Annotated in this window: 96 protein-coding genes and 1 tRNA gene (2 of these 97 cut by a window edge); 46 read left to right on the top strand and 51 right to left on the bottom strand. The window is 59.0% G+C overall.

Annotated elements, in window-relative coordinates; all coding sequences use genetic code 11:
• The 4 genes from ABD937_RS10975 to ABD937_RS10960 form a co-directional block, all read left to right on the top strand.
• Positions 1-359: the 3' portion of a hypothetical protein gene (locus ABD937_RS10975; RefSeq protein WP_345255751.1), read on the top strand. Its footprint begins 172 nt before the window's first position; only the last 359 of its 531 coding nucleotides appear in the window; its start codon lies beyond the left edge, outside the window; the stop codon is at positions 357-359.
• A 37-nt stretch (positions 360-396) separates the two neighbouring features.
• Positions 397-470: transfer RNA gene (locus tag ABD937_RS10970), tRNA-Arg, on the top strand.
• A gap of 198 nt (positions 471-668) precedes the next feature.
• Positions 669-1,523, top strand: a complete 855-nt coding sequence (locus tag ABD937_RS10965; RefSeq protein ID WP_345255749.1) for a hypothetical protein — start codon at positions 669-671, stop codon at positions 1,521-1,523.
• A gap of 54 nt (positions 1,524-1,577) precedes the next feature.
• Entirely contained in the window at positions 1,578-2,648 is a 1,071-nt protein-coding gene (locus tag ABD937_RS10960) for a winged helix DNA-binding domain-containing protein (protein WP_345255748.1), read from the top strand.
• Positions 2,649-2,736: 88 nt separating this feature from the next.
• Here the strand turns inward: ABD937_RS10960 and ABD937_RS10955 are convergent, their stop codons facing one another.
• Positions 2,737-5,022: a T9SS type A sorting domain-containing protein gene (locus ABD937_RS10955; RefSeq protein ID WP_345255747.1), complete on the bottom strand. Its 2,286-nt coding sequence runs from the start codon at positions 5,020-5,022 to the stop codon at positions 2,737-2,739.
• A 656-nt stretch (positions 5,023-5,678) separates the two neighbouring features.
• Here ABD937_RS10955 and ung point away from each other — a divergent pair.
• On the top strand, positions 5,679-6,353 hold the full coding sequence (gene ung / locus ABD937_RS10950) for a uracil-DNA glycosylase (protein WP_425185809.1): 675 nt from the start codon (positions 5,679-5,681) through the stop codon (positions 6,351-6,353).
• 220 nt (positions 6,354-6,573) lie between these two features.
• The gene (locus ABD937_RS10945; RefSeq protein ID WP_345255745.1) at positions 6,574-7,314 is read left to right on the top strand and encodes a lysophospholipid acyltransferase family protein; all 741 of its coding nucleotides are present in this window, start codon (positions 6,574-6,576) and stop codon (positions 7,312-7,314) included.
• A 307-nt stretch (positions 7,315-7,621) separates the two neighbouring features.
• Here the strand turns inward: ABD937_RS10945 and ABD937_RS10940 are convergent, their stop codons facing one another.
• On the bottom strand, positions 7,622-10,303 hold the full coding sequence (locus ABD937_RS10940) for a putative LPS assembly protein LptD (RefSeq protein WP_345255744.1): 2,682 nt from the start codon (positions 10,301-10,303) through the stop codon (positions 7,622-7,624).
• A gap of 145 nt (positions 10,304-10,448) precedes the next feature.
• On the opposite strand from ABD937_RS10940, the gene ABD937_RS10935 reads away from it, so the two are divergent.
• The 3 genes from ABD937_RS10935 (at position 10,449) to ABD937_RS10925 (ending at position 14,499) form a co-directional block, all read left to right on the top strand.
• Positions 10,449-11,459 (top strand): N-acetylmuramoyl-L-alanine amidase family protein, encoded by a 1,011-nt coding sequence (locus tag ABD937_RS10935; RefSeq protein WP_345255743.1) that lies wholly within the window; start codon positions 10,449-10,451, stop codon positions 11,457-11,459.
• 209 nt (positions 11,460-11,668) lie between these two features.
• Positions 11,669-12,679 (top strand): MlaD family protein, encoded by a 1,011-nt coding sequence (locus ABD937_RS10930; RefSeq protein ID WP_345255742.1) that lies wholly within the window; start codon positions 11,669-11,671, stop codon positions 12,677-12,679.
• On the top strand, positions 12,679-14,499 hold the full coding sequence (locus ABD937_RS10925; RefSeq protein WP_345255740.1) for an OstA-like protein: 1,821 nt from the start codon (positions 12,679-12,681) through the stop codon (positions 14,497-14,499). Before ABD937_RS10930 ends, ABD937_RS10925 begins: the two co-directional genes overlap by 1 nt.
• A 360-nt stretch (positions 14,500-14,859) precedes the next feature.
• On the opposite strand, the gene ABD937_RS10920 is transcribed toward ABD937_RS10925, so the two are convergent.
• Positions 14,860-16,347 (bottom strand): nucleoside recognition domain-containing protein, encoded by a 1,488-nt coding sequence (locus ABD937_RS10920; protein ID WP_345255739.1) that lies wholly within the window; start codon positions 16,345-16,347, stop codon positions 14,860-14,862.
• A 156-nt stretch (positions 16,348-16,503) separates the two neighbouring features.
• Between ABD937_RS10920 and ychF the strand changes: the two genes are divergently transcribed.
• Both ychF and ABD937_RS10910 read left to right on the top strand, forming a co-directional pair.
• Positions 16,504-17,601, top strand: a complete 1,098-nt coding sequence (gene ychF, locus ABD937_RS10915) for a redox-regulated ATPase YchF (RefSeq protein ID WP_345255738.1) — start codon at positions 16,504-16,506, stop codon at positions 17,599-17,601.
• Between the two features lie 409 nt (positions 17,602-18,010).
• Positions 18,011-18,958 (top strand): bifunctional helix-turn-helix transcriptional regulator/GNAT family N-acetyltransferase, encoded by a 948-nt coding sequence (locus tag ABD937_RS10910; RefSeq protein ID WP_345255737.1) that lies wholly within the window; start codon positions 18,011-18,013, stop codon positions 18,956-18,958.
• 598 nt (positions 18,959-19,556) lie between these two features.
• On the opposite strand, the gene ABD937_RS10905 is transcribed toward ABD937_RS10910, so the two are convergent.
• The 3 genes from ABD937_RS10905 to ABD937_RS10895 form a co-directional block, all read right to left on the bottom strand.
• Complete coding sequence (locus tag ABD937_RS10905; protein WP_345255736.1) at positions 19,557-23,048, bottom strand: hypothetical protein; 3,492 nt, start codon at positions 23,046-23,048, stop codon at positions 19,557-19,559.
• Between the two features lie 91 nt (positions 23,049-23,139).
• Positions 23,140-23,481, bottom strand: coding sequence for a cupin domain-containing protein (locus ABD937_RS10900; protein WP_345255735.1), 342 nt, complete (start codon positions 23,479-23,481; stop codon positions 23,140-23,142).
• Positions 23,478-24,056, bottom strand: a complete 579-nt coding sequence (locus tag ABD937_RS10895) for a helix-turn-helix domain-containing protein (RefSeq protein ID WP_345255734.1) — start codon at positions 24,054-24,056, stop codon at positions 23,478-23,480. The genes ABD937_RS10900 and ABD937_RS10895 overlap by 4 nt, the downstream gene beginning before the upstream one ends.
• 342 nt (positions 24,057-24,398) lie before the next feature.
• Here ABD937_RS10895 and ABD937_RS10890 point away from each other — a divergent pair, with 342 nt between their 5' ends.
• Positions 24,399-24,626 (top strand): hypothetical protein, encoded by a 228-nt coding sequence (locus ABD937_RS10890; RefSeq protein ID WP_345255733.1) that lies wholly within the window; start codon positions 24,399-24,401, stop codon positions 24,624-24,626.
• Positions 24,627-24,668: 42 nt separating this feature from the next.
• Positions 24,669-25,022, top strand: coding sequence for a hypothetical protein (locus ABD937_RS10885; RefSeq protein ID WP_345255732.1), 354 nt, complete (start codon positions 24,669-24,671; stop codon positions 25,020-25,022).
• Positions 25,023-25,444: 422 nt separating this feature from the next.
• Here the strand turns inward: ABD937_RS10885 and ABD937_RS10880 are convergent, their stop codons facing one another.
• The 5 genes from ABD937_RS10880 to ABD937_RS10860 all read right to left on the bottom strand — a co-directional run bounded on the left by ABD937_RS10880 (position 25,445) and on the right by ABD937_RS10860 (position 31,178).
• Entirely contained in the window at positions 25,445-26,209 is a 765-nt protein-coding gene (locus tag ABD937_RS10880; RefSeq protein WP_345255731.1) for a succinate dehydrogenase/fumarate reductase iron-sulfur subunit, read from the bottom strand.
• Positions 26,210-26,275: 66 nt separating this feature from the next.
• The gene (locus ABD937_RS10875) at positions 26,276-28,249 is read right to left on the bottom strand and encodes a fumarate reductase/succinate dehydrogenase flavoprotein subunit (protein ID WP_345255730.1); all 1,974 of its coding nucleotides are present in this window, start codon (positions 28,247-28,249) and stop codon (positions 26,276-26,278) included.
• Positions 28,250-28,388: 139 nt separating this feature from the next.
• Complete coding sequence (locus ABD937_RS10870; protein WP_345255729.1) at positions 28,389-29,105, bottom strand: succinate dehydrogenase cytochrome b subunit; 717 nt, start codon at positions 29,103-29,105, stop codon at positions 28,389-28,391.
• A gap of 452 nt (positions 29,106-29,557) precedes the next feature.
• Entirely contained in the window at positions 29,558-30,124 is a 567-nt protein-coding gene (locus ABD937_RS10865) for a hypothetical protein (protein ID WP_345255728.1), read from the bottom strand.
• 196 nt (positions 30,125-30,320) lie between these two features.
• A complete protein-coding gene (locus ABD937_RS10860; protein WP_345255727.1) occupies positions 30,321-31,178 on the bottom strand; it encodes an N-acetylglucosamine kinase in 858 nt (285 codons plus the stop codon).
• Between the two features lie 99 nt (positions 31,179-31,277).
• Here ABD937_RS10860 and ABD937_RS10855 point away from each other — a divergent pair, with 99 nt between their 5' ends.
• The gene (locus tag ABD937_RS10855) at positions 31,278-32,870 is read left to right on the top strand and encodes a S41 family peptidase (protein WP_345255726.1); all 1,593 of its coding nucleotides are present in this window, start codon (positions 31,278-31,280) and stop codon (positions 32,868-32,870) included.
• Between the two features lie 195 nt (positions 32,871-33,065).
• On the opposite strand, the gene ABD937_RS10850 is transcribed toward ABD937_RS10855, so the two are convergent.
• The 3 genes from ABD937_RS10850 to ABD937_RS10840 all read right to left on the bottom strand — a co-directional run bounded on the left by ABD937_RS10850 (position 33,066) and on the right by ABD937_RS10840 (position 35,625).
• Positions 33,066-33,419, bottom strand: coding sequence for a DUF6249 domain-containing protein (locus tag ABD937_RS10850; RefSeq protein ID WP_345255725.1), 354 nt, complete (start codon positions 33,417-33,419; stop codon positions 33,066-33,068).
• Positions 33,420-33,590: 171 nt separating this feature from the next.
• A complete protein-coding gene (locus tag ABD937_RS10845) occupies positions 33,591-34,592 on the bottom strand; it encodes a transglutaminase domain-containing protein (RefSeq protein WP_345255724.1) in 1,002 nt (333 codons plus the stop codon).
• A gap of 178 nt (positions 34,593-34,770) precedes the next feature.
• Positions 34,771-35,625 carry a dienelactone hydrolase family protein gene (locus ABD937_RS10840; protein ID WP_345255723.1) on the bottom strand — a complete coding sequence of 285 codons (855 nt, stop codon included), beginning with the start codon at positions 35,623-35,625 and terminating at the stop codon, positions 34,771-34,773.
• A gap of 181 nt (positions 35,626-35,806) precedes the next feature.
• Here ABD937_RS10840 and ABD937_RS10835 point away from each other — a divergent pair, with 181 nt between their 5' ends.
• A complete protein-coding gene (locus ABD937_RS10835) occupies positions 35,807-36,307 on the top strand; it encodes a hypothetical protein (protein ID WP_345255721.1) in 501 nt (166 codons plus the stop codon).
• 183 nt (positions 36,308-36,490) lie between these two features.
• Here the strand turns inward: ABD937_RS10835 and ABD937_RS10830 are convergent, their stop codons facing one another.
• Positions 36,491-36,682: a hypothetical protein gene (locus ABD937_RS10830; RefSeq protein ID WP_345255719.1), complete on the bottom strand. Its 192-nt coding sequence runs from the start codon at positions 36,680-36,682 to the stop codon at positions 36,491-36,493.
• 325 nt (positions 36,683-37,007) lie between these two features.
• On the opposite strand from ABD937_RS10830, the gene ABD937_RS10825 reads away from it, so the two are divergent.
• Complete coding sequence (locus ABD937_RS10825; protein WP_345255717.1) at positions 37,008-37,190, top strand: hypothetical protein; 183 nt, start codon at positions 37,008-37,010, stop codon at positions 37,188-37,190.
• Between the two features lie 144 nt (positions 37,191-37,334).
• Here the strand turns inward: ABD937_RS10825 and ABD937_RS10820 are convergent, their stop codons facing one another.
• Together ABD937_RS10820 and ABD937_RS10815 are read right to left on the bottom strand one after the other, a co-directional pair.
• Complete coding sequence (locus tag ABD937_RS10820) at positions 37,335-38,288, bottom strand: CvpA family protein (protein WP_345255715.1); 954 nt, start codon at positions 38,286-38,288, stop codon at positions 37,335-37,337.
• Positions 38,289-38,508: 220 nt separating this feature from the next.
• A complete protein-coding gene (locus ABD937_RS10815) occupies positions 38,509-40,095 on the bottom strand; it encodes a sensor histidine kinase (RefSeq protein WP_345255713.1) in 1,587 nt (528 codons plus the stop codon).
• Between the two features lie 113 nt (positions 40,096-40,208).
• Between ABD937_RS10815 and ABD937_RS10810 the strand changes: the two genes are divergently transcribed.
• The 6 genes from ABD937_RS10810 (at position 40,209) to ABD937_RS10785 (ending at position 43,473) form a co-directional block, all read left to right on the top strand.
• A complete protein-coding gene (locus ABD937_RS10810; RefSeq protein ID WP_345255711.1) occupies positions 40,209-40,679 on the top strand; it encodes an NUDIX hydrolase in 471 nt (156 codons plus the stop codon).
• Positions 40,676-41,452, top strand: a complete 777-nt coding sequence (locus ABD937_RS10805; protein WP_345255709.1) for a sulfite exporter TauE/SafE family protein — start codon at positions 40,676-40,678, stop codon at positions 41,450-41,452. Before ABD937_RS10810 ends, ABD937_RS10805 begins: the two co-directional genes overlap by 4 nt.
• A 114-nt stretch (positions 41,453-41,566) precedes the next feature.
• Positions 41,567-42,541: a polysaccharide deacetylase family protein gene (locus tag ABD937_RS10800; protein WP_345255707.1), complete on the top strand. Its 975-nt coding sequence runs from the start codon at positions 41,567-41,569 to the stop codon at positions 42,539-42,541.
• 138 nt (positions 42,542-42,679) lie between these two features.
• Positions 42,680-42,874 (top strand): hypothetical protein, encoded by a 195-nt coding sequence (locus ABD937_RS10795; protein WP_345255706.1) that lies wholly within the window; start codon positions 42,680-42,682, stop codon positions 42,872-42,874.
• Between the two features lie 11 nt (positions 42,875-42,885).
• Positions 42,886-43,110, top strand: coding sequence for a hypothetical protein (locus ABD937_RS10790; protein WP_345255704.1), 225 nt, complete (start codon positions 42,886-42,888; stop codon positions 43,108-43,110).
• 222 nt (positions 43,111-43,332) lie between these two features.
• Positions 43,333-43,473: a hypothetical protein gene (locus ABD937_RS10785; protein WP_345255703.1), complete on the top strand. Its 141-nt coding sequence runs from the start codon at positions 43,333-43,335 to the stop codon at positions 43,471-43,473.
• 114 nt (positions 43,474-43,587) lie between these two features.
• On the opposite strand, the gene ABD937_RS10780 is transcribed toward ABD937_RS10785, so the two are convergent.
• From ABD937_RS10780 to ABD937_RS10765, 4 genes are all read right to left on the bottom strand, one after another.
• Positions 43,588-43,788, bottom strand: coding sequence for a hypothetical protein (locus tag ABD937_RS10780; RefSeq protein WP_345255701.1), 201 nt, complete (start codon positions 43,786-43,788; stop codon positions 43,588-43,590).
• Positions 43,789-43,828: 40 nt separating this feature from the next.
• Positions 43,829-44,518 carry a YggS family pyridoxal phosphate-dependent enzyme gene (locus ABD937_RS10775; protein ID WP_345255699.1) on the bottom strand — a complete coding sequence of 230 codons (690 nt, stop codon included), beginning with the start codon at positions 44,516-44,518 and terminating at the stop codon, positions 43,829-43,831.
• 110 nt (positions 44,519-44,628) lie between these two features.
• Positions 44,629-45,786 carry an acyl-CoA dehydrogenase family protein gene (locus tag ABD937_RS10770; protein WP_345255697.1) on the bottom strand — a complete coding sequence of 386 codons (1,158 nt, stop codon included), beginning with the start codon at positions 45,784-45,786 and terminating at the stop codon, positions 44,629-44,631.
• 181 nt (positions 45,787-45,967) lie between these two features.
• Positions 45,968-46,315: a YciI family protein gene (locus ABD937_RS10765; RefSeq protein ID WP_345255696.1), complete on the bottom strand. Its 348-nt coding sequence runs from the start codon at positions 46,313-46,315 to the stop codon at positions 45,968-45,970.
• 34 nt (positions 46,316-46,349) lie between these two features.
• On the opposite strand from ABD937_RS10765, the gene ABD937_RS10760 reads away from it, so the two are divergent.
• The gene (locus ABD937_RS10760) at positions 46,350-46,778 is read left to right on the top strand and encodes a GNAT family N-acetyltransferase (RefSeq protein WP_345255694.1); all 429 of its coding nucleotides are present in this window, start codon (positions 46,350-46,352) and stop codon (positions 46,776-46,778) included.
• A 234-nt stretch (positions 46,779-47,012) separates the two neighbouring features.
• On the opposite strand, the gene ABD937_RS10755 is transcribed toward ABD937_RS10760, so the two are convergent.
• The 5 genes from ABD937_RS10755 to ABD937_RS10735 form a co-directional block, all read right to left on the bottom strand.
• Complete coding sequence (locus tag ABD937_RS10755; RefSeq protein ID WP_345255693.1) at positions 47,013-48,092, bottom strand: fatty acid desaturase family protein; 1,080 nt, start codon at positions 48,090-48,092, stop codon at positions 47,013-47,015.
• 51 nt (positions 48,093-48,143) lie between these two features.
• Positions 48,144-48,878 carry a bacillithiol biosynthesis deacetylase BshB1 gene (gene bshB1 / locus ABD937_RS10750; protein WP_345255691.1) on the bottom strand — a complete coding sequence of 245 codons (735 nt, stop codon included), beginning with the start codon at positions 48,876-48,878 and terminating at the stop codon, positions 48,144-48,146.
• A gap of 451 nt (positions 48,879-49,329) precedes the next feature.
• Positions 49,330-50,022 carry a DUF4294 domain-containing protein gene (locus ABD937_RS10745; RefSeq protein WP_345255690.1) on the bottom strand — a complete coding sequence of 231 codons (693 nt, stop codon included), beginning with the start codon at positions 50,020-50,022 and terminating at the stop codon, positions 49,330-49,332.
• Positions 50,023-50,069: 47 nt separating this feature from the next.
• Positions 50,070-52,625: a cytochrome c biogenesis protein CcsA gene (gene ccsA / locus ABD937_RS10740; protein ID WP_345255689.1), complete on the bottom strand. Its 2,556-nt coding sequence runs from the start codon at positions 52,623-52,625 to the stop codon at positions 50,070-50,072.
• 4 nt (positions 52,626-52,629) lie between these two features.
• Positions 52,630-53,064, bottom strand: a complete 435-nt coding sequence (locus ABD937_RS10735) for a cytochrome c maturation protein CcmE domain-containing protein (protein WP_345255687.1) — start codon at positions 53,062-53,064, stop codon at positions 52,630-52,632.
• 316 nt (positions 53,065-53,380) lie between these two features.
• Between ABD937_RS10735 and ABD937_RS10730 the strand changes: the two genes are divergently transcribed.
• The 6 genes from ABD937_RS10730 to ABD937_RS10705 all read left to right on the top strand — a co-directional run bounded on the left by ABD937_RS10730 (position 53,381) and on the right by ABD937_RS10705 (position 59,864).
• Positions 53,381-54,481, top strand: coding sequence for an agmatinase family protein (locus ABD937_RS10730; protein ID WP_345255686.1), 1,101 nt, complete (start codon positions 53,381-53,383; stop codon positions 54,479-54,481).
• A complete protein-coding gene (locus tag ABD937_RS10725) occupies positions 54,478-55,116 on the top strand; it encodes a hypothetical protein (RefSeq protein ID WP_345255684.1) in 639 nt (212 codons plus the stop codon). The genes ABD937_RS10730 and ABD937_RS10725 overlap by 4 nt, the downstream gene beginning before the upstream one ends.
• Positions 55,113-56,414, top strand: a complete 1,302-nt coding sequence (locus tag ABD937_RS10720) for a radical SAM family protein (protein WP_345255682.1) — start codon at positions 55,113-55,115, stop codon at positions 56,412-56,414. The genes ABD937_RS10725 and ABD937_RS10720 overlap by 4 nt, the downstream gene beginning before the upstream one ends.
• A gap of 148 nt (positions 56,415-56,562) precedes the next feature.
• On the top strand, positions 56,563-57,267 hold the full coding sequence (locus ABD937_RS10715; protein WP_345255680.1) for an SDR family NAD(P)-dependent oxidoreductase: 705 nt from the start codon (positions 56,563-56,565) through the stop codon (positions 57,265-57,267).
• 90 nt (positions 57,268-57,357) lie between these two features.
• A complete protein-coding gene (locus ABD937_RS10710; RefSeq protein WP_345255678.1) occupies positions 57,358-58,212 on the top strand; it encodes a hypothetical protein in 855 nt (284 codons plus the stop codon).
• Between the two features lie 350 nt (positions 58,213-58,562).
• Entirely contained in the window at positions 58,563-59,864 is a 1,302-nt protein-coding gene (locus ABD937_RS10705; protein ID WP_345255676.1) for a bifunctional folylpolyglutamate synthase/dihydrofolate synthase, read from the top strand.
• 41 nt (positions 59,865-59,905) lie between these two features.
• On the opposite strand, the gene ABD937_RS10700 is transcribed toward ABD937_RS10705, so the two are convergent.
• The 5 genes from ABD937_RS10700 to ABD937_RS10680 form a co-directional block, all read right to left on the bottom strand.
• Positions 59,906-60,454, bottom strand: a complete 549-nt coding sequence (locus tag ABD937_RS10700) for an NUDIX hydrolase (RefSeq protein WP_345255674.1) — start codon at positions 60,452-60,454, stop codon at positions 59,906-59,908.
• A gap of 55 nt (positions 60,455-60,509) precedes the next feature.
• Positions 60,510-61,046: a YfiT family bacillithiol transferase gene (locus ABD937_RS10695; protein WP_345255672.1), complete on the bottom strand. Its 537-nt coding sequence runs from the start codon at positions 61,044-61,046 to the stop codon at positions 60,510-60,512.
• A gap of 176 nt (positions 61,047-61,222) precedes the next feature.
• Positions 61,223-61,657 (bottom strand): FKBP-type peptidyl-prolyl cis-trans isomerase, encoded by a 435-nt coding sequence (locus ABD937_RS10690; RefSeq protein WP_345255671.1) that lies wholly within the window; start codon positions 61,655-61,657, stop codon positions 61,223-61,225.
• A gap of 70 nt (positions 61,658-61,727) precedes the next feature.
• Positions 61,728-62,222: a hypothetical protein gene (locus ABD937_RS10685; protein WP_345255670.1), complete on the bottom strand. Its 495-nt coding sequence runs from the start codon at positions 62,220-62,222 to the stop codon at positions 61,728-61,730.
• Positions 62,219-62,974 carry an ABC transporter ATP-binding protein gene (locus tag ABD937_RS10680; protein WP_345255669.1) on the bottom strand — a complete coding sequence of 252 codons (756 nt, stop codon included), beginning with the start codon at positions 62,972-62,974 and terminating at the stop codon, positions 62,219-62,221. The genes ABD937_RS10685 and ABD937_RS10680 overlap by 4 nt, the downstream gene beginning before the upstream one ends.
• A gap of 214 nt (positions 62,975-63,188) precedes the next feature.
• Here ABD937_RS10680 and ABD937_RS10675 point away from each other — a divergent pair, with 214 nt between their 5' ends.
• Positions 63,189-63,587, top strand: a complete 399-nt coding sequence (locus ABD937_RS10675) for a GxxExxY protein (RefSeq protein WP_345255668.1) — start codon at positions 63,189-63,191, stop codon at positions 63,585-63,587.
• Positions 63,588-63,675: 88 nt separating this feature from the next.
• Here ABD937_RS10675 and fbp read toward each other — a convergent pair whose 3' ends face one another.
• Positions 63,676-64,710 carry a class 1 fructose-bisphosphatase gene (gene fbp / locus ABD937_RS10670; protein WP_345255667.1) on the bottom strand — a complete coding sequence of 345 codons (1,035 nt, stop codon included), beginning with the start codon at positions 64,708-64,710 and terminating at the stop codon, positions 63,676-63,678.
• A 154-nt stretch (positions 64,711-64,864) separates the two neighbouring features.
• Here fbp and ABD937_RS10665 point away from each other — a divergent pair, with 154 nt between their 5' ends.
• Positions 64,865-65,890, top strand: coding sequence for a YCF48-related protein (locus tag ABD937_RS10665; protein ID WP_345255665.1), 1,026 nt, complete (start codon positions 64,865-64,867; stop codon positions 65,888-65,890).
• Between the two features lie 200 nt (positions 65,891-66,090).
• On the opposite strand, the gene ABD937_RS10660 is transcribed toward ABD937_RS10665, so the two are convergent.
• The 4 genes from ABD937_RS10660 to smc form a co-directional block, all read right to left on the bottom strand.
• The gene (locus ABD937_RS10660) at positions 66,091-66,603 is read right to left on the bottom strand and encodes a PH domain-containing protein (RefSeq protein ID WP_345255664.1); all 513 of its coding nucleotides are present in this window, start codon (positions 66,601-66,603) and stop codon (positions 66,091-66,093) included.
• Between the two features lie 50 nt (positions 66,604-66,653).
• Positions 66,654-67,241: a peroxiredoxin-like family protein gene (locus tag ABD937_RS10655; protein WP_345255663.1), complete on the bottom strand. Its 588-nt coding sequence runs from the start codon at positions 67,239-67,241 to the stop codon at positions 66,654-66,656.
• Between the two features lie 168 nt (positions 67,242-67,409).
• Positions 67,410-67,739, bottom strand: a complete 330-nt coding sequence (locus ABD937_RS10650; RefSeq protein ID WP_345255662.1) for a DMT family protein — start codon at positions 67,737-67,739, stop codon at positions 67,410-67,412.
• Between the two features lie 1,182 nt (positions 67,740-68,921).
• On the bottom strand, positions 68,922-72,470 hold the full coding sequence (smc, locus tag ABD937_RS10645; RefSeq protein ID WP_345255660.1) for a chromosome segregation protein SMC: 3,549 nt from the start codon (positions 72,468-72,470) through the stop codon (positions 68,922-68,924).
• Positions 72,471-72,700: 230 nt separating this feature from the next.
• On the opposite strand from smc, the gene ABD937_RS10640 reads away from it, so the two are divergent.
• Both ABD937_RS10640 and ABD937_RS10635 read left to right on the top strand, forming a co-directional pair.
• The gene (locus tag ABD937_RS10640) at positions 72,701-73,486 is read left to right on the top strand and encodes a universal stress protein (protein ID WP_345255659.1); all 786 of its coding nucleotides are present in this window, start codon (positions 72,701-72,703) and stop codon (positions 73,484-73,486) included.
• A 170-nt stretch (positions 73,487-73,656) separates the two neighbouring features.
• Positions 73,657-74,604 (top strand): arginase, encoded by a 948-nt coding sequence (locus ABD937_RS10635; protein ID WP_345255657.1) that lies wholly within the window; start codon positions 73,657-73,659, stop codon positions 74,602-74,604.
• 407 nt (positions 74,605-75,011) lie between these two features.
• On the opposite strand, the gene ABD937_RS10630 is transcribed toward ABD937_RS10635, so the two are convergent.
• Both ABD937_RS10630 and ABD937_RS10625 read right to left on the bottom strand, forming a co-directional pair.
• Positions 75,012-75,908, bottom strand: a complete 897-nt coding sequence (locus tag ABD937_RS10630; RefSeq protein WP_345255656.1) for an SDR family oxidoreductase — start codon at positions 75,906-75,908, stop codon at positions 75,012-75,014.
• A gap of 22 nt (positions 75,909-75,930) precedes the next feature.
• Positions 75,931-76,527 carry a hypothetical protein gene (locus ABD937_RS10625; RefSeq protein WP_345255655.1) on the bottom strand — a complete coding sequence of 199 codons (597 nt, stop codon included), beginning with the start codon at positions 76,525-76,527 and terminating at the stop codon, positions 75,931-75,933.
• Between the two features lie 210 nt (positions 76,528-76,737).
• On the opposite strand from ABD937_RS10625, the gene pfkA reads away from it, so the two are divergent.
• From pfkA to ABD937_RS10605, 4 genes are all read left to right on the top strand, one after another.
• Entirely contained in the window at positions 76,738-77,721 is a 984-nt protein-coding gene (gene pfkA / locus ABD937_RS10620) for a 6-phosphofructokinase (protein WP_345255654.1), read from the top strand.
• A 73-nt stretch (positions 77,722-77,794) separates the two neighbouring features.
• On the top strand, positions 77,795-79,285 hold the full coding sequence (gene pyk / locus ABD937_RS10615) for a pyruvate kinase (RefSeq protein ID WP_345255653.1): 1,491 nt from the start codon (positions 77,795-77,797) through the stop codon (positions 79,283-79,285).
• Between the two features lie 101 nt (positions 79,286-79,386).
• Positions 79,387-79,743, top strand: a complete 357-nt coding sequence (locus tag ABD937_RS10610; RefSeq protein ID WP_345255652.1) for an avidin-fold protein — start codon at positions 79,387-79,389, stop codon at positions 79,741-79,743.
• Positions 79,740-80,240 (top strand): endonuclease V, encoded by a 501-nt coding sequence (locus ABD937_RS10605; RefSeq protein WP_345255651.1) that lies wholly within the window; start codon positions 79,740-79,742, stop codon positions 80,238-80,240. The genes ABD937_RS10610 and ABD937_RS10605 overlap by 4 nt, the downstream gene beginning before the upstream one ends.
• On the opposite strand, the gene ABD937_RS10600 is transcribed toward ABD937_RS10605, so the two are convergent.
• The 4 genes from ABD937_RS10600 to glgX are packed head-to-tail and all read right to left on the bottom strand — an operon-like array spanning position 80,237 to position 89,185.
• On the bottom strand, positions 80,237-81,022 hold the full coding sequence (locus ABD937_RS10600) for an alpha/beta hydrolase (protein ID WP_345255650.1): 786 nt from the start codon (positions 81,020-81,022) through the stop codon (positions 80,237-80,239). The genes ABD937_RS10605 and ABD937_RS10600 overlap by 4 nt on opposite strands.
• 1 nt (position 81,023) lies before the next feature.
• Positions 81,024-85,211: a malto-oligosyltrehalose synthase gene (treY, locus tag ABD937_RS10595; protein WP_345255648.1), complete on the bottom strand. Its 4,188-nt coding sequence runs from the start codon at positions 85,209-85,211 to the stop codon at positions 81,024-81,026.
• Positions 85,204-87,045: a malto-oligosyltrehalose trehalohydrolase gene (gene treZ / locus ABD937_RS10590; protein ID WP_345255647.1), complete on the bottom strand. Its 1,842-nt coding sequence runs from the start codon at positions 87,043-87,045 to the stop codon at positions 85,204-85,206. The genes treY and treZ overlap by 8 nt, the downstream gene beginning before the upstream one ends.
• A complete protein-coding gene (gene glgX / locus ABD937_RS10585; protein WP_345255646.1) occupies positions 87,023-89,185 on the bottom strand; it encodes a glycogen debranching protein GlgX in 2,163 nt (720 codons plus the stop codon). The genes treZ and glgX overlap by 23 nt, the downstream gene beginning before the upstream one ends.
• 240 nt (positions 89,186-89,425) lie before the next feature.
• Between glgX and ABD937_RS10580 the strand changes: the two genes are divergently transcribed.
• Positions 89,426-90,715, top strand: a complete 1,290-nt coding sequence (locus ABD937_RS10580; protein ID WP_345255645.1) for an AAA family ATPase — start codon at positions 89,426-89,428, stop codon at positions 90,713-90,715.
• Between the two features lie 89 nt (positions 90,716-90,804).
• Here ABD937_RS10580 and ABD937_RS10575 read toward each other — a convergent pair whose 3' ends face one another.
• The 6 genes from ABD937_RS10575 to ABD937_RS10550 form a co-directional block, all read right to left on the bottom strand.
• Complete coding sequence (locus ABD937_RS10575; protein ID WP_345255643.1) at positions 90,805-92,736, bottom strand: PAS domain-containing sensor histidine kinase; 1,932 nt, start codon at positions 92,734-92,736, stop codon at positions 90,805-90,807.
• A 67-nt stretch (positions 92,737-92,803) separates the two neighbouring features.
• Entirely contained in the window at positions 92,804-94,714 is a 1,911-nt protein-coding gene (locus ABD937_RS10570; protein ID WP_345255642.1) for a sensor histidine kinase, read from the bottom strand.
• A 35-nt stretch (positions 94,715-94,749) separates the two neighbouring features.
• Positions 94,750-97,698: a GH92 family glycosyl hydrolase gene (locus ABD937_RS10565; protein ID WP_345255640.1), complete on the bottom strand. Its 2,949-nt coding sequence runs from the start codon at positions 97,696-97,698 to the stop codon at positions 94,750-94,752.
• A 34-nt stretch (positions 97,699-97,732) separates the two neighbouring features.
• Complete coding sequence (locus tag ABD937_RS10560) at positions 97,733-98,461, bottom strand: copper homeostasis protein CutC (protein ID WP_345255638.1); 729 nt, start codon at positions 98,459-98,461, stop codon at positions 97,733-97,735.
• A gap of 10 nt (positions 98,462-98,471) precedes the next feature.
• Positions 98,472-99,146 (bottom strand): HAD family hydrolase, encoded by a 675-nt coding sequence (locus ABD937_RS10555; protein ID WP_345255636.1) that lies wholly within the window; start codon positions 99,144-99,146, stop codon positions 98,472-98,474.
• A gap of 16 nt (positions 99,147-99,162) precedes the next feature.
• Positions 99,163-100,182, bottom strand: coding sequence for a glycosylasparaginase (locus tag ABD937_RS10550; RefSeq protein ID WP_345255634.1), 1,020 nt, complete (start codon positions 100,180-100,182; stop codon positions 99,163-99,165).
• 111 nt (positions 100,183-100,293) lie between these two features.
• On the opposite strand from ABD937_RS10550, the gene ABD937_RS10545 reads away from it, so the two are divergent.
• From ABD937_RS10545 to ABD937_RS10520, 6 genes are all read left to right on the top strand, one after another.
• A complete protein-coding gene (locus ABD937_RS10545; RefSeq protein ID WP_345255632.1) occupies positions 100,294-100,851 on the top strand; it encodes an NADPH-dependent FMN reductase in 558 nt (185 codons plus the stop codon).
• A 195-nt stretch (positions 100,852-101,046) separates the two neighbouring features.
• Complete coding sequence (locus ABD937_RS10540; protein WP_345255631.1) at positions 101,047-101,760, top strand: pirin family protein; 714 nt, start codon at positions 101,047-101,049, stop codon at positions 101,758-101,760.
• Between the two features lie 83 nt (positions 101,761-101,843).
• The gene (locus tag ABD937_RS10535; protein WP_345255630.1) at positions 101,844-102,701 is read left to right on the top strand and encodes a pirin family protein; all 858 of its coding nucleotides are present in this window, start codon (positions 101,844-101,846) and stop codon (positions 102,699-102,701) included.
• Positions 102,702-102,783: 82 nt separating this feature from the next.
• Positions 102,784-103,143: a hypothetical protein gene (locus ABD937_RS10530; RefSeq protein ID WP_345255629.1), complete on the top strand. Its 360-nt coding sequence runs from the start codon at positions 102,784-102,786 to the stop codon at positions 103,141-103,143.
• A 60-nt stretch (positions 103,144-103,203) separates the two neighbouring features.
• A complete protein-coding gene (locus tag ABD937_RS10525; protein ID WP_345255627.1) occupies positions 103,204-103,917 on the top strand; it encodes a pirin family protein in 714 nt (237 codons plus the stop codon).
• 265 nt (positions 103,918-104,182) lie between these two features.
• On the top strand, positions 104,183-106,693 hold the full coding sequence (locus tag ABD937_RS10520; protein WP_345255626.1) for a glycoside hydrolase family 20 protein: 2,511 nt from the start codon (positions 104,183-104,185) through the stop codon (positions 106,691-106,693).
• 190 nt (positions 106,694-106,883) lie between these two features.
• Here the strand turns inward: ABD937_RS10520 and ABD937_RS10515 are convergent, their stop codons facing one another.
• Together ABD937_RS10515 and glgB are read right to left on the bottom strand one after the other, a co-directional pair.
• Positions 106,884-107,909, bottom strand: a complete 1,026-nt coding sequence (locus tag ABD937_RS10515) for a tetratricopeptide repeat protein (RefSeq protein WP_345255625.1) — start codon at positions 107,907-107,909, stop codon at positions 106,884-106,886.
• A gap of 135 nt (positions 107,910-108,044) precedes the next feature.
• A complete protein-coding gene (glgB, locus tag ABD937_RS10510; protein WP_345255624.1) occupies positions 108,045-109,982 on the bottom strand; it encodes a 1,4-alpha-glucan branching protein GlgB in 1,938 nt (645 codons plus the stop codon).
• Between the two features lie 188 nt (positions 109,983-110,170).
• Here glgB and ABD937_RS10505 point away from each other — a divergent pair, with 188 nt between their 5' ends.
• Together ABD937_RS10505 and ABD937_RS10500 are read left to right on the top strand one after the other, a co-directional pair.
• The gene (locus ABD937_RS10505) at positions 110,171-112,948 is read left to right on the top strand and encodes an outer membrane beta-barrel protein (RefSeq protein ID WP_345255623.1); all 2,778 of its coding nucleotides are present in this window, start codon (positions 110,171-110,173) and stop codon (positions 112,946-112,948) included.
• A gap of 55 nt (positions 112,949-113,003) precedes the next feature.
• The gene (locus ABD937_RS10500) at positions 113,004-113,744 is read left to right on the top strand and encodes a GLPGLI family protein (RefSeq protein ID WP_345255622.1); all 741 of its coding nucleotides are present in this window, start codon (positions 113,004-113,006) and stop codon (positions 113,742-113,744) included.
• 485 nt (positions 113,745-114,229) lie between these two features.
• On the opposite strand, the gene ABD937_RS10495 is transcribed toward ABD937_RS10500, so the two are convergent.
• A protein-coding gene (locus ABD937_RS10495) for a glycoside hydrolase family 13 protein (protein WP_345255620.1) crosses the window boundary here: on the bottom strand, positions 114,230-115,343 show its 3' portion. Its footprint extends 791 nt past the window's final position; 1,114 of the gene's 1,905 nt are visible here — the last part of the coding sequence; the start codon falls outside the window, past its right edge; its stop codon occupies positions 114,230-114,232.

Below are 115,343 nucleotides of genomic sequence, written 5' to 3'. Positions count from 1 at the left end.
AGAGCCTCGAGAACAAGGTAACCTACGGGTTCATCACCTGCCACCTCGCCAAGCCGCTTTCCGACCTCATGCTGGCGGAGCAGCGCCTCTTCCTGTTCCTGGAAAGCCTGCACCCGCACTTCGAGATCGAATGCACCACCGGCCTCGACCACGGCCTCTCCCACCCCGTAAACCCCGACGTGGTCGGCATGACGGAATACTGGCAGGACGCGAAAGGCTACGACTGGAAGGTACAGGCCTGGACCGACGGCAGCCTGATGGCCGTTACGTACGTACGCAACATCAACATCACCGATTTCCGCAAGCAGGACGCCTTCCTCGATTCGTTTGCGTTCCCCAGCGTGCGTAATTTGGTCTGATTGGCCCGGTTCTGCTATCTTTGCACCCGCCTCACAAGGTCCGGTAGCTCAGCTGAATAGAGCAGCAGCCTTCTAAGCTGCGGGTCATAGGTTTGAATCCTATCCGGATCACGATCATTCCAGAAAGCCTTTGTATCCTGCGGTACAAAGGCTTTTCTTTTCTGGATGCAGCTGCCTCAGGTCCGGGGTGCCCTGCCGGAAAGTGCCATTGAAGGAGATCGGTAGGGTACCGATTGGCTCGGGAATACCTTGCGGCATTGGGTTAGATTGCCAAGCACCGTTATCTTTTCCGACGAAACCCAATAGAAAGTGACGAAGGAGCAAAAACAAGTTGAACTGGAACGGTGCCGCGCGATCCTGCTCGCGACCTTCGATTACCTGCTGGTGCGGGAAGGAGGAGCCTTCGTTGTGGATGGTTACGACATGGCGAAAGAAGCGTTTGAGCAACAGAAAGTAAAGACCGAAGCTTACTTCACACAACGTCGGCTGGACCGGATGCAGCAGCGGCTCGCAAAAGAGCTCCGGCATTTACAGCGTTGCGTGGATCTGAACTTCTCCGCATTTGTCAAATCGAGGACAGGCTACGACATCAATCTGTTTGGCGACCTGCACGATCGGGTTGCCACCATCAAGGCGCAAAACGAAATCCGTAATAAACGGGAAATGAACGATGTGCTGACGGTATTGGAATGGAATCAAAAGACCTCGTCCGATGGTGCGGAGTCGGAACAACTGCTTTCGCTAATCCATGCGTACCTGGATCGGGAAAGTCAAGCGTCCCGGAAGCGGAAAAATGATTATTCCGAAGTGGTGAGTCGTACCGAGCAGGATGGTGTCGAGACAGAATTAATACGGTTTTCGACCGGCCCGAAGCCAAAGCACTACAAGGAGCAATGGATTCCTTCGCCGGATGGAACCCAACAGTTGCAGGTGGCGCAATGGAGCGACGGCAACCAGGCGACAACCTATGTGGCGCTACAAACAGCAAAGGGCGCGAGTGGGGCGATTTACAATTGTACCGGTTTATTCAACGATATCAATGCCTTCTGGAAAGACAGTAACACCGTCGTAATCGAAACGCGTGAAGCATACCCATCCAACGCGCAGCATCGGCAGGTTCAGAGTCACGACACGGTGATCAACATTGAGTATCGCGAGCTTTAGGAGCATTGCCTGCATAAGCGCGGCACCCTCCAGGCCCATTGACTACATTTGGCCATGCCCCGCAATCCCATCCCCCGCCTCCGCCTCGCCGCCCAGCACTTGCTCAAGCCGGTCCACGACGACCCAACAGAAGTCGTGCGCCACCTCGGCGCCGTGCAGGCACAGGACTTCCCGATGTCGCTCTGGGCGGTCGGGATCCGCATGAAGCACGGAACAGTACCAACGGTTACCGAGGCGCTCGATGCGGGCCGCATACTCCGCACACACGTGCTCCGCCCTACCTGGCACCTCGTGGCCGCCGAAGACATCCGCTGGATGCTCCGCCTCAGCGCGCCGCAGGTGCGGACCGCCATGGGCTCCTTTGCCCGGCAGCTGGGCATCACCGACACCCACTATCGTAAAGCCCGCCGCCTCTTCGAAAAGCACCTGCACGGCGGGCAACAGGCCACCCGTACCGAACTGGTGGACCTCCTTAAGCAGGCCCGTATTTGTACGGGCGACGGATCCTCCCTCTTCCTGATGGACGCCGAGCTGGAAGGACTGATCTGCAGCGGTACCGGCGCAGGGCGGCAAAGCAGCTATGCCCTGCTCGACGAGCGGGTACCGCCCACGTCCGACCTCCCCGGCCGCGAAGAGGCTGCCGCCCGTCTTGCCCAACGCTACTTCACCTCGCATGGCCCCGCTACCCTCGACGACTTTGCCTGGTGGAGCGGCCTCCCGCGCGGGCTGGCGCGCGACGGGATGGAAGCCGTGCGCGCCCAGTTCGCCGGGCTCACCTGGGAAGGCTACTCTTACCTGTTGCCGGCCGGACTTCCCGATGCCGCTGCGCTTCCCTCCTTCCTGCTTGCCGCCTTCGACGAATACTTCATTTCCTATAAAGACCGGAGCGCGGTCATCCGGCCGGAGCACCAGGCAAAAGCCTTTACGGCCAACGGTATCTTCCGGCCCATCGTGCTCGAAGGCGGTGTGGCCGCTGCCACCTGGAAACAAATGCCCGCAAAGGGAGCTACCGCGCACCTACGACTTACCTCCTTCGACCCGGCCACAGCGCTTTCCCCGCGCAAGCTGGCAACCGCTATCACCCGCCTTTCCGCATTCCTCGGAGTCCCCTTGCAAACGACCTGAACCGGTACGCACATCATCCATCGCGCACCAGGCATCAAACGAAAAGGCCCCCTTGCGGAGGCCTTTCGGTTTTTACTGGTCTGAATGATTAGAGCTTGATGATGTTGCGCTGTACCGTCAGCTTACGGCGCTCGTCGATGAGCTGGAGCACGTAGTTGCCGGGGCGCAGGGCGCTCATGTCGATGGTGCCGGTGGTGCCGAAGCTGCGGTTCACCTTCAGCGGCTGGCCGTACATATCCACGAGGCGCAGGGTCAGCGGGCCTTCGGTGCCGGTGTAATTCACCTTCAGCACCGAGCTTACCGGGTTCGGCGCCGTGCTGACCTGGCTTTCGAATACCTGCTGAGGCGTGCGGGTGCGGGCTGCGTCGGTGCTGCCGTTGGTATTATCTCCGGGGTTGGCAACAGGACCGCAGTTGCTCGCCTGGATGGCGAAGCCCATGGGGGCTCCGGCGCAAGTGGTAGATCCATTGTAGGTAGCGGTCACCACGATGGCTGCCGTGCCGGTGCCCGTAGGCATGAACGCGGGGATCGGACCGGTGCCGGAGGCGGGCAGGCCAATACCGGGGTTGTTGTTGGTCCAGGTGTACGTCACGTTCGACATCACGTCGCTCGTGAAGTTGATCGGAGCCGTCATCTGGCCTACGCAAACCGGCTGGTTGGGCAGCTGCGTCACCGTGGGCGTCGGGTTCACCGTGATGTAGAATACGCGGGTCTTGCCGAAGCAGGTCTTACCATACTTGGAGAGGCGCGGTGTTACGGCGATGCGGGCGCGGATCGGGGCTCCGGTGTTGTTCATCAGCATGAACGGAGCGATGTCGCCGTTGCCGGTGCCAGGAAGGCCGATGTTGATGTTGTCGTTGGTCCAGGTGAACGAAGTACCCGGATCGTCGGCGATGAAGTTGATCGGGAACGAGGTCTGTCCGGCGCAGCGGGTTTGGTTGCGCAGGTTGTTCGTGATGGTCGGCGTACCGATCACACGTACCTGGGTGGTGCCCATGATCATACCGCAGGCGCCGCTGTTCACGGTGTAGTTCACGTTGTAGATGCCGCCTGTGCTGGTAGCCAGGTTGATCATGCCGGTGTTCGCGTCGATCGTAAGGCCGGCGGGTGCGGTAAAGGTGCCACCCATAGCGCCCATGATCGTCGGGGAAACCATATTGTTGCCGGTGCAGAAGGGCTCGCCTGCATAGCTCAGCGAAACCGTGTTGGCGTTGATCGTGATCATCGTCGTGTTGACCTCTGCGCAACCAGCGCCGGTGCTGCGGGTATAGGTGACCATATAGGTACCGGGGGTGCTGGAGCCGGTGTTGACGGCGCCGTTCGACGAGTTGATCGTGAGGCCGCCCGGGGAAGCCGAGAACGTGCCGCCCGTGGTGCCGGTAAAGGTCGGCAGGATGATGCCCGCGTTGGAGCAGTAGGGCGAGGCGTCGTAAGAGATCGTGGCAGAGCCTACCGGGTTGGGGTTCACGGTGATGGTGAAAGTTTCCGGGGTGCCTGCGCAGCGGGCGCCGTTGATGTAGTAGGGGGTCACGGTGATATTGGCTACCATCGGCGTGTTGCCCATGTTCATGGCCGTGAAGGAGGCGATTTCATCCGTGCCGCCGCCATTCAGTCCGATCATGGAGTTGTCGTTCGTCCACATGTAGCGTACGCCGCTGCCCATGGTAGAACCGGTGAAGGCGATGGTGCCTACCGTTGCGCCGTTACAGACACTGATGTTCGCAACATCGTCTACCTCGGGAACCGGGTTGACGAAGATGGTGAAGCTCATCGGCTTGCTGGTGCAGGTAACGCCGTTGTCGGTGTAGGAGCCCGTCACGGTGATGCGCGCCACCTGTACCTCGTCGGTCGCGTTCATGGCCATGAACGGAGCGATGTTGCCGGAGCCAGACATGCCGAGGCCGATGGAGTTGTTGTCGTTCGTCCAGGTGTAGGTCATGCCGGGCATCGAGCCGGTGAACGCGGGGATGTTGACCATCGAGCCGGCGCAAACTGCGGGGTTCGGTACGGGGTCGACCATCGGGCGCATCATGATCGTAAACGAGGTCTGCGTATTCACAACAGGGCAGCCGTTGGCAGCGGGGATGTTGTAGTTCACCGTATAGGTACCCGCTGTCGAATTAACCGTGTTGATCATGCCGCTCATGGCATCGAGCTGGAGCCCGCCCGAAGAAGTGAACGTGCCGCCGGGGGTGCCGTTGAGCATCACCATCACCTTGCCCTCATCGGAGCAGAAGGCGTTTTGTCCGTAGGTGATCGAGGCAGTAGGACAGTGGGCGACGGTGCGCTCCGTCTGTGCTGTCGCTGTCAGCGCGAGTGCTGACGTACAAAGTCCCAGCATCGCCGGGCGCAGGCGATTGGAGAGTCGCTTCATAGCGCCCGCTGTGTAAGACCGGATGACTGCGTAACAAGTGTTCATACGTGTTTATTTGAGTTAAGGATTGACATGATAGCAAGCTGACCGCGGGCAACTCGTGCTGCAACCGGGTTTTGTAGGGGGCGTTGTGATTGGATCCTGATGCTCCGGTACGCCACTGCAAGGGCCATTGACGGCGACTGCAGCGTGCCCGGGTGGTTTTTCGCACCTTCCTGGCAGGGTGCCTGAGCGGCCCTGCAGGGTTGGGGTTTCGGATAGAGGGCGCTGTTGGGGAAAAACCGACGCAACCGGTCGCTGATGTACGGTCGCTGGGTCAGCCAACAAGGCACAGGGGTATGCAATAAGAAGGCCACGGCGTTATAATTCTGTGAAAGTCATGGAGATAGCTCATCCATAGTGCAGTACCGGTTCGAGCAGTGCGGGGCTCGTCCTTGTGATTGCGCAACCAATTGAAACGCAGGGGCTACCCGGGTTTCTACGGATGAGCCGTACGTGCGGCCATCTGATTGCGCACTTCGAAAAAATGTTTCATGTGTAGTGGATTCCACAAATGCCCGTTCGTCGTTACCCAATCGGGTGCAGCGTGTTGTTGACAGCGCCGGGCCGGAGGCAGTGTCTGTTGTTTGGCTATCTTCCCGCAAATTTCCTCCTCCATGAACGTCCGCATCGAAGAAAGCTGGAAGCAGGTACTGGCCGATGAATTCAAGAAGCCCTATTTCAAGCAGGTAGTGGAGCACCTGAAAACGGAAAAGACACAGGGAAAAACGATCTACCCGGCGGGCGCCGACATTTTCCATGCGTTCGACGCAACACCCATTGCCCAGGTAAAAGTGGTGATCCTCGGCCAGGATCCTTATCACGGCCCGCGGCAGGCGCATGGTCTTTCGTTCAGCGTGCAAAAGGGCGTGGCGCCGCCTCCCTCCCTCATTAATATTTTCAAGGAGCTGCACGACGACGTGGGCATGGCGATCCCGCGGCACGGTTTCCTCGAGCACTGGGCACAGCAGGGTGTGCTCCTGCTCAACGCCTCGCTTACCGTTCGTGCCGGCGAGCCGATGAGTCATTCGAAGATCGGCTGGCACCACTTTACCGATACCGTGATCGCCAAGGTATCGAAGGAGCGCCCACATGCCGTTTTTATCCTCTGGGGCAAGTTTGCGCAGCAAAAGGAAACCCTCATTGATCACAAGAAGCACCTGATCCTGAAATCGGCGCACCCTTCTCCTCTGTCTGCCCACAACGGCTTCTTTGGCAGCCGTCCTTTTTCGAAAACCAACGAATGGCTCGCGAAGAAGGGAATCGATCCGATCGATTGGTCACTCGAGTAAGGGTTAGGACGTTTGGTGATCAACCAGGGCGGGTTGTTTGGTCCTGCCGCAGGTGAAGCCGTTGTGCAACAGCGCCCCCCGTGCGGGCGGTACTGGAGGGGCTACGCCCGATCCAATCAAACCTGCACCACCTTACCAGCGCGTCACCTGCGCACGCGGCCCAACCCTCTAAACCTCCTAAACCCTCTAAACCTAACTCCTTCCCTTTACTTTTGCCGCGATGCGCACGCTTAAATATATCCTGGCCCGCTTCTTCGCTTTCTGGGCGGCCCTCGTGTTTGTGTCGACGATGCTGCTGGTGCTGATCCCGATCGTGCTGATCGGCTTCGCCGCCGAGCCGCGCCGCTCGCGCCTGTTTCAGTCCCTGATCCAGGGTTGGATGACGGTGTTCTTTGTGCTCACCGGGGTGCGCCGCAGCTTCCGGGGCCGCGAGCACTTCCGGAAGGGCGAAAACTACGTCGTGGTCTGCAACCACCGCTCCTACCTGGATCCGCCCCTCTCCTCGCCCGGTATCCCCACTGCTAACAAAACGATCGCAAAGGCCGAAATGGCCAAGATCCCGCTCTTCGGCATCGTGTACCGCCGCGGCTCCGTGCTGGTGAACCGGAAAAGCGAGGAGAGTCGGAAAGCGAGCTATGGCAAGATGAAGGACGTACTCGTGCGCCACGGTTTTCACATGTGCATCTACCCCGAAGGCACCCGCAATCGGGGATCCGAGACGCTGATGAAGTTCCACGACGGCGCCTTCAAGCTGGCCGTCGAAACCGGTAGGTCGGTGATTCCGGCGCTGCTCTTTCATTCCGAAAAGGTGATGCCGCCCAACGAAGGCTTTTACTTCTGGCCGCACCGCGTGGCCATGCACTTTCTGCCGCCCGTCTCCCCCGCCGGTAAAACCGTGGCCGAACTCCGCGAGGAGGTACACGCGCTGATGACGCATTACCTCGAAACAACGAAGGCATAGCCCCCGGAGGAATATCGAGTATCGAATGCAGGCGCCCTGGCCTGCATCCCGACCGAAGCGTCGGGACAAGGAATATCGAATATCGAACGATGGCGCTTCCCCCTGCGTCCACTCCGAAACCTTGCGTGGTGCACCGCCACAAGAAAATTCGGATAACGTAGTGAGGATCGTTCTGCTGTGTACCAAGGCTTTTTCACTCTGGTCCTGACATGCACAAACCGCACGGCCATTGGAAGAACGAAGGTCAGTACGGTAAACGACCTTTTACCAATAGACCAATAAACAAATAAACAAATAGACCAATAAACTAAAAATCATTGAACACCCGCGTCCGGTTCACGCGCAGGTTCTGCAGCAGGCTCGACTTGGGGCTGATGGTGATGGTGAAGAAGCGCTGCAGCCCGATCGGCGACACGCTGATGGCCATCTGCCAGCAGTGCATATCACGGTTGATGGAAAGCGCGAAGGCGCCGAGGGTCTTCGTCTTCAGGTCGTAAAAGGCCTGTGCGCTGAAGTTCCATTTCGGCGTGAGCGAGAATGAGCCGTGGAGGTTCACCGACGAGTTGAAATCGGTGACCACCTTGCCGTCCTCGGTCCAGTTGCGGCTGAAGCCCATGGCCAGGTCTACGCCGAAATCGTAGGGAATGTTGAAGTTGACGAACTCCCGCGGGTTCCGCCGCATATAATCCTGCAGGCGGCTCTGGTCGGCGAGCAGGGTCGGGTCGGTGATGCGGTTCTGGTCCACGGCCACTGTCTGGTCGCCCTGGCTCTCGTCGCGCGGCTTGCTGCGGAACGAGGTAGAGAGCGACAGGTTGCCGCGGGTAACGCGCCCGAGCCGGCCTCGGCCGAACGAAACCGTATTCACACGGCGGCCGAAGTTATTCACCTCGTACGGATCCAGGTCGGCTGTGAAATTGAGGTTCACCTTGTCGAACAGCGAGCTGCGGAGGTAAAGCGAGAACGTATTGAGCTGGAACGAATCGAGCAGGAAGTTATAGCCGCTCGTAAAGCCGAAACCGTCGATGAGGCGGATCTTTTTGGACTCCGCAGCCCCCGAGTCGGTGGTGGCGCGCACCTTCATCTCCAGCGAGTTGTCGACCCCGAAGCCGATGCCGCCGAACTCGACGTTTGAATAGCCCGAATAGATATTGCTGTTGTTCTGGTAGACGCTGTACACCCGCTTTTCGCCCGCACGGTTATACTGCACGGTCTTGTAATAGTTCTTCGCGAGGTTGGGGCTGTAGCTGAAGCTGAAGCTGGGACGCACGGCGTGGCGGATGGCCAGGATCTTCGACCGCTTGAAGTTGAACGTACCGAACACGTTGGTGCCGAAGCCCAGCCCCACCGACATCTGGTGCGCCGTATGAAAGCCTTTGGTGGTGACGGCGTCGAGCGTATCGGTAACGGGGTTCCAGGTGTACTCGGTGCGGCTCATGATCCACTGCTGCTGGTAGGAGATCGAGGGAGTAACGATGAGCGGGCCAACGGGGGGCAGCGAAAGGGCAATGGGGATATTGTGCGTGGCGCCCCAAAGCAGCGTATCGAGCAGGCGCTTCGCATTGAAGGCCGAGTCGTAGAACGAGAACTGGTTCTGGAGCTGTCCGGAATACCCGACACCGATCTTTTCATACCAGCGGGCCGCGCCGAGGGCCTCTTTGCGCTGGAACGGGAAGATCTGGTTCACCGTAAAGCTGGCATTGGGAAGACTCACGTTGATGAGGCGTGTGATGTTGTCCTGGTTGTGGTTGGCCGCCAGCTGCAGCGAGAAGGGCTTCCCGATCCAGTTCTTCGAATACGAGATCGACGACTGCTGCTTGTTCTGGAAATTGCGCAGCGTGTTGGTGGTGAGGTACTGGTTGTACTTCGCCGAGCTGGCGTTCACCGATGCGTTGAACGTAACGCCGGGGCGCGCCCGCTGGTCGGTGGAGTGACTCCAGGCGATCAGGAAGGTCCGGTCGGAGCGGAAGTCGGGGTCGCCCTTGAAGTTGATCTTCGTGTTCTGGAAGCTCAGGTTCACGGTGCCGGTGTAGCGGTAGCGTTTGCGGTAGGTGCTCGTGAGGTCGCCCTTCCAGCCGCCGTACGAATAGATATCGGCGCGGAAGGTCGCGTCGATGTAGTCGTTTAGTATTTTGTAATACCCGATGCCCTGCAGGCCGAGCCCCTGTTGGTCGGTGGCCACGAATTGCGGCGCGAGCATGCCCGACTTACGGCCGCGCGTGAGCGGGTAAAAGCCGAAGGGCAGGTACACCGGCACCGGCACCCCCTCGAACTCCGGGTGCATCGGACCCGACACGGCCACTTTCTGGTTGATGACCTTCAGCTTGTTGGCCCGGAAGGCGAAGTGCGGATCGTCGAGGTCGCAGGTGGTGAAGCGCGCCCCCTTCATGAACACGGTGTTCGAGTCCACTTTCTTGGCGAGGCCCGCGTTGATGAAGATCTCGTTCTGGTTGGTGAATGTATTATAGGTGAGACCGCGCTGCGTTTTGAAGTTGTACCGGATGGTGTCGCTCTGAAACTTGTTTTCTTTCTCGGTCATGACGGCACGGACAAGCGACTCGCCGAGGCTGTCCTTGGTGCCTACCGCCGTCAGTACACTTGCCTTCTGGTCGAGGATCACGACGGGCGCCTGGAGGTTTACGTCCTGATATTTTGTTTTCGTATTCCCGTACAGGATGACCTTCTTTTCCGGCACGAGGATCACGGCGCTGTCTTCGGCCTCGTAGGTAACGGGTGCGGCAAAGCTATCCTTGGAAATACGGAGCGAGAAGGTATCGGTGCTCAGGATCGTGGTGTCGGAAGTGATGAGCGAGTCGCGGCCCGAGGTGTCGGTGCTGTTCCGCAAAGCGGGGCGCCGCGACGTATCCGGGCGGCTGGTGTCGGGCGGATTGGTGCGGGTGTTGCGGGGCTTCTTCGGAACGGTGTCGGCTGTTAAAGGGGCGATAAAACCGGAAGGATGGATATCACTGGCCCGTACGGTCCACGTTAGCACACAAAACAATGCAAATATTGCCGGCGCAGTAACGTGTTTTTTTAAACTAAATTTGTCCGGACCGTTCATATAAGATGAACAAAAATAGAGTTTTAAGAATTAAACGATTTGTGAAGGTTCACATAACAAACTGCAAAAATCCACTATGCTAAAGAAAACGATCGGAGCTCTTTGCTGCGTGGCGGGCGTCCTCGGACTCCTCGCTTTGAAGCGGCCGCAACCCGTCCGCACGGTCATCGTCGACGCCGGGCACGGCGTGATGCCGAGCGGCGGTTACAACGGCGCGCGGGGCTCTTACTCCTATGAAGACGAGATCTGCCTTGCCATTTCGAAGAAGCTCGTAGCCCAGCTGGCCAAGGATCATCCCGATGTGCGCGTGATCGAAACCCGCCCCGACCGCAACATCGTGGGCTTACGCGAGCGCGCCAGCATCGCCAACAATGCCAAGGGCGACCTCTTCATCTCCATACACGTAAATGCCATGCCACCGGTGCAGCACCGGGAGCTCGTCGGCTACGAAACGGATACCTACTATACCGGCAAGGGCAAAAAGCGCAAGAAGCACACCCGTAAGGTGCCGAAGTACCGCTATTATACCACCACCTCCCAGGCCAAAGGCACGCAGACCTATATCTGGGGCGCGCACAAAACAGAAGACAAGGAGATCGCCATCCGTGAGAATGCGCAGATGTTCTCCGAAGAGGGCTACGAACAGAAGTACGGCGGCATCGATCCCAACTCGCCCGACTTCGTGGCCATGTCGGCCCTGAAGACGAAGCGCTTCTTCATGCGCTCCTCGCGTATGGCCGACTTCGTGGAAGCGGAGTTCGCCAAGGCGGGACGGGTAAGCCAGGGCTCCTACCAGCGTGGTAAAGGGATCTGGGTACTGCAGGCAACGGCGATGCCGAGCGTACTGGTGGAGACCGGCTTCATCACCAACAGGCAGGAAGAAGATTACCTCAACAGTGAGCAGGGGCAACAGGAGACGGCCGAGTGCGTCTCACGTGCGCTTGGTAATTATATTGATTGGGTAGGCAAGCAGCCGAAAGCCGGCGGCACCACCAACATAACCTCCCCGAAGCATGACCCGAAAGCAACGCTGGCGCTGCTCGAAGCCATCGAGCGCGAAGAGCACGCCCGCAAGAGCGGCAAGTAGAGCCTACACCTCGGTAAACTGTTACGGCCCCGGCAGCTTCCTGCCGGGGCCGTTTTTTTGACCTGCGCTGCTGCGGCTCGCCGATGGTACGCATGGCACAGTTTTTATCCCCACTGCCGCGGCAGCACTGCCGTTTTTCGGCTCCGTAGGTTTTTTGTCGTTATTTTGACGCGACATGTGGCGCTACGGGCCACCGTAAACAACAAGGCATGAAGATCTCCAATGAAGCAAAGGTCGGGATCCTGGCGATCGCCGCGATTCTCGTCCTGGTGCTCGGTTTTAATTTCCTGAAAGGCAAGAAGGTTTTTGGCAAAAGCCCGGTGCTCTATGCCGAGTTCAGCAACCTCGGTGCACTCCAAAAGTCGAATCCCGTCAAGATCAACGGCCTTGACATTGGCACCGCCTATGACTTCCGTCCGAAAGACAAGGAAGTGAGCGCCGTTATCGTCGAGATCCACCTTACCCGCGACGTGGTGATCCCGAAGGATTCGAAAGCGTTCATCGAGGGCAACCCGCTGGGCATCTCCTCCATCGTGATCTCGAAAGGCCAGAGCAACGCCTTCCTCGGTTCCGGCGACACCCTGCGCACCGTGCCCACCGGCGGCCTGCTCGCCGACCTGCGCGAGCAGGTGGCCCCTACCATGCAGCGCATCAACACCACGCTCGACACGCTTACCCGCGCTATTTCTTCCGTCAACTCCATCTTCGACCCGGTTACGAACCGCAACCTGCAAACCATGATCGCCAACCTGGCGGTGTCGTCGGCAGGCCTGCAGCGGATCCTCAGCGACCAGACAGGTGCACTGGCCCAGTCGCTCAACAACATGAACTCGGTGACGGGCAACCTGGCGCGCAACAACGAAGCCATCACGCACACGATCCGCAACGTGGAGACCACCACGTCGAACCTGGCCAACGCGCACATCAAGGAAGCCGTGGCCGCCCTCGAGAACACGATCAACGAGCTGAAGGGCGCCGCCGGCGGCCTGCGTACGACCATGGACAAGCTCCAGAGCCCCAACGGAACGCTCGGAGCCATGATGAACGACCGCAAGCTCTATGACCAGTTGAACCGGGTGGCCCTCAGCCTCGAGATCCTGCTCGACGACGTGCGGATCCACCCCAAACGCTACGTTAATATTTCCGTGTTCGGGGGCAAAGGCAAAACCGACCCGCTAACTTCGCCGGCAGCAAAGGACACCATCCCGGTGAAACGTTAATGAAGCGACTTCTTCACTTTCTTCTGTTCTTATTCTTCGCACAGGTCGCCGCCGCCCAGGTGCTGGTCGAAAGCACGGGCTCGGGCGAGCCCGTAGAAATACTGGCCGGCACGCAGCGCCAGCGCTTTCAGCGGCTCGACGACGGTACCGAGCTCCAGATCCTTGCCGGCACCGTAGGCCTGCGCCAGGGCCGCACCCGTTTTTACTGCGACTCGCTCGTGCTCAATTCCATCACCCGCGTCTTCGAGGCCTTCGGCAACGTGCACATCGACGATGATACAACGCAGATCTACTCCGACTACCTGCGCTACCATACCGACCGGCGCATCGCCTTCCTCACCAATAACGTGCGCCTCACCGATGGGCGCAGCCGCGTTACCACCAACGAGCTCGAATACGATGTGGCAACAAAAACAGCCACGTACCGCAACAACGGCCGCGTAGCGGTGGGCAAATCGGTGGTCACGAGCCGGGAGGGCACCTACTACCGCGACCTCAACGAGATCTTCTTCAAGCATAACGTGGAACTCAAGGACCCGTCGACCTACCTGAAGACCGACTCGATGATCTATAACACCGAGACCCGGCAGACGCGCCTCATCACCGACACCTATATCCGCGATTCCGCTGGCCGCGTGATCCGAACGAGCGAGGCCGTCTACGACATGAACACCCGCATGGCCACGTTCACGCAGCGTACGACCATCGACGACAAGTGCCTGCGCGTAGTGGGCGACCGGATCGCCAACGACGAGGCTACCGGGATCCTGCAGGTGGAAGGCAACGCCGTTCTGATCGACACCTGCCAGGGCGTAAACATTCTTGCGAACCAGATCTTCGCCAACAAGCGCACCGAATCGTACCTCGCTACGAAGCAGCCGCTGATGATCATCAAGCAGGACAAGGACTCGATTTTCGTAGCAGCCGATACGCTTTTTTCCGGCCGCCTCTCGGAGCTCGCCCGCTACCAGCCCCTGCGCAATATCCCCGACAGCGTCAACCGGCCTTCCGGCACCGACAGCACCGCGGGCTCCGACAGCCTTGCCGGCGTCGCCGGTGGAACGGATAGCTTGGCGCGTAAAAACGGGACTACAGACAGTACAACACTTGCCGCTGCCCGGCCTAACCGCGACAGCGTAACGGCCGGCGCGCGCGCGTCTGTGCGTACCCGCACCCCCGCAAGAACAACTACAGCATCACGGACGGAGGCAAAGGCGACCGTGAAGGCCCCGGCCAAGAAGCCGGTGAAAGACAGTACGGACCGCTACTTCGAAGCCTTCCGCAACGTGCGCATCTTCTCCGACTCCTTGCAGGCCGTGGGCGATTCCCTCTTTTACTCCTTCCGCGACTCGGTGTTCCGGCTCTTCAAGGATCCCGTGGTCTGGAACAAGAAGAACCAGGTCACCGGCGATACGATCTACCTGTTCACGAAGAACAAGAAGGCCGACCGCATCCGCGTGTTCAACAATTCGTTCCTCGCCAGCGAAGTACAGCGGGGCGTCTACAACCAGGTGAAATCATCGCGTCTCGACGGTTATTTCCGCGAGGGTACCATCGATTCCGTACGCTGCCGCGGCTTTGCCGAGTCGATGTATTTCATGCAGGACGACGACAGTGCCTTCACCGGCATCAATGAGACCACGGCCGACATCCTCGACGTTCGCTTCCTCAAGGGCGACCTGCACCGCGTCATTTACCGGAGCTCCGTAAAGGGCACCGTATGGCCGATCCGTCAGAGGCAACCTTCCGAGATGCGCCTCAAAGGCTTTGGCTGGCACGACGCCCGGCGTCCCAAATCGCGCTACGAGCTGTTTCAATGACCCCTCCCACCCCACCCCCGGCCCCTCCCCAGTAGGGAGGGGTGACTTAATAAAGCAGCATTTCTTTTTGTCGCTTTTCCTTTAGTTGAAGTTTCTATTTTTTTCCGTTTAAGTTGCGGATTGTAGAATTACGACAAGGTATCAGCAACTCATTTTCGGATTCGCTTACACACACTTTACCCTTTCACTCCCTCCATGCTGCGTTACAAGCAGCAATAGCCGCTTTCCGGAAACAGTAAACCCCGATGCCTTTGGCGTCGGGGTTTCTCTAGTTACGCTTGAGATCTTTGAGACAGTAACCTACAGAAGTACCGCACCACAGAGTCACCCCTCTCCCTTGGAGAGGGGCCGGGGGTGAGGTCATCCGAAGAACAGGTAGCAAAGCAAGATTGACGTGATGATACCGACAAGGTCTGCCAGGAGCATCAGGCCCACGGTGTAGCGGGTGTTGCGAATACCGATCGCGCCGAAGTAGACCGCCACTACGTAGAACGTGGTGTCGGAGGAGCCCTGGAGGATACAGGCGAGGCGGCCCGCAAAGGAATCGGCTCCGAAGGTCTTCATCGTATCGATCATCATGCCCCGGGCACCCGAGCCGCTGAGGGGCTTGATGAGCGCCGTGGGGAGGCCGTCAACGAAGCGGGTGTCGGTGCCGAGCGCCGCAAACAGCGTCTTCATGCCGTTGATCAGCAGGTCGAAGCAGCCGCTGGTGCGGAGCAGCGAAATGGCCACCAGCATGCCTACGATGTACGGGATGATGCGAACGGCAATATCGAAGCCGCCCTTCGCTCCTTCCACAAAGGCGTCGAAAACATCGATCTTTTTGTAAACACCGCCCAATACCACGGCGAGGAAGATGAGCAGGATGATGCCGTTGCTGAGGAGCCCGGAGAAGGTATCGGCCTCTTTCTGGTCGAGCCCGTTGACGTAGGCCACCAGCCCCGCGATCAGCAGCGAAAGACCGCCTACCCAGCCCAGGATCACCGGCTGGAACAGGTTGATCCGCTGTTTGAGCGACACGAGAAACAGGGCCGCCATGGTGGCCGCAAACGTGGCGATCATGCAGGGAATGAAGATGTCGGTGGGGGTCTTTGCCCCGAGGCCGGCGCGGAAGGCGATGATGGTGGTCGGGATCAGCGTTAGCCCCGAGGCGTGCAGGCAGAGGAACATGATCTGCGCGTCGGAGGCCGTTTTCTTGTCTTCGTTAAGCTCCTGCAGGCTTTCCATGGCTTTGAGCCCGAAGGGTGTAGCGGCGTTGTCGAGGTTGAGCAGGTTGGCGGAGAAGTTCATCATCATATGCCCTACGGCCGGGTGCCCTTTTGGGATGCCGGGGAATACGCGCGAGAAGAACGGCCCGATGATCCGGGAAAGTACCCGGATGCCGCCTGCCCGCTCTGCGATCGAAAGCAGTCCCATGAACAGGGCCATCACCCCGATGAGCGGCAGGATGATGTTCATCACCGCGCTCTTGGCCGTTTCGATGATGCCATCGGCCTTGCGCTGCAGGCGCTTCTGCACACCGGTCCAGGAATACACTTTGAGTGCGGGATTCTGGGCCTGCAGGAGGCGGACGGAATCGGCGGCGGGGTTGTCGGTCAGCAGCACGGTGGCCTTATGAGCGGAGTCGCGGCGCACATAGCCGTACTCCTTCAGGAAGTCGGCATACTTCGGCGAGAGGCGCTCCGTTAGCGGCGAGCCGACACCCACATAGCCCACCGTATCGTACGCATCGGAGGATTTGCCGGTCACCATCCGGTTGAAGATGCCCGTGTCGCCGCCCAGCGACCGTGCCGCGGCCACGAGCACCGCGATGATGATGAATGCCGACCAGATCCTGCTCAATGCCATAGCGAGAAGATGTTTGAGGGCGGAAGATACAACTCCGGATCTCAGATGTATGATCTCAGATCTCAGATCTGCGTTATCCGCGGTTGGAATGCCTATCTTTGCGGCCTCAAAAAAGATCTGAGATCCGAGATCTGAGATCCATAAATCTTTCCCCGTATGGCTTTACAAGCAGGTATCGTCGGGCTGCCCAACGTCGGTAAGTCCACCCTTTTCAACGCCGTGAGCAACTCGGCTAAGGCCCAGGCCTCCAACTACCGCTTCTGCACCATCGACCCCAACGTGGGCCTCGTGGACGTGCCGGATCACCGCCTGGCCAAGCTGGCCGAGCTCGTACAGCCGAACCGCGTGGTGCCCACCCAGATCGAGATCGTGGACATCGCCGGCCTCGTGCGCGGCGCGTCGAAGGGCGAAGGCCTCGGCAACAAGTTCCTCGGCAATATCCGCGAGGTGGACGCCATCATCCACGTCATCCGTTGCTTTGAAGACGAGAACATCCTGCGCGACGAAGGCGCCATCAACCCTGTTTCCGACAAAGAGATCATCGATACCGAGTTGCAGCTGAAGGACCTCGAAAGCGTGGAAAAGAAGATCCAGCGCACCGAGAAGCTGGCCAAGACCGACCCGAAGATGAAGGCCGAGCTCGAGATCCTGCAGCGATGCAAGGCGCACCTCGAGCAGGGCAAGAGCATCCGCGAGCTGGGTATCGGCAAGGAAGAAATGCCGGCCATCGCCGACCTGTTCCTGCTCACCATCAAGCCGGTGCTGTATGTCGCCAACGTCGACGAGGCGTCGATGCACACGGGCAACAGGTTCTCGGAGCAGCTCAAGGAAGCCGTAAAGGGCGAAGGTGCCGAGGTGATCGTCATGAACAACTCCATCGAAGCCCAGATCTCCGAGATGGAAGCGGAGGAAGACAAGCAGCTGTTCATGGAGGAATACGGCATGAAGGAGCCGGCGCTCGACCGCCTCATCCGCTCGGCCTATAAGCTCCTCAAGCTCTATACCTACTTCACCGCCGGCGTTACGGAGGTCCGCGCATGGACGATCCAGGAAGGTTGGAAGGCCCCCCAGGCTGCGTCGGTGATCCATACCGATTTCGAGAAAGGATTCATCAAGGCCGAGGTGATCGCCTACGATGATTACGTGCAATACGGCTCTGAATCGGCCTGCCGCGACGCCGGCCGCTTGCGGATCGAAGGCAAGGAGTACATCGTGAAGGATGGCGATGTCATGCACTTCCGCTTTAATGTATAATAGTCTAGTTGTCTATTTATTATTTGTCCCGACGAAGCTTGGCTTGTCGGGATTCCGGCTAACGAGCCGGAATAAGGCTGTCCCCCGGATGGCCTTTTTCGTTGCCTGATAACCGCTTACACGCGCGGCAGTTTTGGGTAATGTGGGCGCGAATTCCCCACTTTTTATGGTCCGAATGCAACACGGTGTAAAACTCCGCCTTTGCGGTAGCTGGCCCGGGTTTTTTATATGTCCGGGTAACCTAAACGCGACAGGCACCGTCCGAATTTTGAGTGTTGTCAACCAAAATCAGTAACCTGTCGCAAGGGCCCCCGCAAGGGGGCCCTTCTTTTTGCCCCACCGCAAAAAATGTAAGGTGGCCAAGCCAACTTTTGCTACTTTCGTAAGCCCTTACATAAAACCTTACGAAATGCCTGACTTTTATAGCCGCACCGGCAAAATGGCTCTTGGCAGCCGCCTCCGCCGCCTCTCCGACCGCATCACCGACGAGGCCGCCGCTATCTACCAACTGTATGGCAATGACTTTCAGCCCCGTTGGTTTCCCGTGTTTTACGTGCTCTCGGAGCAGGACGGCCGTACCATCACGGAGATTGCTTCGGAGATCGGCCACTCGCATGTGTCGGTAAGCCAGATTGTAAAGGACCTTGCACGAAATGGTTACCTCGAAGAGCGGGCCGTCTCGGGCGACCGGAGGAAGAACCATGTCTTCCTGTCGGAGCTGGGCCGCGCCACCGCGGTGCGCCTGCAGGAGCAGTTCCGCGATGTGAACGACGCCCTCGAGGCGGCCATGGCCGAAACGAGCTACAACCTGTGGGGTGCCATCGCCGAATGGGAGCACCTCCTGGAGCGCAAGCCCTTGCTGCGGCGGGTGCAGGAGCTCAAAAAGGCCCGCGAGAGCGCGGAAGTGCAGGTAGTGGATTATCAACCCGAATATGCAGCGGCCTTCCGGGCGCTCAACGAGGAGTGGATCTCGAAATATTTCCGGATGGAGGCGGCCGACTACGCTGCCCTCGATCACCCCGATGAGAAGATCCTGCAACCCGGCGGCCACATTTTCGTGGCCCTGTACGGCGGTGAAGCGGTAGGCGTGTGCGCGTTGCTGAAGCACACGGATGGCACCTGGGAACTCGCCAAGATGGCCGTGTCGCCGAAGGCTCAGGGCAAGAACATCGGGTGGCTGCTGGGCCGGCGCGTCATTGAGAAAGCCCGCGAGTTGGGTGCCACAGCCCTGTTCCTGGAAAGCAACACGATGCTGAAGCCCGCCGTCAACCTGTATTACAAGCTGGGCTTCCGGAAGATCACCGGCCGCCCCTCCCCTTACGAGCGCAGCAATATCCAGATGGAACTGGAGCTTTGATCGCAGATGTGTGATCTCAGATTTCAGATGTATTGCTGACGCACCCAAAGGACCTCAGAGGCTGTTTGAGTTAACGTACTTTCCTAGAAAGCTCGGAAATGTCGGCCGCAAGCGGCCTTGGCACGCGACGGCGCAACGACGCGGCGACGCGACGATACAATGCAAGGGGAAATAGGTAACAGATTTCCGCTTCGCTGCGCCGCCCCCCGAAGCTTCGGGGCGCCGCGCCGCCGCGCGACACAGGCCGCTTGCGGCCTTGCCGGCTTATTAATTAATTCAAAAAGCCTCTCAGATTTCGGATTCCAGTTCTATGGCTGGCGCCGATTTAGCGATCGCAGATCTCGGATCTCAGATTTCTGATGTGGCGCTTGCAAGCAGGACGAACTCGCCCGGTCATAAATGTTAGCTACGTCTGATAATCTCGACATTGCTTAACACCACATGGAAAAATTCCCTGTGCATTGCGGCATCGTCCCCCAAAAAATCAACTGGCAAAAAGATCAATGCGCCTGCGTCTTCGCGTCTCCGCAAGAAACCCGCGTGCCGCTGCAACGAAAGCGAGGCGCTTGCGCCGACGAGGCAATGATCCGAGAAGCTATCAGAATAACGCCCGCACCGACGCCCGCCCGATGTGCACCGTATTCGCCGTTCCGGCCTGCCGGCCCTCGTACTGGATGTTCATCTCGATGTTCTTCAGGATCCGCTTCGTCAGGTCGATCGACCACTGGTAGTTGCGGCCGGGCAGCAGGCCTTCGAGCATGATGTAGCTTACCGTCGTGTTCGGGGCAAAGGGATAGGAGATGTTGCTGAATGTAAAGCGCCCGTTGATGGAAGCATTCTGAAGTACGTTGTATTTGCTTTCCAGCGTCAGCGCGTGTGTTTGCGAGCGCTCGCCGCCGTACTCAGGCAGGTTCTGCTTGTTGTCGAAGCGGTACGCTGTCTGCACCCGGAACACCGACTTGTATAAATACACCAGCTGCGGCTCGGTGCTCCATGTCTTCAACGCGTAGTTCCGGTTCCCGAACGAGGGCGTAGCCAGGTTGTTGCGGCCCATCTTGTTATTCAGGTTCAGGGTAAACGACGTCGAAAGGTTCCAGCGCAGCTTCAGCAGCCAGTCGTTCACCCGGCGGCTTTCATATCCATAGGTCAGCAGGTTCTTTCCGGTGTTTTGCAGGTTGCTCAGGTCTACGCCCCACTTGCCGGAGAAGCGGTTGAAGGAAACGGTATTGTTGATGGCGGTGAGTGCCGTGATGAGCGCGGTATCCTCGATCCCGTATTTGAACGGGTTGAAGTCGACGTCGCCCCGCGCCACCGATTTTTTCGTTTTCTGCATCGAGGTTTGCCACGTAAAGCGCGAGAGGAATTTGCCCCGCTTCCCTCCTTCAAAAAGCGAGCGGGGCGAGAACTGCAGGTTGTAGTTGATGGTGTTGTAGTTCGCCTTTACGAACTCGTTAGTGGGAATGAGGATGCGAATGTATTTCGCCTGGTCCGGGAACTGCGCGATCTCGAACTCGTTGATCTGTTCGATGCCGTCGCTGTTGTAATCGTTCCAGGCGTATTCCCCACGCCCCGCCGGCACCGGGAAATAGGCGATATCGCGCCGCTGCTCCTGCCCTGCCCCGAGCTCGTAAAGTACACTTCCGTTGATGAAGCCCTTGAACTCGTTTACCTGGTATTCGGCGCGGCCGAGGAAGGTGCGGTCAGGCTTCTGCGGTGATACTTTTTCATTATATACTTCCAGCACGCGGTACGTGGCATTCACCACCAGCTGGTGCCGCTCGTTGCCCAGCAGCTCCGCCTGGAAGTTGGTGTTGTAGCTCCGGTCGCCGCGCGCGAGCCTGGTGGTATCGGGGTACTTGTCGGCGCGTGTGTAGAAGGTCAGCGCGTATTTGTTGCGCCGGCTCTCGTCGGTACGCAGGTAGGCGGTCCACGTATCGAAAGAAAAAGAGCCGAGCCTCACGCTATCGCCGGCCTTGTTCTGTACCTCGTTGTGCTCCAATGCATACCGCACGCCCACCTTCAGGTTGCGGAGCCGCTCCAGGGTCTTGCTCGCATCCACCACCGGCCGCAAAAAAGAACCCTTGTCCACGCTGTTCGAAAAGCGGGTTACCGAAAGCTGGTTGGCAAAGGTCCAGCCGCCGAGCACAAAGCCGTGCTGCAGGAGCTGTTGCAGGCCCTGGTAGTCGGTACCGCGCTTGTACGACATCAGCTGGTAGTTGAACGTGTGGCCGCGCTCGTCTTTCAGTCCTACGGAGCCGCGCAGGATCGTTTCCTCGGCAGGTTCCGTGACGGCTGTCAGCGGAAGTCCCCACTCGCGGCTGAACTCCACGTAGCGCAGCCGCTCGAGCGGGCGGAAGCTTTTTTGCTCGTGCTCCACGTCGAAGGCGGCATTCAGCGTAAGCCCGCGGGCAGTGGCAATACGGGTTGTATTGGCATACTGAAGCCGCCCGGCAAAGCCGCGGTCGTCGGCGGCATCGCGCTTCGAGAACGTATTGGCGCTGTAGTTGCTCATCGCGAGCTCGGTCTTGAGTACATTGTTTTTGTCGATCCGGTAATCGGCCCCGATGCTCACCACCTGCTGGCGCTTCGGCGTCACGAGCTGGCTCACCGGCTCATAGCGTCCGCGCTTTTCGCCCGTAACCGGGTCAGGTGCTTCGTAGGCGAAGACCTTCCCGTTGGCGCCATTCTGCACGGGGTTGTAATTGCCGCGCCCGGCTCCCAGTTCCGTAAAGGTTACCGTAAACCGGGCTACCTGCGGATCGGTGGAGTAACGATAGAACGAATCCGGAAGTCCGGCCGCATTGGTAAAGCGCACCTTCTCGTACTGGATGCGATTGATCGAGAACGTGTCTTCGACCACGGTCGGGTAAAAGGCACTTTTCACGCTGTCGCCGATCGACTCCAGGAAAGCGCGCTGCCGGTCGTCGAGCGTCTGGTTGATCGCGGAATTCTTCGCATCCGAGTTCTGGAAGGCGCCGATGCGCACCTGAAGTTTAGGGCCAAGGTCAAGCGTCTGCGAGGCAAAGAGGTTCGAGTTGAGGTAGTTGCGGTCGGCATACTCGAATTCGATCTGGATCCTCGAATCCTTGGAGATGAGGCGCCGTGGCGTAAACGTTACTTCAGCCGTGTTGTAATTGATTACGTAGTCCTGGTCTTCGCCCCGCTGCAGCAGCACGCCGTCGAGAAACACGCGCTCGGAGTTGGCCAGCACGATGAAGAAGAACTCGTTGTTGGCGCCCTGGAGGCGGTACGGCCCTTGGTTGCCTTCGAGGTTGTCCGTAGTGGTGGCGTCGATCAGGTTACGGAAGAACTTGCCCTTCGCGATGGAGCCGCTCACGAGCGAAGAGCCCTTGCTGCCGCGCCCGATGCCGTAAGTGGTTTGGAACGTGATGCCTTGAAGGCGCTTGTAGAAATTCAGGAAATACAGGTTGTTCTGCCGCAGGTCGATGTCGCCGAGATTGAGCTGCCAGTTCTTCTTCTTGAATTGCAGGAACACCTGGTCGAACTCGTTGAGCTGCTGGGTGGTGCCATCGGGCTGAATGGGAATGTTGTTGTCGGTGATGGCCGCCGCGATCTCGATGGAGTCGCCGAGGTAGCCACTGAGCTGGAGGTTGAAGTTCGAGTTGACGAGCGCATCCTGCGTGTTGCCGAAGGCGATCCCGCGCCCGAAAGAGCCGCTGTATTGCAGGTTGCCGAAGTTGAAGAGGCTGCGGTTGTCGGGTGCGTTGCCGCCGGCGTTGAACTCGAAGGGGCGCAGGTAGGAAAAGTTGCGCACGGAGTCGTAGTTAAGCCGCTGCACGTACGAATTAAGGCGATACGGAAACACGCGGTACTCGACCCGTACCGAGTCGGCCGCAGGTTTCGACTTCCAGTACAGCAGGCCGCGGACTTCGTCGAGCCGGTAGCTGCTGTCGGCCACGCCGGCCACCCGTACCGTACCCGGAACGATGCTCAGGCTGTCGAGCACGAGCGAGTCGGCCTGCACTGCCCGCTTCGCCACCCGCAGGTTCGACCCGGGGGTTTGGGCAACGGCGGTTCCTGCGAAAGCCGCCAGTACGAGGGCCAGGAAGATCCGTAAGCAATAAGGCAAGCGGAGCACAGTTTAAAACTGGTAAAATTCCAACTTTAAACGGAAATGGTATGCTAAATTTCCTAGCAGTGCTCCCGGTGTGTGCCGGAGCTCAATTCTCCATCCCGCTCCGGATCACGGTCATGATCATTTTGAAGCGCTCGCGGGCGTTAATGACGTTGGAGCGGTGGGCGGGGATGACAATGCCCTGCCCGGTGGAAAGCTGGTGGGCTACGCCCTCGATCATGATCTCCGCGGTGCCGTCGATCACCTGGGCGAACGTATCGAACGGAGAGATCTTTTCGAGCAACCCCTCCCCGCTGTCGAACGACATGACGCTGACGTGGCCCGTGCTTTTATTCAGGATCGTCTTGCTCACGATCGAATTCGGCATGTATTCGATGATCTCCACTATGATGTGTGCTACGCCCGGTAAAATATCTCCTGGTTTCATAAAGGCTTTTTTTTGTCTGTTGTCTCTTTACTTTCTGTGCGGATGCGCTTGAGTTCTTTGAAATAGGAAGCGGTAAACCCGGTTACTTTCTTGAACTGGTTGGAAAGGTGCGCGGCGCTGCTATAGTGCAGGCGGTGCGCGATCTCAGCAACCGTGAGGTCTTCGTAGATCAGCAGCTCTTTTACTTTTTCGATCTTATTCTGAATGATATAATGCTCGAGCGTTTGCCCCTGGGTGGCAGCGAACAACTTCGACAGGTAGGCGTAGTCGAGTTGCAGCGTGCGGGAGAGGTAGGCCGAAAAATTTTCTTCCAGCGGCTCGGTGCTATAGTGGATTTGCCCGATCACCGCGGCTTTGATCTGCTCCACGGTACGGACTTTCTTGTCATCGTAAAGCTCGAGCCCTGATTTTTTAAGCGATTGGCTCAGTGCTTCGAGCTGCGCGGTGCCCAGGTAGCCGCAAACGACGGCCTCGCCGAGCGTAACATCCTCCCACTCGATCCCCAGCCGCTCGAGCTCGTCTTTCACTACCATGATGCAGCGCCGGGTGACCATATGTTTGATGTAGATCTTCAAAATGTAAGCGGGTAATGGGGTACCGGGAAGGAGTACCGAAGCAAGGACCAACCGGCAAGGTAGACTTTTCGATTGAGGGTTTATCAAGAACAAGAATAGCGCCGCGATGGGGCGCCGGTGCAGGGCCGCCCCCGAAGACCCGAATTATGTAGCATTCTTCTGGAATTGTATAGTAGTTCCCCGGTTCGCCTTCGTTAGCTTCATTGTATCGAAAACACCAATAGCCCCTTTTCGTCAGCAGGTTTACCGCCTCGCGGGAACGACCCTTTTACGAGTAACGGCTATTTACCCTCCGAGGCAATTGCTGAGCTTTCTGCACTGTATGACCGGTACAGCCGCAGCTTGTATGCACTCCTGCTGCGGCTGACCTCCGATACCGGACTTGCGGCAAGGATGCTGGAAGCAACGATCGTGGCTGCCGCCCGCGTCTGGACCGCTTCTTCCGTAGCGCCGTGCGCCCGGTTCCGCTGGCTTTTGGGGATCACCCTGCAAGTCGCCTCTGCTTCACTGTCGCTAAGCCGGAGCGAGCTCCTGGCGCGGTTGAAACCTTCGCTGCCCACGGCTGGCTGACGCTTGCTGCTGCCTCTTATGCTTTCTAACCAACTACCGACAATGACCCCGACTTCACTCCTGGCACTCCCGTTCATGCTACACGGAACCCGCTATTCCTGCGACGCACACATCGACGCTACCGAGTTTCCCTGCCTGGTGTTCGTTTGCTTCTACCACCCCGATCTCCTGGCAGTCTACGGTAACGAGATCACGGTCAAGACGGACTTCGATTTCCTGCTGCTCAGAACGGATGAATGCATCGAATTGACGACCGTGCGCCAGGCGATTCTCGATGCCCTGCAACGTCAGCCGGAATGGATGACCGAGCGCGCCGCAAGTATGACGCTGCGCACGCCTGCCGAGGCCGTGATCATCAAACGACCCTACCTGCCGGGCCACCGCTCCATCCGCTGATTCAGATAACCGAACAAACAATTACCATGTGTAGTTATTCAGAGGCAGGTGCCCCGTCTCCGCAGGATCAGGCCCGCGAGCTTGAGGACCTGCTTGCAGAGGCCTTCACATTGGGGCTTCCGGCCCGCGACTTGCTCCCACTCATTGAAAAGCTCAGGGAACTTACCCAAAAGCCCGTGTCGTCTGCGCCCGACCCGGCGTCTTCCCCGGCAGATCGTGGTAAGCGATCCTGAGCTCCACAACCCGGTCTCCTCGCTACTGGGGACGTAGCCACAAGGTGCAGGTGCCAACGATCCACCCGGACGCCCGGGCGCGCAGCCCGGTACTGCACGCAAAAAGCCCCCGACGCTTATGCCGGGGGCTCTATCTGCGAGGTACTGCCGCCGCACTTTTCCTGCAGCAACTACTATACGAGTGTTGTCTTATTTCTCCGTCGCCAGGCCTGCGAACAGGTAATCCTGGTGCATGCGGGAGATATTGGTCACCGAGATCTCTTTCGGGCACACGGCCTCGCAGGCACCTGTGAACGTGCAGGATCCGAAGCCTTCCTTGTCCATCTGGTCTACCATGCTCAGCACGCGCAGCTTGGCCTCGGGCTTGCCCTGGGGCAGCAGGTTGAGGTGGGCCACCTTGGCGGCGGTGAAGAGCGAGGCGGAGGCGTTTTTACAGGCCGCCACACAGGCGCCGCAGGCGATACAGGATGCCGCGGCAAAGGAAGCGTCGGCATGCTCCTTCTCGATCGGGATGGCGTTGCCGTCCACGGCATTACCCGTATTCACCGATACGAAGCCGCCGGCCTGCACGATGCGGTCGAATGCGGAGCGATCGGTGGCGAGGTCCTTGATCACCGGGAAGGCCTGGGCGCGCCAGGGCTCCACCACGATGGTGTCTCCGTCCTTAAAGGCACGCATGTGCAACTGGCAGGTGGTGGTAGCATGCCAGGGACCGTGCGGGCGCCCGTTGATGTGCATGGAGCACATGCCGCAGATGCCCTCGCGGCAATCGTGGTCGAATGCGATCGGGTCTTCGCCCTCGATCACGAGGCGCTCGTTGAGCACGTCGAACATTTCGAGGAACGACATCTCGGAGGAGATATCGGATACCTTATAGGTCTCAAAGCGGCCCGGAGTGCTGTTGTTGGCCTGGCGCCATACTTTGAGCGTCAGGTTCATATTGTAGTGTTCCATTCTTCAGTCGTTTAAAGAACGCGGTTGATTCGGATGATGGTAAGCGCCCTGCGGCGCCCTAAAGCATTACTTGTAAGAGCGCTGGCTGACCTTGATGACCTCGTAGCGCAGTTCCTCCTTGTGCAGCTGCCATTCGTGCTCGCCTTTCATTTCCCAGGCGGCTACATACATGAACTTGTCGTCCTGGCGCAGTGCCTCTCCCTCTTCGGTCTGGTACTCCTCACGGAAGTGACCGCCACAGCTTTCTTCGCGCTGCAGGGCGTCGAGGCACATGAGCTCGCCCAGTTCGATGAAATCGGCTACGCGGCCGGCCTTGTCGAGCTCGGGGTTGAAGTCCTTGATGGCGCCGGGGATGCGGATATCGCTCCAGAACTCCTTTTTCAGTGCGCGGATCTCTTCGATCGCCTGCTTCAGCCCTTCGGCGTTACGCGCCATGCCGCACTTATCCCACATGATCTTGCCGAGGCGCTTGTGCATGCTCTCTACCGACTGCTTGCCCTTGATGTTCATGAACGTCTCGAGGCGCTCCTGTACGGCACGCTCGGCTTCCACGAAGGCGGGGTGGTCCGTCGGAATGGCATTGACGCGGATCTCGTCGGCGAGGTAGTTGCCGATCGTATAGGGAATCACGAAATAGCCGTCGGCGAGGCCCTGCATGAGGGCCGAGGCACCAAGCCGGTTGGCACCGTGGTCGGAGAAGTTGGCTTCGCCAAGCGCATACAGGCCCGGGATCGTGGTCATCAGCTCGTAGTCTACCCAGAGGCCGCCCATCGTGTAGTGCACAGCCGGGTAAATGCGCATCGGGATCTCGTACGGGTTCTCCCCGGTGATCTTCTCGTACATGTCGAACAGGTTGCCGTACTTCTCCTTCACCACTTCTTTACCAAGGGTGGTGATGGTGGCGGCATCCGCGTTGGCAAGGTTGCGCTTGGAGGCTTCGATCTTGCCATAGCGCTGAATGGCGTCGGCATAATCGAGGTAAACGGCCTGCTTCGAGGAGCCTACGCCGTAGCCGGCATCGCAGCGCTCCTTGGCGGCGCGGGAGGCCACGTCGCGGGGCACGAGGTTACCGAAAGCCGGGTACCTGCGTTCGAGGTAGTAATCTCTTTCTTCTTCGGGGATCTCGCCCGGCTTGCGGTGGTCGCCCTGCTTTTTCGGCACCCAGATGCGGCCGTCGTTCCGGAGCGATTCCGACATCAGCGTCAGCTTCGACTGGTGGTCGCCGGTTACGGGGATGCAGGTGGGGTGGATCTGCGTGAAGCAGGGATTGGCAAAGGCGGCGCCCTTACGGTGGGCCTTCCAGGCTGCCGTTACGTTGGAGCCCATGGCGTTGGTGGAGAGGTAGAACACGTTGCCGTAGCCACCGCTGCACAGGAGCACCGCATGGCCGAAGTGGCGCTCGAGCTCGCCTTTCACGAGGTCGCGGGCGATGATGCCACGGGCCTTGCCGTCGATCATCACCACGTCGAGCATCTCGTGCCGGGTATACATTTTTACGTTGCCGAGGGCTACCTGGCGCTCCAGGGCCTGGTAGGCGCCGATGAGGAGCTGCTGCCCGGTCTGGCCGGCGGCGTAGAAGGTACGCTGCACCTGGGTGCCGCCGAAGGAGCGGTTCGAGAGCAGGCCGCCGTACTCACGGGCAAAGGGTACGCCCTGGGCCACGCACTGGTCGATGATGTTGCGGCTCACGTCGGCGAGGCGGTGTACGTTGGCCTCGCGGGCACGGTAGTCGCCCCCTTTGATGGTATCGTAGAAGAGACGGTATACGGAGTCGCCGTCGTTCTGGTAGTTCTTGGCAGCATTGATGCCACCCTGGGCGGCAATGGAGTGGGCGCGGCGGGGCGAGTCCTGGAAGCAGAAGGCCTTGACCTTGTAGCCCAGCTCACCGAGTGTGGCCGCGGCGGAGGCGCCGGCAAGACCGGTGCCGACCACGATGATCTCCAGCTTGCGCTTGTTGGCCGGGTTCACCAGCTTCACATGTCCTTTGTAGTCTTCCCACTTCTTCTCGAGGGGACCAGCAGGGATTTTTGCGTCGAGCATAATGCGTATTTCTGATTTAGAGCGATTCTTTGGTTCAATAACGCCCGGTGGCAGGGATCCGTTGAGCGCCGCGCCCGTTTTTAACGGGCTGCTATCGTTTGTGTAAGCTTTCGCGCCAGGTGGTTCGAAAGCTTCCGCATCAGGGCTGTACCCAGTCGAAGTACATGGCGATCGGCATCAGGGCAAACAGGATGCTGACGATGATGGTGAAGCCGTAGCCGAGGCTGCGGAGCAGCGCGAGGTATTTTTTGTTGTTCACACCCAGCGAGCGGAAGGCGCTGTGGAAACCGTGGAAAAGGTGGAAGGCGAGGGAGCCCACACCGAGAAGGTACAGGATCACGACCCACTCCTGCTGGAACACCTCGTACATCTTGAGAAACAGGTTGTGTACTTCCACGCCGTTGTTGTGGTATACAGCCGACTCCATGTCGTGCGTGATCCGCGAAGGCACCCAGAAGTGCGCCACGTGCACGATGAGGAAGAGGAGGATGAGCGTACCCAGGAGTGCCATGCTGCGGCTATACCATTTCGATCCGCGGTTACCCAGCGAAACCTGGTAACCGGTGCCGCGGCGGCTCCGGTTTTTCATTTCGATGGCATAACCCTGAACGATATGCAGGATGATGCCCGCGAACAGTCCAAGCTCCATGATGCGGATGATGAGCGAGTTGCCCATGAAGTGCGCCGCGCGGTTGAACATCGATCCATTGTCCTGCTCATCGAAATAACGAAGGTCATTGAAGATCGTGGCGTTGAGGCCTACGTGCACGATCAAAAAGGAGATGAGAAACAAACCGGTCAACGCCATTACAAATTTCCGACCTACAGCAGACGTGAAGAATTGCGACCATTTCATAATCAGTCAGAGGGGGATTGAAAAATTATGCGCGAAGTTACGAGCGGTTTGTCAAAAAAGTGTAACGCATTGAAAAATAGGAAGGCCCGAGAAACCCTTTGTGAATGTGTACTTCGTACACCTAATACTACATTTTTCTGCCTTGTGTTCAACACTCGCCTCACGCCAAAATGGAACGTTTGACAGGCAACTTTGTTCGACAAACGAAGGGCGCTTTGGCACCTTTTCACAGTCAATTTTCGGAAGGCCTTTTTTCGTGGAAATCCTAGGATTTCAAAACATGATTAAGAACCACCAAATTTCTCGGTAGAAGACAACGATCGGCATACTCAATTAAACAGTTGACCGCGACGATCCTATTCTTCGACCAAGTACCTGAAAAACTGCTTTCTGCGTCCTTGGCTTCGTACGTCAGCAATAAATCTGAAATCTGAAATCACAGATCAGAGATCCTAGAGCGCGAGCCTGCGCCCGAGCTCCTCGTCGATCTTCTTGAACAGGTGAAAGGGCCGGTAGGTGCGCCAGTTGGAAAGCTCCATGAGCTCCACGTAATAATTGATCTTGGCCTTTCGGAAATCGTGCTGCGTGGCCTCCGGCATGTTGAGGCAAACGATCCAGCCGTTCTCGTCGCTCACGTCCTCGTGCCATTCCTCGTAATAATCGCGGTCGCCGCTGTGAAAGTTGAGCACGTTCTCGGCGATGAGGATGAATTTATGGATGCCCTCCTGCTCGAACTTGTCCACCACGTCGCGCTTCAGGGCCATGATGTCGTTCTCGATGGCATCGTTCCACTCCCCCAGCAGCTCGATCACGGCATAGTGCTCGTCGTAGTCGGCCTGCAGCACTTTCAGGTACAGCGTACGGGAGCCGAACTCATCCCATTGCGGGTGAATGTAGAAGTTGTATACCGTCTGGCTGAACTCGAACTCCGAGTATTGCCGCTGAAAGAACGGCGACCGCTCGTCCTCCTCGCTCACATAGACGTGGCGCCAGTTGTAAAAGGGTTCGATATCGTGCATAGTGCGAATGGGGTAATGGGATAATGGGGTAATGGGATGATCGCCTTTCGCAAGCGGCATCAACTGCAAATTTCCGTAATGGTCACTCAATTAAGGCAACTTACCGTCCTATTAACAAAATACAAAGCCGGCGCTGATATCCCAATCTTTCGAGCGGTAACGAATTACCCCATTACCCCATCCTCCAATTATCCCATTATGATTTCTGTGCCACGCCCGCATGGTAGCGCACGAGGCCGTCCATCGGGTTTTTGAGGATGGTGCCGAGCTCGAAGCCGTACGACGAACAGAGGTCGGCCAGCACGTCGCGGAAGCCCCACGACACGGAGCCTACGAAGCCTACGGGATAGCGCCAGATCTCGGGGTACTTGGACAGGTGCGTGAAGAAGAAGTCGTTGAGGCCGTCCTCGATGATGTTCTCGATCATGAAATGGCCGCGGTTCTCGGCCAGGAAGATCGTAAACGTAGCCAGGTAGCGGTTCGGCAGGGGCTGCTTGTAAACGTTGTCGAGGATCTCTACGGGCGTGGTCGCGAAGCGGGCATCGAAGCGCGCGCGCAGTTCCTCGTCGAAGGTGTTGTAGAGGTAATACTGGAGCACTTTCCGGCCGAGGTAGGCGCCGGAGGCCTCGTCGCCGAGCACGTAGCCCAGCCCGGGCGAATTCTTCATGATCTTGCTGCCGTTATAGTAGCCCGAATTGGAGCCGGTGCCCAGGATACAGGCAATGCCTTTCTCGCGGCCGCACACGGCGCGGGCGGCGGCAAGCAGGTCGGTGGCCACCTCGGCGCGCGCCTCCGGGAAGCAGCGCTTGAGCGCCGTTTTCACACTCTTCGCATTGGCCGGGTTGGCGCAGCCGGTACCGTAATAAAAGACCTCGGAAACCGTTATTCCCTTGAGCTTTTTAAGCAGTTCCCGCTCCAGCAGTTCCACGATCGCGTCGGTACTCAGGAAGTACGGACTGATGCCCTGCGTAAAGACAGTCTTGCGTTTGCCAGAGTGCACGAGCACCCACTCAGACTTGGTGGCGCCGCAGTCGGCGATCAGCGTAGCAGCCATGAACGGAACAGCTTAAGGGTTTGTTGAAATGATGCGCGAACAAACGGCATTTTTTGCAAATGGCCTATTTTGCAACAAATTACAACGTAACGACAGACGATGATAAATAAAAAATGGCAGGTCTGGCTGCCCCTGGTCTTTTCCCTGGTGATGATCGCCGGTATGTTCTTCGGCTTCCGGCTGCACCAGCAAACGGGCGGCAAGCAGGGCTTCTTTGCCCGCGAGCAGCGCAGTTCGCTGCAGGAGGCCATCGACCTGATCCGGAGCAAGTATGTAGACAAGGTGAAGATCGATTCGCTGCAGGACAATGCCATGGACGGGCTCATGAACCAGCTCGATCCGCACTCCGTATACATCCCCAACCGCGACGTGGCCGAGGCCAACGAGGACATTACCGGTAACTTCCAGGGCATCGGGGTGGAATTCAATATTTTCTCCGATACCGTGAACGTGCTGTACGTGGTGCCCGGCGGGCCCGCGGATAAGGCAGGCCTCCAGATCGGCGACCGCATCATCAAGGTAGACGATTCCAGCGTGGTGAGCAAGACGCTTCCCTCCGACGAGATCCGCCGGATGATCCGCGGCTCGGGCGGCTCCCGCGTGAAGCTGTCGGTACTGCGCAACAACACGGTACAGTATTTCTACGTCACCCGGGGCACCATCCCGCTCCCCTCTCTCGACGCCGCTTATATGATCAGTGCGGGCAACGGGTATATCCGCCTCAACAAGTTCTCCGAAACCACCTACCAGGAGTTCATGCGTGCCCTCGAGGACCTGCAGGCTCAGGGCATGAAATCGCTCATGCTCGACCTGCGCGGCAACGGCGGCGGTCTCGTGAATCAGGCGGTGTTCATCGCCGACGAGTTCATCGCCGGCAGCAACCTGATTGTGTATACTGAAGGCACGAACTCGGAAAAGCGCGAGTATCGCGCACAGAAAGAGGGGATGTTCGAAAAGGGCAAGCTGGTGGTACTGGTGGACGAGCTCACGGCCTCCGCCTCCGAGATCCTTGCGGGCGCCCTCCAGGACCTCGACCGGGCCACCATCGTCGGCCGCCGCTCCTTTGGGAAAGGCCTCGTACAGGAGCAGTACCCGCTCACCGACGGCTCGGCCATCCGGCTCACCGTGGCCCGCTATTTCACCCCGCTCGGGCGCAGCATCCAGCGTCCGTACGACAAGGGGAAGAAGGTATATATGGACGACCTTCTCGAGCGCTATCACAGCGGTGAGATGATCAACCCCGACTCCATCCACCTCAGCAAGGAAAAGGTGTACAGCACCAAGGGCGGACGCAAGGTCTATGGCGGCGGCGGCATCATGCCGGACGTTTTTGTGCCCATCGACACGAGCATGTACACACAAAGCATCACCAAGCTGTACCTCGACGGCCGCTTCAACAACTACGTGTATCACTTCTACATGGACAACCGCGCTGCGCTCGCGGTCTATAAGACCCCGGCGGAGTTTGCGCAGAAGTTCGTCAGTACGGAGACTGCCTGGAAGGGCCTAGTCGACTTTGCCCGCAAAGACAGCATCAACCTGGGCGTCATTCCTGAGCGCGACAAGGTGGAAGTACAGAACAGGATCCGGGCTTACCTGGCCCGCCTGCGCTGGCGCACGAGCGGCTTTTACCAGGTAGCCAACAGCACCGACCGCGTGGTGCAGAAGGGCCTGGAGGCGCTGGGGCAATAAGAACGGCAATCGGGAATCGGCAATCGGCAATAGAAAAGTAGCTGTAGCTCCTTTCGGGTATTTGTTGAAAACAATACTGGTAGAATTGAAAAAGCATCCCTATGAAGGATGCTTTTTCAATGAACGATGTTCGTCAGCGCGAAACAGCAGTTGGCCCGGATCGGCATTACCGATTCCCGATTGCCTATTCCCGCCTCAAGGCTCCCTCCGGTACAGGTCAGGGGTGCGCTCCATGGCCCGCTTCTCTGCCTGGTACGACCCGAGCAGGCCGCCGCCGCCGCCGATGGCGATGAGCGCGAAGTACAGCGGCTCGATGTCGTTTTGGGTCGTCACGAACATGTCGATCAGGTAAGCAAGCAGGAGCCCGAGGCCACCGCCGATCAGCAGCAACCCGAGGCGGAGGTTGTTGTACGGGCGGGGCGAACGGGGGTCCTTGCCTTTTTCGAGGATCGCGAGGTTCTCGCGGGTCCGCAGGTAATAAATTCCGAAGATCATGGCCGAACTGCTCAGGAAGAGGGTGATCGGTACTAAGATTCCAGCGCCATCCATGGGATTAAGTTTTATGGGTTAATGTTTTTTGTCGCTTGTCTACGGGATCTGACTACGGCCGGTCTTGCAAGGTTACAGTCCACGTACACAATTTTCAAATCGGTTTACCCAGGATCAGACTACCCGCGGAGCGGGGCGGTTACAGGAGGATAGAAAAATGAAGAAAAGTGTTCACTGCCCCGGGTCGGGAACCGGACGGGGCAGCACCTGGTAGTGGAGGATGGCGTCGGAGTTGCACCGGAGGGTGATCCATTCAACACCGGGCCGGAGCACGTAGGTATAACGGAGGCGGCGGGTGCCGAAGGACGCCTCCGGCTCCAGCAGCGCCTGGCGGGCACGCTTCGGGTACAAGTCCTTGGGGTCGTCCTCGTCCGGCGCAATCGCATCGGGTCGTACCGGCGCCTGCAGTTCCACGGTAAACCGGAGGGTGTCGCCCGGGACGGCCGTGATGGTGCCCGAAGCCGGGAGTGTTTGCCGGATGCGGTATTTGAGGGAGGCGGTCGTGCGGAACGGGTGGTAGCGCAGCTCGCGCAGGGGCGGAACGGTTTTCATCAGGGTCCAGCGGAAGTCTTCCGGGTAATGGTTCCGGATCATTTTTTCCGGCGGCGTCAGGAAGTAGAAGTTGTCGTAGGCACGTACGAAATCGCTGGTGTTGCCGAACATATATCCGGCGGCCCAGGTGGCGTCGAGCAGGTGCCAGGAGCTGTCGAAGTAAACGGCGTTCCAGCTGTGGTTGGGCAGTACGCCGCGGTCGGTGCGGTCGTCGTCGTTGCGCACGTAGCCCGATACGAGCTCTGAGCGGATGCCAGCGTAGTGGCACAGGGTGTTGAAGAGGCGGGCAAAGCCCTCGCACACGCCCGAGCGACGGCGCAGCGTGGCGTAGGCCACCCGCTCGTCGAGTGGCAGACCGTCCCAGGCCGTATCGCGTACCTGCTTCGGCATCCGGGGGCTACGCACCTCGTAGGCGATGTAGTGAGCCACCCACCGGAAGAGGGCGCGCACCTTCTCTCGGTCGGTTCGGAAGGGCCGCGTCAGCCGCGCCGCAAGCGTGTCGGGGCGGTCGCCGGTTACCGTAACGGCATGCGCATCCACCAGCTCGTCGGAGACGCGTTGGGCCGCGGCGGGGCGGGTAACTATCAAGGAGATCAGGAGCAAGACGAACAGGAAGCGCATTGCAGGAACCGGTATTTGTACGGGTACCCAAATATCGGAAACCGCCGGCGTACCGGGAAGCGGTTTAACAAGGCGCAAAGGACTCGCGACACAGGGAGTTCCCTAAAAATTGCGCATGAAAAAGCGGCCGCAAGACTACGGCCGCCATCTATAAAACAAGAGGGCAGGGAATCGTTCGTCAGCGCCCGAACACCGAGCGCCAGAAAGCCTGCATATCAGTCCAGGAGGCCGTGTCGGCCGCACCGTTGTAGCGGATGGGAAGCCCAAACCGTGCGCCGGTAGCGGTTGCGTCGGGGTTGGTGAAGGCATGGGTGCTGTTGGGATAGGATCTATCGGTATGGCGGACAGCAGCCGAGTCGAGCTTCCGGCCAAACGCTTCGAAGGAAGCCCTGCTGACCATGCTGTCGGCCGCGCCGTGGCAGATCAGCACGTTGCCGCGGTAGGCGTCCCTGGGCCAGGGGCCTTCGGGGAAGTCGCCGTGAAAAGAGACCACCCCGGCAAACGGAAGCCCGGAGCGTGCACCGAGCAACGCCATCGTGCCGCCGAAGCAATAGCCCATGGCGCCGGTGCGCGCCGTATCGGTCTCGGGGCGCCCCTTCAGGTACTCGAGGGCGGCAGCCAGCCGGCCGGAGCCTTTCGCCGGGTCGGTATAGAACGGGGTGGCGAGTGCAATAGCGGCCTTAGGGTCGGCGGCCACCTGCCCGTTGCCGTACATGTCGAGTGCCAGGGCCGTGTACCCCAGGCCCGCGAGCTGCCGGGCGCGGCCTTTCGCATAATCGTTGAGCCCCCACCATTCCGGTATCACAATGACCGCGGGGCGTGGCGATTTGTTAGCGCTGTCGGTATAGAGAAAGCATTGAAGCGTGGCCCGGTACGCCGTAATCGTCACGGCCTCTTCCCGGATGGCGGCCGGCCGGGCGGCGCTGCTGCTCGTAGTGGCTCCTTCCCCGGTGCTGCGGTCGCTGCCGGAACAGGAAAGGAAAAGGGGCGCTGCCAGCAGGCAGCCGGTGCCGATTCTAAAGATTGTCTTCATAAGCTTGGTTCGTTCGTTGTTAACTGTGCCGTGGCCTTAAAGTTCCGTCAAATGCCGGGATCCGCGCAACTTTTTTTCCACCGGCGGCGTTCCGGTCAGCCGGCCGGGCAACCTTTGGTGTGCCAATCGCATCTATCCGGTTCGGGGGCCTCCCGTATCTTTAAATCCTGAATACGCCTACATGAAAAAATTGCTCTTCCTGCTACTCTCCGCTCCGCTCTTCTCTTCCGCCCAGGATTCCTGTAGCCTCAAATCTGACCGCGATCCCTATACAAAGGAGGTTCGCCTTTCTACCGGACTGATCCGGCTCGGGGACCACAAATTCAGCGCCGAGGCCAATGCCAAGGAGATCGATCTCTTTTTCGCCCTCGGCGGCGATGCCTTGTGCTTCAACGACCAGTCGAGCGCCGTCGTGAACTTTTCCGGCACCCGCCTGCGCAACACCTACCGCAGCGGCGGCACCATGAATTGCGAGGGGTTCTTTCACATCATTTTCCGCAACACCCCGGAAACGAGCTACAGCTTCCGCCGCCTGTTCGAGCAGCGGATTGGCGTTATCAGCATCACCAACGGCAAGCAGACCGTCGAGATCAAGCTGACCGAGGAGCAAAAGGACCTGATGCAGCGCGCCCTCTCCTGCCTGGCGCGCGACGCCAAGGGATTGATCCCCGCCGCACAGTAATGGTTCGAGGTTTGACGTCTGGGAGGTGAGGTTGCCTCTTTGCAGCAAATTGTATCTTTATCGATTCGAAAGTCCCGGCCCCGCCGGGATTTTTTGTGCCTGCCGGAAACAGAGTGCCCCTGCGTGGTTCCGGGAAGGAAGCATGCAGGGGCACGTTTGGGTCAGGCAATCGTACGAAGCGGGTCAGCAGCGGTCGCGGCGGTCGCGGATGTACTCACGGATCTCGTCGCGGTCGAAGCCGACCTCCTGCACTGCCAGCAGGATCTCCTCGATGGGGAGCTTCAGTTTTCGGGCGATCTCGTTGACCTGGAATTCAAAGGTGCCGGGGATACCGAAACGGTCGTGGCTGGACAGGTAGTTGGTAAAGTTGTACATACGGTCAAGGTGTTTGTAAAGGATAAACGAAAACTGTACCGTAAGCAAACTGCGCGTCTTGTTACGTTTTTGCCGGCTATTCCGGCACCGGCGCCTCAGCAATTGTACCGTTCCTGGGACAATCGGGGCGCCCGTCTGTGGAATCCGCTCATGGAGAAGCACTTATCCACCTCCCGGGGCAACCCGTCGGGCCTCCGTCGGGCCGGGCTGTTTAACAGCGCTTTGCCGACAAAAACCGCCGTTCCGCCGACAGCTCGCTGCCCGTTCACCGGCCACTTCCCTACTTTTGTGTCGTTTCACTGAAGCCTCGTGTAAAATCCAGCATATGAAGAAGTATTTCTCTGAAAAGAATGCCCTTACGGTGGTCGTCTGCATCTTCTGCCTTGTCATGTTCATCGTGGCACTCACCGTCAAGCAATCGCTTTGGGAAGCCGTTGCCTTTGCGCTGGCCTTCTCGTTTTCCGTGGAAACGCTTTGCCACCGCACGCGCGAGAACCAGCAGCGTTGATCCGTACCCCATGATATTGAAAGCCGCCCCACCGGGCGGCTTTTGTTTTTTGGTACCCCGGCTGCCGTTTGAGTTCGTCCCGTGTCCGACCCTTTCAGCGGTTACAGAAAAACTATGGGTATTGAAACGGCCTCCAGGGAGTTCCTAGTTGCGAAACTCCTGTGCGATCATGAGGCCGTACAGCCCGCCGTCGAGCACCCCTATTCCAAGGCGGCCGAACGATTTATGAAGAATGTTGGCGCGGTGCCCCGGCGAGTTCATCAGCCCGCGGTGACAGATGAGCAGCGTCTGGCCGAGGGCGAGGTTCTCGCCCGCCGTGAGGAAGCTGACCTTGGCTGCGTTCATACGGTCGAAAGGGTCGGTCTTTTCCGGTGTATAATGGGAGAAGTAGCCCCGGGCAAACATATCGCGCGCATGCGCCCGGGCCACGGCCGCGAGTTCGGGGTCGGCTTTCACGGGCGGCAGCCCTTCCTTCGCCCGTTCCTCATTTACAAGGGCCAGCATTTTCGCCTCAAGGTCTTCGCGCACGTTCGGATCCTTGACTTTAAAGTGCAGCGTCACCGTTTCGTTCGGCTTTACCTCGGTGCCGACCTTGGTCATGCTGCGGCGGATGGCCTCGTCGAAAATGGGCGCCAGCTTGCGGTTGGCCCACTCGGCCTCGTTTGCCAGCATGCCGGCGATCCGGCTCTTCTGCGATACAGCGGAAAGCGTTTCCGAAATGGGTACCGTCAGCAGCAGGGCCGCGAGCAGCGTGGCGTAGATCGCGCCGTTGATGAAACCCGGCAGCAGGCCCAGCACCCGGTTGGCCGGTCGGCGGTTGAAGTCACGGCCGGCCAGCACCAGCGGGTTGCTGATGAGCCCGAAGAGTCCCCGGGCAGCCAGTACGATCAGTACGAAGGAAAGCGGTTGCAGCCAGGCGCCCCAGGAGGGAACGACGCTTTGCAGCCAGCCGGCCAGGTACGGATAGCCAAAAAAAGCCGCCAGCAGGGAGCCGCCCCAGCCGATGAGCTCGAGGAAGCCAATGAGAAAGCCGCGCTGCCAGCCGCTCCAGAGCGATGCCGCAAGCACGAGTATTAAGAGGATGTCGATGACGTTCATGATTGGTGTTTTCAGACGCAGCGTGCGCACGGCGCCCTCCTATTCAATTAAACTTGATGCCAGAAAGCTGATGTCCGATCTGTGATCTCAGATTTCAGATGTATGGCTGACGCGCGATGGAGCGCAATCGGGGAAGGGTTACCGAAGGTTAGCGGATGCTTATGCCATCGTTTGAAGGCGATGCTCCATACCGGCAACACGAAACCGAGGCGTATTCTGTCTATTGCGGCAAGAGCAGGCGAAAGGTGGCGCCGGAGCCGGGCTGTGCGCTCGCTTCGATGATGCCCCCGTGGTTTTCGGCCACCTTGCGGCAGATGGCCAGTCCGAGCCCGGTGCCTTCGAACTGGGCACGGGTATGCAGCCGGCTGAAGAGGCCAAACACTTTTTCGGCAAAATGCGGCTCGAAGCCGATGCCGTTGTCTTTGAAGCAGAGCTCCAGGTAACGCCCCGCCTCGGACAGGCGCCGGGCAGGGACCTCGGCCCCGTCGAGGTAGCGGTGGGTGATCTGGACCTCGGGCGCTACACCCGGCCGGGTGAACTTGAGTGCGTTCGACAGCAGGTTCTGAAACAACTGGCGGATCTGGAACGGAATCACCCGCGCCGCCGGCAGCCCGTCGGACACAATGCGCGCACCCTTTTCGCGGATCCGCTGGTCGAGCAGCTCGAGGGATTCGGCGAGGATCTTTTCGAGCGGGGCTGGTACAGGCTCCTCGCGCTGGTTGAGCGAAGACCAGGCAAGGATGTCCTCGATCAGGTGGCGCATCCGGCGCGCCCCGTCCTTGATCCGCACCAGGTGCTGCAGGCCCCGCCCGGAGAGCGAAGCATGCTCTTCCTCGAGCAGGTCGGCGTAGAGCACGATCTTGCGCAGCGGCTCCTTCAGGTCGTGCGAGGCCACCGAGGCAAACTGCTGCAACTCCTCGTTGGAACGCTCCAGCTCGAGCGTCTTGCGCAGCAGGGTGGCCTCCATCCGTTTCCGCTCGGTGATATCCTGGACCACGCCTGCCATCCGGAGCGGCTCCCCATTGTCGAAGTACACGATGCCTTTTGCCCACAGCGTTTTTTCCTGCTCACTGGCCTGGTAGCGAAACTCGCACTCGAGCAGTCCGGTGGCGAACGCGTTGGCGATCGACTCCTTCAGGTGCTGGCCGTCGTCGGGGTGCACCAGCTCAAGAAAGCGTTCGAGTCCGACGGGCTCGGTCGTTTCGAGGATGAGGCGCATTTCCGGGGAGCTTTCGGTACGGTTCGTCCGTAGGTCCCAGGTGAAGCTGCCCAAGTGCGCGATCGCTTCCGCCTCCAGCAGCTGCGCTTCCTGCTGCGACAGGCGCTGCCGCAGCAGGTCGATGAAGGTGGCGAGCGAGGTGGTATTGTAGCCCATGAAAAAACGCTCGACCTCGCACACGGCCTCGAGCGCCACGGCCAGGTCCTTCGTATAAAATGGGATGAAGTGCCGCAGGCTCTCGGCGCGGATGTGGTTGAGCACGGTAATGTCCTCTACCACGATCTGCAGGTAGTCGACAAACTCGAGCTCGTTGGCCAGCCAGCGCTCTACCGATGCAACGATGTGTGCACGGCCTTCGTTGGCGGCAAGACTTTCCAGGAACTCGCCCGCCGAGCGGCAGGTGAGCTGCAGCAGGTCGGGCTCGCTGAAATGCTTCAGGTGCTGCAGCAGCGGCAGGTGCAGGCGCACGGAAAGCGTGTACTGCTGGCGCGCATATTCGTCGAGGTGGCCATCGAGAATGATCCGCGCAAGTTGCGGCAGGTGCCGGAACTGGTACATTCCCTTATGCGCTTCGTAAAGATTCAGCATTGCATGCTCCGTGGTTTCGTGCAGGGGCCTGCCCCTTGTGTTCAAAAAATTGTTCCATGGTCGGGCAGCACTCCTTCCCCACCGCTGCTGCCTGCGATTCCCTATCTTGCCGCATGCGACAAAGCGCGGGCATCCTGTTGTACCGTTTTCGCGAAGGCGTTCCCGAGTTCTTCCTCGTGCACCCCGGCGGCCCCTTCTGGGAAGGCCGTGAGGCCGGCGCCTGGTCGATCCCTAAGGGCGAGTTTGCCGATCCGGAATCGCCCCTTGAGGCAGCGGTGCGCGAATTCACCGAGGAGACCGGTACCCGGCCCGAGGGCCCCCTCCTTCCCCTTCCTCCCGTAACGCAAAAGGCCGGGAAGAAAGTGTGGGCCTGGGCCGCCGAGGGCGACCTCGACGCAGGCGCGATCCGCTCCAACCACTTCCGCATGCAATGGCCGCCCCGGTCGGGCAAGTGGATCTTGGTACCTGAGGTCGACAAGGCCGGCTGGTTCCGGTGGGCGGAGGCGGCAACGCTGATCAACCCGGCCCAGGTGGCCCTGCTCGAAGCCCTCGCCGCGCAGCTTTCCTTTAAACCCGGACCGTGAACGAATTTTACCTGCAGCTCCTGTTCCTTTGCTGTGCGGCCTTTGCCGCCGGCTTTATCGATGCCATCGTGGGTGGTGGCGGCCTTATCCAGACGCCCGTATCGCTGCTGGTGCTGCGCGGCCACCCTATCGCCAACATACTGGCTACCGTAAAAATACCGTCCTTCTGCGGAACGGCGATCGCCGCGCGCCAGTACCTGCGGCAGGTACGCATCCACTGGAAGCTGGCTTCCATCTCCTGCACGATTGCTTTTTTCGCGGCTTACGGCGGATCGCTCCTGCTCACCGAAGTGTCCAACGGGTTCCTGAAACCGGTACTGTTGCTGGTGTTGGCCGGGGTGGCCGCGTACACCTTCGGCAACAAAGGCTTCGGGCAACGCGCCGCACGCACAGTGCCTCCCGCACGGCAGCTGCAGGTAACCATTGCCGCCTCGCTGATCATCGGCTTCTACGACGGCTTTATCGGGCCGGGCACGGGCTCCTTTCTCATCCTGGCGTTTGTGGCGGGGCTGGGCTACGATTTTCTTCATGCCTCGGCTCAGGCAAAGCTTACCAACCTGGCCACCAACCTGGGGTCCATTACGCTGTTCCTCCTCAAAGGGAAGATCCTGTGGAGCTTTGCCCTGCCCATGGCCCTCTGCAATGCGCTGGGCGGCGCGCTGGGGGCCCGCACGGCGATCGCGAAAGGAAACCGCTTCATCCGGAGCCTGTTTCTGCTGGTGGTGGTGGGCACCCTGATCCGCATTGCGTACGACGTTTTCATCGCAAAATGAGGCGTCCCCACGCGGGCATCGAAGTTGCAGGAACAGCAACTGAAAAATAATTATCGCGCGGCCACGCTTCGGTGGCGGTAACCCTCCAAATTTGCACGCAATACAAAAATGACCATGAAGACCTTCTTCCTCCTCCTGCTGGCAGGCGCGGCACTTGCCGGCTGCGGCGGCAACGACAGCGGCGCCAAGACCGCTAACAGCACCGATACGGCTGCCGGCAAGTCGGGCGACAGCAGCAAGACAACGACTCCTGCTGCCGGTGGCGCCCCCAATACCGCGGTTACCGACCGCGCGCCGGATCCTGCCTCGGTGATCATGGCCCGCAAGGAAGTGCCGGTGCTTTGCTACCACCACATTTACGACATCCCCAAGGCCACCCGCGAATACGACGTTACGGTGAGCGAGTTCAAAAAGCAGCTGAAGATGCTCCACGACAGCGGCTACCATTCGGTGCTGCCCGACCAGCTGTATAACTACCTCGCCTTCGGCACCCCGCTTCCTGAGAAGCCGTTCATGCTCACCTACGACGACACCGATGTGGAGCAATTCACCGTGGCGAAGCCAGAGATGGACAAGTACGGCTTCAAAGGGGTGTATTTCATCATGACCATCTCCATCGGCCGCCCGCGCTATATGTCGAAGGAGCAGATCCGCCAGCTGGCCGACGAAGGGCATGCCATCGAAAGCCACACCTGGCGCCACGACCGGGTAGACAAATACCTGACGACACCGCACATCGACAAGGGCACCGGCAAGATGGTCGACAACGACTGGGACCTGCAGCTCGGAACCCAGCGCAAGCGTCTGGAAGACATCAGCGGCAAGCCGATCCACTACTTCGCCTATCCCTTCGGCATCTGGAGCAAGGCGGGTATCCCGGAACTCAAGAAGCGCGACATCCGGATGGCCTTCCAGCTCTCCACGAAGCGCGACCCGGAAGAGCCGCTACACACCGTGCGCCGCATCATCGTGCCGCCTACCTGGTCGGCCGAAGGCCTGCTCCGCGTGATGCGCAGCGCCTTCCGCAACGCCGATGTGCCGAAAGCCGCCTCTGCAGCAGTGGCCGATACCGCCGCCAAAAGATCCTAGAAACGAACAGATACCAGAGCCCCGCAACCGCGGGGCTTTTTTTATGCACACGCCTCCAATCATCATCCCATCACTCTATCACCCCATTACCCCATCAGCACATTATCCCGCTGGCACTATTCTTTTAGCGGTCCCGGCATGGAAAAGCGTGATCAACTCAGCCGGGAATCGGTTGGCCAGGAACCTGCCGGGCAGCTGCCTTCCGAAACCGTACACAACGCACATGCTGCCGGCGACGGCGCACTCGAGCGCAGCGGCACCGAGAACGAGGATCCTGCCGCCCGTACCGAAGACCCGCGCTCCGGCGAACCCGACGATACCACCCGCTATTAAAATTCTGACGCATGGAACACCTGTTCACGACCGAGCTCCCCGCCGGGGGGCAGACCCGCGCTTTCAACGTAACGTTCGCGGAGGATTGGTATGTATTCACTCCGCCCGGTGGAGGCAGCCCCGTTGTACGTATCCGCCGCGAGGAAGACGAGTGGCACCCGGAGGCCGGCACCGATCCGGGTTTGGCGCAGGCTTGTACCGATGCCCTCGAGCGCTACCTGCTAAGCCAGCATTGATCTTCATTATCAGGCTTTTAACAAGGTGCGGCATCGGTACCACTGCTGTTGCGTTTTTTCTATAGCATTTTTCTACACTATTCGGGCTGCTGAGCAATTACCCAAAACGGTTTGGCCCAAATCGGCCTTTAACATTCCCGAAAGCAGCAATTTTTACCCGTTCGGAGTCCATTAAAGTATTGGAATAGTGTTTGGAAATTCTATAGTATAAAATGTAGCGATATGTTTCCCGTGTGGTTTTTTATCATCCTGATCGTACTCATCACGTACCTGCTCTATATTACCCGGCCTACCGAGGATAATATTACCGTTATGGGCCGCAACCAGCTGCGCAAGCTGCAGTACTGGTTCCGCCGCTCCTGATCGGACAGCTTGTCCGTTCCTGGTTCAGTGATCCCGGCAGTGCGCTCCCGTGCCTGCCTTTACGATAATTGAAAAGCCGGTCATAGACCGGCTTTTTTATGCATTTCGGAACGATCAGGCGCGGCGTCCGCGGGTAAGTGCCACCAGCAGCAGGATGAACACGGCAGCGCCGATGACCCAAACTACCGGAGAGGTGTACCAGGCGCTTTCGCTTTTGGTGTTGATGTTCACGTCCACGGTCTTTGTGGCTTCTTCCTGGGCCCAGGCAAGTGTGGAGACGATGAGGGCAAGCACCGAGAAACAGGCTTTTTTCATGTTGACGTTTTACCGATGGGCTAAAAAATGGTGCCATCGCTCAGGCACGGCTTCCAAACAGCAGGGAGCCGATCCGAACCAGGTTGCTCCCCTCTCCGAGTGCGACCCGGTAATCCCCGCTCATCCCCATGGAAAGCAGGTCGAAGTCTGTTATTCCAGGCCCACCTGCGATGCCGAGGGCATCTTGTTGCCGGATGCCGGAGGCTGTTGTTGCTAATGTTCTGAATTCAACCCGTACTTCCTCCAGGTCGTCGCTGAACGAAGCCATGCCCATCAGGCCACGGAGGCGCACACCGGCTATGGGAGAACACCCCACAGATTTTACCAGGGGTAACAACTCGTCGGCACTGAACCCGAACTTCGTCTCTTCGCGTGCGATATGCATCTGGAGCAATACGTCGATGGTCCGGCCGTTCTTTACCGCCTGTTTGCCCACTTCGCGCAGCAGCTTTTCGCTGTCCACGCCGTGGATGAGGTGCACGAAGGGGGCGATATACTTCACCTTGTTGCTCTGTAAATGCCCGATGAAGTGCCAGCGGATATCCGGCGGCAGCTGCGGCTGCTTCTCTACCAGCTCCTGCACGTAGTTCTCCCCGAAATCGCGCTGCCCGAGTTCGTAAAGGGCCAGGATATCGGAAACCGGCTTCGTTTTCGATACGGCCACCAGGGTGGCTCCTTTTTCGTCAAGTTCCTGCTTTAGCGATTGGTACGCGGCTTCGTTTATGGGCATGGGCGAAGGTTTTGGGGGTTGTTTGCTAAGGGCGATAACGGACCGGCTAAGATAAAGAAGGGTCGTCCTGAGACGACCCTTACCAATAAACTAATAGACCAATAGACTAATTACCCTTTCAGGATCGAGCGGGAGATGACGATGCGTTGTACCTCGGAGGTGCCTTCGTAGATCTGGGTGATCTTGGCATCGCGCATGAGGCGCTCCACGTGGTACTCCTTCACGAAGCCGTAGCCGCCATGCACCTGCACCGCTTCCACAGTGGTCCACATCGCGGTTTCGGAGGCGAATACCTTGGCCATGGAGGAACTCAGGGTATAATCTTTTTTCTCGTCCTTGTCAACGGCGGCACGCAGGCAAAGCAGGCGCGCGGCCTCGATGCGGGTGGCCATGTCGGCAAGCTTGAAGGCGATCACCTGGTGGTTGGCGATCTCGGTACCGAATGCCTTACGTTCTTTCGAGTATTTCAGCGCGAGCTCGTAGGCGCCGGAGGCGATACCGAGGGCCTGGGCTGCAATGCCGATGCGGCCGCCCGCGAGCGTCTTCATCGCGAACTTGAAGCCGAAGCCATCCTCGCCGATGCGATTTTCCTTGGGCACCTTTACATCGTTGAAGAGGATCGTATGTGTATCGGAAGCACGGATGCCCAGCTTATTCTCTTTTGCCGCGACCACCACGCCCGGCCAGTCCTTCTCCACGATGAGCACATTGATGCCCTTGGAGCCTTTGCCGGGGTCGGTCTGCGCGATCACGAGGTATACGGAGGCGGAGTTACCGTTGGTGATCCAGTTTTTGGTGCCGTTGAGCAGATAGTAGTCGCCCATGTCTTCGGCGGTAGTGCGCTGGGAGGTAGCGTCCGAGCCGGCTTCGGGCTCCGAGAGCAGGAAGGCGCCGATATAGAGCTCGCCGTCTTTTTTACCCTGTGCCAGGGGCGTCAGGTATTTGCGTTTCTGCTCTTCGCTTGCATAGCTTTCGAGGCCGTAGCACACGAGCGAGTTGTTGACGCTCATGCCCACGCTCACGCTGGCGTCGATCTTGCTGATCTCTTCCATCGCCAGCACGTAGGAAACGGTATCCAGGCCGGCGCCGCCATACTCGGGGCTCACCATCATACCGAGGAAGCCGAGGTCGGCCAGCTTCATCATTTGCTCGCGGGGATACTGCATCTTGTCGTCGCGCTCGATTACGCCGGGGAGGCATTCGTTCTGCGCAAAGTCGCGCGCAGCCTGCTGGATCATCAGGTGTTCTTCGCTCAATTGAAAATTCATGGTGGCAAGAATTGTGGCGCAAATATAACCGGCAATCGTGAATCGTCAATCGTGAATGCTGGCGCCTTCCCTGAATCGTGGATCGTCAATCGTGAATGCTGGCGCCTGTTTAAAACAGTATGTGTAATTCACCCGTTCCTTTCCACTACGCATCGGGAATTCCCGATTCCCGATTCCAGATTCACGCCGGTAGTCCCATCCCGGGGATCGAGAACCAGTCGTGCAGCTCGTAGACGAAAATGCCGCGGTCGCAGAGCGGGTCGCCTTGCATCCAGGCGCTGACATCGTCCTTGCTGGAGGTGCCGAAAATGATGACGCCTCTGAGGTCGCCTTCCGAGGTCACCGGACCGAATACATGTGCCTTTCCCTGTGCCTCGAGGCTGAACAGGTGCATCAGGTGCCCCATCTGCAACTCCTGGAAAGACTCACTTTCGAGGGGATCGCGGCCGGCTTTCAGCAACAGCAGCACATAGGGCTTCCCGGTTTGTACGCGGGCCATGACCGCTTCAGGCGTTAATGCAGTATTCATTCCTTGTCTAGATTTGTCGCCACAAAATAGGCAAATGAACATACAACTGATCGGGGTCGGAACGCCGGAATACGGGCAGATGAAACAGCTGCGGCTGGAGGTGCTGCTACGGCCCATCGGGGTGCCCGAATCCTACATCAACCCGGAGCGGGAAGCGAAGGAGCACCTCGTTGCCGCTTTTGGGCAAGAGGAGATGATTGGCTGTTGTGTACTCACGCCTCAGCCCGAAAAACGCCTGCAATTGCGCCAGATGGCCGTGCATAAGCGCTGGCAGGGAAAGGGCGTCGGCGCGGCGATCCTTGCGTTCTGCGAGGCATGGGCGACGCAGCAGGGATTTACTGAAATCTATATGCACGCACGCGACGTCGTGATCCCCTTCTATGAAAAGAGCGGGTACGGGATCCGCGGGGAGCAATTCTTCGAGGTGGGAATCCCGCATCACGTGATGATAAAGGCGATATAAGCAGAAAAAGTGTTTCATGCCGCTAAGAAAAGAAGAGGCTAAGGTTTTCGCTAAGGAGTGTTTTTGGTAGCCTATTTGTCGTCTGCCCTACATCATGTAGTTCTTTGCTACCATTCAACCCTTTTAATGCAGAGAGTCCCGCCGTTAGCGGGACTTTCAAATGAACAACTTTGAGAAAAGGTCAAAACTGAAAAAGTATAACCGACCTAAGTTCCCCTTTTGGGGGACAGGGGGCTACGCAGCCTTCTGCCCGCGTCCCATCTGCTTAAGGAACGACACGTGCGAGGCCACGGCATGGCGCATGCGCGGGTACTCGATGTAGGGCACGTCGAACTCGCGGCAGGTTTGCTTGATGATGCGCGAGATAGCCGGGTAATGAATGTGCGAGATCTTCGGGAAGAGGTGGTGCTCCACCTGGAAGTTGAGCCCGCCCACGAACCAGTTGATCACTTTGTTGTGCGGGGCAAAGTTTGCTGTGGTCTTGAGCTGGTGCACCGCCCACTCGTCCTGCAGGCGACCGGTGGCCTCGTCGGGCATCGGGAAGTGCGTGTGCTCCACGGTATGCGCCAGCTGGAACACGATCGAAAGCACGAAGCCGGCAAGGAGCGAGAATACCAGGAAGCCAACAAGCCAGCCGGTGAAGCCCACCTGCCAGATGGGGAGCGCGATGAAGAGCCCGAGGTTCAGCACCTTGAAGCCCCAGAAGATGAGGTGGTCGGCAGTGGTCATTTTTTTCAGCGGCATCTCTCCGATGCGCTTCTTGAAATATTTCTGGTAGTCGAGCACGAAGATCCACAGGATATAAAGCATCGAGTAGAGGAACCAGAAGTATAGGTGCTGGTACTTGTGCATCTTGTATTTCGGCTGTGTAGAGCTCATGCGCATCCAGGGCTGGATGTCGATGTCATCGTCCACGCCGTCCACGTTGGTGTACGCATGGTGGATCACGTTGTGCTTCATGTTCCACATAAAGTGCGAGCCGCCCAGGATGTTGAGGGAAAAGGCCGCGAGGGTATTCAGCCAGGGACGCTTGCTGAAGGTGCCGTGTGCGCCGTCGTGCATGATGTTGAAGCCGATGCCCGACACTACGCAGCCAAGCACCACGCATTCGAGAAGGGCCCACACGATGCCCGGCGTAAAGAACACGAGGTGGGTATACAGGAGCACAAAGGCGGTCGTGAGCACGATCGCTTTCGTGTAGAGGGCGGGGCCGCCGGTTTCCGACTTGCCCGTTTCGTTGAAATACGCTTTGATTCTTTTCTTCAGCTCCGCATGAAAAGAGACGGTGCCGGTCATGAATTTGGGAGTGGCCATGTGAACGCGATGCTATTTAAGTAGGTTAAAAATCAGTTGGGGTAGCCGGAATCAGGTTTCTTGCAACACCAGGGCGTCGAGGCTGCTGATACCGATGTTCTTTTTCGACAGGAATCCTTCCGCAAAAGGCACACCAATACGCTTACCGAGGAGGCGGGCGCGGGCAATCACGGCTTCCATAAATTCGGGACTCGAGATATAGGTGGCGTCGCCCTCCGTGCCCGCCGGGCTATGAAACTGGGTGGTATAGGCCTTGATCGAAGCCATTCGCTCTTCCCACACGTGCGAGACGTCTACAATGAGGTCAGGCTCGTAGAAGCGGTCCTGGATATATTGGAAGAGGTAGCGTGGGCGCCACTTTTCCTGCTCGCTGCCATCGTCTTCCGCCGTTTTGATCTGCTTGAGGCCGGAGAGGAAGCAGGCGTCGTAGATGAGGTTGCCGGCGCGTCCGTGGTCGGGATGACGGTCTTCCAGGATGTTCCCGATGACGATGTCGGGACGGTAGCGGCGTAGAACGCGGATGAGCTGCAACTGGTGCGCCTCGTCGTTGACGAAAAAACCGTCGCGCATCTTCAGGTTCTCGCGAACGGAAACGCCGATGATACGCCCGGCTTCCGCCGCTTCGGCGTAACGGGTTTCCACGGTACCCCGGGTGCCGAGTTCCCCTTGGGTAAGGTCCACAATGCCGACCTTTTTACCGCGGCGCGCTTCGCTGATGAGCGTTCCGGAGCAACCAAGCTCCACGTCATCGGGATGCGCGCCGATGGCCAGTATATCCAGTTTCATGAACTAATTTGCAATAAGGCTGCAAGATACGGCTTCGGAGCCACTTTAACCGGCCCGAGTGCTACGGCTGAGCTGACTTTCGACAGGCATCGAGCCCCGTCCCTGCCCGGCCGGAATAAGGCAATACCTGCGCCACCGGCCGGTTATCGCTCCTCGAAATCCGGTTCGCGCAGCACGGATACGTTCTTTGTGCGAATCGTTAAAATGCCGTTCCTTCATCGCACAAGACCCTTCCGGAGCCCGGATCGGGTACCCCAGCGCCATTTTCGGGCTACCATTGAAAGGATTGGATGAAAAGCTGGATGATTCAATACCCGCCACCTTCTAGAATACAAGAAGCGATCAAACGATCCTATTCAAATGAAATGATCATCCAGCGTGAATGTGCATTGTAAAAAAGTGTGTTCTACCAGAGTCACTCCTCTCTCCCGGAGAGAGGCCGGTGGTGAGGTCACATCCCCGATGCGCGGGCCACTACCGGGCGGTTCGCATTGTTGTACCAGGAGTTGTCGATCTCCTTCACAATGGTCTCGATCTGGCGATCGGTAGGATCGTTAACGTGGTCGTAGGGCTGCTTGAGGCTGGAGCCGAAGAAGAAGGCTACGGTCTGGTAGGTGCGCGCCATAAAGCCACCCTTGTATTCTTTGATGATCTCGTAGCAGTTGTTGCCGGTTTGCCGGTTAATGAGCTTCATGAGCACCTTGCCCTGGTACACTGAAAGGTTTTCCATGGGCTTCTGGAACTGCTCGCGCAGCTCCTTTTCGCGGCTTTTGATAATCGCCTTGCGCTCGCCTTTGCGCTCCACGCCGTTGAGGCGTGCTGCCACCTCGTTGAGCGTGACGCCGGCCGCGCGGGCATAAGGATAGGTCACGTACACGGCATTGCGAAGGCGGTTGTAGGCGGCGATGGCCTTTTGCATCTCGGCGGGCGGAAGCTTCGAGATGTACACCATATCGAGTTCCCGGTAAGGCATCAGCTCGCCGCCGTAATTGATGACCGACACCATAATGGTATCGTTGACCCCCCAGTTTCCCTTTGCCTCAGGCAGGACGTCACTCCGGACCGCATCTTGTGCGGCCGCGTCCAGGCCGGCAAGCAGCACGGGGGCGCAGAACAGGAACAAAAGAGACAGGCGTCGGGACATACCGGAATTTAGGTCCAATTAAGGGTTCTTCAAAAGAGACCATGAAACTACGCTACCCGCTGTTTAGAAAAGCTTAAAGTTTTCCGTTCGGGCTCGCGGGCGATCCGCAAGCGCCGCACCATACTCATAAGAAAGCCGATCACGGTTACGATCGTACCGAGCCACACAAGGTTGATGAAGGGGAATTTGTAGGCCTTGAGCGTAATATAGCGCAGCACGGCATCCGACTCCTTCACCCCGATCTCGGCGCCTTCCGGGGTTACCCGCTGCAGCTGCACCACGAGTCCTTCGGCAGTTACGGTATCGGCATACGGCATCGCCTGGCCGCCCTTCGAGATCAGCAGCGACTCGAGTGTGTAGGTGGAAGAGGTCTTTGCGTAAACTTTCAGCGTAGCCACCGAAGCGCTGTCCGTGGGCGCAAAGCCGGCCTGCGGGATCTTGTCGCGCGAGGTGAGGTTTTCCAGTACGGCAAATCCTTTGGAGTACCAGACCGTATCGCCCACCTTCACGGTGTGCGGCTTGAAGGCGGCGGTGTCTTCCGGTACCTTGCCCGGGTCGTTTGAAAGGGAGGTGATGTAGGTAAAGACGTCGTAATTCCAATAATGCTGGGCATCCGGGTTGGCCATGAGTCCCTCGTTGCCCTTGTAATTCACGAAGGCGTTCGGGTAGAGGGTAAAGGGCTTCTCACCATCTTTCGGCTCAAACTTCAGCGCGTAAAACCACAGCGGCTTCTTCGGGTGCATCGAGTCCTGGTTGTAGGTCACCCAGTATTTGCCCATATCGGTCCGGAGGTCCTTCACAAGCGTCAGGTTCTCGCCTGGCTTTTCCTTGCTTTCCTTCCCCAGCGGCACGAAGATGCCCGAGGTGTTGTGCGACAACACCTCTTTCTTGGACGAAGAGATCAGGATACCGGCCAGGAGAAGCCCGAAGCCCACGTGGGCCACCGAGCCACCGGCCGCGCGCAGCTTGCCGTTCATGCCCGCCCAGATGTAGGCGGCATTGGCCACCACGGAATAGACCGCCGCCACCAGCGCGATCCAGATGGCCGCCATATAGCCGGCGCCGTATTCGCTGTAGTTGACCTTTCCGCCCCAGATGATCGCCACCGAGAGCAGCAGGCTGATGGCCGTAGGAATGAGGATCTTTTTCCAGAACACCTTCGGGGGCGTGCTCTTGTAGCGCAGGTACTGCGAGAAGGCCGTGAGCAGCCCGATGATGATGGCCACGAATACCTGGATGCGGTTATAGGCAAAAGCCGAGTCCTCTCCCATCGCCAGAGGCTTGAACAGCTCCTTGCTGGTAAACAGTCCAGCTATCTTGTTGATCACGGGCAGCGAGGTCATCACAGAGATGGTAACTGCTGAAAGCAGGAGCACCAGCGAGCCGATGAACATCCAGAACTCGCGCGACGAAGCTTCCTCTTCTTTTTTGATATGCGGGATATGCCTGTAGTTGCGCAGCATCAGCACCAGCGCCGGGATCATGAACACCGCCACGAGCGTGCGCAGGTGCCATTTGGTGATGCCTTCGCCCGTAAAGGCGTGCACCGAGGTTTCCTGCAGGTCGCCACTGCGGGTGAGGTAAGTAGAATACAGCACGAGCAGGAAGGAGCCGATCAGGAACCAGAAGCTGGAGCGCAGCGCATGCCCGCTGTGGCGGTAGATGAGCAGCGTATGCACGCCGGCCACCAGCACCAGCCAGGGTACGAGCGAAGCATTCTCCACAGGGTCCCAGGCCCAATAGCCGCCGAAGTTGAGCGACTCGTACGCCCAGGCCGCGCCCATCATGATTCCGGTGCCGAGCGCTGCCGCCGAAAACAGGGACCAGGTGAGCGCCGGGCGCGTCCAGTCCTTGTACTCCCTGGTCCAGAGACCGGCAATGGCGTAGGCAAAGGGGATCAGTGTAGAGGCAAAGCCGAGGAACAGCACCGGGGGGTGGATCACCATCCAGTAGTTCTGCAGGAGCGGGTTGAGGTCGTTGCCGTCGGTAATGAAGGTCAGGTAGTTCTGGTAGTTGCCCGAGACGCCGAGCATCGGGATCTTGGCGGGAAGATCGAATTCGTTGCGCAGCAGTACGAAGGGGTTGGAGCCGATGCGCCAGCCGCCGAGGTGCAGTCCTACGATCATCGTGGCCAGCATCACCTGCACGAAGGACACGGTGGTCATCACCGGGGCTTCCCAGCGGCCGGCCTTTTTGATCAGTACGAGGCCAAGCACGCAGTGCCAGAAGCTCCAGAGCAGGAAGGAGCCTTCCTGTCCTTCCCAGAAGCAGCTGAGGAGGTATTTCATCTCGAGCGAGCGCGAGCTGTGCTGCCAGGCGTACTTGAACTCGAAGAGGTGGTTGGAGATGATGTAGAAAAGCGTGGCGAAGATGGCCAGTACGCTTACGCATTCAGCGATAAAGAAGATCCGGGCGAGGCGCATCCAGTCGGTGCTGCCGGGCGCAACGCTGGTAAAGGCGTTACCCGAGGCGCGCTGTCCGGCGATGGCCGTGCGGGTAGCGAGGAAGTAGCATACGGTAGCCGCCAGGGAGGCAACCAGCGAAAGAATCACAAAGAAATGCCCGATGCGCCCGGGTAAGAGCTGCTCTCCGATAAAATCCATTCGATCAGTATTTGTTCGCGTCAGTACCGGTCGCAGTGGCGCCCGGCAGGTTCTTTTCCGCCAGTTTCATGTCGTCCTTGTACTTGGAAGGACACTTCATCTGGAGCTTCGTGCACTCGAAGTGATCGCCGCGCATATAGCCGTTAAGGTCGATGCCTTCGCTGCGCTCGATGTCGGTGGGCTTGGCGTTGTTGTACACCACGCGGGTGCGCTGCCCGTCCTGGTCGAAGGCCCAGAAATAGGTCTTGTTCGGATCCTTCACCATGTCGTATTCCACGGCCTGGCTCTTGTCGAGTTTTACCTTTACCACCACGAATTTGTCCTTTTTGGAAGCGGCCGACGCAAAGGTTTCGTAGGTGGTGAGGTCCTTGATAAAGAACGACATGCCGACGATGCCGCCGATGACCAGGAGCAGGAGGATAAGGTGGATCTTTTTCATGTGGCGCCTATTCGCCCGCAAAGGTAGCCGAAAACGGACTACTGCCGGGGCTGCCCTACCTGATTTTCCTCAGCCTGTCGCCTTTAACAAGCCTTTGGGAAATGTTCAAGGATTAGAGTTTGCTGCTCGAAGTTCAGGATGCACCAAATGGACCAGACCCGGCTACCGGCGAGCCAAGGCCATAGATTGGTACAACACCTTAACGTCAAACGATCAACTTCCCGGCTTTAACGCCTCTTTGGCGCCTGTCGGCCGGCCGGATTTTGCCGCGCGCCCAAACGGCGGTAACTTGCACCGCCCTTTAAAGGCGCTCCCCATGATCGACTTAACGACGTTTGACCCCAACAGCGCAGGTAACCCGAACAACAACATCTTCGGACTTCCGTTTACCGAGGACGATGCGCGCCTCGTGATCCTTCCCGTGCCGTGGGAGGTGACGGTTTCGTTCGGTTCCGGTACCGCCCGTGCCGCCGAGCAGATCATGAAAGCCTCCCTGCAGGTGGACCTCTTCGACCCCGATGTGCCGGAAGGCTGGAAGCAGGGCTTCTACATGCGCGACACCGATCGTAAGATCCTGATGAAGAGCGACTACCTCCGCAAAGAGGCCGAGCTCTACATCGATTATATCTCCAACGGCGAGATCGTGGACAAGAACCAGTTCATGTGCAAGTCGCTCCGCGAGATCAACGAGGGCTCCCATTTCCTGAACAACTGGGTGTACCAGCAAACGAAGGGGCTGCTCGAAAAGGGTAAGCTCGTGGCGCTGCTGGGGGGCGATCATAGCACCCCGCTCGGTTTCTTCAAAGCCCTCGGCGAAACCTTCGGCGACTTCGGCATCCTCCAGATCGACGCTCACTGCGACCTCCGTGTGTCGTATGAGGACTTCGTCTACTCCCATGCCTCCGTGATGTACAACGCGCTGCAAGAAGTGCCCCAGCTCACGAAGCTGGTGCAGGTCGGCATCCGCGACTACTCGGAAGGCGAGTTCAACTACATACAGGCCAGCGGCGACCGCATCCGCACCTTCTTCGACCGCGACATCCGCCGCCGGATGTTCGAGGGGGAGAACTGGAAGCAGGTGTGCGACGACATCGTGGCCCAGCTGCCCCCCAAGGTGCACATCTCCTTCGATATCGATGGCCTCGATCCCAAGCTCTGTCCGAACACGGGCACGCCGGTGCAGGGTGGCTTCGAAACCGAGCAGGTCTATTACCTCTTTAACAAGGTGAAAGAAAGCGGCCGCCAGATCATCGCCTTCGACCTCAACGAGGTGAGCACTTCCGAGAATGCCTGGGATGCCAACGTAGGTGCCCGCGTGCTCTTCAAGCTGTGTAACCTGCTCGTATCCGCTAATCCGGAGGCTTCCCCCGAAACGGAGCAGCCCCTCGTCTCCGCCGACGGTAACGACGCGTCATGACGCGTCGCGATATCATGAAGAAAGCGCTCCCACTTATGTATACGATCCCGGTCCGGATAGAAAGCTTCGAGAAGCGACGCCGCATGATCGGCACGCTCCACATCATCAGCGGGTTCTACCTGCTCGTGAACGCGGCCGGCTATGTGGCTGCGCGCAAAGGGCTCGGGATGGAAGTGGCACTGCCCATGATCCTCATGGCCTTCGGCGCCCTGGTCTACGGCTGGCGCCGCAAAAAGCTCGACCCGACCGGTCGCTACAACATGCCGATACGGGCGCTCGAAGCGGTTTGCTTCCTGTTCCTTGCACTGGCGCAATCCGGAGCCGCCTCCTTTGGGCTATATGCCTGGGCGGTGCTCTCGGTACTGCTGCTGTTCTCCGAAAAAGCGCTCTTCACACCCACCGCGCTCACCTTTACCGATGAAGGCATCCTAGTACCGGGCAGCCCGAAAGCCGACCTGCTTCCCTGGAACATCCTCGAGCGGGTAATCGTACGCCCCGACTTCGTGACGCTGATGCGCAACGACAATAAATACGTGCAGCTCGAAGTGCTTTCGGCGCTCGACGCAACCATACTGGACGGCGCGAATTCCTTCAGTGCCGCACAGATCCAGAAATCCGAAAAAGCCTCCGTATGAACCTTTCCCACTCGCCTTACGTCCTGTATTCCGACGGGGCCGGAAATATCTTCGAAGACAGTTCGCTTTACGTAGTGGGCCGCTCCGGCTGGGACGCGCTGCCCATCCCCGACGACGAATGGATCGAGCTGCCCGAAGGTGGACAGCTCTACGAGTTGCCCGGCCGACGCGGCATCGGCATCGATGTAACAACGGGCGACATGCGTTTGTGTGATAAGGGCTGGGCGGTAGCCGCCTTCGTACCGCCGGCACATACTTCCTTTTACCTGTCTGCTTACGAAACGGGCCCGGACGCGCCTACACTGCCCCTGTTCTGCTACGTGGCTGTGGGCTGGCACGACGAAAAATTCTACGTACCGGCAACCCGCATCGAGGAAGACATCCGACAGGAATCCGCCGGCTTCGACGACGGGAAAGTGCATTCGGGTGTGGGTGATCTCATCAAAGCCTACCCGCACAACCGCCTCGTGGCACACCTCGCCAACAACTGCGCGCTCACCTACCACTGCCCGGCCGCGCGTAATTACTTCATGGGCCGCTGGGAATGCCCCATCCCCTCTTCGCCAGCCTGTAACGCCAACTGCATCGGCTGCATCTCCTTCCAGCCGGAAGAAGAGACCATTGTGTCGCCGCAGGACCGCCTTACGTTCAAGCCCACGGCGGCGGAGATCGTAGAGTACACGGTGCCGCACCTCGAATCAGCCCCCTACCCCATCGTAAGCTTCGGCCAGGGCTGCGAAGGCGAGCCCCTGCTGATGTGGGAAACGATCCGTGAGTCCATCGTAGAAATACGGAAGCACACCCCGAAGGGCTCCATCAACATCAATACCAACGGATCCAAGCCCGCCGCCGTGCGCGCGCTTTGCGAGGCAGGCCTCGACAGCATCCGTGTCAGCACCAACTCCGCGCGCCGCGAGATCTACATGCCCTACTACCGGCCCAACAACTACGACTTCAACGATATCGTGGAAAGCCTCAGGATCGTGACGGAGTTCGGCGGCTGGACCTCCATCAACTACTTCGTATTCCCGGGTATGACCGATTCCATTGCTGAATACGAGGCGCTCCGGACGCTGATCCGCGACACCGGTCTGAAAATGATCCAGTGGCGCTCGTTCAACATCGACCCGGACTGGTACCTGGGAAAGATCGGTGTGGGCGACACGGGTGAATGCCTCGGCGTAAAGCAATTGCTCGAACTGCTCAAGGAGGAGTTCCCGCACCTTCGGTACGGCTACTACAACCCGCCCATGGAGCGCATCCGGGGCGACTATGCCCGTGACTTCGCACATCATTGAGTTCATTGGTTTATTCGTTTACTGGTTTTTTGGCGGGCCACCTTCGGAACAAACTTCCGAAAGGCGGCCCGCATTCTTTTGCACCGGCATCTTCATGCGCACCAGGTGTGCTGATAGCGGTAACCGGATTCCGTTAATTTCGGAGGGTATGAACATCATCATTGTTGGCGCCACTTCCGGTATCGGTCGTGCGCTTGCCGAATCCTTTCTTGCCGACGGGCACCGAGTAGCCATCACGGGGCGCCGCGCCGGGTTGCTCGAGGAGATCCGGCAGGCGTTTCCGGAGACCTGCGTCGCTGCCTGCCATGATGTACAAAGTGATAATCATCCCTATGCCGACCTTGTTCATGAGCTCGGAGGCCTTGACCTTTTCGTGTACAACGCCGGCTATGGCTCGATCTCGAAAGAACTGGATCCCGCGCTCGAAGTCGATACCACGCTAACGAATGTGATGGGCTTTGTGCGCGCGGTGGCTTTTGCGTTCGACCACTTCGCGAGGTCCGGTGGTGGGCAGATCGTGCTGACCTCCTCGGTGGCGGCGGTTCGGGGGAATGGCTTCGCGCCGGCATACAGTGCCTCGAAAGCCTTCCTGAGCAATTATGCCGAGGGGCTCAACCTGAAGGCAGCCCGCCAGCGGCTTCCGATCGTAGTGACCGATATCCGACCCGGGTTTGTTGCTACAAAGATGGCGCAGGGCAGGCTGTTCTGGGTAGTGCCCGTGCCTAAAGCGGTAGCCCAGATCCGCACGGCGATCGGCTGGAGGTGCCGTGTTGCCTACGTCTCCCGGAGATGGCGGTTGGTTGCCGCCCTGCTGCAACGATTACCCTACGGCGTGCTGCGCCGCGTTGGGTAATTGTTAAAACAAAGTGGCTACCGGCTGCAGCCGGGGCAATTTGACTAACTTTTTCTTCGTTTTACAGTCAAACCGGGAACCGATACCTTTATGGCGAATCACACGATCATGATCATGGAACTGGATCAGCAACGAAAGCGGCAGGCGCTCTTCCTGACACTAGGAATCGGTGCGGGCTTGCTGCTTCTGTTCATTCTCCTGAAGTGGCCCATCCCGACACTTGAGCAGCCGATCGCCGACGAGTACATCGAAGTGAACTTGGGCAACGGCGACGTCGGCTCCGGCAACGACCAGCCGATGGAGCCGGGCGACCCCGCACCCGCGCAGGCCACCTATACCCCACCTCAGGCTGCTCCTGCCAGCAATGAGGCTGCGCGTGCCGTGGAAACCGACGAGAACGCACCTTCTGATGCACCGGTGATCCGCAACCCTGCGATCTCGAAGCCCGATGCTACCCGGATCGACGACAACAGTAAAGTAACCCGCACCAATCCAACCCCAACCCCTGCGCCACCGGCACCTCCCGCACCGAAAGCAAGAATGGGACGGATCAGCAGCCCGGGCGCCACGGGTCCGGGTGGTAACGCCGCCGATAGCTACAAGCCCGGCACGGGCGAAGGACCGGGCAACGGCGCCGGCGACGCGGGCCGCCCCGGTGGATCACCCACCGGCGGCCGCTACGATGGCGCCCCGCGCCGCAACGACCGGCAGATGATCGAGCGCATCTACTACTTCCAGGGCGACCTGCCCCCCGCCGTGGTGTATGCCGACCTGCGCATCACCCCTGACGGACGTGCCTCCTTCATCAAGATCACGAAAGGATACAATACGGCGCAATACCGCAATGCGATCGTGGGCTACTTGCCCTCCATGAAGTTCAACAAGAGCGACCATGAGTCGATCGTCAACTTCAAGTTCAACTTCATCCAGTCGGGCGGCAATTGATCTCATCCCCCAGCCCATCCCCCACCCAGCGCTTCGCGCGCAACCTTCGCCTTCGCTCGGTTGTCCAAGGGAAGGGGTGACTCTGTGGCACTGAACTTTGTTATTGTCGGGTTTCTTAAGGTAGGACAATCAGCTGTAAATTATCTAGAGGTTGTATCGCTCTAACTCGAAACGTCCTCTAGAAATTTCTCACACTCAAAAGCAGAATACCCTTTCGGCACCGCCGTCGGGGCTTTTCTTTACGTTCGTTCATCGTTGAATCTGCTCCATGCGTTAGTGAACGTCGACAGAGTCACCCCTTCCCTTAGGGAAGGGGCCGGGGGATGGGCCGATTCACGATATTTGCCCGCATGGACTATGCTGCCACCATCGACTACCTGTTCCAGCAACTGCCGCTCTTCAGCCGGATCGGTGCTGCGGCCTATAAGAAGGACCTCGACAACATCCGGGCGCTGTGCACGCACCTCGGCGATCCGCAGCTCAGGTTCCGGACGGTACATGTCGGCGGTACCAACGGAAAGGGATCGGTCAGCCATATGCTCGCGGCCGTACTGCAGGAAGCCGGTTACACAACGGGCCTCTATACCTCCCCGCATTTATACGACTTCCGCGAGCGTATCCGCATCAATGGGGAGTTGGTTTCCGAAGCCTTCGTGGTGGCATTCACCGATCGGATCAGGCCGGTGATGGAGCAGCTGCAGCCCTCCTTTTTCGAGATCACGGTGGCGATGGCCTTTGAATACTTTGCGCAGCAACAAGTGGACGTCGCCGTCATCGAGGTAGGCCTCGGTGGGCGTCTCGACAGCACCAACATCATTACGCCCGATCTTTCCGTGATCACCAATATCGGGTGGGACCATATGAACATGCTGGGCGATACCCTTGCTGCGATCGCCGGCGAAAAAGCAGGGATCATCAAGCCGGGCGTCCCGGTGCTGATCGGAGAATGGCAGGAAGAAACGGCGCCTGTTTTCTTTGCAACGGCGGTCAAGAATGACGCACCGATACAATTTGCCAGCCGTAGGTACAAGGCCGTCACGATCGACTACGACGGCTACCACCGCAAGTTTCAGATCGAGAATGAGACAGGTACAGCCGTAGAGGCGGTGGAGATCGATCTGCCAGGTATCTACCAGGAGCAAAATGTTGCTACGGTATATGCCGCGCTTCAGTTGCTACGGGAAAAAGGATACCGTATCCGCCCGGAGCACCTGTCTTCCCTTCGGGAAACCAGGAAGCGCACCGGCCTGATGGGGCGATGGGAGCAGTTGAGTGCGGCACCGCGCATCGTGCTCGACGTAGCCCATAACCCGGAAGGACTCAAGCAGCTCAACGCGCAATTATCGGGTGAGCAATTCGGCCGGCTGCACCTGGTATTCGGGATGGTACGTGATAAGGACGTAGCCTCGGTGCTGCCGCTCCTGCCCCGGGACGCTACCTTTTACTTTACGCAGGCGCAAATCCCGCGGGCGCTCCCGGTTGAGGAACTCCTGGAAGCTGCGGCGACATTCGGCCACCGGGGCTCGGCGTATCCCGACGTCAACGTAGCGCTCGAGGCGGCGGTGCAGGCTGCAGCCCCCGAAGACTTAGTGCTCGTGTGCGGTAGCATTTTCCTGGTGGCCGAGGTAGACCGCACCCGCTTCACCGACTAAAAGCGCAGCGGGTGGCTGCGCTCCTATCTTGTCTGGTGGTATCATAGTTGTATTTCGCCGAGTTCCATCAGCGCATAAAGAATACAGTTGACGTGGAGGCTTTGCATCATTCTGTTTTCCCGTACGAGCGTTTTCACTTCGTCGATCGTCAGTTCCAGTACCTCTAGATCTTCCGACTCGTCAAGCTTCTGCTCCGTAACTTTTTCTCCGCCGGTGGCGAGGAAAAAATGGGTGAAGTTGTTCGTCGTCGAAGGGTTCGCCGAAACTTTTGCGAGGAAGCGGAAGGTTTCGAAGCGGTAGCCCGTTTCTTCCATGATCTCGCGCTTGCAGGCTTCTTCCATGGTCTCCCCTTTCTCCGACACGCCGCCGGGTAGCTCCGTCTCGATGCTGTTGATCCCATGCCGGTATTGGCGCACGAGCAGTACCTTCCCTTCTTTGGTGAGCGCGAAGGCATTCACCCAATCGGGGTATTCGCTCACAAAAAAAGCCGGGATGACGGTGCCATTGGGCATGACGCATTTATCCTGCCGTATGGTGAGCCACTCTTTTTGGTGCAGGTATTTAGATTCCAGTACGTTCCACTTCTTCATATGGTGATTCCTATCTGCAAACGGCGAACCATGTCGGGCGCGTCAATGATGTAAGTTACCAGCCCATGCGTTCGCGCAGGGCATTGATATGGGCAACATGATGCCGGCTGTGCCAGGCATACATGCCGAGCAGGTACCACAGCGTCATCTGCTGCTGGTGCTCGGGGTGAAATACGGTCCGCTGCTGCAGGACCTCGTCAGAAAGTGAGCGGAGGAAATGGTCCCAGCGGGTATGCAGGGCAAACAACAGGGTCACGGAGGTATTCACGGGCAGCGCAGCAACGTCGGCCAGGTGGGCCCAGTCGTTTTCCTCGTAGGGTTTGATGGTCGGGTTCTCTTCCGTCATCCCCAGCTTGAAGCGCATATAGGCATTCATATGGCTGTCGGCAATATGATGCACAAGCTGGTGTACCGTCCAGCCGCCCTCGCGGTAGGGCGTGTGCAGCTGCGCTTCGTCGAGGTTTTGAAGGGATTGCTCCAGCAGGTTCGGCAGGAAGCGGATGTCGGCCATCCATTGCTCGCGCTGATCGCGGGAGAATTCCTTGGTGCTGTATTTCCCGATCGGGTAACGAAGGTCAATTGCTGTTTCCATGATCAGTTGGTTTGAGAACAAGATACGAAACGTAAGCAGGTGAGCGGGTGAGCAAGTGAGCGGTGTACCCGGGAATTCGTTTCAGTAAACCAGTTCCATCGGCCCCATTGGCTATCGCTAACGATCGGGTGCCCTTGCCCATAAACCAATAGGCCAGTAAAAAGGCGCCTATCGCCTTACCTCAGGATCTGCAGCAGCTCCACCTCGAAGTCGAGCACGGCACCGCCGGGGATCCCGGGAACGCCATTGTCGCCGTACGCAAGGTCGGAAGGAATCCAAAGGCGCCACTTGGAGCCCTCGGGCATCATCGGGAGCACTTCCTGCCAGCCTTTGATGAGCTGCGTGAGGCGGGCAGTAAAGGGCTGGTTGCGGCGATAAGAGGAGTCAAACTCCTTGCCGTCGAGCAGGCGGCCGGCGTAGTGGGCTTTGATCTCGCTGTTGGCGGATGGCTGCTTGCCCGTACCTTCTTTGAGGATCGTGTACTGGATGCCGGAAGGTAATGTTACCACACCCTCCTTCTTTTTGTTCTCTTCCAGGAAAGCAGCGCCCTCCTGCTTCTGGGCGTTGATCTTCTCGCTCTTGGCACCTTGAAGTCTATCGAATAAGCTCATGGTCGTTTGATTTTGTAGAGCGGCTAAGGTAGGGCAATGCCGTTTCCAAAAGCCTTCATGGTACGGCAGGTCAACCCGGGTAGTGATCCAGGTACTCGGCGAAGGTCTCGTGGATCGAAAGCACGGTACCAGACGGGTCGATGGCAAGGTACGCACCGGGGAACAGCCGGGCCGTAGCCAGCAGCGAGGCAGGCAGCTCTTTTACTTCGAGCAGGCGCTCTACCAGCATATCGAAAGCGCCGCCAGCCGGTGCCGACAAGTGGACTTCACCATCGTCGTGGCTGCCGAGCCGGAGCCCTCCCTCCAGCAGCAGGCTGGCGTCATGAATCCGGATCCCGGGATGGGTCGCAAAGAAATGAGTGAAGGAGCCCATCGTGGTAAAGGTGGATACGATCGCTTCGTCGAGGTAGCCTGCTCCGGAATCCGCGAGTACATGGGCCTGCAGGATGGGGTGGCCGGGCTGGAAGAGCCGGGTGGCTTCCAGGGTACTCCATCCGCCAAAGTAGCACGACTCGTTGCCGTCGGTCTCGTGGCTGAAGTTCAGCGCATAAACGGAATCCGTCACTCGCGCAGGGATTTGCCGGTAAGGTGGATGAACACATCTTCCAGGTTGGCCTTCTTCACTTCTTTCGGCCGCTCGAAACCAGTCGCTACGAGCTCGTCGACGAGTTGATCCGGCGACGCCAGCGCCACGATCTCGCCGCTCTCGATGATCGCCACGCGGTCGCAGAGGTACTCGGCCTCGTCCATATAATGCGTCGTGATGATCACGGTGGTGCCTCGGTCGCGGATGCCGCGTACGAGGTCCCAGAGGTTGCGGCGCGCCTGCGGGTCAAGGCCGGTAGTCGGCTCGTCGAGGAAGATGATCTTGGGCTCGTTGATGAGCGTGGTGGCGATCGAGAAGCGCTGCTTCTGCCCGCCGCTAAGCTCTTTGAATTTCGCTTTGGCCTTGTCGCGTAGCTGCACCTGGTCGAGCAGGACCAGCGGGTCTACGGTGCGGTTGTACAGGCCGGCGAAAAGCTCAATCAGCTGCACCAGGTTCAGATTGGGATAAAAGCCGCTCGTCTGGAGCTGTACGCCGATGATCTTCTTGATCTCATTGGGCTCCCGGTCGAGGTCGAGGCCGGCAACGGTTACAGAGCCCGAGGTTTTCCCGCGCAGCGTCTCGATGATCTCCAGCGTGGTACTTTTACCGGCACCGTTGGGGCCGAGCAATCCGAAGATCTCCCCCTCGTACACGTCGAAGGAAAGGCCTTTCACGGCTTTAAAGGAGCCGTAGTGCTTCACGAGCTCGCGCACCTCGATAATCTTGTTCATAACGAGGCAAAGGTAGGGTACGGTGGAAAGAAGGCGGAGAAAGGGAAAGAAGAGTTTTTTCACCGCTAAGAAAAGAAGGGGCTAAGGGTTTCGCTAAGAATTGCTTGTTGCACGCTGTGTTTTTCACGCCGGGTTTTCAGCGAAAAAACACAATTCTGCTCGGGCTTTTTCACCGGGAATGGCTTTCTGCACAAGATAGCTTTGTTCGAAAAACATGGAACACGATATTGAAAAGATCGGCAAAGCGATATTGGATGCCGCCATCACGGTGCATAAGGCGTTGGGTCCAGGACTGCTGGAATCGGCCTACAAAATTGCGCTTGAGCATGAACTCACGCTTCGTGGTTTTGGGGTGCGGCGCGAAGTGCCGGTTCAGTTGGTATACAAAGGAGTTAATGCCGGCAAAGGGTTCAGGATGGACATGCTGGTAAATGACCTCGTGATCGTTGAGGCCAAGGCGGTGCAGGAGCTGCATCCGATCGACCTTTCGCAACTACTCACACATCTCCGGTTATATGATCGGCGCCTTGGATACCTGATCAACTTCAATGTAACCCTTTTTAAAGACGGCTTCAAACGTGTTGTAAACAACTGGCATTACCAAAACACATAAAAAAGGTCCCGCCGTCAGGCGGGACTCTATTCTTAGCGAATACCTTAGCTCCTTCGATTCTTAGCGGTAAGAAACCTTTTTATCCTTCCTACGCCTTCACCGCGCTGGCTTCCGGATGCAGGAACGTTTCGAGCTCCGCCATCATCTCCTTACTCCCCACGAAGAACGGCGTGCGCTGGTGCAGCTCCGTAGGCACCACGTCGAGGATGCGCTCGTGGCCGTTGGTGGCGACGCCGCCGGCCACTTCCACGATGAACGCGAAGGGGTTGCACTCGTACAGCAGGCGCAGCTTGCCTTTCGGCTTCTCGGTATAGCCCGGGTACATGAAGATGCCGCCCTTGATCAGGTTGCGGTGTACGTCGGCCACCATGGAGCCGATGTAGCGCTGGGTATAAGGTCCGCCGGTGGCCTTGGTCTTGTTCTGGCACCCGTTGATGTACTTGCGCACGCCCTCGTCGTACTGGAAGAAGAAGCCGTGGTTCACGGAGTAGATCTTGCCCTGCGGCGGACATTGAATATCGGGGTGGCTGAGGCAGAACTCGCCGATCGACGGGTCGAGCGTAAAGCCGTTGACGCCGCGGCGCGTGGCATACACGAGCATGGTCGACGACCCGTACACCACGTAGCCGGCAGCCACCTGGTTGCGCCCGGGCTGCAAAAAATCCTCGGCAGTGACCGGGGTACCCTTTGGCGACACGCGGCGGTAGATGCTGAAGATGGTACCGATCGATACGTTCACATCGATATTGCCGGAGCCGTCGAGCGGGTCGAAGAGGCATACATATTTCGAGTTCATGCTCACCTGGTCGTCGAAGGCCACGAACTCGTCGAGCTCCTCGGAAGCAAAGCCGGCGCAGGAAACGCCGCGCTGGAGCACGCCCCAGAACTGGTTGTTGGCATAGACGTCGAGCTTTTTCACGTCTTCACCCTGAACGTTTACGGTGCCTTCGTCGCCGAGGATGTCTACCAGGCCGGCTTTGTTGACCTCCACGTTCACGCGCTTGGCGGCAAGGCCGATGTCGCGGAGCAGCGTCGAGAGCTCGCCGGTGGCGTTGGGGAGGGTTCGGAGCGACTGCAGCGTAAATTCGTCGAGCGTCAGCACGTTTCTGTTCACATGGGCCATACGTATGCGGTTTTAGGGGGTTGGCAACAAAAGTAAGGTGCGCGAAGTAAAGCAGCGAACCGCAGACCGGCAATTCGTCATGTACGCCGTACATATCGCCCTGTCGCTACACCGAAGCAGCCGAAGTGCTACCTTCCCGCTTCAAATCTTCTCCATGAGATCGTTCCTGCTGGCGCTCCTGCTGCTCACCTCAATCCTCTCCACCGCGCAGACCTACGCCGATTCGGTGACCCTGCTTACGCGCGGCACCAAAACATCGATCCGCGGGCTCTCGGCGGTTGACAACAACGTGGTGTGGGTAAGCGGCTCCAATGGCACCGTGGGTAAAAGCACCGACGGCGGCGCAACCTGGAAGTGGATCACGGTCACCGGCTTTGAGAAGCGCGACTTCCGCGACATCGAGGCCTTTGACGCGTCCCGCGCCATCATCATTGCGGTTGATTCACCCGCCTACATCCTCAAAACCATCGACGGTGGCGCCTCCTGGAAAGTGGTTTACGAAAACCGTACGCCCGGCATGTTCCTCGACGCGATGGAGTTCTGGAACGAGGAAGCGGGTATCGTGGTGGGCGACCCGATCGGCGGGCGCCTCTTCATCGCCCGCAGCTTCGATGGCGGCAGCACCTGGAAAGACGTCCCGTTTGAGTACCGTCCGCAGTCCGACTCCGGGGAAGCTATGTTCGCTTCGTCGGGCACCAACGTGCGCGTGCTCGACCGCGACGAGGCGGTGATCGTTACCGGTGGGCTCCGCTCACGCGTGCTGATCCGCGACAGGCACCACGAGCTGCCGATCATGCAGGGCACCGAAAGCCGTGGCGCCAACTCCATCGCGGTACAAGACCACCGCACCCGCAAGGGTGGCAAGCGCATGATAGTGGTGGGCGGCGACTTCTTCCGTCCCGCCAATGACTCCGCCGTTTGCTTTTATACCAGCGACCGGGGCCGCACCTGGAAGGCACCGAAGGTACCGCCGCACGGCTACCGCAGTTGCGTGGAGTATGCGTCAAAGTCCACCCTGCTGGCCTGTGGCATCAACGGCGTCGACATCAGTACCGATGGCGGTAAGAACTGGAAATGGATCAACCGCGAAGGCTACCACGTGTGCCGGAAGGCCAAGAAAGGAACCACGGTCTTTTTCGCCGGCGGTGGTGGCAAGGTGGGCAAGCTGGCGGCAAATTAGTCTAATGGTCTATTCGTCTATTTGTAAGGGTCGCTTTGGATACGGTCATCTTTCTGTTATCTGACGGTGCGTTCAATCCGAAGCACTCCTTACGATTTACAACCTTTAGCATCTACCAACGCCGTTGTCCGTAGTCTTCGACTACGGATCAGTCTCCGACTACGAACCAGTCTTCGACTACGGACCATGTTTCGCAACGATCAGAATACCGATCGGACGTCACTTCCCTCCCACGCCTGCAACAGCGCCTCCGGATCGTCTGGTGTGATCAGGATCTTTTTGCCGTTGCTGGTGCGCACCAGTAATCCGCCGTTGCGGTGGGTGGCATACCAGGTCATGGAACCGAGGGCCCGGTTGGCAAAGCGGCCGTAGTAGCCGAACAGGCCGCCGACCCCGAAAAGGCGGATGCTGCCGCGCAGGTCTGCCTTCGATACCGGCTCGATGCGTAGGATATCGGAACGCTGGATACGCACCGCCGACCAGGTACGGCATACGATCAGCTCAGTGTGCGTGAGCCGGTAGCCCTGCGGGCGGAGCACGAACGAAAGCAGCCAGGTGGCCGCCAGGAACCCGATCACAATGGCCGGGCCGAGGCGCGGCACCTCGTTCCAGATCGACACCTGCACCGCCGCTACACCCAGGAACAACAGGGTAACCACAGCGGTCAGCGATTTGCAGAGGCGGTCCATCGAAGCCGGGAAGTCGCGGTTCATAGAAAAAGCCGGCAACTGCCGGCTTTCAAAGGTATTGATGTGTGGGGATTCTACTTGATTTGCTCCGCCAGCTCGCGCACCGAAAGCCGGTTGCGGTAATCGGCGTCAAAATAACGGTAGGTGATGGACCCGTCGCGGTTGATGATGTACACAGCGGGCACGGGCAGGCTGGCGGCTTCCTTCTGATTGTTGATGGCCAGCAGGTCGATGTCGGCGGTTTTGTAGCGGCGGATCGTGCGCTCGTCCACGGCAAAGTTCACTCCATAGGCCTTCGACCACTTCGACTCCGCATCGTGCAGGATCGGGAAGGCCGCGCCGGTCTTCTTTACCGTTTCCTGGATACCGGGCGTTGCTTCCTGCGTGATCGCCACGATCGAGGCTTTTTTGTCGGTGATGAGCTGCAGCGAGTCCTGCAGGTTCTTAAGCTGCCGGTTGCAATAGGGACACCAGTTGCCGCGGTAGAACAGTACTACTACGGGGCCTTTCTTCTTGAGCTCCTTCAGGCTCACCTTGTTGCCATTCTGGTCGGTGCCGGAGAAGTCGGGGGCCTTGGAGTTGATGAAGAGGCCCTCGGGCTTGTCCTGGGCGGAGGCCGCCAGCGTGAAGGCGGCGAAGAGGCTGAGGAAGAATGCTTTCATAATGGAATTCGAATTTACGGCATTGCGGCCTGGCAGGGAAAAGGACGCGGGAACTTAACAAAGCGTTGCATTGGCGTGAATCGTCTCCCGAAGCATCGGGACGTCAATCGTGAATTCGTGCTTCTTCGATCCTTTGCTTCTTTTTGCATCAGCCCGGATACCGGCAGTTCATTTCTTGAACATGACCCAAACGGCGGCGAGCAGCAGGGCAAAGGAGACGAGGTAACGCCAGTGAAAGGCCTCTTTCAGGATGAAGACCGCGAAGAGGCTGAACACGATGAGGGTGATCACTTCCTGGATCATCTTGAGCTGGAAGGCGCTGAAGCCGCTGCCATAGCCGATGCGGTTGGCGGGTACCATCAGGCAGTATTCGAACAGCGCAATGCTCCAGCTCAGCACGATGGCTTTCCAGAGCGGCATGCCGGTGTCTTTGAGGTGGTAATACCAGGCAAAGGTCATGAAGACATTGGAGGCGAACAGCAGGGCGATCGTTTGCATGGGGCGAATGTACGGCGCGGTGCCGCGCCCTTGCGGTGACGCCGCGCCAACCGCGTCTCCTATCCTTCCTGGCAGACCGGCCTACGTAGCCCTTTACACGCCTGTTTTGCGGGTAGACATCGCTGCTCCAGGTAGTGACACCGCTGTTTTGTCTGTTTACATGGCTGTTCTGTCGGTTTACATGACCGTTTTACGATCTGACATGTCTGCTGAGCCATTTGACATGCCTGTTTTACGTAAAACTCTGCTGCTCTGTCAGTTGACACGGATGTTCTGTCAGTTTACCTGTCGGTTATGCCCCTGCGCGGGTGTGTTTGCGACAAAGTGCTCGTGATCGTGAAGTGCAGTCATCGGGCGACGTGACGGTCATTGCGAGCGCAGCTAAGCAATTTCCTATGTTACCCGGGGTGATCGAAATAACTGCGGCCGAAAGACGACTGCAACGAGAGTCAATACTTGGTTCGAACTCCTCATTTCAATGCCAGTTGCACACGTCTATTTCCCACAAGTCCTTCCATGCAGTGTTCATTGATTCAATGAGTGCCAGCTTGGCTTTACGGCTGCCAACTTTGATACGTTTCTCCTCAGCGATAGCCATCCAAATAGTCGGGTAAGCCTGGTAATAAACCAACTTGCTCACATTATAGCGCTCGGTAACTTGATTGCTGCCGTGATACAGATGTCGATGTCTAGAGATCCGCTACTGCAAGTTCACCTTCACACCGGTATACAACACCGTGTTGTGATGATTGGTAGGTATATAAACGAATGCTTCTCATGCCATCTAGCAAAGATTTCTTTAGGCTGGTAGGGCTTCATTGCAGAATGAACGTTATTGCCGGTGTTTTCTCTGGAAGCGAGCTGGAAATTCCTCTTTGCGCCGTTCTTCTTTTGCAGCGACGTTTTCAAACACTCCGCGTAACGGGGGAGATTGCTTCGCTGCGCTCACAATGACGGGAGCTGCGCTCGCAATTGCAGTTGCTGCTTTTGTTTCAATCCCTCGATACGAGCAACGTTTACGAACACTCCGCGTAACGGAGGAGATTGCTTCGCTGCGCTCGCAATGACGGGAGCTACGTGCTTAATGACGCGTCGCGTCAGTTTGAAGCGCTCAAGTAAAAAAGAAAGAGCCGCCCAACGGCGACCCTTACTAATAAACTAACAAACCAATAAACCAATAAACTAAGAAACCCCCGACGGCGTCGTCACCCCCGCGAGGTTGCGGAAGTCGACGGGCACGAGCTTGCTCACGCCGGGCTCCTGCATCGTAACGCCGTAAATGACGTCCACGGTGCTCATCGTGGTCTTGTTGTGCGTCACGATGATGAACTGCGAGTTGTTGGAGAACTCGCGGATCATGTTGGTGAACTTACCCACGTTGGCATCGTCGAGCGGGGCGTCCACCTCATCGAGGATACAGAACGGAGCGGGCTTGATCAGGTAGATGGCGAAGAGCAGCGCGGTGGCCGTCAGCGTACGCTCACCACCCGACAGCTGGCCGATGGAGCTCGGGCGCTTGCCCTTCGGCTTCGCCATGATGTCGATGCCGGTCTCCGCCAGGTTGTCTGGGTTCTCGAGGATGAGGTCGCACTGGTCGTCGTCGGTAAAGAGCGTTTTAAATACGCGGATGAAGTGATCGCGCACCAGGTTGAAGGTGTCGAGGAACTTCTGGTTGGCCGTGGTCTCCACTTCGGCGATCGTCTGCAGCAGGCTTTCCTTGGCGCTCACGAGGTCGTCTTTCTGCTCCACGATGAACTCGTAACGCTTCTTCATTTCCTCGAAGGCCTCGATGGCGGTGGGGTTTACCTCGCCGAGGTTCTCGAGGCGCTTCTTCATACGGTCGGCCTTTTCCTGCAGCTCCTCTACCGGCACTTCGCCGGTGCGTGGCTCGTCGAGGATGTCTTCAAGGTTGATCTTGAACTCCACGTTGAGGCGCTCCTTCATACCGGCCAGGTTCAGCTTCACGTCGGTGAGCTTGTCCTTGATGGCGGTGAGCAATTGCTCCACCTGCTCGCGCTCTTTCGAGATCGAGCGAAGCTCGCTTTCCTTGGCGGAGAGCTGGTTGCGGATGTTGTAGTAAGCCTGGTCCTTTTCGTTGAGGCCCTGCTCCTCGCTTTCACGGCGGCGCATCAGCTCGTACAAACTTTCCTCGGTGTCCTTAAGTGTGCTCTCGAGCTCGGTCACCTGCTTGCTGGTCTCGGCAAGCTGCGTCGTGTTGTTCTGTACCTGCGTGTGGAGGTCCTGGAGCTGGTTGCTTTTGAAGGTGAGCTCCTGCTTCAGCGCCGAGATCTTGCTCTGCTGGCGCGTCACGTTCAGGTTCAAGTTATTGTACTGTGTGTTGACGTTGTTGTATTCAACTTCGATATTCCGGTACGCGGTTTCGGCCTCCGTGAGCTCGTTCGCGTATTGCGCGATGTGCTCGTTCAGCGCCGTCAGCTCGCCGCGCACGCCTTCTACCGAAAGCGAGGTCTGGTCGAGTTGGCCGTGCAGGTCTTCGAGGCGGTTGCGGCTCATGCCCTGCGTGTGCTGCAGGTTCTCCAGGCGGTTCTGCACCTGGAAGAGGCCGTTGGTGAGCTGCTGGATCTCGCGCTCTGCGTCGCGGATGGCGCTCTCGCGGAGGTCGGCATTGAAGGCCACCACCTCGTTCTGGCGCTCCTGGATCTGCGCACGCAGCCCGTCCACGACGGCCTGCTGCTTCTCGATGTCCTTCTTCAGCTTCTCGAGATTCTTCGCGCGGCCGATCTTCTTGCCTTCGAAGAGACCCACGGAGCCGCCGGTGAGGGTGTATTTTCCTTTGACGTACTTACCATTCCGCTCCAGGATTACGGAGCCGTTGGAGTGCTCGAGCGCGCTCTCGTCGGAGGCGATGAAGACGTTGCCCAGCAGGTGGCTCGCGAGGGCGCGGTACTGCGCGTCCACCTCGATCACCTCCATGGCGGGAATGGTACCGGCGGGCGCGCTGTGTCCGTCGCTGCCGTTGCCGGCCACGCGGTCGAGGAGGAAGAAGTTGGCCTTACCCTTTTTGTTGTTGTCCAGTAGATGTACGGCCTGCAGGCCTTCCTGCAGGTCGTTCACCACGTAGTAGTTCAGGTACGGCTCCAGTACATTTTCGACGGCGGCGCGGTATTCTTCCTTTACGTAGATGATGTCGGAAAGAATGGGCGCCGAGTGGTTCCAGTTCGGGTTCTTGTGGAGGAACTTGATGCTTTCGGGATAGCCTTCCATCGAGTCGATGAGGCTTTTGAGCAGGTTGTGCTCGTTGGTCTTCGCATCGAGCTTGCGTTGCTCGTCGGCGAGCTGGCCACGCAGGCCTTCGAGCACCTGCTGCGTCTTGAGGATCTGCTCCTTCGTATTGTTATGGTGCTGCTGGAGCGCCTCGAGGTCTTTCTTACGCTGGTCAAGCTCCGTCTGGCGGTTCTCCTTTTCGACCTCGAGTGCGGCGACCTGCTCTTCGCGGGTAGCACGCTCTTCTTCGAGCTGGGTGATGGCGCGCTGCAGGTTCTGGATGGAGGTGTCGGCGATGGCCACCTTCTTCTCCGCGTCGAACTGGTTGCGCTGCACCTGCTGGTACGATTGGCGCAGGGCGTTGAGCGCATTGCGCTTCTCGTCGAGCACGCCGCGGGAGGCGTCCACGCTGGAGCGGAACTCCTCGAGTTGGGCCGTGAGGTCGCCGAGGCTTTCTTCCTCGTCGGTCAGTTGCTGCTGCGTAAACTGGATGCTTTCCTCGATGCCGGTGATCTGGCCGCCGGCGCGCTGCAGGAAGCTCTCGAGGCCGGTGGCACGCTCGCGCAGGTGCTCGAGCCGCTGGGCCGACAGGTTCTTTTCGTTCTCCTTGGTACGTACCTGCTGCACGAGCTCGTTGAACGATTGCTGCAACGAGTGGAGCTCGCGCTCGCGGGCGATGAAATCGACACGCTCCTGCTCGAGTCCGGCCTCGCGCGTGGCGATCTCAGCTTCGAGGGCGATGCGCTTGTCGGTCTCGGTCTCCTGCTGCTCGTTGAGCGTGCGGTAGGTAACGTTGAAGCCCTCGAGGGCGGCTTTCGCCAATTCGATCGAGATCTCGCGGTAGTCCTTCTTGATCTCGTAATATTTCTCGGCCTTTTTCGCCTGGTTCTCGAGCGTCTTGAGCTGGTTGTTGATCTCGAAGAGCAGGTCTTCGATCCGGTTCAGGTCGCTTTCGGTGGCGTCAAGCTTCTGGCGGGCTTCCTTCTTACGGGTCTTGTAGATGGAGATGCCGGCCGCTTGCTCGAGCATGCGGCGACGCGAGTTGTCCTTGTCTTTGATCAGGTCGTCGACCATGCCCAGCTCGATGATGGCGTAGGAGTCGGTGGACACGCCGGTGTCGAGGAAGAGGTTCTGGATGTCCTTAAGGCGGCAGGAAACGTCGTTGAGGCGGTACTCCGATTCCCCGTTCTTGTAGAATTTCCGGGTGATGGTGACGGTGTTGAACTCGGTGGGGAGCAGGTTCTTCGTGTTCTCGAAGGTGAGGCTCACCTCGGCAAGGCCGGAGGCAGAGCGCGTTTTGGAGCCGTTGAAGACGAGCGCCTCCAAGTTTTCCGAGCGCAGGTGCGAGATCTTCTGCTCACCGATCACCCAGCGGATGGAGTCCACGATATTGGACTTGCCGCAGCCGTTGGGGCCTACGATACCGGTGATGTTCTCGTCGAAATTGACAATAGTTTTATCCGCAAAGGATTTGAATCCTTTGATTTCCAGGGATTTTAGTCGCACTCTTCAGCTAATTAAGTCGACAAATATAACGGAATGGGCGGAAAGGGCCGGGCCGGCTTCGGGGCAGCAGGTGGCATGGTGGCTGCCGGCCCTGCGGCGGGGGCTGTTGGCGGCATGCAAGCCGCGCAGCGCGTTCAAACTTTGTTACAGATAAGTGAAAACACATACCTTTTTTCGCCGCATTTGCGAATTTTGCCTATATTCTTTAACCCCTTGATCAGGAATTATATATGAAAACTGTAGTCGTCCCCGTCGATTTTTCCGAAAACTCCCTTGCTACCGCCCGGTACGCCGTCAATATGCTCTCCGGCATCCCGGAGGTGAACACGGTGCTGTACCACATGTACGAGAAGGCCAATGAAGAAGAAGAGGCCTATTTCCGCCTCGAAGCCATGAAGACAGAGCTGAGCAACGTAGCCGTGGCCACGATCTCCTGCCATGCCGAACCCGGCTCCGACTTCCCTGAATCGCTGTCCCGCTTCGCGCGCCACTGGGCCGCTTCGCTGATCGTGATGGGGCTGACCGGCAAGACCAAGCTGGGCCAGATCTTTATGACCGGCAACACCCTGAAGCTTGTCGAAAAGAACCCGTGTCCCGTGATGGTAATCCCGCCGCAGGCCGAATTCACGAAGATCAACAATGTGGCGCTTACCTCCGATTTCCGCGACGTGGACCTCACCACACCCGTCGGGCCCATCAAGCAGGTACTCGAGCTGTTTCGCCCGGCGTTGCATATCGTGAACGTGAACAGCGAGCACTACGTGGCCCTCAGCGAGCACTTCCTTGAGCAAAAGGCACGGATGAACGCGCTCTTCAGCGATTTCAAGCCTGAGTTCTATTTCATCGGGACCTACGATTTCCACGAAACGATCAACCAGTTCGTAAGCGACAAGCAGATCGACATGGTGATCACCATCCCGCGCTCGCACTCGTTCATCGACAAGTTGTTCAATCCGAACCACACCAAGAAGCTGGTGTTCAGCAGCACGGTGCCGGTGCTGGCAGCACACGAATAAGATGTCAGATCTTGGATCGCAGATGTCTGATCGGAAGCACTCCGGTCAGGCATTTTTATTTACGAGGGGCGCGCAGATCTGAGATCCGAGACCCTAGATCTGAGATTTCCCCTGTATTTTCGGCCCGTTGGGCCTGGCTGTGTGTGCCTGATTTCACGAAAAACGATTGCATGAAAAACATAAAGCTGATCGAAGTTCCCTCCGAGATCGGTGCCGGTACCCGCGGGGCTTCCCTGGGTATCGAGGCGATCAAGATCGCCGCCCTCGACTTCATGAGCAATTTCTTCATCCACTTCCCTTCGGAGCGGGTGCCGGTAGAGAACAAGCTGCTATACGAGCCCATCGAATCGCCGTACGCGAAGCGCATCAAAGGCGTTGCCTCCATGTACGACAAGGTGAGCAAGGCGGTGCTTGAAACCATGAAAAGCAATTTCTTCCCGGTGGTGCTCAGCGGCGACCACAGCATCGCCGGCGCCACCATCGCGGGCATCAAGATGGCCAAACCGAAAAGCAAGCTCGGCGTGATCTGGATCGACGCGCACGCCGACCTGCACACCCCGTATACGACTCCTTCGGGCAATATGCACGGCATGCCCCTCTCCCTCTCCATCAACGAAGACAACGCCGAAAGTGCCGTGCACCAGCTCGACCCCGACACGGCGAAATACTGGAACGGGCTCAAGAACTTGGGCAAGATCGCACCCAAGGTATTGCCCGAGGACATCGTGTTCATCGCCCTGCGCGACTTCGAGCGCGAGGAAAAGGCCCTCATCGACAAATACGGCATCAAGGTGATCACCACTAAAGAAGTGCGGAGCAAGGGCCCGGAGAACATTGTACGTGCCGTTACGCGCTACCTCTCCGACTGCACCGATATCTATGTCTCCTTCGATGTGGATTCGCTGGACTCATCGATCTCGAAAGGAACCGGCACGCCCGTCAGCAACGGCCTGCGCGAGCGCGAGGCCGAAGACCTGGTGAGTAAATTCATGCAAAACCGAAAAGTGTGCTGCTTCGAACTGACGGAGGTAAACCCCACCCTCGATAAGGAAAACCTGATGGCCGAGATCGCGTTCAACATCCTGCAGCGCAGCGTGAACGTGCTGATGTATTCGTAGGGAGATTGTCTATTCGTCTATTGGTTTATTTGTAAATGGTCCTGGCGAAGCGAAGCTTGCCAGGATGCCGGCCGGAGCGCCGGTATAAGGTCGCCTCAGGGCGACTTTTCTTTTGCCTGATTTTGCGGGTCCAGAAAAGATAGAGGGTCGACAGAAGCAGTGGTATATTTCAGGACCTAAGAAGCTTTTTGAATGATTTCGATCAGCGTTCATCGGAGACTGCGCAAGCGCGGGGAGCGGGGCTGACGCCCCTGTCACGACGACACGACGGCGCTCCCGAAGCCTCGGGAGGCACAACGAAGATTGGAAAAAACAGATTGTTTTTCTACGTCGCGCCGTCGTGCATCGAGGCCGCTTGCTGCCGACCATTCCCCTGTTTCATGAGAACCATTTAAGGCAAGAAGCTTCTAAGACGTGCCATCAGCGAATGTTCGGCGCAGGCCGTCCACGAAGGAAGTTGTGGTATAGTTTAGTTCGCTCTTTGCCTTGCTGATGTCGAAGCCGGTTTTCGGAGGACGGCGGGCCGGTTGGGCAAAGCTGTGTTCGTCGACCGGTGTGATCAGGCGCTCGTCGAGCCCAAGGTGCCGGGCGGTTTCGACGGCCATCTCGTAAGGGGTGCGCACGTCAGCACCCGAAAGGTGCCAGGTGCCGGTAGCGCCGGTTTCAACAATTTTTACGATTCCCCGTACGAGGTCTTCCACATAGGTGGGCGTCCGCACCTGGTCGTTGAAAATATGGAGCGGCTTTCCTTCGCGGAGGGCCTTGGCGACCATCGTCAGGAGGTTGTCGCGGTTAAGGCGCGGCGCGCCGTACACAAGCACTGTGCGTACGATGGCCCACGAAAAGGGGTATTCCCGAACAAGTGCTTCGGCCCGCACCTTTGTCTCCCCGTAATAATTAACAGGCGCCACCGCATCCTCTTCCCGGTAAAAGCCCGACTCGCCATCAAACACGAAATCGGTGGAGAGGAAAACGAAATGCGCTCCGTGGCGGGCGGCTGCCTCCAGCAGATTCCTGGTGCCGCTCACGTTCACCGTATCGGCGAAAGGGCGGTCGGTTTCGCACTGGTCCGGTTTAGAGAGGGCGGCGCAGTGCACGATGCAGCGGGGCTTGAAGGCATCGATCAAAGTAGCTACGGCCTCCCGGTCGGTGATATCCAGCGGCGCATAGGTAAGCGCCGGTACCGAAAATGAAAATCGGCAATCACCCTTCCCCGTAGCCAGCACCGTTGATGTGGCGGCCAGGTATTCGGAAAGGTAATTGCCGACGAAGCCATTGGCCCCGGTAATGAGAACGGGTTGCATGGCTCAAATATAGGAGAATGCGTCAGGGCGCTACCTGCAGCAGGTTCACCAGGTTGGTATACGACATCTGGCGCAGGTCATCGGCCGTCATGTTCATGCGGGCCAAGGCTTCCGGCGGAACGAGGAAGTAACGCAGCTGCACGTTGGGCTGGGCCCCGATGAAATATTTGGATTGGTCGTTGTGCATTTCCAGGTTAAGGTCGATGCCGTACATCTTGGCCACATAGCGCCAGAACACCGGGAAGTTCATCCGCTCGTAGGGCAGGTAGAAATGAAAGGGCACGCCCAGCGGGGTGTTCATGTTGACGTCCGCGAAGTTGTAGCCCCTGGCGAAAACCATGATAGCTCCACGGTTGAGCATGGTCTGGTCGAGCTGCTTGAAGTTGCGGGGTGTGTTGAAAATGGATACGTTGTCGTTGCCCGCGGTCTTGCTCCAGGTGGAAGGGTTTTCCCAGCCAGTGACCCAGGAACCGTTCTGGGTGGTTTCGACGGTGTTGCCCGCCGGTTGCTGGTTTTGCGCGTTTTCGGGAGCGGGCGCCATTTCGGCTACTGCGTCGCTTTTGGAGCAGGCGGAAAAAAGCAGGGCCACGAGGGCGGAGCTGAAGAGTGCTCTTTTCATGATGTTGTGTTTTTTGAGGTTAGCTATTGTAGAATAGACGAATTCCATGCCATTGTGTTAATGAAAAACAAAAAGAGATACATTCATGCCCCGAACGGAGTTTACCCTTAATAGGTGTGTATGCCGTACACAGTGCCGGCAATCCCTTATTTTTGGCACGCCCGACGCATTTCTGGTGCGCCTGGCCGTTTGAAACTGAAGAATACAGGAATGGAAAAGAAAGTTTCCCGCATTGGCGTGCTGACCTCCGGAGGCGACTCTCCCGGCATGAACGCCGCGATCCGCGCGGTAGTACGAACCGGACTTTACTATGGCCTCGAGGTGTACGGCATCATGCGTGGATACCAGGGCCTCATGGAGAACGATATCAAGAAGATGGAGAGCCGCTCGGTGGCCAATATCATCCAGCGTGGCGGCACGATCCTCAAGACTGCCCGCTGCAAGGCCTTTCATACCGAGGAAGGGCGCAAGCAGGCCTATGATGTGCTGAAGAGCCATGGCATCGACGGACTCGTCATCATCGGCGGCGACGGCTCCTTCCAGGGCGCCGTCAAGTTCTCCCGCGAATTCGACATTCCCTGCATCGGCCTTGCCGGCACCATCGACAAGGATATCTACGGTACCGACTTCACCATTGGCTTCGACACGGCCGTGAACACGGCTGTTGAGGCGATCGACAAGATCCGCGATACGGCCGACGCGCACGACCGCCTGTTCATTGTGGAAGTGATGGGCCGCGACGCCGGCTACATCGCCCTGCACAGCGGCATCGCCACCGGCGCGGAGAACATCCTCGTGCCGGAGCAAAAGACCAACATCCAGGACGTGATTGCCTCCCTCCAGGAAAAGGAGCGCCGCAAGAAGCTGGTGAACATCATCGTGGTGGCGGAAGGCGACGAGTTCGGCGGAGCCAACAAGGTGGCCGAAGCCATCAAGCAACACGTTCCCGGCGTGGAGGCGCGTGTCTGTATCCTCGGGCACATCCAGCGCGGCGGCGCCCCCTCCTGCCTCGACCGCCTCATTGCCAGCCGCATGGGCTACCACGCGGTGGAAAGCCTCATCGAAGGCCGCCACAATGTGTTCGTGGGCATCCAGAACAACCGCATGAACTATGTGCCGCTGGAAAACGTGGGCAAGCGCAAGGGCACGATCAGCAGCGAATGGATGAAGATCGTGAAGATCCTGGCTAGTTAATTTCAGAATTCAGATGTGATGATTTCAGATTAAAATCTGAAATCTGAAATCACAAATCAGAAATAAAGAATTTATGAGCAAGAACGTAGGCAAGTATTACCACAAGCAGATGGACCGCACCGCGGGCATTGAGCATACCTATCACCGCACCAAGATCGTAGCCACCGTAGGCCCCGCCTGCGATACGTACGACAAGCTGCTCGGGCTGATCAAGTGCGGCGTGAACGTGTTCCGCCTCAACTTCTCGCACGGCACGCACGAGGACAAGCTGAAGATCATCGAGTACATCCGCCAGATCAACAAGACCGAGCCCTACAACATCGCCATTCTCGGCGACCTGCAGGGTCCAAAGCTGCGGGTGGGCGAGATGGAGAACGGCGGCATGGACGTGAAGCCGGGCGATATCCTTACGTTCACCAACGAGAAGCTGGTTGGCAACAAAGACCGCATCTACGTTTCCTACCCGAACCTGCACGCCGACGTAAAGGTGGGCAACACCATCATGATCGACGACGGCAAGATCGAGGTAAAGGTGAGCGACATCCTCCGCAACAACGACGTGCAGGTGGAAGTCGTGCTGGGTGGATACCTATCCTCCAAAAAAGGAGTGAACCTGCCGGACACCAAGATCTCGTTGCCCGCCATCACCGAGAAGGACCTGGTGGACCTCGAATTCATCATCGACCAGGAGCTCGACTGGGTGGCGCTTTCCTTCGTCCGTAGCGTGAAGGACATCGTGATCCTGCGCAGCAAGCTGCAGGAGCGCAAGAGCAAGACCAAGATCATCGCCAAGATCGAAAAGCCCGAGGCGCTGAACAATATCCGCGACATCATCGTAGAGTCCGACGCCATCATGATCGCGCGCGGCGACCTTGGCGTGGAAATGCCCGTGGAGCAGATCCCGCTCATTCAGCGCGACCTCATCCGCAAGTGCATCCACCGGGCGAAGCCTGTGATCGTGGCCACGCAGATGATGGAATCCATGATTGACCGCAGCAAGCCGAACCGCTCCGAGATCACCGACGTAGCCAACGCGGTGCTTGAAGGTGCCGACGCCGTGATGCTTTCGGGGGAGACGGCGACCGGTAACCATCCGAACCTGGTCGTGGAAACGATGCGCAAGATCATCATGGAAGTGGAGCGTACCGAGTACCGCTACGACCGAGAGGAATCGCTTACGCCGCAGCCCCACTCTCCTTCCTTCCTCTCCGACGCCGTATGCTACAACGCGAGCAAGCTCGCATCCGACGTAAAGGCAGAGGCCCTTATCGGCATGACGCAGAGCGGGTATACCGGCTTCATGCTTTCCTCCTACCGTCCGAAGTCGCCGCTGTACGTCTTCACCAAGGAGCGCTCGCTCGTAAACCAGCTGAGCCTGTCCTGGGGCGTGCGTGCCTTCTTCTACGACGAGGAGCACAGCCTCGACGACATCGTACAGGACCAGATCGATATCCTCAAAGAGCGTGGCTTCGTGAAGTCGGGCGATGTAGTGGTGAACACAGGCAGCACGCCGGTGCACCTGCACCTGCCCACCAACGTGGTCAAGATCACCAAGGTCGATTGATCGGGTGTAAATACTATCAGAGGCCTTCCTGCGGGAGGGCCTTTTTTGTGGGCGGTGGTGTCGGTGGAGGCCCCTTCGTATCTTACGGTGAACTACCCGCCATGATCTCTTACGACAAGCGCTGTTTCCGCTCGCTTCAGAATTCCGGCTCGGGAGAGGTCGACGGTGCAACGGTGTTCCATTACCGCCAGGAAGGCGCACTGGTGACGGCAAGCTACAGCGGCGGCGCCATCGTATGCGGGCATCTCATCGCCGTTTGCGACCCCGACGGAACCCTCGACATGCGCTATCACCACATCAACCGGGCCGGTGTGCTCATGACCGGCATTTGCCGGTCAGTGCCGGAACTGCTGCCCGACGGGCGCCTTCGCCTACATGAGCAATGGCGCTGGACCTCGGGCGACGGGAGCACCGGTGCGTCGGTGGTGGAGGAGATCAATCACTGCGCATCCCTATGATCGTTGCAGTGGATGTACACTATCGGGAGAGCGGTGCGAAGTTCGTGGCAATGATGTTCGATGGCTGGCAAGACGATGCGGCCCGGTGTGTGTATACGAAAAGGATGGAGCATGTAGCGCCGTATGAGCCCGGTGCATTTTATAAGCGGGAGCTGCCCTGCATCCTGGCGCTGTTGGACGAGATTCCTGCCCGTTCGTACCAGGCGGTGGTTATCGACGGGTTTGTGCAACTCGAAAGCGACCGGCCGGGTCTTGGCGCACACCTGTACGCTGCGCTCCACAGCTCATTTCCAGTGATCGGGGTGGCCAAAACGAGATTCGAGGGGTGCGAAGAAGTGGCGCTCCCGCTATTGCGGGGAAGCAGCCGCAGACCGCTCTGGATCACGGCTGCGGGCATCGATGCCAGTGTCGCCGCTGCGTTGGTGGCCAGCATGCATGGCAGCGACCGGATGCCGCGGCTCTTGTCGGAGCTGGATCGCCTGACTAAAGCAGATTAAGCAGAAACGTTGGACCTGCGGCGCAGGCCCATCAGCCAACCGTAAAATTCCGGGAAATGGGCCCGCCACTCCGCCTCGCTGTGGGTGCCCGACGGGTTATAATACTCCTGTACCCTGAACGCTGGGTGCCCCTGCAACAGGGAGGTCACGGCGCGTACGCGCGCGGCCATCTCCGCGCCTTCCTGCTCGCCGGCGTAGAAATACAGGTCTACCGGAGGCCGGCTGCGCGCTGCGATCGCCTTCGTTTCCTGTAGGATCGACGGCTGCAGCCAGAACGAAGGCGAGAAAACCCCGGCCCTCCCGAACACTTCCGGGTGCAGCAGGGCGGCATAGTACGAGATGAGGCCGCCCATCGAAGACCCGGCGATCGTGGTATGCGCACGCCCCGGCTTGGTGCGGTAGGTCCGGTCGATAAAGGGCTTCAGGGTTTCTACGATGAACGAGAGGTAGCGTCGTCCTTCGCCTTTTCCCAGCTCCGCGTGATCGTTCACGTTGTACTCGCGCAACCGGTGCTCCCCTCCGTTATCGATCCCGACCACGATGCATTTGCGGTCCATCCGGTCGAGGGTTTCGTCTACCTGCCACTCTTCTCCGAAGGCGCTCCAGTTTTCGAACAGGTTCTGCCCGTCGTGCATATACAGCACCGGATAGTGGTTCTGGCCGCTGGCATACTCAGGCGGCAGGTACAGCCAGATGCGGCGGTAGCGGCCCAGCTGCGGCATCGGGAAGGCCGTATCGATGATGTGTACGTTAGGGCCACTCGCGGTGTTCCGGTCGATCATATCAGGAGCGGTTGTAAAGTTCAGTCCATTGACGCAGGCGGCGGCGCGCGTCCTTATCGAGTTGCCCGGGCAGCAGGCGCCACCCCCAGTTGTGCTCTCCCTGTGCGGGTGTGTTCATCCGTGCCGTCTCGTCGAGGCCGAGGAGATCCTGCACCGGGAGTATCGCGGTTTGGGCCAGGGAGGCAAGCGCCATGCGGCAAAGCAGCGGCGGTACATCATCCTCATTCAGGAGGTAGCCTGCATAGACACCCAGGCGTTCCCGCATTTCCGTTGAAGCCTCCTGCCGCCACCAGCCCTTGGTCGTATTGTTGTCGTGGGTGCCGGTATAGGCCAGGAAGTGCTCCCTGTAGTTATGCGGGATGTGCGGTGACTCCGGCAGGTCTTCGCCAAAGGCAAACTGGAGCACTTTCATACCCGGAAGGTCGAAGCGGTCGCGCAGCTCGAGCACGGCGTCGTCGATGTCGCCGAGGTCTTCCGCAACAAACGGTAAGGCGCCGAGCTGCTCTTTCAGGCTGTCGAAGAAATCGGCCCCGGGACCCTCCTTCCAGGTGCCGTTGCGCGCGGTGGTTGCGCCTGCAGGCACTTCCCAGTAGGCGGCGAATGCGCGGAAATGATCGAGGCGCACGAGGTCGAACAGCTCGATGTTTCGCTGCAAGCGCTCCACCCACCAGTCGTAGTGGCGCGCCTTCAGCACGTCCCACCGGAATACCGGCATGCCCCAGAGCTGGCCGTCGCTGCTGAAGGCGTCGGGCGGCACACCTGCAAGCCCAAGGCGTTGTCCGGCCTCATCGAGCAGGAAGAGCGCGCGGTCGGCCCATACGTCCGAGGAATCGTAGCTCACATAGAACGGCAGGTCACCGATCAGCCGGATCCCCCGCTCGTTGGCAGAAGCCTTCAGACGATTCCACTGCTTGTCGAACACGTACTGCTGCCAGCAAAACTTGTCGAGCGTGCCTGCATGCTCACGGTCGAGCCGGGCCATGGTAGCGGGATCGCGCAGGCGGAGGGCTTCTTCCCATTCATACCAGGGCTTTCCGTCGTTCAATTCCTTCAGCAGCTGGTAGCGTGCAAAATCGGGCAGCCAGCCGGCTTCCCGCTCGCGGAAGGCGGCAAAGCGCTCGTCGGCGGCGCTTTGGTCCCGGAACCGGTTCCAGGCCATTTCGAGCATGGCCTTCTTGGCTGCTTCCGCCGCACTGTAGTCGGCACTGCCCGTATGGGACTGGTAAAACTCCTGTAGCTCTTCCCGTAGCAGCAGTCCTTCTTCCACCAGCAGTTCCGGGCTGATGAACAGGATATTGCCAGCCCGGCTCGAAGTGCTGCTGTACGGTGAGTGGCCTTGTCCGGCCTCGGTGGGTGTGAGCGGCAGCAGCTGCCAGTAGCGTTGCTTTGCTTTCTGCAGGAAGTGCAGGAAGGAGTAGGCCTCCGGACCCAGGTCGCCGATGCCGAAGGGCGAAGGCAGGGAAGAGATATGCAGCAGCAACCCCGCGGAGCGGTCCCGTACTTCTACGGAACTGCTGCGAAGCAGTGCGAAGGGAAGCGGATCAAAGAGACCGTTGACGGGCAAGGTCTTCCGGGCAGTACCGCTCTTGTTGTCGAGCAAGCCCGTCCACTCCCCTGAGACCTCCGCGGGCAGCTGGATGGCCGTATCCTTCCAGTCGAAGGTGGCGAGTGCCTCGGCTCCGGAAACCAGTGCGGCCGGGCAGAGCGGTACCACCACGATGAGCGCGGTGCCGCCGTGTCGACGGGCGAAGGCGAATACGTTGTCTTTATAAGTGCCTTCCGCCTGCAGCGGCAGGTAAGCTCCTTGTTGAAACAGATCGGGTGATGCGGCACGCAACTGGAGTAGCTGGTGGGTGAGCCAGAGCTTGATGCGCCCATCGCGCCGCTCCTTCCAAAGGTCGGCAACCCCGCCTACGGCGGGTACATTCATTACTTCTTGCAGCCATGCTTTTCTGGCGTCGTAATCCACCGGCCGGCGGTTGTCGGGGTCAACGAGGCTCTCGTCCCACCACTCGCATCCCTGGTACACATCAGGCACGCCGGGGGCCGTGAACTTGAGCAGCACCTGGGCAAGCGAGTGAACGATGCCGAGATCGGCCACTTTTTCATACAATGGTGCGAAGCCCTTCTGAAAAGGGCTTTCAGGCGCCAGCAGTCTGGACGCATAGGATTTCGCCGCAGCTTCGTAGGCTTCGTTTGGCGCCGTCCAATTGGAGTGCAGCTTCGCCTCGCGGAGGGCCTTCTGAAGGTATTCGGCGATCCGCTCCTCGTAGCCAGCCCGGTCTTCGGCGCGCAGCGGGTAGCTGGCAATGAGGGTCTGGTACAGGAAGTAGGCATCATTGGCGTCCGGTGCATCCGTAGTTCCACGGTCGGCCTCCCAGGCGGTCACAGCGGCCAGCCATTCTTCCGACAGGCTGCTGAGCACCTGCAGTCGGGCGCGGACGTCCTCGCCCCGTTTCGTATCGTGCGTGGACGTAGCATTGAGCGTCAGGGGCCATTCTGCCTGCCGCTCCCGCAGTACGCGGTGAAACGCATCGGTCGTCCATCCGAACGTACCCGGCGCGTCGCCCACCTCGTTGTGCCCGATGAAGCGGTTGTAGGTGTACATCAGCGTATCCTCCACGCCTTTCGCCATCAGCGGTCCGCTCAATTGCATGAGGCGCTTGTACAGGTGCAACTTCTTTTCGATCTTCTGTGCGTCGGGCTCTTCGCCGAGCAGGGTTGCTTCGAGCAGGTGGAGTGCCGGGGCCAGGTCGGCGCGGCTGATACGGGCCTGGGCGAACACAGCGCTCAGGGCGGCGCCTTCAGCCTTCGGAAGGGGCAGCGCGTTGCCATAGTAGCGGTAAACCGGCATATGGATCAGCAGCTCGGCAATCGCCGTCTTCAGGTCCTCGGTGCGCATCTGCGCATACTGCTCCGGCACCAGTTGCTGCATCAGCAGCTGGTACAGGTTCTCGAGCTCACCGCCCATGTGGTGATAGAGCATGAAAGCTTTTTTGTCGCGTACCTGCTGCGGCACCGTTCCCTGCTCCTGTACGATCCCGGAGTAGTACTGGGAAAAAGGTGCTTCGCCCCTGGTGTCGGTCAGCAGCTGGTTCATCTGCGCGAGGAACTCGTAGCCGCTGGTGCCCTCGATCGGCCAGGCCTGCGGTAGCTCTTCGTGGAGCTCGAGGATCTTTTCCACCACGATCGGCACTTCGGGGCCAACCAAGGCCCTGAGGCGCACGAGGTATTGTGCCGGGTCGTACAATCCATCCACATGGTCAATGCGCAGCGCGTCGAAAATGCCTTCGTCGATCAGCTGCTTGATGAACGTATGGAAGGTGTCGAAGACGTGCTCGTCCTGCATGTTGAGGCAGATAAGCCCGTTTACCGTAAAGAAGCGCCGGTAGTTGATGCGCCCGTCGGTTTCCTGCCAGTGACAGAGCCGGTATACCTGGTCGTTGGCGATCCGCAGCAGTGCCTCGGGGTCGGCGTTGACCGCTGCAACGCGCTCGTCAATATAGCTTCCCACAGCTTTATCGTTGGAAAGCGAGGCCAGCTGCAGCAGCAGCTCGTCGAAGCCCTTGCTGTATTGCGCCGCGTCCTCGAGCGCACCTACGTCGTCGGCCCCGCGCAGCCACTGGTTGACGGCTTCAGAAGCCCCTTGGCTGCGAAGCACGTCTTCGTAGCTCCGGAGGCGAAGGGGATATGCCGCGTCGTAGTACCGAAGCTGGAACTCGCCGTTTTCCCGGTGTAGCCTGATCTCGCCGCCGCGCACGGCGTCTTCGAGGGGGGCGCCGAGAAAGGGCGCCATGATATGACCACTTGCGGCGTCATTGTTCCAGGTAACGTCGAAGAAACCGGCGTAGACCGACTGGCGTCCTTTCCGGAGCACATCGCGCAGCCAGGGATTGCGGGTGTCGTAGGCCATGTGGTTGGGCACGATGTCCTGCATCCAGCCGATCCCGGCGGCGCGCAGCGTCTCCCGGAGGGCGCGGAGCTCTTCCAGCGTGCCGATCTCCGGGTTGATCTCCAGGGGGTTCAGCGCATCATAGCCATGGGTGCTGCCCGGCGTGGCGGTAAAGATGGGCGACGCATAGATCGTTTTAATACCCAGGTCCCGGAGGTAGGGAATGATCGCTTCGAGGTGGCGAAAAGTGAAGTCCTTATGAAATTGAATGCGGTATGTGGCGATCGGGTTATACATGGTCGTAGGTATACAATAGGAAAGATTCGGGTTGAATGTTGACGGTATCGCCGCTGAGTCCTTTGGTCACGGCGTTACCGCCCGGGCCGCCCCAATCGGTGGAAGCGGAATCGAGGCGGAGCACCCAGGGGCCTTCGGCGACGGGCAGCTGAGCGGCATTGCTCTCTTTGGAAAAGTTCAGGAAGGCGATGGCCGTTTGCCCGCCGCCCTGCCGGTGCAGGGTGAGCAACTTGTGTTCTTCGTCGGCTTCGGCCTGCACGGTGCTGCGGTCGGGCGTGCGGAGCGCGGGCAGCGACTTACGGAGGCCGATCAGCGTCTGGTAGAAGCGCAGCATGGTGGCATGCGGCTCCTGGTTGCGCAGCGCCCACTGCAGCTTAGAGCGATTGAACGTTTCTTCCGACACCGGGTCGGGCGCTTCGCCTTCGGCGTGAAAGGCAGCGAACTCTTTCTTGCGGCCCTGCCGCACTGCCTCCGCGAGCTCCGCGTCGGTATGACTCACGAAGTACTGAAAGGGCGCGGTCTCGCCCCACTCCTCTCCCATCCAGAGCATCGGCAGGAAGGGGGAAAGCAGAACGGCCCCGGCCATCAGCTTCTGCATCTCCACCGACACGAGGCTGCTCGTACGCTCGCCCAGCATCCGGTTGCCCACCTGGTCGTGGTTCTGGGTGAACACGATGAACTGCTCTCCTGGATTGGCAGGCGCGGGAATGCCGAAATACTTCTTCCGGTGCTCCGACCATTGACCATCGTACACGTATGCGTCGCGGTATGCTTTCGCCAGGTGGGCGATTCCGGAGAAGTCGGAGTAATAGGCACTCTGCTCGCCGGTGGCCGTTACGCGGAGCGCGTGGTGGAACTCGTCGATCCACTGGCTGTCCATGCCGAAGCCCCGTGCTTCTACGGGATCAATGAAGCGGGTGTCGTTGAGGTCGCACTCGATGATGAGGTAATGCGTGCGCCCGGTTTCGGCCATCAGCCCGTCTACGTGCCCGCGCAGCTCGCGGAGGAAATGCACCGCCCCGAGATCCTTGATCGCGTGCACCGCATCGAGGCGCAGGGCGTCGATATGAAAATCGCGGAACCACATGAGCGCGTTCTCGATGAAGAAGCGCCGGACGGCATCGCTCCAGGCATCGTCGAAGTTGAGCGCGGCACCCCAGGGCGTCTGGTACTTATCCGTGAAATATGGCCCATATGCACCGAGGTAATTGCCTTCCGGCCCCATGTGGTTATACACGACGTCGAGCACTACCGCGATCCCGCGCGCATGACAGGCATCCACCAGGCGCTGCAGGCCTTCGGCGCCGCCGTAGCTATCCTGCACGGCATAGGGAAAAACGCCGTCATAGCCCCAGTTGCGGCTGCCGGGGAACTGCGCCACCGGCATGATCTCGATGGCATTGACCCCGAGTGCCACCAGGTGATCGAGCTGCGCGGCGATCGCGGCGAAGGTGCCTTCGGCCGTAAATGTGCCGGTATGCAGCTCGTAAAGAATATAACTGCCGAGGGCCGGGTTCTTCCAGCTGCCGTCGGTCCAGGGGAAATGCGTGACGTCCGTTACCTGCGACGGGCCGTGTACGCCCTCGGGCTGGGCAAGGGAGGCGGGGTCCGGGAACTCCTTGCCATCGAGGCGGAACTTATAGCGCCCGCCGGCGGTGAGCCCGGGCACCGGGGCGGCCCAGTAGCCTCCTTCTTCGGCTTGCAGCGTTGTTTGTGTTTCGTCGTATTGTATCACTACCTCCATTGCTTCGGGGGCCCATACGCGGGCGGTCGCTGGTTCGTTGGGCGCGAGGGTGACGCCCAGCGTACGTTTATGAAGATTGATCGCTTGCATGGGGTGCTTTCGTTTGGGGTTGATGGAACACAACCACGGAGCGGCCTTCCACCTGGATCACCGGGTTGTCTTCTTCGATGGGCGTACCGGCTTCGTCCACAAAGTCGGCCGCCGTGTCGATGACGCGTCGCCAGCCGCTGCCGTAACGGTCCACCGGCAGGCGGAACTCGAGCGGCTCGTAGTGCGCGTTGAAAATGAGGTAGAAGTTGTCGTCGACAATGAGGTCGCCTTGCTCGTCCAGGGTGCGCAGCGCCCGCCCGTTGAGGTACATGCCGAGCGACTTTGCGAAGTCGTTGGTCCAGTTCTCCTCGGTCATCTCGCTGCCATCCGGCTTGAACCAGGCAATGTCCTCGACGCCGACGCCCTTGATCGGCACGCCTTTGAACCAGCGCTTGCGCGAGAAGGCCGGGTGCCGCCGGTAAAAATGGATCAGCTTCTGCGTAAAGCGCAGGAAGTCGGTATCCTGCTCCGCCCAGTTGATCCAGGAGATTTCGTTGTCCTGGCAATAGGCGTTGTTGTTGCCACCTTGCGTGCGGCCGAGCTCGTCGCCCGCCACGAACATGGGCACCCCCTGTGAAAGAAAAAGCGTCGCCATGAAGTTGCGCTTCTGCCGGGCCCGCAGCGCCAGGATCTCGGGATCGTCGGTAGGGCCTTCGGCGCCGCAGTTCCAGGAGCGGTTATGGCTTTCACCGTCGTTGTTGTTTTCACCGTTGGCCTCATTGTGCTTTTCGTTGTAGGATACGAGGTCCTGCAGGGTGAAGCCGTCGTGCGCGGTTACGAAGTTGATGGATGCGAAAGGATGCCGGTAGTCGTTGAAATACAGGTCGGGCGAGCCGGTGAGGCGGAGCGCGAACTCGCCGAGCATGCTGTCGGCGCCGCGCCAGTAGTCGCGGATCGTATCGCGGTACTTACCGTTCCATTCGGCCCAGCCGGCGGGGAACTTACCCACCTGGTACCCGCCTTCGCCGATGTCCCAGGGCTCCGCGATGAGCTTCACCTGCGAGATCACGGGATCCTGGTGGATGATGTCGAAGAAGGAGCCGAGGCGGTCCACGTCGTGCAGCTCGCGCGCAAGGGCAGCGGCCAGGTCAAAGCGGAACCCGTCGACGTGCATCTCGAGGATCCAGTATCGAAGCGAATCCATGATGAGGCGCAACGTGTTCGGCGACATCACGTTGAGCGTGTTGCCGCAGCCGGTATAGTCCATGAAGTAGCGCTTGTCTTCCGTGAGCCGGTAGTAATCCATATTGTCGACGCCGCGGAAGCAAAGCGTAGCGCCGAGGTGATTGCCTTCGGCGGTATGGTTGTACACAACGTCGAGGATGACCTCGATGCCGGCCTTGTGCAGGGCCTTCACCATCTCCTTGAACTCGCGCACCTGCTCGCCGTGCGTGCCGGAGGAGCTGTAGCGCACGTCGGGCGCAAAGAAGCCGATGCTGTTGTAGCCCCAATAGTTGGTCAGCCCTTTATCGTGCAGGAAGCGGTCGTTCACGAAGTGGTGCACCGGCATGAGCTCGATGGCGGTAATGCCCAGTTCCTGCAGGTGCCGGATCATCGCCGGGTGCGCTATGGCCGCATAGGTGCCCCTGATCGACTCGGGGATCTCGGGGTGCGTATAGGTCAGTCCCTTGACATGAGCCTCGTAAATGATGCTTTTGTGGTAGGGAATGCGCAACGGGGCGTCGTCCTCCCAGTCGAAGCGGGTATCCACCACAACCGATTTCGGGATGTATTGGGCGCTGTCGGTCCGGCTGAAGCTCAGGTCACCGTCGCGGTGGCCCATCTTGTAGCCGAATAGTGAGTCGTGCCAGTCGATCCGGCCGGAAATGGCCTTAGCATAGGGATCGATGAGGAGCTTGTTGGGATTGAAACGGTGCCCGTTCTGCGGCTCGTAGGGTCCGTTGACGCGATAGCCGTACTGCTGGCCGGGCCTGATGCCTTTGATATAGCCGTGCCATACGTGGTGGGACCGCTCGCTGAGCCTTACCCGGGTGGTCTCCCGCGTCTTTTTGCCGTATTTTTCAAAAAAACAGAGTTCCACGCCGGTGGCGTGCTCCGCGTGCAGGGCGAAATTAACTCCGGTCCCATCCCAGGTAGCGCCGAGCGGGTACGGGCGACCGGGGAAAACTTTATATTCCATGCTGTTGGTATTGCGGCGCTGGGCCGCCCCGAAGTATAAAAATTTCGCGCCACATACAGGATCTAAGATCTCGGATCTCGGATGTTCGATCTGGGCTGGCGCGCACCTTAGGTAGTAACGTGAAACGAATGAGAGTTAACCGCTGCATGAAAACGACTTTAAGTTCTCGTATCGACTGCACCACCTAAACGACCCTTTACTAATAAACCAATAGACCAATAAACCAATATCTTTAACCCGATGACCCCAACCGAATTGCTGCAGAAGATCGAGGCCTTCGAAACGGCGCTGGCCGCCTATGGTGTAACTAAGTTCAGCGCGAAGGACCTGTGGGACCAACGCCAGGAGATCGTGGAAGATTTCCGGTCGGTGGAATTCGCCGACCCGGGCGCCCGCAAGGATGCCTGGCAGCGCCTGCAGGACGGCATCGACATGCTAAAGCAGCGAAGTGCCCTGCTGCAGGTGGAGAACGAAGCTTTTGCCACGGAGGCCGAAGAGCGAATCGAGGTACTGCAGCGGCGGATCGACGACGCTCCTGCCGACGCCAAACCCGGAAAGGAAGCGCTCGCCACACTCCGCTCGGCCGCCAACGAAATCTTTGAATTCATGCGTCAGAACCGCTGGCCCTCCAAGGAGCGCCGCACCGGCGTGTGGGACCGCTTCACAGCCCTTAAAGACCGCATCAAAAAGCAGGAAGACGCGCACTACGCCCGCATCCGCGAAGACATCAAACAGCGCCAGGAGCGCTCCGCCGCGCTCGCCAACCCGCTGAAGGGGGCGCTGGAAGCCTGCCGGCCTTCAGGTGAAGAAGGGCTGCTGCTTCCCGCCGTTAGCGATCTTGGCACAGCACTGGCGGCACGTGGGCTCGCTTTCACCGGCTTCGGGTTTGTGGAAGAGGCGCTGGCCGGCGGCGCAGCTGTCAAGGCGCCCCTGAAGTTGAAGTCGGATACACTCCGGGAGCTCCGGCGCCTGTTCCAGGAGCACCGTGCTCATTTCAGCCGCGAAGACGGCCAGGAGGTGTACACGCTTCTTACCGCCGTGCAAAAAGAAATGGACGCCGCCTGGGCAGCCTACAAGGGCGAGCGCCAACGCAAGTCGGACGAATGGGTGGAAAAGCAGAAGGCGTTCGCCGACATGCTTACCGAGAAGCTTCAGAAGCGCAGCGCGGACAAGATCAACCTCGAGAAGATCATTGCCGCAAAGCGCGATTTCCGTCCGAAGCTGGAGCAGCGCCTCGAAAACCAGCAGGATTACCTCAACAAGCTGTTCGACGACCTCGACGAGCTCCAGGAAAAGTTTGACGGCGCCCGCACACCCAACCTCCGCGAGCGTATGGAGGAGCTTATTGAAAGCAAAAAGGGCCGGATCGCCGAGGTGGAGGCCGACATGAAGGGCGTTGAGCAGCGCATCGCCGACGTCGACAAGGATATCACCGAGCTGGAAGCCAAAGTGGTGAAAGTAGGCGAAGGAATTGCCGAAATGGAGGCCAAGGTCCGGGAGGTGCAGGCTAAATTGAAAAAGGGCGCCTGAACAGGTGCCGGCCACATGTTGCGACTTACATAGTCCGGGTAGAACTACAGGAAAAGTCTTTTATATAGCAACTCGATTACCCTCAGCGATCATGAGTGCCGGAGTACGCGCTCGAGGGGGAAGCCAACGTAAAACGTAGCGCCTTCGCCCGGGGTGCTTTCGGCGTAGATCATGCCGCCGTGGCTTTGCACCGCTTTCCGGCACAGGGCAAGCCCGATGCCGGAGCCCTGAAATTCGTGCCGGGCATGCAGGCGCTGGAAAAGGCCGAAGATCTTTTCGCGGTTCTCCGGGCTAAAGCCGATACCGTTATCACGCACCCGGATCCAGCATTTAGCCGGCTCTTCCGATGGCGTCCGTTGCTCCACCGTGACTGATATCTCCGGCACCTTCCCTTCCCCGGCGAACTTGAGGGCGTTGCTCAGCAGGTTATAAAAAACCTGGTGCATCTGCTGCCGCACGGCACGCAGAACCGGCAGCGGGCCGATTTCGATCCGTGCCTGGCGCTCTCCGATCAGGAGCTCCAGGTCGGTGCATACATCGCGAAGCACGCCCTCAAGATCCACGTCTTCGCTTTGCTCCTCGTGGGTCAGGCTGGAGAAATGCAGCAGGTCGCTCAGGGCATTGCTCATCCGCTCCGCCGACTCGATCACCTTGTTGATGCGCACCTGCGCTCCCGGGCTCATCCGGTCGGCCTCCTGCTCGCGGATCATGCCGGCAAAAAGCCGGATCTTCCGGAGCGGTTCCTGCAGGTCGTGGGAAGTTACATAGGCGTATTCTTCCAGCTCCTTGTTCTTGCGCAGGAGCTCCTCCGTGCGCTCGGCTACCCGCTCCTGCAGGCTGCGCTCGCTTTCTTCGAGTCGCCGGCGGGTCAGCACTTTCTCGGTCACGTCGAGGAGCACCACCATCACTTTTTCCACGCTTCCCGTACCGGAGCGCAGCGGCTCGTACACGAAGTCGACGTACCGGGTGGCGCCGCCGTACTGCAGCTCGAATTCCTGGCCGGAAAAAGGCATGCCCGAGTGCAACACTCCGCGCAGCCAGCCGGCAACACCGCTGGCCTCAGACCGGGGCAGGGCATCGGTAAGCCGGCGACCCAGCAGGTCAGCAGGTTGCACGTCAAGCAATTTGCAGTAGCGCTCGTTGGCGAGCTCGAACACCAGGTGCTCGCCTGCCAGGATGCACATGCCCACCGGGGCCTGCATCACCAGTGCCCTGAAGTTGCGCTCACTCTCGGCAAGGGCGCGCTGGGCCTCGAGCTCCGGTCGCATGTCGCGCATCACTGCTCCAATGGCAATGGGCTCGCCGGTAATCGGGTCATCGATGCGCACGGTGTTGTTGAAGACGTGAAAGACCTCGCCCGTACGCAGGTGACGCACCCGCATCGCTCCCGACCAGCGGCCCTGCTGCATCACGGAGGGAAGCACATTTGCCTGAACAAACGCAATGTCTTCGGGCTCATGCAGGTCGGAAATGGGCGTGGTAAGCACTTGCTCGAAATTGTCGAAGCCGAGCATCTCCATGCCGGCCTTGTTGATGTAGGAATTGCGTCCGTCGAGCTCCAGCACCGACATGAGCTCGATGCTGTTCTCGACCAGGGTGATCAGCTTCTGGCGGGTGCCGCGGCCACGAATTTCCGCGGTGATGTCCTGGACGGTCACCACAAGGCGTACCGGCTTGCGCGTATCGTTGAAATAAACTTTGCCCCGCGCTTTCACCCAGGAGCGCACGGTACCGCTGGCAGGGTCTATGATCCGGTATTCGTTCTCGTAGGGTTCGCGGAGGTCGGGGTCCATGCAGCCGGCCAGCTTGCGCCGGGTGCGCAGGGCGTCGTCGGGGTGCATGCAGGAAAGGAGGCGCTGCAGCGTAACGACCTCGGAGCGGGAAAGGCCGTAGAGTTCGTAGCACCAGTCGGAGCAATAGATCTCGTCTTTCTCGAGGTTGTTGTCGATGATCCCAAAGCCGGCCGCCTCAAGCGCCATCTGGTAGCGGTCCTGCAGTAGATCGGGCTGGATTGGCGTCATGATCCGTTTTTTGGTGGTTCGAAACAGATGATTCGAAGCGGGAAGTTAGCGTGTTCCGGTCAGGTACTCATGCTTCCGCGGGAATGCCCACGAAAAACGTGGCGCCTTGTCCCGGGATTCCTTCGGCATAGATAAAGCCGCCATGGTTTTCGGCCACCTTCCGTGCGATCGCAAGGCCGACCCCGGTGCCGCGGTACTCGGAATTTCCGTGCAGGCGGTGGAAAACCTGGAAGATCCGCTCCGCTTCCGCGGGCTCGAAGCCGATCCCGTTGTCGGAAACAGAAATAAGGTGGTAGCGGCCTGCGGCCTCATCGGGCCCGAGCGAGGCGGCCGTGTCGTAGCCCCAAACCACCCGCGCCTGTACCGCTATGCGGGGCGCCACGCCGGGTCGCTGGTATTTGAGTGCATTGGCGAGCAGGTTCTGGAACAGCTGCTGTAACTGCCGCTGCTGGCCGCGTACACGGGGCAGGGGGGCGATCTCGATCTCAGCTGCGCGCTGCTCCGCTTCCACCTCGAGGTCGGTCAGCACCTGGCGGAGCACGTCGTCGAGGAAAATGGCATCGAGCTGCTTCGGCCGGAGGCTCACCTGCGCATAGGCCAGCAGGTCGTCTACAAGGTCGCGCATGCGGTCGGTGGCGACCTCGAGGCGGCCGAAGGTCTGCGCCTCCACCGTATCCCTGGCGGGATCGTATTGCTGGCGGAGCCGGTCCACGAAGAAGCGTACCTTGCGGATCGGCTCTTTCAGGTCGTGGGAAGCGGCGTAGGCAAATTCTTCCAGGTTGCGGTTGGAGCGTTCGAGCTCGCGCACCTTCTGCTCCAGCTGCAGCTGCAGCAGCCGCATCTGCGTATAATCGGTGATGGTGACGAGCAGGTCTGTTCCCAGCAACGTTACGGTCACATCGACCCAAAAGATGCGTCCGGGGTCGTCGCAATGCAGGTCGAACCGGCTCACGGCGCCGGTTTCGAGGGTATGCCGGTACTGTCTTAAGATGTTTTCGAGGTGCTGCGGCGGGAAGACCTGACTTGCCTTCAGCTTTGTCAGGGCCTCCGGGCTGCTTTTTTTGAAGTCGGCATAAGCGCGGTTGACGAGCCGGATGGTGGCATCCACCAGCCTGCCCGCCGCATCGAGCTCCGGCACCAGCACCAGCACTCTTGTTTCGGTGGACTCGAGGATGCCCTGCAGCTCGAGCGCCTGCTGCTCCAGCGCGGCCTGCTGCAGGTAGTGTTCGCTTACATTGGTATACGTTAGCACGCAGCCGGTTCCCAGCTTCACCACCGACACGTCGTACCACTTTTGCACCCGTCCGTCGTGGTAGGTAACGACCTTGCGCAGCGGCACATCGGTGCGGATCACCTCGTAGAACTGCTCCAGCTCGGTCAGCGACACATTCGGGAATACTTCCGACATGGTGCGGCCTTCAGCATTGGCAAAGGGGATGCCGCTGATCTCCTCGAAGCGGCGGTTCGCCTGCTTCATCACGAAGTTGCGAAAAGTGCCGTCCCCGTTCAGCATGGGCTCCATCAGGAGCACCCCGTTGATGGACGCATCGAGGATTTTCCGGTTCATCTCGGTTTGCGCGATCAGCGCCTGTTGCGCACGCTGCCCTTCGGTGACGTCGGTGGCGAGGGTGAGGATGCCTTCGTCGGCCCGGGTGCGCACCACGTGCAGGTATTTCCCGCGTAGGGGATCGTAGTAGGTGTCTTCAAGCTTCTTCCCGGAGCGGTAGACGTCGATATATTGTTGCCAGATACGCTCCCGGGTGGCAGGCTCCAACGCAATGCCGGAAAAGATACGGGTACCGACGAACTGGCTTTGTGAAACGCCAATGTGAATGCCGCCGCTCTCGTTGGCGTAGCGGATCTCGAAATCGACAATGATGCCTTCCTCACTGAATACCGGCACGCTCCAGGTCACCGACTGCGGGATTGCGTCGAAGAGTGTGGATAGGAATTGGGCCTGCGTGGTAAGGGTGGTCATCGGTTTCGTAAAGATAAAAGCGGAACAGGCACCGCTCAGCGCACCATCACCTCATCTATGAACAGGTGCGATGGGTTGCCGGCGCTTGGGTGCCCGGCCGGCAGCATCCCGCCGCTGACCGCCCGCACCTTCACGTAGCGGGCCCGCAGCTGAACGGCGGAGCCGAGCTCCTGCTCCTGTGCGCCCTCCACCGTGTTGGCGATCTTGTTCGCAACCTGGAGTGCCTCGCGGTAGTTGACGCCATCGTCGCTCACCCAGAAGCGCACTTCTTTCGGGTACAGGATCCAGGGACTCACTTCCTGCAGTACGTGTACGCCGAGAAAACGGATATCCCTGCTCTCCTGGAGGTCCACCACGGCTTCGAAGTCCTTCGCGAAATAGCTTTGCCAGTCGCCGCTCCGCCAGTTGGCGCTCCCAGTGATGCCATCCACGAGTGCTTCGGGCCCACCGCCGGTGTACATCGGATGAACCGCGCTTTGCACGGTGATACTGCGGCGGTCAGGAAGGCGGTGGAAAGCCTGCCTCGAACTATAGTATGGTGCCGGAACATCGTCTTTTACCACCGAGCGCATTGAGTAGATATCGATGAAGGCCGACGTATCGATGGTAAAGGGGGCCGTGTAGGGAAACGGGCTGTTACCTCTTGTATAATCGCCCTGCTTCGTGGGCGGGTAGGTAACGCGGATCAGCCAGCTGCCGGTGCTGTCGAGGCCGCCGAGCTGTACGCGCGTACTGTCGCGGAACTTGTTGGTTTCATTGTACACAAAGGGCACCGGGCGGATGAGGTGTTCGGTAATGGCGGAACGCGGGCGGTCGGCGCCGCTGACGCCGAAGCGGGCCGGGTGAGCCTGCATGGCGAAGAAGAGGTCGCCGCCCTCCTGCACAAAGCGATGCGGGATCCAGGATCGGAGGCTGCGCCTACCGTTAAGCTGTACGTGGTTCACATAATATGCCGAAGTGTCTTTGCGGGGCGCGCGTACGATAAAGGTCTTGTTGCCATCGAGGCGGATGGCGGCGGTGTCGAAGAGCGGCGTGCCGAGCACGTAGTCGCCATTGCCGGGACACACCGGGTAAAAGCCGAGGGCGCTGAAGATATACCAGGCACTCATCTGGCCGCAGTCCTCGTTGCCGATAAGGCCGTCGGGCGCGTTGGTGTAAAAGTCGGTGCAGATGCGGTGTACGAGCTGCTGCGTCCGGAAGGGAAAGCCCACGTAGTTATACAGGTAGGCCATGTGGTGGCTGGGCTCGTTGCCCTGTGCGTATTGCCCGATGAGGCCCGTCACATCGGGCTGCTCCCGCCCGGTGGTCACCGAAGACGTCGAGAAGAGGCGGTCGAGGTGGCGGCCGAAGCCCGTCAGCCCATGTAATTGCTTCAGGCCTTCGATGTCGTGGGGCACGGCGAGGCTGTATTGCCAGGCATTACCCTCCGTAAAGAAGTTATTGATCTCCGCCGGGTCGAAAGGGTGGTACCAGCTCGCTCCTACCTTTCCCCGGAAAAATCCGGTCGACGGATCAAAGAGGTTCTTGTAGTGCTGCGCCCGCTGGAGATAGGTCTTGTAGGTCGTACTGTCGCCCTGCATTTTGGCAAACTGGGCGATGCACCAGTCGTCGTAGGCATACTCGAGCGTTTTCGACACCGATTCGTGCTCGAGGTCGTTGGGCAGGTAGCCGGCGCCGCGGTAGTGACGCAACCCGAAGCGGTCGCTTTCGGCATAGGAGCGCATCGCCTCGAGGGCCAGCTTGGCGTCGAAGCCACGGATGCCTTTCTGCCAGGCATCCGCGATCACCGAAGCCGAATGGTAGCCGATCATACAAAAGGTTTCGTTGCCCGCCAGCTCCCACACCGGCAGCATGCCGCCCTGCTTGTATTGGGCAAGAAAGGTATTGATCCAGTCGTTGGTGCGCTGCGGCTCCAGGATCGTCATGAGCGGGTGCAGGGCGCGGTAGGTATCCCAGAGCGAGAACACGCTGTGGTTGACGAAGCCTTCGGCCCGATGCACCTTTCCGTCGGTGCCGCGGTAGCTGCCGTCCACGTCCTGATTCACGTTGGGTGCCAGGTACGCGTGGTAAAGCGCGGTGTAGAAGGTTACCTGCTGGTCGCGGGAGCCGCCGCGCACGTCGATCTTCGCGAGTTTTTCGTTCCAGGCCCTTTCTGCGGCGGCACGCACGCTTTCAAACGATTTGCCGGCGATCTCCGCCTCCAGGTTGGCCTTGGCGCCTTCCATACTGACGCCCGATATGCCGACGCGGCAGGTAGCGACGCCACCCGGCGCGCTCAGCCTTACCGCAGCCTGCAGGGCCTTGCCGGTAGCCGCGTTCCCCTGTTGTTCCTTCCCGCCGTTGTTGATCACGAACCCGGCGATTGGTTCGTCGAAGCGGATGTAGAAATACAGTTGCTGGTCGGTTGCCCACGACTTGCTGCGGCGGTAGCCCCGGAGCTCGTGCGCGCTCACTTTCTCGATATGCGCATCCAGCACCTCGTCGCGGTGAATGAGGTCGATGAGCACGGAGGCGTCGGTGCTGCCCTTCGGAAAGGTATAGCGGTGCAGCCCGCTGCGGAGGGCGCTGGTAAGTTGCGCACGGATCCCGTGCTTGCGGAGCAGCACTTCATAATAGCCCGGCGTCGCTTTTTCCTCGCTGTGCCGGAAGGGTGAGCGGTATTCGGTGTTGTTCCAGGCCACCTTACCGGTGAAGGGCATCAGCAGCAGGTCGCAGTAATCCGGTATGCCGGTGCCGCTGAGGTGGGTATGCGAGAACCCGTAGATCACCGAGTCGCTGTAGTGGTAACCCGAGCTCCCGTCCCAATCGGCCATCCGGGTATCGGGGCTCAGTTGCATAGCACCGAAGGGAAGCGAAGCACCCGGATAGGTATGGCCGTGGCCGCCGGTGCCGATAAACGGGTTGACGAGTGCGGTATACGAGCGTTGCGCGCCGGCGCGAACCGAGGCCAGCAGGAAGAGCACGAGAAAAATGCGGGTACACATATGCGAATAGATGCGGGTATTATGGATGTGAATTTCAGGATTCCAGGGCATTGCGGAGTTCGCGTACGGCAGCAGCGTCGATCGCATCGCGTACGAAATCGGTATCGGCAAACGAAGGGTGCCGGAACTGCATCCCGCTCTCCGTGCGGCCGCGCAGCGACGAGTGAAATTCGGTGCAGCCGGTGGCCTCAGCCAATGCCTTGATGTTATCGGCGCGCACGCCGCTTCCCGGCATCAGCACAATCCGCTCGTCCGCGGCTTCGCGTAGTTGGCGGATGAGGGCGGCGCCTTCGGGGGCAGTGCGCTGCTGGCCCGAAGTGAGGATGCGCTGCACGCCCAGCTCGATCAGCTGCTCCAGCGCGGCAAACGGATCGCGGCAACGGTCGAAGGCGCGGTGAAAGGTGACCTCCATCGGGTAGGCCGCGTTCACCAGGCGCGCCAGCGCGGGCAGGGGCAGGTTCCCCGATGCATCGAGGGCCCCGAGCACCACGCCATCGCAGCCGAGTGCCTTGCACAGCTGCACGTCGGTGAGCATGGCCGCCAGCTCGTCGTCGGAATAGAGGAAATCGCCTCCGCGCGGGCGAATGATCGGGAATAAGGCGACATTGAATCGGTCGCGGCAGCTGCGGATAACGCCGTGCGACGGGGTGAGGCCGCCTTCGGAAAGGGCGCTGCACAACTCGATGCGGTCGGCGCCACCGGCAACGGCGGCTTCGGTGGTCGGAATATCGGTGGTGGCGATCTCGATGGTATACGTGCTCATGACGATGGTATTAGACGTCCGGCTCCGGCCGGAACAGCAGTTGATGTAAAGAAGGATCGTGGTAATCGGTGATCCGCAGGTCGGCGGAAGAGAGGTCCTGCGGGCCCGAGGTTGGATTCTGAAAGCCGACACAGAGAATGCCGGCAGCGCGGGCGGCGGCTACCCCGTTGCGGCTGTCTTCGATCACCACGCATTCGGCGGGATCGAGGCCAAGGCGGCGGGCAGCTTCGAGGAAAATATCCGGCGCCGGCTTGCCGTGCTGTACCTCTTCGCCGCTTACGATCGCTTCGAACGCATCGGCCAGGCAAAGGCGTTCGAGCACCAGATCGATGTTTCTGCGGAGGCTGGAAGAGGCGATGGCGAGGCGATAACCCTGTGCCCTCAGCTTCCGGATCAGCGGGGCGACGCCTGCCACCGGCTCGAGCGACGCGGCGCTGAGGGCCGCATGCTTGCGGTCGCGCTCAGAGGCTTTCAGTTCGTCGATCGCGTGCGCCCAGCCAAACCGGTCCTTAAGTGTCTGCCACATGGTGGTGGCGGAGATCCCGATGAATGCGCCGTACTCGTCGTAGGTAACCTCCCCTCCCAACTCCCGGAAAAAAGCCCGGTTCATTTCCCAGTAGAGCGGCTCGCTGTGCAACAACACACCGTCCATATCAAACAGCACTCCGCGGTACCGGTTCGTCATGGCGTAAAGATAGGGCTCAGGCATAGAGGCTTTTGGCCTTGAAGGTCCTGCTTCCTTTGGCGGAATGCACGGCGTAGGTGAAGCCTTTCCGGAGGGCGAAAGCGCCATAGCGGCCCTGCCTGTCGACGGCGATGAAGCCCACCTGCAACCCCTTCACCTTGTCGCCCCGCTTGCGTACGAGGCGTTCAATGGTCTTTCGGCAGGCGTCTTCGGGCGAATAGCCCTGGCGCATGTATTCAACGATGGTATGGGTGCCGCAGATGCGCACTATTTCTTCACCCACGCCGGAGCAGGTGGCGGCGCCCACTTCGCTGTCGACATATAAGCCGCCGCCGATAATAGGACTGTCGCCCACGCGGCCGCGCATCTTGAAGGCCATGCCGCTCGTGGAGCAGGCGCCGCCGATATTCCCTTTCCGGTCGAGGGCGATCATGCCAATGGTGTCATGGTTTCCTGCCTGTCCCGGGCTGCGGTCGAGTTGTTTCGATTCGAGGAGTTTCGGAATCGTCATCGGGTCGTATTCGGATTTCCGGAGCCATTTCTGCCACTCCTTCTCCGCTTCGGCGGTGAGCAGGTTCTCTTGCGTAAACCCGTTGGCAAGGGCAAACTGGAGCGCGCCCGCTCCTACCAGCTGCACATGCGGCGACTTTTCCATGACGAGGCGCGCCACTTTAATGGGGTTTCGAATGCCTTCCAGGAACATCACCGAGCCGCAGTTGCCGGCGCCATCCATGATGCAGGCGTCGAGTGTCACCTTCCCGTCGCGGTCCGGGAGGCCACCATAACCGACGCTCTGGTCCTTGGGATCGTTCTCCGCTACCTGAACGCCGGCTTCGACGGCGTCGAGTACCGTACCACTGCGTGACAAAACTTCCCAGGCTGCCGCATTGGCGCGAACATTCTGCTCCCAGGTGGAGATGACGAGCGGCGTTACGGCCCCGGCTCCTGAACCATTTGAGGCCCAACTTGTTTGCCGGAACAACAGCGCTAACGAGCCCAGCAGTGAGTGGTTAAGGAAGTGCCGGCGGTCGAGCATGTTATTTGTTTGCGCTAAAGGTAACGGAAGCTGGCCCACTGCCAATTTTGCAGTGGAAAGCGTGTTGGAAATAAATTTGATGTTGTAACATTGATCCCCTAAATTTGACATATGAAAATTGAGATCGTATCCGGTAGTCCTCGTTCCAATAGCGTTACCCGCCGGGTGGCTTTGTTTCTGCAGCGCGTACTCTCCGAGGCCAGTGGCCACGAGGTCGGGCTCATCGACCTGCGCGACAACGTATTCCCGATCATCCAGTCGGTGATCACCACGCCCGACGCGGCTCCCGAGGCCCATCGTGCGGTGGCTGAGCGGATGTTTGCCGCCGACGCTTTCGTGATCGTGACGCCCGAGTACAACGGGTCCTACTCCCCTGCCATGCAGAACATGTTCGACCACTTCCCGAAGCAGCACCACAAGGTGTTCGGCCTCGTCACGGCTTCCCCGGGCGGGCTCGGCGGGATGCGCGCGGCCATGCAGCTGCAGCAATTCGTGCTGGCCCTGTTCGGCATTCCTTCGCCCTACATGCTCGTCACACCCGGGGTCGATAAGAAGTTCGATGCCGAAGGCAACCTGCTCGACCCGACCTTCCAGAAGAGCGTGGACACCTTCGTGAAAGAGTTCCTCTGGCTCGCCGAGCGCGTGGCCGAGGAAAAGGTGGAAGCCTGAGGTGTAATGTGCTGATGGGGTGATGGGATAATGGGGTAATATACTGGCCGGATGATCGATGATCAACCGGACAAATCATCTATGAACAGCTTCTGTAGCACCGTAACGACGTATCAAGATGCGTCGCCTTTCCCAGCCCACCACTAAAGCGACCGATACCAGTAAACTAATAGACCAATAAACAAATAAACTATCATGAAGACGATCCTGCATAAAGCCACTACGCGTGGTCATGCGCACCACGGGTGGCTCGAATCCTGGCATACCTTCAGCTTTGCCGGCTACCACGACGAGCAGCGCGTGCACTTCGGCGCCCTGCGCGTGCTCAACGACGATAGTGTGGCTCCGGGCATGGGCTTCGGCCGCCACCCGCACGATAACATGGAGATCATCTCCATTCCGCTCGAGGGCGACCTGGAGCACAGCGATAATATGGGCAACACTGCCGTCATCCGCCAGGGCGACGTTCAGGTGATGAGCGCCGGCACCGGCATCGCCCACTCCGAAAAGAACGCGAACAGCGACAAGCCCGTCAAGTTCCTGCAGATCTGGGTGTTTCCGAAAGAGCGCAACGTAAAGCCGCGTTACGACCAGAAGTCCTTCCCCCTCGAAGCACGGCGCAACCGCCTGCAAAACGTGGTGGCTCCCGTGGGCGCAGATGCCGATGGCGTGCAGATCCACCAGGATGCCTGGTTTCACCTTGGCCAGCTCGACGCCGGCACTTCACTGGAGTACGCGCTGAAAGACCCGGCGAATGGCCTATATGTATTTGTACTGAAGGGCGACCTGTACGTAAATGAGGTACTGCTCAACCAGCGCGACGGGCTTGGAGTATCCGCGGTGGATGCCGTCTCGCTGAAAGCCGAAGCTGATGCGGAAGTGCTGCTGATGGAAGTGCCCCTTGCATAAGGCTGGAAACATGCGGCATGCGCCGTAAAAGCTCATACCTGCGGGCGTCACCTCCTTACTACCGCCCGATTGAAACAAATTTTATGAAATACAGAACCGTGCGCAAGCACACGGACCTCGTTCACATGAATGTCGGTCCTGCGTTTCGCGTCCGCCAGCCCCTACCCGCTGCCGGCCTTGATCAGGTGAGTCCGTTTATCCTGCTGCACCACGCCGGGCCCCAGCAGCATGCACCCGGTGCCTTGCAGGACCGCCTCAGCCCGCATCCGCATCGCGGCTTCGAGCCGGTGACCTTCCTGTACAGCGGGAAGCTGCATCATAAAGACAGCCTCGGCTCCGAAGGTTTCCTCGAGAGCGGCGACGTACAGTGGATGACGGCGGGCAGCGGCATCATCCACAGCGAAGGGCCGTCGGCCGACTTTGCCCGCGAGGGCGGCAACATGGAGCTCGTGCAGCTTTGGGTGAACCTGCCACGGGCGCATAAGATGACGGCGCCCCGCTACCAGGACCTGAAAAGCTCCGATATGCCGGTGGTATCCGAAAATGGGTTCCGGGTGCAGGTTGTCGCCGGCGACTTCAAAGGGCTGCACGGCCCGGCAAAAACCTTCTCGCCGATCACGGCGTTTATGCTCCGCTTCGACGATGCCGGCGCACTTGATGTACCGGTACCCGGGTCGCATCATGCGCTGCTCTACGTGCTTTCCGGATCCCTTGAAACGGACGGCGAAACGCTGGACACGGCCAACCTTGGGGTGTTTGAGAAAGGCGGCGACGGTGTCCGCCTCAGCGCCCGCTCCGCAGGCTATGCGCTGCTCCTGACCGGTGAGCCGATCGACGAGCCCGTGGTCAGCTACGGTCCTTTCGTAATGAACTATCCCGGTGAGATCAAACAGGCCATCCTGGACTACGAAACGGGTAAGATGGGCGTGCTGGAAAGCTGACACAAATCAGCTTTGGAGCAGGTAGCGGTCAGTTGGGAGGCGCGGTAAATGAGCGCACTTTGCGGTTAAAGAACGCAACGCCATGAATACCGCACTACCGTTTCCCAGCCTTCACCAGGAGTACCTGCTTTGGATGAACGAGCTCCGCTTTGCCGTGCAGGAGCTGCGCATTTTCGACACGTACCTCGGCAGGGTTCCGAATGAGGCCGCCGGCGCGTTACGGAAGCAATTTTCAAGGCATGCAACAGCCATCGATCGTTTGCAGCTGCGGCTGCACGGAGCGGAGCTGGAGCGCGCCCGTTTTGCGCGGGAAATGTCGGGAATGGGATTGTACAGCGTACGGATGGAAGACAACGCTCCGTTGCGGGAGGCGATGCTGCGGTTCCGGGACCGGCACAACGAGATGAAAACTACGTTTCGCCGCTTCGAGGCGAAAAAATGATAAGCTGCCGGGCGCCCTGTGCCGGCGGCAGTTGGCACACAGGGCGCTAAAAACCAGGCAATGAACCATACGTATTTTCCCGCCTCCGCGCGTGGACTCAAAGACATCGGCTGGCTGCAAAGCCACTTCTTCTTCAGCTTCAGCGATTTCCAGGATCCTACACGCACGGCTTTCGGCTCGCTGCTCGCGTTCAACGACGACTTTCTCGCAGCAGGCAAGGGTTTCGGACTGCACCCGCATGGCAATATGGAGATCATCTCCGTGATGCTGCAGGGCAGCATGAGCCATAAGGACAGCCTCGGCTACGAGAACGTGGTGCACGAGGACGGCGTGCAGATCATGAGCGCCGGCAGCGGGCTGCGGCACGAGGAGCACAACGTGGGCGAAGGGCCGGTCAACTTCCTGCAGATCTGGATCACGCCGAAGATCGCGAACATCACGCCCCGCTACCAGTTCCGCAGCTTCCCGAAGGCACAACGCCACAACCGGCTGGTGACGATCGTTTCTTCGGAAGAGGGAGCCTCCCATTGTTGGATCAACCAGAATGCGAAGCTGAGTCTCGGGCTCTTTGATGCCGGCAGCACCACCGGGTACGACTTCAACCCGGCAAACAAATGTCTCTTCATCTTCGTCATTCGCGGAAGCATCGACGTCTCGGGGCAACCGGTAGCGGAGCGCGACGCCCTCGGCATCTGGAACACCGGCAGCATCACCGTCAAGGCCGTCACCGATTGTGAGTACCTGATTATCGAAACACCGATCAACCAGAAGTAGGATCTCAGATGTCGGATCTCTGATTTCAGATTTGGGCGTGCGCACGCGGAATGTACCTGTTGTTGGAAAAGTATTCGCCGGGCGTGAGCGCGTTCAGCGTGCGCAACGCTTCTTCATACGATCCGTCTTCCTGGCTCGTCCTGGGTATCGTGAAGACAGCCTCCACTGAAACGACCCTTACTAATAGACAAATAAACCAATAGACCATTAGACCAATCGACCAATCGACGTTTAATGGCTAACTTCCGGGCCCAATCCCGGAACCATGAAAAAGCTCCTTCTGATCGCCTTGCTTGCGTTGCCGTTTGCCGGAAGCGCACAGGCGCCCGCACTCATCCCGCAACCCGTACAACTACAGCCCGGCAAAGGCACGTTTGCGATCACGCCATCGACGGTGATCGTAGCGCGCGATGTGGAGGACGGGCGCGTGGCCGGGATGCTCAGCGACTATGTGAAGGACCGCTATGGGCTTGCGTTGGCCATCGTGCGGCAGGACCGCGCCGATAATGCGATCCGCTTCAACACGCGCCGCTTCATGAAAGCCCCGGATAAAGACGCCTATTACCTGCAGGTGGCCGCCAACGGCATTGCGATCGAGGGCGATACGTACGCAGGTACGTTCTATGGCTTACAGACCCTGTTGCAGCTCCTCCCGCCTGCCGCATTTACAAAGCCTGCTTCCGTATCCGACACGTTGAAAGCGAAGGTGAAACCGGGCAAATCGAAAGTAAAAACGCAGGCCAGACCGGTTCCGCCAGCCGTAACGATCACCCGGGTCGTGGTGCCGCAATTGCTGATCCAGGACTACCCGCGCTTCAAGTACCGCGGCATGCACCTCGACGTGAGCAGGCATTTCTTCCCGGTGTCCTTCGTAAAGAAATACATCGATTACCTCGCGGCACATAAGCTCAATTATTTTCACTGGCACCTCTCCGACGACCAGGGCTGGCGGATCGAGATCAAAAAATTTCCCGAGCTGGTCAACACCGGATCGTGGCGGCACGGCACTATCGTCGGGCGCTATCCGGGCACCGGCTCCGACAACAGGCGCTACGGCGGCTACTATACGCAGGACGAGATCCGCGAGGTGGTACAATACGCGGCGGGCCGGCATATCAGCGTCATTCCCGAGATCGACGTTCCGGGCCATTCGTCCGCCGCGATCGCCTCGTATCCGTACCTGAGCTGCTTCCCGGAAGAGCCGACGGTGATCCCGAGCTGGCCCTCGGAGGGAAGCCGGCGCGCGCAGGCCGCCGGCCGGCCAAAGCAGGTACAGGAAACCTTTGGGGTGTTCAACGACATCATGTGCGCGGGCAAGGACTCGACCTTCCTGTTTATGGAAGGCGTGATCGACGAGTTGGTGGCGCTCTTCCCGGAGAAATACGTGCATATGGGGGGCGACGAGGCGCCGAAGTCGAACTGGAAACGCTGCCCGCACTGCCAGGCACGGATGAAGGCCGAAGGTTTGAAAGACGAGCACGAGCTCCAGAGCTACTTCATGCGCCGGCTCGAAAAACACATCAACGCCAGGGGGCGCACCATGATGGGTTGGGACGAGATCCTTGAAGGGGGGCTGGCGCCCAATGCCGTGGTGATGAGCTGGCAGGGCGAGCGTGGCGGCATCGAGGCCGCGAAGCAGCAGCATTACGCCGTGATGACGCCGGGTAAGCCCCTCTATTTCGATCATTCACAGACCCGCACCGACGATTCGCTGGTCTGGGGCGGCTTCAACCCGCTCGATTCTGTGTATGCCTACGAACCGATTCCCGCCGTGCTCGACAGTGCCGCGGCGCGCTACATCGTGGGTGCGCAGGCAAACCTTTGGACCGAATACGTATCGAACCCCGCCAAGGTGGAGTACATGATCTTTCCGCGGATGTCGGCACTGAGCGAGGTGCTGTGGAGCCCGAAGGAAGCCCGCAACTGGCCGTCCTTTCGCAACCGCCTCCTGACGCAATTCGGCCGCTACGCGCAATGGGGCGCTTCGTACAGCAAGGCCTTTTACGACCTCCGCGGCACGCTCGCGCCCGGGTCCGGCAATGCGCGGCTGCATTGGATCCTGAAGCGCGTGAACGGCCCTGGCACCATCGTGTACGAGGGCGGTGGCGCCGTATACAACACCGGCCTCGACTCGGTGGTCGTGCCGATCACCCGCGAAGGCACCTATCGCGCCTACACGGTCAATGGCACGCCGTTCTTTGCCACCGCCAAGAATAAGGGTGTGGCGCAGCTCCCAATGCCCCGCCCGCGCGCCCGGATCGAGCTGACCCCTAGCAACAACCCGACGAGCCTCACCTTCCGGTTCAGCAAGGCCACTGGCAAGAAGGTAACGCTGGCCGGGACGTCGAGCCGCAACTACCCGGGGCAGGGCGCGTTCAGCCTCGTCAACGGCATCTGGTCGGCGAAGGGCCTCAGCTACCCCGACTGGCTCGGCTTCCTGGGCGGCGACGTCGACGCCACCATCGACCTTGGCAGCAGCGAGCCGATTTCCACGGTGCGCGTGCACACCATTGTGCAGGAGGGCAGCTGGGTCTATGCCCCCGAGTACCTGGAGGTGCATGTGTCCGACGATGGCGGCAACTTCCGGCAGGTCGGTCGATCTTCGGCGTTCACCCCCGATACGCTTACGATGCGCTTCCTGACGCTTACGCTTCCCGCCGGTACCAGGGCCCGTTACGTACGGGTGCTCGTGAAGAACTACGGGCTGATCCCTGAAGGCAAGCCCGGTGGCGGCACGCGCTCCTGGGCCTTCGCCGACGAGATCCTGATTGATTGATCTCAGATGTCGGATCGTGGATCTCGGATCGGTTTTTCAAGGACGTTTTCCAGCCAATTCGGAGAGACCATTTGCCGACGCACCACGAAAATTCCTTGCACCTACCAAAAAAGAAGCCCCCACTTTTCAGCGGGGGCTTCTCCTTATTTAGTTTGAACCATTCACGATTGACGATTCACGATTCACGTCCTCACATTCCCGGCATTTCCATTTTCTGGCGGTTGCGCTGCAGGCTCGGGTCGAGCTCGATGGCTTTGTCGCAGAGTGCCTGGCCTTTTGCCTTCTCGCCTTTTTTCTGGTAGCTCATGCCGATCATGAACAGCGCCGAGGCATTTTTCTTATCCAGCTCCAGCACCTTGTCCCAAGCGTCGATGGCCGCTTCCCAGCGCTTCGCATCGTAGTTCGCCTCGGCGATCATGTTGAGCAGCCCGATATCGGCCGGGCGCCGCTGCAGGGCCTCGTTGAGGATCTCCAGCCCTTTGTCTACCTGCTTCATGTTGAGGTAGGCGATCGCCAGGTTCTCCATATACTCGTTGTCTTTCCGGTAGCCTTTGTCAGCCGCCATCAGCAGGTATTTGAGCGAGTTCTGATCATCGTTGAGGGCATAATAGATCAGGCCGATCTCGTACATCCAGCGATTATTATCCGGAGCAAGCTCCAGCGCTTTCAGGAAAAAAGGCATGGCCAGCTTGTGGTTGTTCTGATCGGAGTAGGCGCGGGCGATCAGGTACGGTACCTGTGCATTGGTGGGATCTTCCTTGAGCGCCTGCTGCAGCCACTTGGTGGCTTCGCCGTAGTTCTCGTCGTCGTAATGGGCCTTGCCGATGAAGTACGACACTTTCGCGTTGGGGTCAACGGCCCGCACGAGGTTGGCATATTTCACCGCATCGGGAAACTGGCGCAGGTTGAACGAAAGGGTCATCAGCTGGTTGTACGTCTCGGGCGATTTATCGCCGAGCTTTTCCAGCTCCAGGTACTTCTCACGGGCCTGGGGATAACGACGCAGGTCGTTGAGCGACTTCGCGAGCGCCCCCACGATCTTCACGTCTGTTTTGTTTACTCCATAGGCGGAGTCGAAGTATTTGTACGCCACCATCAGGCGCCCCTTCTGAAGCTCCTGCTGCCCTTTTTCGTAGTAGACAGCACCTTGGTCGGCCTGGGCAGCCGCCCAGAGCCCGATCGTTCCCGCAAGAACGGTCATGATGAACTTACGCATAGGATAATTGGTGTTTTTCGGTTAAGGCTTGGTTCGTTTTCGGATATCTGCCTGGCCTTGCACTAAATTATCAAACGCTGGCGAGTCCGCAACGTTAAATTTGGACGGATTGTGCGGCCGGGCGACCGAACTGGCTTATTTTAAGATAACGGCAGCAAGCGGAGGCAGGTGCACGGTATGGCGCCAGGTACCGGCTTCTTTATCCACGAGCTTTCGCCCGATCTTTTGATTATACACGTCGCCGGAGCCGCCGTAGCGCGGGTGATCCGAATTGAAGAGCTCTTTCGTGAAGTATTTGCCCGGCACGTCTACCTCCCAGTTCCACCGGGGCTCGGGCGTCAGGTTCAGCAGCACCAGCAGCTCCTCCCCTTTTTTCTTGCCTTTACGGCGATAGGCGATCACGCATTCGGAGCGGTGGTTCAGGTCGATCCACTCGAAGCCTTCCACCTTGAAGCCATTGCTGTAGAGAGCCGGCGCCACCCTGAGGATACGGTTGAGGTCGCGCACGCATTCCTGCAAACCCTTGTGCGGCGCATGCTGCAGCAGGTGCCAGTCGAGCTCAGACTTATAGTTCCATTCGGACGTTTGGCCGAACTCGTTGCCCATGAACAGGAGGCGGGCGCCGGGATGCGTCCACATGTAAGTATACAGCGTGCGCAGGTTGGCAAACTTCTGCCACTCGTCGCCCGGCATCTTGTAAATCATCGGGCTCTTTCCGTGCACCACCTCGTCGTGGCTGAGCGGCAGCATGAAGTTCTCGTCGTAGAAATACATCATGCTGAAAGAGAACTTGTCCTGGTGATGGGGACGAAAGAAAGGATCGAACTTGAAATAATCGAGTGTATCGTGCATCCAGCCCATCATCCACTTCATGCCGAAGCCAAGGCCACCCGCAAAGGTCGGCTTCGACACGCCCGGCCAATCGGTAGCCTCCTCGGCGATCGTCTGCACGTCGGGAAAGTCGCGGTAAATGGTCTCATTCAGGTCCTTGATAAAGGCAATGGCCTCGAGGTTGCCGTTGCCGCCGTACTCATTGGGTTCCCATTGGCCATGGCCGCGCGAGTAATCAAGCTTCAACATCGACGAAACGGCATCCACGCGCATGCCGTCGATATGAAAGAACTCGAACCAGAAGCGGGCGCTGGAAATCAGGAAGGACTTGACCTCGCCGCGCTTGTAGTTGAAGATGTAGGAGTTCCAGTCGGGGTGGAAACCCTTGCGCATGTCGGCATATTCGTAGGTGTGCGTGCCGTCGAAGAGAAAGAGTCCATGTGCGTCGTAGGGAAAATGCGAGGGCACCCAGTCGAGGATGACCCCGATGCCGGCACCGTGCAGCTGATCGATGAGGTGCATCAGTCCTTCGGGCGGACCAAAGCGCGAGGTGGCGGCGAAATAGCCGGTGCACTGGTAGCCCCAGGAGCCGTCGAAGGGGTGTTCCATCACGGGCATGAGCTCCACGTGGGTAAAGCCCATCTCCTTCACATAAGGTACGAGGCGCTCGGCGATCATCCAGTAGTCGTTGTAGCTTTCCTCGTCGTTCGGGTCGGGGCGCATCCAGGAGGCGAGGTGCACCTCGTAAACGCTCCAGGGCGCATCCACGGCGTTGTGCTTCTTCCGGTTTTTCATCCAGGCCGCGTCGTTCCATTGGTAGTCGAAGTTCCAGGTGATGGACGACGTGGCGGGACGCTTTTCCCAGTGCAGTGCGTACGGATCGCCTTTCACCGTGGTGCGGCCCTTGTAGCCGACGATGTGGTACTTGTAAAGCTCACCCTTGCCGATGCCCGGGATAAAGCCTTCCCAGATGCCGGAGCGGTCAAGGCGCGGAAACAGCAGGTGCGCACCCTCCTGCCAGCTGTTGAAGGAGCCGACCACCGACACCGAGGTGGCATTCGGGGCCCATACGGCAAAGTAGTAGCCGGCTTCACCGAGCACTTCCAGGGGCCGCGAGCCAAGCTTGTGGTACATCGAGTAATTGGTACCGGCGGCAAACGCCTGCACGTCGTGGTCATAGAGGATCGAGTAGTTCCAGACCGGCTTCCCCGTATCCACGAAATTGGCGTCTTCGTAGCGCAATGCCGGTTCCGGGGTTCTACGGGCTGGAGCCCCAACTTTTTTATGAGCGGTTTTGCCGATGTTATTGTCCATACGATCTTGTGCGAAGTATTTCGTAGTTAATAGCGCCTTTCTTTGTAAAGTTAACCGGGATGCGTCTCAAAAAATGGGACGATATCAGCCCTGTTGATAAATAAACCGAAACAAACATGAGAAACATCCAGCTGTGCCTGTTGACCGTGTTCCTGATAAGCCTTTCTTCCCCGCTCCTGGCTCAGGGACGCCTCTCCGGCAGCGTCCGGGATACCGCAGGCAAGCAGAACCTCGAGCATGCGGTGGTCACCATCCTTCACAAGAAGGACTCCACCCTCGCCACCTTTACACGCACCGACAAGAACGGCGCTTTCCAGACAAAGCCCCTCCCGGCAGGCAAGTACGTACTGCTCCTCACCTTTCCCAAGTTCGCCGACCTCTCCGACGAGGTGGACCTCGGAGCTGAAGACAAAGACCTGCAGCAGCTATCCCTTACCCCAAAGAGCCTCCTGCTGAAGGAGGTGATCGTAAAAGCCAACACCGCGATCCGCGTAAAGGGCGATACCACCGAATTTGCTGCCGACTCCTTCGCCGTGAAGGAAGGCGCTACCGTGGAGGACCTTCTGAAGCGGCTCCCGGGCTTCTCCGTCAACGCCAAGGGCGAGGTGACCACGCAGGGCAAGCGGGTGGATAAAGTGCTTGTCGACGGCGAGGAGTTCTTCGGCGACGATCCTACCATGGCCACGCAGAACCTCTCGGCCAAGATCGTGAAGTCGGTGCAGGTGTACGATACCAAGACCGAGCAGCAAAACCTGACCTCGATCAACAGCGGCAACGAGGGAAAGACACTCAACATCAAGCTCAAGGAAGACAGCAAGAAGGGCGGCTTCGGCAAGCTGTCGGCCGGCACCGATTTCACGAACTACCTCGAGGCGCGCGGCCTCTACAACCGGTTTGTGGGAAAGAAGAAATTTTCCGTCTACGGTACCCGCAGTAACGTGAACACCGGCTCGCTCAACTGGCAGGACAAGCAAAAGCTAGGTATGGAGAATGACATGGAGTACGACGAGATCTCGGGCTATTACTACAGCTTCGGATCCGACGACGGCTTCAACGACTGGAGCCTCCGTGGCCTTCCCGACTCCTACACCGGCGGCGCCCTGTTCTCCAACAAATGGAACAACGACCGCCAGAACCTGAACGGATCGTATCGGTACAACCAGCTCGGCGTCACCAACAAGTCGCTGAGCACGACGCAAAACATCTTCCGCGATACCACCACCACGCGGTTCAAAGACGCGCGTACCACCGCACTCAGCATGCAGCATGCGTTGAACGGCAAGTACGAGTTCAAGCTCGACTCCCTCACCACGCTCACCTACAAGATCGCGGGTACCTATAAGACCTCGGAGCAGCGGACGCAGACCTACAGTCATTTCCTGCGGACCGTCTCTGGCAACGTGAACAGCCTCGACACACTGAATACGTCCGACCAGGACCGCATCAACAACACCAGCCGCCGCCAGATCGACCAGTCGCTGGTATGGAAGCAGCTCTTCAAAAAGAAGAACCGGATGCTGATCACGACGCTTCGCTACGGCATGACCGACGACGACCAGCGGGGCACGATCAAGACGGCACAGGCCTTCTACGAGTCGAACGTTGTTGATTCGGTGGCGGTGGTGGACCAGATGCGCAATATCGACGGGCGCTCCCGCACCATCGGCGTCAAGTCGACCTTCAACGAGCCGCTGTCGGAGAAACTCAACTTCGTACTCGAATACGGCTACAACCAGAACAACTCCGAATCGTACCGCAATACGTTCAACAAGAGCAGCAACGGCAAGTACGAGTCGCTCGATACCGTGTTCTCCTCCAACTTCGACCTGAAGGTGCGGGCACACAACGGAAATGCAACGCTGCGCTATATGTACAAGAAGCTGCGCTTCGCTGTGGGTACCGGACTTTCGCAGGTGCAGCTGAACCTGCACGACCTGTTCACTCAGAAGATCAACACGTATACGTTCCGCAACATCACACCGCAGGCCCAGTTCGGCTACATGCCCAAGCCGCAGATGAACATCAACTTCAGCTACCGCGGCACGACGCGGCAGCCCACGATCGACCAGCTGCAGCCGATCCGCGACAACAACGACCCGCTTAACGTATTCGAGGGCAACCCGAACCTCAAGGTGGGCTTTGTGCATGGCTTCAACCTTGGGTACAACCGCTACAAGGCGCTCAAGGGCTCCTGGGTAGGCGCCAACTTCGGATACAACATCACCCAGAATGCGATCACGATGCAAAACCAGCTCAACCTCCGCACGGGTAAGCAGACCTATCGCCCGGTGAACGTGAACGGCAACCGCGACTGGTACCTGTGGAGCTCCTGGAGCGTGGGCAATGGCGAGAAGAAATGGAGCAAGGGCATCCAGGTAAACGGTAACGGCGGCCGCACCAACAACTTCCTCAACGGGCTCCCGAATACGAACACGTATATGTCGATGCGCGTAGGGCCTTCGGTCGGCTATAGTTGGACGGACCATGTGAACTTCCACGTCAATCCTGAAATCGGGTACAACAACTCGCGCTCTTCGCTGCAGGCCGATGGCAGTGTGCGGTATTTCACGTTCGGTGGCAACTTCAATGCCAGCGTGAACTTGCCGGGCAAGATCGAAGTGGGTGTGGACGGCAACATCGAGGTCCGCGAAAAAGTGGACGCCTTTGCCGGTACGCCCGATAACTACCTGATCAACGCCTCGATCTCCCGTAAGGTGTTCAAGAACAACTCGGGCAAGATCATGCTGACCGTAAACGACCTGCTGAACCAGAACGTAGGGTTCAGCCGCAACATCAACTCCAACTTCATCAACGAGGAGCGCTACAGCCGCATCGCCCGATACTTCATGCTGCGCTTCGAGTGGTCGTTCACCAAAGCGCCCGGCTCGAAATAAGGTCGTGAATCCGGAATCGGCAATCGTGAATGCATTCAACCTAAGACAATCAACCATGAAAAAAATATTCTTCCTCCTCTCCTTCTTTGCGCTGGCGCTGGGCGCCTCCGCACAGCCGCCGAAATTCCACGGTAAGGTGAAGATCGAGTTCGAAAAGAACATGAACGTGCCGGCCTACTACAAGGAGCTCGATCCGGAGTGGTACGACCGCATCAAGGACCGCCTGCCCAAGTCGGTGATCACCTACCACGACTTTATCGGCGACGGCGACCGCTCGCTGTATCGACCGGGCCGCGAGACGCAGGTAGACCCGCGCTCCTGGTTCCGCCCCGTGGCCGACAAGAACGTCGTCTTTACCGACTTCCGCAGCGCCCGTGTGGTAGCCCAGAAACCCGTGTACGAAGAGACCTTCCTGATGGAGGACAGCCTCTCGCGCATCAAGTGGAAGATCACTGCCGACACCCGCGTTATCCAGGGCTACGAATGCCGAAAGGCTGTCGGTATCCTCGACGATACGGTAGCCATCTTCGCCTTCTATACCGATGAGATCATGATCCCCGGCGGTCCCGAGGGAATCCAGGGCCTGCCCGGCATGATCCTCGGCATGGGCATTCCGCGCCTGCATACCACCTGGTTTGCCACGAAGGTGGAGGTGTACGACGTACCGATGCAGGCCGTGGCGCCGGCCACCAAGGGCAAGAAAACGACGCGCTCCGCCATGATGAAATCCCTCGGCACGCTGATGCGCGAATGGGGCACCTACGGCAGCCGGATGGTGGTCAATTTCGCGATATAGGCCCAGCCCCCTGTCCCGGCCCCCTGTCCCGGCCCCCTGTCCCCCGAAGGGAGAACTTAGGCCGAACATATTTTTCTGGCTTCGACCTTTTCTCAAAGCACATTCATACGAGAGCCCCCGCATTGCGGGGGCTCTCAACTTTGGTAGTAGGTGTTTTTACTGTTCACAACGCCGTAAGCACTTCAACAGAAAAAATTCATCGTGGAGAGTTGTCAGGGCCGCGTACTTGATCGTGACTCCTCACATCCACAAAATGCAGACACCTGCTTAACTTTTTACTCATTGCAAGTCAGGGGAACAGTTGCTGCTAGAGGCGCTAGAATGCTGGTGCTATTGTTTCATGAGTGTAGCCGTTCTATGGAAGCGGCTAAAGCATGCTACAAACGGCACTGTCCACCCCTGCCGTTATTCTTTTTTTAAGGGAGGCACCGGAATGCAGAAGACCGGCCACAGGGGCCGGTCTTCTCCACTATCGAAGCGTTGTTTTATTGCTTTTGCAGCCCGTTTTCCGGAGTGCCGGCGGCCGTTTGGGGCGTGCCTTTGCCGAGCTCCAGCACCCAGATCGTTTTGCCGGGTACCTTCCAGCTGCGACCGAGCTGGCTCACCGCGCCGGTGACGACGTTACGGGCAGAGCTGAAGCCTGCGGTGCGCTCCGGAAATGCCTGCGGATCTACCGTGCGCTCCTCGGCACTTGTGTTCATGATCACCATCACGGTGCTTTTGCTGTCGTGGCGGAAGTAGGTATACACCCAATCTTTGGGCACGTACTGCGTCAGCGCACCCTTCGTAAGGGCCGTCGAATTCTTCCGGTAGTTGGCGAGTGTGCGGATCCATTGGAACACTTCCTCTTCGCGGCCCACACGGCCCGCGGCGGTGAACTTGTCCTGCGCGTCACCCTTCCAGCCGCCCGGGAAATCGCCGCGCACGAGGCCGTCGGGGTTGGAAACGCCCTTCATCAACACCTCGGTGCCGTAGTATAGTTGCGGGATGCCGCGCGTTGTAAGCAGCCAGCCGAGGGACGCTTTGAGCTTGTCCACGTCCTCGCCGAAGGTAGAGAGCGCTCGCGTCATATCGTGGTTGTCGAGGAAAACCACGTTGTTCGTTGCATCCTGATACAGGAAGTCGTTGGCCAGCGTCATGTACAGCTTGTTCACGCCTTCCGTCCAGCCGAAGGCCTGGTTGAGCGCGGGCTGGATGCCATAGAACAGGGTCTGGAAATCCGTTGCGCCCTGGAGGTTGGAGTTGAACTTGAGCCCCTTGATATTGTTGCGCACGAAGAAGGCCTGGTTAGCAGTGCCGTGCACCCAGGTTTCGCCGAACAGCGTGAGCTTCGGGAACTCGGCGAGCAGCGCCGCGTTGCAGCGGTTCATGAACTCGAGGTCGTTGTAGATATACGTATCGATGCGCCAGCCGTCCACGCCGAACTCCTCGGTGCACCAGATCGCGTGCTGGATGAGGTAGTTGGCCATGTAGGGATTGTTGTGGTTCAGGTCGGGCATCTGGGGCGTGAACCAGCCGTCGAGCATTTGCTTCTTGTCGGAAGCGGCCGCGTACGGGTCCATCAGCGGGTAGTCTTTGTAGGTCGTCTGCGTGTACTTG

The sequence above is a fragment of the Flaviaestuariibacter amylovorans genome (genome assembly GCF_039541815.1).
GTDB lineage: Bacteria > Bacteroidota > Bacteroidia > Chitinophagales > Chitinophagaceae > Flavisolibacter > Flavisolibacter amylovorans.
Note: the sequence above shows the minus strand (reverse complement) of the source record. Positions and strands in the feature narration are given on the sequence as shown.

Coding starts and splice junctions, on each gene's coding strand:
- ABD937_RS10960 (WP_345255748.1), top strand. CDS start 1,578: ATGCCCCGCAATCCCATCCCCCGCCTCCGCCTCGCCGCCCAGCACTTG.
- ABD937_RS10955 (WP_345255747.1), bottom strand. CDS start 5,022: ATGAAGCGACTCTCCAATCGCCTGCGCCCGGCGATGCTGGGACTTTGT.
- ung (WP_425185809.1), top strand. CDS start 5,679: ATGAACGTCCGCATCGAAGAAAGCTGGAAGCAGGTACTGGCCGATGAA.
- ABD937_RS10945 (WP_345255745.1), top strand. CDS start 6,574: ATGCGCACGCTTAAATATATCCTGGCCCGCTTCTTCGCTTTCTGGGCG.
- ABD937_RS10935 (WP_345255743.1), top strand. CDS start 10,449: ATGCTAAAGAAAACGATCGGAGCTCTTTGCTGCGTGGCGGGCGTCCTC.
- ABD937_RS10930 (WP_345255742.1), top strand. CDS start 11,669: ATGAAGATCTCCAATGAAGCAAAGGTCGGGATCCTGGCGATCGCCGCG.
- ABD937_RS10925 (WP_345255740.1), top strand. CDS start 12,679: ATGAAGCGACTTCTTCACTTTCTTCTGTTCTTATTCTTCGCACAGGTC.
- ABD937_RS10920 (WP_345255739.1), bottom strand. CDS start 16,347: ATGGCATTGAGCAGGATCTGGTCGGCATTCATCATCATCGCGGTGCTC.
- ychF (WP_345255738.1), top strand. CDS start 16,504: ATGGCTTTACAAGCAGGTATCGTCGGGCTGCCCAACGTCGGTAAGTCC.
- ABD937_RS10910 (WP_345255737.1), top strand. CDS start 18,011: ATGCCTGACTTTTATAGCCGCACCGGCAAAATGGCTCTTGGCAGCCGC.
- ABD937_RS10900 (WP_345255735.1), bottom strand. CDS start 23,481: ATGAAACCAGGAGATATTTTACCGGGCGTAGCACACATCATAGTGGAG.
- ABD937_RS10885 (WP_345255732.1), top strand. CDS start 24,669: ATGACCCCGACTTCACTCCTGGCACTCCCGTTCATGCTACACGGAACC.
- ABD937_RS10880 (WP_345255731.1), bottom strand. CDS start 26,209: ATGGAACACTACAATATGAACCTGACGCTCAAAGTATGGCGCCAGGCC.
- ABD937_RS10875 (WP_345255730.1), bottom strand. CDS start 28,249: ATGCTCGACGCAAAAATCCCTGCTGGTCCCCTCGAGAAGAAGTGGGAA.
- ABD937_RS10870 (WP_345255729.1), bottom strand. CDS start 29,105: ATGAAATGGTCGCAATTCTTCACGTCTGCTGTAGGTCGGAAATTTGTA.
- ABD937_RS10865 (WP_345255728.1), bottom strand. CDS start 30,124: ATGCACGATATCGAACCCTTTTACAACTGGCGCCACGTCTATGTGAGC.
- ABD937_RS10860 (WP_345255727.1), bottom strand. CDS start 31,178: ATGGCTGCTACGCTGATCGCCGACTGCGGCGCCACCAAGTCTGAGTGG.
- ABD937_RS10855 (WP_345255726.1), top strand. CDS start 31,278: ATGATAAATAAAAAATGGCAGGTCTGGCTGCCCCTGGTCTTTTCCCTG.
- ABD937_RS10850 (WP_345255725.1), bottom strand. CDS start 33,419: ATGGATGGCGCTGGAATCTTAGTACCGATCACCCTCTTCCTGAGCAGT.
- ABD937_RS10845 (WP_345255724.1), bottom strand. CDS start 34,592: ATGCGCTTCCTGTTCGTCTTGCTCCTGATCTCCTTGATAGTTACCCGC.
- ABD937_RS10840 (WP_345255723.1), bottom strand. CDS start 35,625: ATGAAGACAATCTTTAGAATCGGCACCGGCTGCCTGCTGGCAGCGCCC.
- ABD937_RS10835 (WP_345255721.1), top strand. CDS start 35,807: ATGAAAAAATTGCTCTTCCTGCTACTCTCCGCTCCGCTCTTCTCTTCC.
- ABD937_RS10830 (WP_345255719.1), bottom strand. CDS start 36,682: ATGTACAACTTTACCAACTACCTGTCCAGCCACGACCGTTTCGGTATC.
- ABD937_RS10825 (WP_345255717.1), top strand. CDS start 37,008: ATGAAGAAGTATTTCTCTGAAAAGAATGCCCTTACGGTGGTCGTCTGC.
- ABD937_RS10820 (WP_345255715.1), bottom strand. CDS start 38,288: ATGAACGTCATCGACATCCTCTTAATACTCGTGCTTGCGGCATCGCTC.
- ABD937_RS10815 (WP_345255713.1), bottom strand. CDS start 40,095: ATGCTGAATCTTTACGAAGCGCATAAGGGAATGTACCAGTTCCGGCAC.
- ABD937_RS10810 (WP_345255711.1), top strand. CDS start 40,209: ATGCGACAAAGCGCGGGCATCCTGTTGTACCGTTTTCGCGAAGGCGTT.
- ABD937_RS10800 (WP_345255707.1), top strand. CDS start 41,567: ATGAAGACCTTCTTCCTCCTCCTGCTGGCAGGCGCGGCACTTGCCGGC.
- ABD937_RS10795 (WP_345255706.1), top strand. CDS start 42,680: ATGGAAAAGCGTGATCAACTCAGCCGGGAATCGGTTGGCCAGGAACCT.
- ABD937_RS10790 (WP_345255704.1), top strand. CDS start 42,886: ATGGAACACCTGTTCACGACCGAGCTCCCCGCCGGGGGGCAGACCCGC.
- ABD937_RS10785 (WP_345255703.1), top strand. CDS start 43,333: ATGTTTCCCGTGTGGTTTTTTATCATCCTGATCGTACTCATCACGTAC.
- ABD937_RS10780 (WP_345255701.1), bottom strand. CDS start 43,788: ATGAAAAAAGCCTGTTTCTCGGTGCTTGCCCTCATCGTCTCCACACTT.
- ABD937_RS10775 (WP_345255699.1), bottom strand. CDS start 44,518: ATGCCCATAAACGAAGCCGCGTACCAATCGCTAAAGCAGGAACTTGAC.
- ABD937_RS10770 (WP_345255697.1), bottom strand. CDS start 45,786: ATGAATTTTCAATTGAGCGAAGAACACCTGATGATCCAGCAGGCTGCG.
- ABD937_RS10765 (WP_345255696.1), bottom strand. CDS start 46,315: ATGAATACTGCATTAACGCCTGAAGCGGTCATGGCCCGCGTACAAACC.
- ABD937_RS10760 (WP_345255694.1), top strand. CDS start 46,350: ATGAACATACAACTGATCGGGGTCGGAACGCCGGAATACGGGCAGATG.
- ABD937_RS10755 (WP_345255693.1), bottom strand. CDS start 48,092: ATGGCCACTCCCAAATTCATGACCGGCACCGTCTCTTTTCATGCGGAG.
- bshB1 (WP_345255691.1), bottom strand. CDS start 48,878: ATGAAACTGGATATACTGGCCATCGGCGCGCATCCCGATGACGTGGAG.
- ABD937_RS10745 (WP_345255690.1), bottom strand. CDS start 50,022: ATGTCCCGACGCCTGTCTCTTTTGTTCCTGTTCTGCGCCCCCGTGCTG.
- ccsA (WP_345255689.1), bottom strand. CDS start 52,625: ATGGATTTTATCGGAGAGCAGCTCTTACCCGGGCGCATCGGGCATTTC.
- ABD937_RS10735 (WP_345255687.1), bottom strand. CDS start 53,064: ATGAAAAAGATCCACCTTATCCTCCTGCTCCTGGTCATCGGCGGCATC.
- ABD937_RS10730 (WP_345255686.1), top strand. CDS start 53,381: ATGATCGACTTAACGACGTTTGACCCCAACAGCGCAGGTAACCCGAAC.
- ABD937_RS10725 (WP_345255684.1), top strand. CDS start 54,478: ATGACGCGTCGCGATATCATGAAGAAAGCGCTCCCACTTATGTATACG.
- ABD937_RS10720 (WP_345255682.1), top strand. CDS start 55,113: ATGAACCTTTCCCACTCGCCTTACGTCCTGTATTCCGACGGGGCCGGA.
- ABD937_RS10715 (WP_345255680.1), top strand. CDS start 56,563: ATGAACATCATCATTGTTGGCGCCACTTCCGGTATCGGTCGTGCGCTT.
- ABD937_RS10710 (WP_345255678.1), top strand. CDS start 57,358: ATGGCGAATCACACGATCATGATCATGGAACTGGATCAGCAACGAAAG.
- ABD937_RS10705 (WP_345255676.1), top strand. CDS start 58,563: ATGGACTATGCTGCCACCATCGACTACCTGTTCCAGCAACTGCCGCTC.
- ABD937_RS10700 (WP_345255674.1), bottom strand. CDS start 60,454: ATGAAGAAGTGGAACGTACTGGAATCTAAATACCTGCACCAAAAAGAG.
- ABD937_RS10695 (WP_345255672.1), bottom strand. CDS start 61,046: ATGGAAACAGCAATTGACCTTCGTTACCCGATCGGGAAATACAGCACC.
- ABD937_RS10690 (WP_345255671.1), bottom strand. CDS start 61,657: ATGAGCTTATTCGATAGACTTCAAGGTGCCAAGAGCGAGAAGATCAAC.
- ABD937_RS10680 (WP_345255669.1), bottom strand. CDS start 62,974: ATGAACAAGATTATCGAGGTGCGCGAGCTCGTGAAGCACTACGGCTCC.
- ABD937_RS10675 (WP_345255668.1), top strand. CDS start 63,189: ATGGAACACGATATTGAAAAGATCGGCAAAGCGATATTGGATGCCGCC.
- fbp (WP_345255667.1), bottom strand. CDS start 64,710: ATGGCCCATGTGAACAGAAACGTGCTGACGCTCGACGAATTTACGCTG.
- ABD937_RS10665 (WP_345255665.1), top strand. CDS start 64,865: ATGAGATCGTTCCTGCTGGCGCTCCTGCTGCTCACCTCAATCCTCTCC.
- ABD937_RS10660 (WP_345255664.1), bottom strand. CDS start 66,603: ATGAACCGCGACTTCCCGGCTTCGATGGACCGCCTCTGCAAATCGCTG.
- ABD937_RS10655 (WP_345255663.1), bottom strand. CDS start 67,241: ATGAAAGCATTCTTCCTCAGCCTCTTCGCCGCCTTCACGCTGGCGGCC.
- ABD937_RS10650 (WP_345255662.1), bottom strand. CDS start 67,739: ATGCAAACGATCGCCCTGCTGTTCGCCTCCAATGTCTTCATGACCTTT.
- ABD937_RS10640 (WP_345255659.1), top strand. CDS start 72,701: ATGAAAACTGTAGTCGTCCCCGTCGATTTTTCCGAAAACTCCCTTGCT.
- ABD937_RS10635 (WP_345255657.1), top strand. CDS start 73,657: ATGAAAAACATAAAGCTGATCGAAGTTCCCTCCGAGATCGGTGCCGGT.
- ABD937_RS10630 (WP_345255656.1), bottom strand. CDS start 75,908: ATGCAACCCGTTCTCATTACCGGGGCCAATGGCTTCGTCGGCAATTAC.
- ABD937_RS10625 (WP_345255655.1), bottom strand. CDS start 76,527: ATGAAAAGAGCACTCTTCAGCTCCGCCCTCGTGGCCCTGCTTTTTTCC.
- pfkA (WP_345255654.1), top strand. CDS start 76,738: ATGGAAAAGAAAGTTTCCCGCATTGGCGTGCTGACCTCCGGAGGCGAC.
- pyk (WP_345255653.1), top strand. CDS start 77,795: ATGAGCAAGAACGTAGGCAAGTATTACCACAAGCAGATGGACCGCACC.
- ABD937_RS10610 (WP_345255652.1), top strand. CDS start 79,387: ATGATCTCTTACGACAAGCGCTGTTTCCGCTCGCTTCAGAATTCCGGC.
- ABD937_RS10605 (WP_345255651.1), top strand. CDS start 79,740: ATGATCGTTGCAGTGGATGTACACTATCGGGAGAGCGGTGCGAAGTTC.
- ABD937_RS10600 (WP_345255650.1), bottom strand. CDS start 81,022: ATGATCGACCGGAACACCGCGAGTGGCCCTAACGTACACATCATCGAT.
- treY (WP_345255648.1), bottom strand. CDS start 85,211: ATGTATAACCCGATCGCCACATACCGCATTCAATTTCATAAGGACTTC.
- treZ (WP_345255647.1), bottom strand. CDS start 87,045: ATGCAAGCGATCAATCTTCATAAACGTACGCTGGGCGTCACCCTCGCG.
- glgX (WP_345255646.1), bottom strand. CDS start 89,185: ATGGAATATAAAGTTTTCCCCGGTCGCCCGTACCCGCTCGGCGCTACC.
- ABD937_RS10580 (WP_345255645.1), top strand. CDS start 89,426: ATGACCCCAACCGAATTGCTGCAGAAGATCGAGGCCTTCGAAACGGCG.
- ABD937_RS10575 (WP_345255643.1), bottom strand. CDS start 92,736: ATGACGCCAATCCAGCCCGATCTACTGCAGGACCGCTACCAGATGGCG.
- ABD937_RS10570 (WP_345255642.1), bottom strand. CDS start 94,714: ATGACCACCCTTACCACGCAGGCCCAATTCCTATCCACACTCTTCGAC.
- ABD937_RS10565 (WP_345255640.1), bottom strand. CDS start 97,698: ATGTGTACCCGCATTTTTCTCGTGCTCTTCCTGCTGGCCTCGGTTCGC.
- ABD937_RS10560 (WP_345255638.1), bottom strand. CDS start 98,461: ATGAGCACGTATACCATCGAGATCGCCACCACCGATATTCCGACCACC.
- ABD937_RS10555 (WP_345255636.1), bottom strand. CDS start 99,146: ATGACGAACCGGTACCGCGGAGTGCTGTTTGATATGGACGGTGTGTTG.
- ABD937_RS10550 (WP_345255634.1), bottom strand. CDS start 100,182: ATGCTCGACCGCCGGCACTTCCTTAACCACTCACTGCTGGGCTCGTTA.
- ABD937_RS10545 (WP_345255632.1), top strand. CDS start 100,294: ATGAAAATTGAGATCGTATCCGGTAGTCCTCGTTCCAATAGCGTTACC.
- ABD937_RS10540 (WP_345255631.1), top strand. CDS start 101,047: ATGAAGACGATCCTGCATAAAGCCACTACGCGTGGTCATGCGCACCAC.
- ABD937_RS10535 (WP_345255630.1), top strand. CDS start 101,844: ATGAAATACAGAACCGTGCGCAAGCACACGGACCTCGTTCACATGAAT.
- ABD937_RS10530 (WP_345255629.1), top strand. CDS start 102,784: ATGAATACCGCACTACCGTTTCCCAGCCTTCACCAGGAGTACCTGCTT.
- ABD937_RS10525 (WP_345255627.1), top strand. CDS start 103,204: ATGAACCATACGTATTTTCCCGCCTCCGCGCGTGGACTCAAAGACATC.
- ABD937_RS10520 (WP_345255626.1), top strand. CDS start 104,183: ATGAAAAAGCTCCTTCTGATCGCCTTGCTTGCGTTGCCGTTTGCCGGA.
- ABD937_RS10515 (WP_345255625.1), bottom strand. CDS start 107,909: ATGCGTAAGTTCATCATGACCGTTCTTGCGGGAACGATCGGGCTCTGG.
- ABD937_RS10505 (WP_345255623.1), top strand. CDS start 110,171: ATGAGAAACATCCAGCTGTGCCTGTTGACCGTGTTCCTGATAAGCCTT.
- ABD937_RS10500 (WP_345255622.1), top strand. CDS start 113,004: ATGAAAAAAATATTCTTCCTCCTCTCCTTCTTTGCGCTGGCGCTGGGC.